This is a genomic window from Mycobacterium montefiorense, from assembly GCF_025823255.1.
In the GTDB taxonomy this organism is placed as follows: Bacteria; Actinomycetota; Actinomycetes; order Mycobacteriales; family Mycobacteriaceae; genus Mycobacterium; species Mycobacterium montefiorense.
Genome location: NZ_JACKVL010000008.1, coordinates 56,468 through 171,810, shown reverse-complemented (window position 1 = coordinate 171,810; position 115,343 = coordinate 56,468). Strand labels below are relative to the sequence as shown.

The window sequence follows — 115,343 nt, the reverse complement described above, 5'->3', positions numbered from 1 at the left end:
CCGGCCACATGAAAAGCCGGGCGGCGATCCTGCACGACGTCGGCGGACCGTGGTCCGTCGAGGATTTCGAATTGGACGCGCCGCGCGCCGGCGAGGTACTGGTCGAGATGGCCGCGGCCGGCATGTGCCACTCCGACGATCACATCCTCAAAGGCGACATGTCGGCGCCCAACGAGATGCTGCGCTCGCTCGGGCTGCCCACCATGTTCCCGATGATCGGCGGCCACGAGGGTTCGGGCATCGTGCGTGAAGTTGGGGACGGTGTAACGGAGTTCGTGCCCGGCGACCACGTGGTGATGTCGTTCGTCGCGGTGTGCGGGCAATGCCGCTGGTGTGCGAGCGGCATGGAGTACATCTGCGACATGGGTGCCAGCGTGCTGACCCCGGGCATGCCGACCGACGGCACCTACCGCCATCACACCGCCGAAGGCAAACCGCTGGGCCATTTGGCCAAAGTCGGCGCGTTCTCCAAACACACTGTGGTGTCCACGAATTCGCTGGTGAAAATCGAGCCGCATCTTCCGCTGGCGCCCAGCGCGTTGCTGTCCTGCGCGATCCCGACCGGGTTCGGCTCGGTGGCCAACCGTTCCAACATGCGACCGGGCGACACCGTCGTCGTGGTAGGTGTCGGTGGAATCGGAACCGGTGCCATTCAGGGCGCCCGGATCGGCGGTGCGGCTTACATCGTCGCGGTCGATCCGGTGGAGTTCAAACAGAAGTCGGCGTTACAGTTCGGCGCCACGCACACCGCGTCGACCGCGGTCGAGGCAATGGATCTGGTGCGCGAGCTGACCTACGGCGTGCTGGCCGACGCCGTGGTGGTTTCGCCGTCGCTGATCACCGCCGATGATGTCCGCGACGCGGTGCGGCTCACCCGTAAGGGTGGGACCTGTGTGCTGACCGGCATGACCTCTCAGTTGACCAGCTCAGTCAAAATCGATCTGCAGGATTTCATCCTGTCCAACAAATCGCTCGCCGGCACCGTATTCGGTTCGTGTAACCCGAAATCCGACATCATCCGGCTAGCCCGGCTCTACCAGACCGGGCAGCTGCAGCTCGACGAGATGATCACCCGCCGTTATCGCCTCGACGACATCAACGACGCCTACGACGACCTGCGGAACGGCAAAATCGTGCGGGGCATCATCGATTTCGGGATCGAGTGAATTTACTTTCCGCGACCCTTCAGCCGCTGTACCTGGCCGTAGGCATCGATGGGACTGTGCAGGGCCAGGCCACCGTCGGCGTGCACGATCTGTCCTGTCACCCAGGGTAATTCGAGCACGCCCACAATGGCCCCGGCCACATCGTCGGCCTGTCCCAGGCCGCCGAGTGCTGTTCGCTCGGTCATGCCTTCCACCCAGCCGGGCAGAGATTCCGGATTAGCCAGCATCGGCGTCCGGGTCACCCCGGGCCCGACGGCGTTCACCCGGATGTCGTGCCTACCCCACTCCACCGCGGCGACCTTGACCAACATGTCCACGCCGGCCTTCGACACACAATAGGCACCCATGTCGCGATCGGCGATCGACCCGCTGATGCTGGAGACCGCGACGATCGACCCGCCCACCCCCGCGTCGATCATGGCAAGTGCGGCGGCGCGGATCGTCAGCCAAGTGCCGGTGAGGTTCACCGCCAGCACCCGTTCCCAGTCCACCGGCGACTGTTTGAGTAGCACGCCCGCCGCTCCGATTGCGGCGCAGGTCACCACCCTGGTGGGCACACCGCGCTCACGCACGGTTCGTTCCATCGCCGCCGACACCGCATTGGGATCGCTGATATCGCAGGCGATGTCGGCGTTCGCCAAGTCCCACACCACGACGTCGTGACCCGCGTCGCACAGCCGTTTCCCGACTTCACGCCCGATGCCCGACGCGCCGCCGGTTACCAGAGCGATGCTCATTTCGCCCGTCCGATCAACTCGACGAGCACACCGTCCGGTGCGGTGATCACCGCCATGGCGACCGTCTTTCCGTCCGGAGCCACCGCATCGATGCGACGAACACCCTCGGTGAATCCCAATGCCGCCAGAGCGTAGAGCGTCTCGTCGACCTCGCGCTGCAGTGAGAGCAGGAAGAATCCATGCCGCGGCACACTGGACCCCGGTGGCTCCTCGGCTGCGCCCGCTAGCTCCACGAGTTCGACAATCCCGCTGCCGGGCTTTTCCGGATCGCCGAGAAAGATCGATCGCAGCCGGTCGGTCTTGGCGCCGAACAATTCTGGCCAGTTGCCGGTGAAGTGATAGTCCATTAACTGGCTCATGCCCAGGCCGTCACGCCAGAATCGAAGCGATCGTTCGACATCGGAGGTGCAGATCGCCGAATGGTGCACACCTAACATGGGCTTCCTCTCGATTGCAGACTAGCTGCGCAGACCTTTGGCTACATCTTGATCGCGGGGATCAGCCTGCTGACATTCCAGGTTCGGTCTCGTCGTGCGGATACCGACGAGATCGCCAGTGCGACAGCCGTGATCACCACCAGCACGATGATCGCTTGCCACAGCCGGGCGTCGATGCCGCCGAGTATGAGCTGCCGGAGTCCGTTGACGCCGTAGGTCATCGGGTCAAAGCGATGCAAGATCTGGAACGGCCGTGACGTGGTCTCCACGGGGTACATGCCGCCGGCGCTGACGAGCTGCAGCATAAGCAGGGCCATGATCAGCACTCGGCCCACCGCTGGACCTACAAGCGCGTTGATCGCCTGCGTCGCCGCCACGAATGCACCGGAAATGAGAACCATGAATCCCAGCATTGCCACCGGGTGTACCGCGTGCATGCCGAGGGCGAACCGGACCACGCAGTACAGAATGATGGCCTGGAATAGCCCGATCGCCGCCGCCGGCAGATAGCTGGCGAGCACCACGCGGAACGCGAGCACCTCGGCGGCAATCGGGCGGGTCTGCAAGGGCCGCAGCACCATCCACAGCACCAATGCGCCGAAGAACAAGGCCAGCGTCAAGAAGAACGGAGCCATACCGGTGCCGAAGTTAGGCGCGGCATTCTCATGTGAGGCGGCGAGTTGCACCGGGCCACCGATGGTGTCCGCGACCGCATCTTTTTGCTGGGTATTCCAGTTGGGCAACTGCTTAGCCCCGTCGGCAAGTTTGGTCGCCAGCTCGGCAGATCCCGCCTTGAGTTGTTGAGCGCCGTCGTCGAGTTTCGCTATGCCGCCGGCTAATTCGGCGTTGCCTGCGGCGAGCTGTTGGGCTCCGTCGCGGAGTTGGGTGAGCTTGTTCGTCAGCTCCTGGCTGCTATTGCCGACTTGGTCGAGGGCCGATCCCAGCGGGCTGCCGGGTCCGCGCAGCGAAGACGTCATCGCGATCGCGGCGTTTTGCGCGTCGGTGAGCTGCTGGCGGATCTGCGGCGTGAACTGGTGTCCCCGAAGCTGATCCTGGACGCCGCGCAGGTTGTTCGCCAACGGATCCTGTCGCGCGGACAGCTGATCGATCACCGATGAAAGCGCGTTCGCGGCGGCATCCTGGGCCGTGGCGACGGCACCGATCTGATCGTTGGCCTGCTGTAGCGCGCTCGCCCCCTGTTGCAGTTGCTGCGTATTGCCGCTGACTTGCGACAGTGCCCTGGTTATCGCGATCAGTGGGTCGGTGGCTTGGTTGATTCCGTCCGAGAGTTGCCGGGCACCGGCGGCAAGCCTCGCCGAACCGGACCGGGCACTGTCAAGACCGGCCAACAACTGACCGGCGCCGTCATCGAGTCGAGCCGCCCCGTCGGCAGCCTGCTTGATGCCCGCTCCGGACGAAACCACCACCGAAAGCATGTGATTGACCGCCTGTCCGGAGATCCGGCTGGAGACGGCGTTGAGCACCTGGCTGATCGCGGTGCGACCAATACTCGTCGAGATGTAGTTGTTGGCGTCGTTGTAGACGGCGATAAGGTTGGCCTTCTTGGGTTGCCCGGTCACCGGCGACGCGATCGCCGCGCTGAAGTCGGGCGGCAATTCGACCATGAAGTAGTACTTGCCGTGGTCGACCCCGTTGCGCGCTTCCGCTAAGTCCACGACGTGCCACTCCAAGCCACCGTCGGCGGTCAGGCTCTTGGCAATCTCTGCGCCGGCGTTGAACTGCTCCCCGGAAATCATGGCCCCTTGGTCCGAGTTGACCAGTGCCACCGGCATTTTGTTGGTGTGCCCGAACGGGTCCCAGAACGCCCACAGGTATAACGCCCCATACACCAACGGCAGCAGCATCAGCACAACGATGGCCACGCGCGTCAACCGTTTGCGACCGAAACGCTTTATCTCCGAGCCGAATGCGAGTCCAGCCAGCATCGTCAATCCCCTTCGGTCAGGATGCGGTGATCGTGAAGTTCGTGCTCGGGTGCGTCCGTACCGAGCGGGTTGGTGGCACCGACGACGACGGTGCGTTGCTTCGCGATGGTGCCGAGACGCTCCACCGCGATCGCTCGCCGGGAATTGTCACGAACCTGTTCGAGGTCGCCGACCACCAGGATCGGGCGGTTCGACAGCAGGGCCAGCGTGATGCGCAGCAAAAACAGCTCGAGGTCGGACAGCTCAACGATGTAGGCGGCCGACGGCGGCGGGGGTGTCTCGCCGAAGACCTGTGCCAGTTCATCCTGACCGGCTTGCAGCGGCACCAGTGAATACCACGGCGCCAACCACCGGCGTTGCTCAGCGAGCACGGTCGCCACGGTCACCGACTCCTCCAGGTCGTCGATGTCGTCGAAGGCCGCTATCGAGCATTGTCGGCGAATCGCGTGCAGCGTCGTTTCGCCGAGCACGGTCAGCGAGCCGTGGGTGGGCTTGAAGCGCCCCGCGAGGGTCAACAGCAGCGTGGTCTGTCCCGGTCCGCCGGGCATCTGAATCGCGTGAAAGCCCGGCGTGAGCTCGAGATCGACACCCGAGAACAAAGGTCCGTGCTCGCCGTCGACCCCTAATCCGGATGCGACGATCACCGGCGCATCAGCGTCCGACTCGTCTGTTGTATCCATCTGTGGCTCCCCCTAATCGCCGGAATCCGGAGCCGATTCCAGCAGTGCGGTGATCAGTTGCGTGAGCAAGTCAGGGTTTATGGTTCCGGGGCGCAGGACCTCTTCCATCGCGACGCCCAAATTAAGGGTGACGACGAGCTGGGCGAGGTCGGCCAGCCGCCGGTCGGAGGGCACGGTGTCGGTCGACTTGACGATGTGAAGTGCTTGGTCGGCGGCGGCTCGACGGCGTTCGATCAGTCGCTCGCGAAGCTGCGGATCGCGCTGTGCGCGCAGCCAGTACTCGACCAGCAGGACGTAATAGTCGGAATGCTCACGAACCGAGTCGAGCACCGACCGGCTCAATTCGGTTGCGGCCACGCCGGTGTCACCGCCGCTGCTGTCCAGCACCGTCGCGATCTGCTCGCCGCGCAGCTCGAACTCGCGGTCGAGCAGGGCTAGGAACAGTTCGTCCTTGGACTCGAAGTTCGAGTAGACCGCACCCTTGGTGAAGCCCGCGGCCTGACCGATCGCATCGATGGTGGCACCGGCGAACCCTTCGGCGGCGAACACTTTCGAGGCCGCATCCAGGATCCGGTCGCGTACCTCGCCGCGAGTGGGGCGGGTCCGATGCGGCTTGACCGACGACATGTCCCGCAGCATACTCTGCGGTATCGATTAGATACTAATGAGTATCGAAAGCGTCCGGTGCCCCGGTGTGGGATGGTCATTTCTAACGAACCCAACGCCGGACAGACTCGGAGAGGACGGCAACGATGACGACCGTCGCCGACCAGATCATCGCCGCGCTGAAAGCCAGTGGCATCCAACGTGTTTACGGCCTGCCCGGTGACAGTCTCAACGGGTTCACCGACGCGATCCGCCGCGCGGCGGGCATCACCTGGAATCACGTACGCCACGAGGAGGCCGCCGCGTTTGCCGCTGCCGCGGACGCCGCCTTAACCGGTGGGCTGGCAGTGTGCGCCGGCAGCTGCGGGCCGGGCAACCTGCACCTGATCAATGGGCTCTACGACGCGCAGCGCAGCGCGGTTCCGGTGCTCGCGATCGCAGCGCAGATCCCGCTGACCGAAATCGGATCGGGCTACTTCCAAGAGACCCACCCCGAGCAGCTATTCAAAGAATGCAGCGTCTATTGCGAGCTGATCAGCACGCCCGAGATGGCACCGCGCATCGTCGAGATGGCGATGCGCGCCGCCGTCGAAGAACGCGGAGTCGCCGTGGTGGTGATACCCGGCGAGGTGTTCTTGAGCCGAGCCGCACAGAACGCGTGGGACGTTCGCCCCGTGAAGCCCACCCACTCGGTGCTACGTCCCGACAACGAGTCGCTGACCCGCGCGGCCCAGATCCTCGACGTTTCAAACCGGATCACGATCCTCGCCGGCGCCGGCGCGGCCGGTGCCCACGATGAATTGATCGGGTTGGCCGCCACGCTGCAGGCGCCGATCGTTCATGCCCTGCGCGGCAAGGAGCACATCGAATACGACAACCCCTACGACGTTGGCATGACCGGGCTATTGGGATTCGCCTCCGGGTACAAGGCGATCCGCGAGGCCGAGGTTCTGCTGATGTTGGGCACGGACTTTCCCTACCGGCAGTTCTATCCCGAGAACGCCACGGTGATCCAGGTGGATATCCGCGGACGCCATCTCGGCCGGCGCACCCCCGTCGATGTCGGTTTGGTCGGTACGGTCAAGGACACCATCACCGCGCTGGAGCCGCTACTGCGCAATAAGACCGACCACGACCACCTGGACCGGGCAGTGCGGCATTACCGCAAGACCCGAGGATCGATGGACGCGCTGGCGGTCAACGACCGAGACCGCACCCCGATCCGGCCCGAGTACGTGGCGGCAACAATCGACCGGCTCGCCGCCGACGATGCCGTGTTCACCTACGACGTCGGATCCCCGGTGATCTGGGCGGCGCGGTATCTGACCATGAATGGGCGGCGCCGGCTGATCGGTTCAACTACCCACGGCACCATGGCCTGCGCGTTACCGCACGCCATCGGAGCCCAAACCCCGGACCGCGGTCGCCAGGTAGTCGCCCTGGCGGGCGACGGCGGACTCGCCATGCTCTTCGGTGAGCTGCTGACCCTGGTGCAGAACAAACTGCCGGTCAAGGTCGTGGTGTTTAACAACTCCTCGTTGAGCTTCGTCGAGCTGGAGATGAAGGCAGCAGGCATCGTCAACTTCGGCACCGATCTGCGTAACCCCGACTTCGGGGCGGTCGCCCGAGCATTAGGAATGTTCGGTGCCCGCGTCGAAAAGCCCGGCGAACTCGAGTCGGCACTGGCCGGCGCGTTCGCCCATGACGGGCCCGCCCTTGTCGATGTTGTCACCGCCCGCCAGGAATTGAGCATCCCGCCCTCGATCTCCGCCGAACAGGCCAAGGGCTTCACGCTCTACGCGATCCGCACCATCCTTGCCGGTCGCGGCGACGAACTGCTCGACCTGATCACGACCAACGTTGCCCGTCGAATCCTCGACTAACCTCACGCGGGACCATCAATGGCGATTGCCTTGGGAACGAGCGATATTCGGGTGCGCTCCGGGGTGCTCAGCCGAGCGTGGCCGAAGTGCGCTCCCACAGCTCGCGGGCAAGGCTGGGATCGCCGGCCAAGCGGCTGGTTCTAGCGACCCTGCGTTTCGCGAAGTACTCCCCCGGCATCCATTCGTCACCGGGAACGCTGGACGCGAGCCACACCAGTTGGTCTGCCCCTTCGTCCACGCTCGCGGTGAACCGGGCCTGCGGCGTGTACTGCTGCATGAAGACCAGGAACCGCGATCCCGACGCGCGGCCGAAGTTGGAGTTGACGTAGCCGGGATGGACCGTCGCAACGGATAGCCCGCCGGCATGGTAGCGCCGGTGTAATTCCTTGGTGAACAAGACGATAGCGAGCTTGGACAACGCGTAGGCGGTGCCGGGCCGGCGCCGTGCGGTGTCCTGAAGGTCGTCGACGGTGGCGCGGCGAACCAACTTGTGTGACGAGCTGGTCGTGTTGACGATGGTCGCGCGCGAATCGATGAGCACCGGCAACAGCAAGGTGGTGAGCAGGAACGGCGATAAGTAGTTGACCTGATAGGTGTGTTCGTAACCGTCGGGAGTCCGCTGAATTTTGGTTTGCATGCCACCGGCGTTGTTGAGCAACACGTCGATGCGCGAATAATGGGAACGAATCTTGTCTGCCAAGGCACGAACCTGAGCCAAGTCGCTGAAGTCGGCCACGAAGTAGTCCGCGTCCAATTCCGCGGCCACCGAGACGGTCTTGCTCTCCGATCGCCCCACCACCACAACGTCATCACCGCTGCGACGTAACCGTCGGGCGGCCGCGGCACCGATACCGTCGCTGCCGCCCGTGATGACGATCGTCCTATGCGCCATTGCGTAGTCCTCCACAGCGGAGTCTAGCGAGCGCAAGGTAAGCGGATCGCTCAATAACGCCGGGTAGTGCGCATCCCTGGCGGAGCCGACTCAGACCAGCGAATAGCGCACCGGTAGGTGCTTGAGGCCGCCGACGAACGTCGTGGCAACGAGTTCCGGATCACCGCTCAGCTCAATGGATTTGAGTCGGGGCAGCAGCTCGGAGAAGAAGCTGTTGACTTCCATCCGGGCCAGGGCCGCACCCATGCAGAAATGCACGCCGTAACCGAAGGCCAGGTGCTTGTTGGGGTCTCGCCCGACGTCAAAACGGAACGGGTCGTCGAAGACTTCCTCGTCGCGATTGGCCGACACGTAAGACAGCAGCACGGAATCTCCCGCGGCGATAGGCACCCCGCGCACGGTGGTGTCCTCGTTGGCGGTCCGCATGAACTCCTTGACCGGGGTCACCCAGCGGATCATCTCCTCGGTGGCCAACGGCATCAGGTCGAGATTGTCGCGCAACCGCCTCTGTTGGTCCGGATTCTCGACGAGTGCCTGCAGGCCGCCGGAGATGGTCGCGCTGGTGGTGTCATGGCCGGCGGTCGCCACGATCAGGTAGTAGGACACGGTGTCGATGTCGGACAGCGGTTCACCGTCGACGCGGGCGTTGGCGATCGCCGAGGCGAAATCCTCGGTCGGATTCTCGCGGCGGGCCGCGGTCACGCCGTTGAAGTAACCGAACATGTCGAGCAACGCGGGTATCTGATCCTCGCTTGTGTCGCCACGCTTGAATTCGGAGTCGTCGCTGCCGAACAGTTCCTGGGTGAGCTTGAGCATGCGGGCGAAGTCCGCCTCCGGGATACCCAGCAGCGACATGATCACGTAAAGCGGGTAGTTCACCGCAACCTGCTGGACGAAGTCACATTCGGGGCCGACCGCCAGCATCTTGTCGACGTAGATCTTGGCGAGCTCGTCAACTCGCATCTTCAACGCGCGCATAGCCTTTGGACGAAACCAGTCGGAGCCGATCGCACGCACCACTCGGTGTTGCGGGTCGTCCAAATGGATCAAGGTGCGCACCCCGGCCGCGGCTTGCAGCTCGTCGCCCTCGACGGTGGTGAGCACCGGGCGCGGCCAATTCGTGAACAGCATGTTCTCGCGCTCGATGTCCATGATGTCGGCGTGTTTGGTGATCGCCCAGAACGCCTTGTAGTCCGGCACCTCGACCCGCGACACCGGCGCGGTGGCACGCAAATGAGCCAGCGCCGTGTGCAGCCGCTTTTCGTCGGTGTACGCCAACGGATCTGCCAACAACCGACCGGCATCGTCCATCGTCGTTGTGCTCACTGGCGAAACTCCTTCATAGCGGCGGCGATACAGGACTGAGAAGCGTTGTAAAAGATCGGCAGCACGCGGTCGACCACGCCCTCGCAACGGCTTTTCAGGGCGTCGCCGACCTCGTCCACGGGACCTACGACCGCGAAAGCCGAGAGCATTTCGTCGTCGATCAGCGATCCCATCGCATCCCATTCGCCTTGCTTGGACAGGCGATTCAGCTCGGTGTGCAGCTCGCCCCAGCCGTGCAGGTCGAGCACTTTGCGATACGCGGGCGTGGATCCGTAGAAGGCGATCTGCTTGCGCGTGGCCGTCTTTGCCGCCGCAACCTCGGCGTCGTTCTCACCGGTGGCGACCATCACTTCGCACGACACCTCGAAGCCGCGGCGGTCGCGGCCGCTGCGCGCCATGCCTCGCAGCAGCGCCGGCATCGTCACCTCGTCGAGGTAGCGCTTCGAGACCATCGGGTGGCCGAGGTGGCCGTCGGCGACCTCGCCGCACATCTCGGTCATCAGTTCACCGACGGCGGCGATGAACACCTTGGGCACCGAATGCGGGTGCGTCTCCGGGGTGAACATCGGCGTCATGATCTTGTGCGTGTAGAAGTCGCCCTCGAAACTCAGCTTGGCGTCGCCGTTCCAGGCCGACCAGATGGCATGCAACGCGGAGACGAATTCGCGCATCCGGGGCGCCGGATGACTCCACGGCATGCTGAATCGCTTCTCGATGTGGGGCTGGATCTGGGTGCCCAGGCCGAGAATGAAGCGACCCTGTGAGTACTCCTGCAAGTCCCAGGCGACGTTGGCGACGATCATCGGATTGCGCGCGAACGCCACCGCGATGTTGGTGCCGAGTTCGAGTCGCGTCGTGTGCTCGGCGGCCAGCAGCAGCGGCAGAAACGGGTCGTGACTGGTTTCGGCCGTCCAGCCGCCGTCGTAACCCTGTTGTTCCAGGTGGCCGACCGCTTCAACGACGCGTTCCAGTCGATTGGGAATTCCGCCGTCGATCTTGAGGCGGGGGCCGTCAAGCATGCGGGTAACTTTACAGTAAGCAATCCAGTATGTGACCCTGCTCATCGAGTGGCGATTGCAAGCGCGGCATAGCCGGGCGCAGCGGGTCGCCACCATCGGAGTAGGTGCGCGCGACGGCACCCGTAAGAGGTAGGACTTAGTCATGACGAAAGCCCAGGATTGGGACGAGACGCTCGGGGATCTCGACCGACGACGTCAGCACGCGCTCGGCATGGGCGGCCCAGAGCGGCTGGAAAAGCACCGCGGCAAGGGCAAGCTGGACGCCCGCGCCCGCATCGAGCGGCTGTTGGACCCGGACACGTTCCGCGAAATCGGCACCCTGGTCGGGGGCGAGATTGCGGCCGACGCGATCGTCACGGGCTCCGGGCTGGTCGATGGAGTCCCGGTGATGGTGGGCGCCGAGGACTTCACCACGCTGGCCGGCAGCATCGGGCCCGGTGGCAACTCCAAGCGCTACCGGATCGCGGAGCTCGCGGTCCGCGACAAGGTCCCGCTGGTGATGCTGCTCGACGGCGCGGGCTTCCGGCCCACCGGCGGGCACTACGGGCGCACCCCCACCGACCTTCTCGCCCAGACTCAATGCTCGGGCCGGATCCCGACCGTCGCCGCCGTGCTCGGTCCGTCGGCGGGGCACGGCGCGCTCGTCGCCCCGGTGTGCGACTTCCGGATCATGAGTGCCAACGGCACCATCTTCACCGCGGGGCCTCCGGTGGTCAAAGAGTCGACGGGCGAGGATATTTCGAAGGAAGACCTGGGCGGGCCGGGGGTGGCGCTGCCCAGCGGAGTGATCCATAACTTCGCCGAAGGCGACGAAGCCGTGATCGACGACATTCGCCGATACTTGTCGTATTTCCCGCCGAGCGCATGGTCGTATCCGCCGTCGCGGCCCGCCGACGAGACCGCCGAACCGCGCGCGACGCCGGAGCTGCTGGACATCGTGTCTCGCGACAACCGCCGCGTGTACGACATGCGCGCGGTGCTCGATGTGGTCTTCGACGACCCCGACTGGTTCGAGGTGCAGCCGCGCTACGGCAAGGCGATCATCTGCGCGCTCGCCCACCTCGGCGGGCACCCGGTCGCGGTCGTCGCCAATCAGCCCAAGGTGCTGGCCGGGTCGATCGACGCCGACGCGGCCGACAAGGCCGCCCACTTCATCCTGGTGGCCGACTCGTTCCACTTGCCGATCATCTTCCTGGCCGACAACCCGGGGATGCTGCCCGGCAGCCGCTCGGAGAGCATGGGCGTGCTGCGCGCCGGTGGCCGGATGTTCGCCGCGCAGACCGCCGCGACGACGATCAAGCTGCACGTGACGCTGCGCAAGGCGTACGGCTTTGGCTCGATGGTGATGTCGCTGCTCGGCTTCGACCAGCAGACGGCCACCTTCGCCTACCCGGGTGCCACGATGGGCGCGATGAGTGCCGCCGCGCTCAGTCGCGCGACGCACGCCGGCGAGGATGTGTCCGCCAAGCTGCGCGACGCCGAGTTGCAGGCGTCTTTCCGCTCGGCCGAGGGCATGGGGTTCGACGAGCTGATCGATCCGCGCGAAACGCGCGACGCGCTGCTGGCCGCGTTGAAGCGGGGGTTATCGGCCCGCCAGGCCGCCGCGGAGCCGGTGACCCGCACGGTCATATTGCCGTGAGCGGCGCGCGGCGGCGGCTCGGCTAATCCCCCGCCCGGTAGGCCGCGACCACCGGTTCCAGCTCGTCGGGGGTCGCGCCGTGCATGATCACCGCGTCGGCCCCGTACCCGAATTCCTTGCGGATGCGATCCGCACACTGCTGCGACGAGCCGGTGGCCGAGGGCTGCAGCCATTCATCGGGAATCAGCGTCGCGATGTGCTCGATCTGCACGGGCGTCGCCTTGTGATCGATGCCGCCGGCGATCGAGGTCACCACCGCGTCCGCCCGGAAGCGTTCCAGCACAGCGGGATCCCAGTTGTTGGTTTTGACCAACAGATCGCCGTACCCCTGCAGATAGGTGGCCAGCCGGGCGACAGTCTTCTTCAGGCGCAGCTCTTCGGGCAGGTGGTCACCGACCGTTGCGAAGCACGACCACACCCGCACGCTGTCGGGGTCGCGGCCCGCCTTCTCCGCCGCGGACTTGACCGTTTTGACGCAGCGCGCCAACGTCTCCGACGTGAAGTAGGTGTGCAGGATGACATCGTCGAAGGCCCGCCCGCCGAGCTCTAACGTGTTGGGGCCAAACGCCACCAGCGCCAGTCGGATGTCTTCGTTGAAGTCCGGGTCGAGAAACAGGATCGGGTATTTGCCCATCGGGCCGTCGTGGTTGAAGACCAGCTCGCCGTGGAACAGGCGCCGCATGACGTGAGCCCAATCCTCCATCTGCGCGGTCGTGACCGCCGGTATGCCGAAGGCGCCATAGATCGCGGCGATGCCACGCCCGATGCCCAGCGTGAATCGCCCGCGCGAGAGCCGGTGCATCGTGGTTGCCCACGATCCGGTGATCAGCGGGTGCCGCGTGTTGTGATTGGTTGCGGCGGTAGCGATCTGCATCCGATTGGTCACCGCGCAGGCCGCGCCGACCAGAGACGAAGCCTCCTTGACGTTCCAGCGCTCGGAGATGAATCCGGTGCCGAAGCCGAGCTCCTCGCCACGGCGGGCCTCGTCCATCAACGTCGCCGGCCCCTCCCCTCCGGCCCCGGCCAGCAGGTAGTAGCCCAATTCGTCGAGCGCGCGATCAGTCAATTCCAAACTCCTTGGTGGTAGCCGCAGTTCCAGACTTCGGTGATCCGGCCGGCCACGACGCGGAACACTTCGATGCTGGCGATGTGAGTTTCGCTGCCATCGCCGGTGGTGATGATCGAGTCGTAGACGATGGCGACGTGCTCACCGTCCTCATTGGCGATGACGACGTTCAGGTCGAAGTGCAGCGACTCGACTTGTTGCCACATATCCGACACCCGGGCAACGGCCTGCGCGTGGGTCAGTATTCGCGCCTCACCGACCTCGTGCCGGATGACGTTGTCCCCCAATAACTCCTCGGCGAGTTCGAGATCGCATTCGTTCCAGACCACGAGGTTGTACAGTTCGACCACTTCGCGCGCCGTCCGGGTGACCGTCATTGCGAAGCAACCTCACGCAGGAATCGCTCGGAGACTTTTTGTACGCGGCGAGAGAAGATGTGGCCCACGTGGCTGCCGTCGTACCAGTACAGCTGACCGCCCCAGCGCTCCTGCAACGCGTCGGTGGGCTCGCGCATTGCCATCCGATCGTGCCATGCCCCGACGATGAGCCGGCGTTGCGGCGGTGGCGCCGGGTCGACCTTCAGCGGATCGATCACCGACGTCAACTGCGCGACCACCGGGGATCCCAGCAGGTCCCGGAAGGCGTCGCGCGCCGACCCCCAGCGGGAAAGGTGGCGGGCGATCATCGCGTTGAGACCCAGAATAGGGGTGTACAGCGCGACCGCGTCGATTTGCCGCTCCAGGTGCGCGACCAGCGCAGCGACCGGAGTGCCCATCGAAATACCGGACACCACAACGGCACTGGCTTGCGGCTGTGCCCAGCGCAGCACGGCGCGCACCTCCGATACCGACCGCATCATGCCGGCGACGTTGCCCAGTGGATCCATATCCGGATAGGCCGGCCATTCGCGGCGCCGGCATCCGTGGCCCGGCTGCACCGGCATCGCGACGTTGAACCCCAGCGTGTGGTGAATGTGGCCGATGCGCGACAGCAACAGATCTTCGGTGCCGCCCTGACCGGCTCCGTGTACCCAGATCAGCCATGGCCGGCGACCCTCAGGGTGTCGGCACAGGTGCACCACCGCCCTGGCCGGGCCGCTCAGGCCTTCGGCCGCCAGCGTCTCCGGCAGCTGCGGATCGTGCTCGAACGTCATCCGCTCGTACGCCAGTCGGCCGATACGGTGGCGTCGTATCGACGTCGCGCGCAAGGGCTTTGGTGCGGCGTGCGCGCCGTCGATACCCAGCGTCGACAACTCCTCGGCGGCCGGCGCGCATGCGCTTAGCGGCCGCACGTCCTTGGTCAGGTCTCCGCTCAGCAGCGAAAAGCCACTCAGGACAAGTTCGTCCAACATGACCTCGCCGAACTGGCGCGCGCCCCGGCGGGAAAAGGGGTCCCAGCCCGTTGACTCGTTGAGGCCGGCCACCGTGCGCGGCAGCACCATGCCCAGTTCGCGGCCGATACCAATCCCGCGCGTCGCCAATGACATGCCGCTCACCTTAACCAGTTAGGCCAGCTTGAAGCCGGTATATCCGCCGGCGGCGATTTCGTCGCAGCGGCGCCGATATTCGGGAATTGCACCGGTATAGCCCATGTACATCCGCTTCTTGCCGGGCACGTTACCGCCGTTGTACCAAGAGTTGCAGGACGGGTGAACCAACACCGTCGGCGCGACGAGCGCGGTGGCATGTTCGATCCATTCCTGCTGCGCGGTGTCCAGCGCTTCGATGGTGCGGATTCGGTTGTCGCGCAGATGGGCGATGCAATCGCCGATCCACTCCACATGTTGTTCCAGCGCCGCGACGAAGTTCGTGGCCGCGCTCGGGCTGCCCGGGCCCTGGATGGTGAACAGGTTCGGGAAACCGGCGACCGCCAGACCGAGGTAGGACAGCGGGCCTTCGGTAGCCCAGAACTCGCCCAGCGACATGGCAGCACGGCCCCGGACGTCGATGCGACTGAGCGCACCGGTCATCGCGTCGAACCCGGTGGCATAGATGATCACGTCGAGCTCGTACTCCTGGGTTTCGGTGCGGATGCCGTTAGCGGTGATGTCGCGAATCGGCGCCTTGCGCAGGTCGACGAGTGTGACGTTGGGCTGGTTGAACGTCTCGTAGTAGCCCTGATCGATGATCGGCCGCTTGCACGCGAAGGGATGCACGGGCACCAACGACGCCGCGGTCTGCGGGTCCTTGACGATGCGGGCGACCGCCTCGCCGTACAGCTTGGCTGCCATCTGGTTGGCTTCGATGTCGAAGAAGATGTCGCTCCAGTTGAGCGCGCCCATCACACCGTTCTCCTCGACGGCACGCAATTGATCTTCCCGCGACGCCGACTTCAGCGGCGGACTGCTCAGCATTTCCAGCAACACCGAAAAGGCACTCAGGCGCGCCGCTCCGATCGGGTGGGCCCGTTGGGCTTCCCGGATCTCGCCGTACCGGCCTTTCATCTCGTCCAGCTCGCCGGGCGCGAATTGGTGCACCCGCCAGGGCAGCGTGTACGCGGGAGAACGCTGAAATACGCAGAGCTGCAACGCTTGTTGAGCAACCACGGGGATCAGCTGCACTCCGGTGGAGCCGGTGCCGATGACGCCGACCCGCTTGCCGGTCAGGTCGAAACCCTCTTGCGGCCAGCGGCTGGTGAACAGCGAGGTTCCGGCGAACGTCCCCATCCCCGCGATGTCCGGCTGCAGCGGCACCGACAGGATGCCGGAGGCGGCGACGACAAATGGAGCGACAAAGGACTCGCCGGATTCGGTTCGTACCAGCCATACCGCGGCCTCTTCGTCGAACTCCATCGCAACGACCTTGGTGTGGAACGCAATATCGCGACGCAGGTCCAGCCGGTCGGCGACGAAGTTCAGGTACGCCTCGATCTCGGGTTGGGCGGGCATCGACTCCGTCCAGACCCATTCCTGCTGAATCTCTTCGGAGAAGCTGTAGGAGTACTCGATGCTTTCGATGTCACAGCGCGCACCGGGGTAGCGGTTGAACAACCAGGTGCCGCCGACATTTTCGGCCATCTCCAGCACGCGGGTGGGTATCCCGAGCTGCCGCAGCCGGTGCAGCATGTACAGGCCGGAGAACCCGGCGCCGATCACCAGCACGTCGAAGGAGGCGTCGGGTTCAGCCATTCTCGCCACCGCTGATCCTCAGGATCGTTCGAGTCAGGTGCAGGCTCTTGATCCGCCAAGAACCGTCGGCCTTCTGGTAGGTCTCGTGGTAGTGACCCGCGCCGTGCATCTGGCGACCGTCGCCGAAGATGAGCAGGTCCTCCATCGCCCAGATGCCGGTGGCGGTGGCGGCCGAGGTGAGGGTCAGCTCCGGGGTGTGGCAATGGTGCATGGTGGCCACCCCCACCAGGCCACCCAGCACCGTCGGAACGAAGTTGTCGACGCCCTCGATCGGCGCAGCGGTCAGCGGGTCGGCACCGGCGACCGAAACCGCCACGTCCAGGGTGACCACCACATCGGCGGTGAACACGCCGCGCCAGGATTCGACGTCTTTGGTGTCCAGAAATCGGCAGTATCGCGCCTTGAGTTTCCGAAGCTCTTCCAGCTCATCAGCCACCGAGGCAACCGCTTGAGTCATCACGCTCCTTGCCGCGCTCTGGACGAACTTCAGAGGACCTGCTGAAATCTATACTGTAACGGACTTAGTATGAGCGAAACTACTACGGGAGGGCAGGCGTGAGGGTCCCTTTCACCTGGAAAGTCACCGAATGGTTCATGATCGGGTGGTCGCCCGAATTCCCCAATGGCGAGGTCCGGCCCCTGCAGTATTTCGGTGAGGATCTGGTGGCCTATCGCGACGAGTCCGGCGAACTGCACGTTCTGGAAGCACACTGCAAGCACCTCGGCGCCCACATCGGCCACGGCGGCAAGGTGGTTGGCGACTGCGTCGAGTGCCCATTCCACGGCTGGCGCTGGGGCCCGGACGGCACCAACCGGTACATCCCCTATCAGCCGGATCGCCCCAACCGGGCGCTACGGCTGAAGCCGTATCCCGTCCAGGAGCAATACGACTGCGTGTTCCTCTGGCATCACCCGGACGGCAAGGAGCCGCAATGGGAGATGCCGGACATCTTCGGTAAGTTCCCGCAGTTCGAGACGGATCCGGCGGGCTACTACCGGGCGTATCCGGAGTTCTCCCGGCGCGCGGAGCGTGAACCGGTGCATCCGCAGATCGTGGCGGAGAACGCCCCGGACAGCGCCCATTTCGAGTACGTGCACCACGCCACGGTGACACCAAGGGTGCTGGACTGGAAGATCGTGGACCAGGAATGGCAATTCATCGCGGGCTGGCCGGACGCGCGCAGCGATAATCCCGACGATCTCGCGCTGCGGTTCCACAGCCACCTGTTCGGTCTCGGTGGGGCGATCAGCGTCTTTGAGGGCGCGCAGAATCATCGCCTGATTTTCACCTGCACACCGGTGGACGACGAGTGCTCGGACTTGTTCTATTCGATCTGGTGGCCCCGAATTCCCGGCGACGACTCCGACGTGCCCGACGGCAAGCTGCGCGACCTGATCGAAAAGCAGTTCCTGTCCACCGTCTTCGACGACCTGGAAATCTGGCGCTACCAGAAGTACGTCGAGAATCCGGCCCTGTCCAAGGTCGACGCGAAAGGCTATATGGCACTGCGAAAATGGGCGACACAGTTCTACGACGTGCCGGCATGAAGCCTCAGCTCGTCGACCTCGTCACGCCCGCCCACACCGCGATCATCGCTCAGGAGTGTCAGGGCGCGGTGATGGGTCCGGACGCAGGGCTGGACATGCTCGCCGAGGAAGCCCGCCGCGAGGCACTGCCCAACATCGCGCGGCTGTTGCCGGCGGCCCGCGCGGCCGGGGTGCATGTCGTGCACTGCCTGGTGCAGCGACGGCCCGACGGCCTCGGGTCCAACCACAACGCCAAGATCTTCGCGATGAGCTGCGGCAACCAGGTGGACATCACTCCCGGCACGCCAGGTGCCGAAGTGCTACCCGAATTAGGTCCTGCGCCAACGGATTTAATTCTGTGCCGCTGGCACGGCGTGGGACCGATGGGCGGCACCGACCTGGACGCGGTGCTGCGTAACCTCGGGGTGTCCACGGTCGTCGTGGTCGGTGTGTCGCTGAACATCGCGATACCCAATGTGGTGATGGATGCGGTCAACGCCGCCTACCGCGTAGTCATCCCCTCCGACGCCGTGGCGGGCATCCCCACCGAGTACGGTGCTGCGATGATCGCCAACACGCTTTCGCTGCTGGCAACGATCACCACGACCGACGATCTGCTCCAGGCATGGAACAAAGGATCCGCATGACCGACACCGCCTCCGGAACCCGCGGCGGGTTCCCCGACGTCAAACCGGTCGAGGATGCGCCGGCGGAGCTCGGCCCGTTCGTCGCGGCGCTGCGGCGCCTGCAGGACCTGACCGTGTCCACCAAACCGGACCCCGCGCTGTGGGCCGCGGCGGCCGCCCATCTGGAGAACGCCTGCGCCTTGCTGGACGGCCACCAGGTTCCGGAGACCGAGACGGTGGCCGGCCGGGTGCTGAGCCTGCCGGGGTTGGCCCACCCCTTGATGCCGCCCTGGATGGTGACGGAATCCGGGCCCGACGGTGTGACCATGGAAGGGCATTTCACCCAATCCCACGTCGGCGGCAACAACGCGGTGCACGGCGGCATGATCCCGCTGTTCTACGACTGGATGTTCGGCATGGTGGTGTCCACCGCCGGCATCCGCCCGACTCGGACCGCCTACCTGCATGTCGACTACCGCAAAATCACCCCGATCGACGAACCGTTGATCGCCGAAGGCCGCATCAGCAATGCCGAACGCCGAAAGGTCTTCATCACCTCGACGATGACCTCCGCCGATGGATCGCTGCTCAGCGAAGCCAGCGGCTTGATGGTACGACTGCTACCCCACCAGCCGTGAGAGGTATAATGTCAGACAGTACAACACAATTCACGGTTCCCGCCGTTGCCCAGGCCGTCGCCGCCACGATCGGCGACCGGGAATTGCTGATCCAGGGCGATCGACGATTCAGCTACGCGCAGACCATCGAGCGGTCCAACCGGCTCGCCGCGTACCTGCATTCCCGGGGTCTCGGCTGCCACACCGAACGCTCCAACCTCGCCGGTCATGAGGTGGGCCAGGACCTGCTCGGCCTGTACGCCCACAACGGAAACGAATTCGTCGAGTCGTTGCTCGGTGCGTTTGCGGCGCGAGTGGCACCCTTCAACGTCAACTACCGCTACGTCAAGAGCGAGCTGCAGTATCTGCTCGCGGATTCGGGTGCGACAGCGCTGGTCTACCACGCCGCGTTCGCACCGCGGGTGGCCGAAGTCCTGCCCGACCTTCCGCAACTGCGCGTGCTGATCCAGATCGCCGACGACTCGGGCAACGACTTGGTGCACGGCGCAGTCGATTACGACAGCGTCATCGGTTCGACTGCGTCGAAGCCGCCGCCGGTGCAGCACTCCCCCGACGACCTTTACGTCCTGTACACCGGCGGCACCACGGGCATGCCGAAGGGTGTGCTGTGGCGCCAGCACGACATCTTCATGACGTCGTTCGGCGGCCGCAATCTGATGACCGGCGAGCCCGCCGGCTCGGTCGACGAGATCGTGGAACGAGTCGCCGCCGGCCCGGCGACCAAGCTGATGATCTTGCCGCCGCTGATCCATGGCGCCGCACAGTGGAGCGTGATGACCGCCCTGACCACCGGGCAATCAGTCGTCTTCCCTTCCGTCGTCGACCATTTGGATGCCGAGGACGTGGTCCGCACGATCGAGCGGGAGCGGGTGGCGGTAGTGACGGTCGTCGGCGACGCGACGGCCCGGCCATTGCTCGCCGCAATCGAGCAGGGCATCGCCGACGTGTCGTCGCTGTCGGTGATCGCCAACGGCGGCGCCTTACTCACCCCGTACGTCAAGCAGCGCTTGCTCGAAGCGCTGCCGAACGCCTTCGTCGTGGACGGTGTCGGATCGTCGGAGACCGGCGCGCAGATGCATCACATGTCGGCCTCGGGTGCGGTGTCCACCGGCACCTTCAACGCCGGCCCGGACGCCTTCGTGGCGGCCGAGGATCTGGCGTCGATCCTGCCGCCGGGACTGACGGGATCGGCTGGCTGGCTCAGCGCGGTTACATCCCGTTGGGCTACAAGGGCGATGCGGCCAAGACCGCCGCGACCTTCCCGGTCATCGACGGCGTGCGGTATGCGGTCCCGGGCGATCGGGCGCGGCATTGCGAGGACGCGAGTATCGAGTTGCTGGGCCGTGATTCGGTGACGATCAACTCCGGCGGCGAGAAAATTTTCGTCGAGGACGTCGAGACCGCGATCGCCTCGCACCCCGCGGTGGCCGACGTGGTGGTCGCGGGCCGGCCGAGCGAGCGATGGGGCCAGGAGGTCGTCGCCGTCGTCGCGCTGGCCGAAGGAGCACACGCGGATGCCGACGATCTGGTGACCCACGCCGCGCAGTCGCTGGCCCGCTACAAACTGCCCAAGGCGATCGTCTTCCGCCCTGTCATCGAGCGCAGTCCGTCGGGCAAGGCCGACTACCGCTGGGCGCGCGAGCAAGCGGGACAGGAGAATTCATGAAGTATCAGGATCGCGTCGCTGTCGTCACCGGCGCCGGGTCGGGAATCGGACGCGCCTTGACCCAAGCCCTCACCCAGGACGGGGCGCACGTCGCGGCCTCCGACATCGACCAGGCGGGCCTGGCACAGACCCAGGCGATGTGCCGCTCCGGGCACGTGACCACGTATCTGGTCGACGTCGCCGACCGCGACGCGGTGTGCAGGTATGCCGAGGACGTGCGCCGCGATCTCGGGCCCGCCTCGATGTTGTTCAACAATGCCGGGGTGGACCTGTTCGCCAGCATTGCGGACATGTCCTGGAAGGACTTCGACTGGCTGACCGGCATCAACATCGGCGGCGTGGTCAGTGGGACGAAAGCCTTTCTGCCGCAGCTGATCGAAGCCGGCACTCGGGAACAGCCGGCGCGGTTGGTCAACCTGTCCAGCGCCTTCGGCCTGATCGCGGTGCCCTATCAAGGTGCTTACAGCACTTCGAAATTCGCGGTGCGGGGCTTCACCGAGGCGCTGCGCCAGGAGATGATCATCCAGGGCCATCCGGTGACCGTGCACTGCGTGCATCCGGGGGTGGTGCGCACCAACTTCGGGACCAACATGCGGGCCGCGGACACCGAGGATCCCGAACAGGCGGCGAAGTACTTTTCCCGACTGGCACTTACGTCGCCGGAGAAGGCCGTCCGGGCCATCCTGCGGGGAGCCGAGAAGAACCGTCCCCGCATCGTGATCGGACCCGACGGGTGGGCAATGGCGGCGATGCCGCGGCTGCTGGGTGTCCGGTACGCCGACCTGATGGCGCGGGCCGCGCGGTTGAATCCCCAGGCCCGCTAGACGCGCGGATCGCCCTTGAGCCGGCGGCGGGTGCGGGCACGTGTCACGCGCATCATGGCGTCGGCATACCAGCGCATCGATTTCCCGAAGGGTGGCGCTGCGCTGCCGGTGATGCTGAACGGCAGGTCGCTGCCCACCACGGACCGGTGATGGGAGAACGCGTCGAAGCCGGCCTTGCCGTGATACGCGCCCATGCCGCTGCGGCCCACGCCGCCGAAGGGCGCGGCCGACGGAATCATCTGCGCGGCAAAGTCGTTGCGAGCGACGCCGCCGCTGCGGGTGTTGTTTAGGAAGTTGCGGAAGTCGCCGTCATCGGGTCCGTACCAGTAGGCCACCAGGGGTGCGGGCCGCGCGTTGATGTAGTCGATGGCGTCGTCGAGACGCGAGTATCCCTTGACCACCAGGACCGGGCCGAAGACTTCTTCGCTGGCGATCTTCATGGTGTCGTCGATGTCGCGCACGATGGTGGGCGCGATCTTGCGCGAATGACGGTCGGGCAATAGCTCACCTTGCGGCGCAGCGGTTTCCACGGTGGCGCCGTTGGCTCGGGCGTCCTCGATCAGGCCGACGACCCGGTCGAAATTGGCCGAGTTGACGCTCGAGCAGTAATCGTCGTTGGCGACGATACTGGGGAACATGTCGCGCAACGTCTCCCGCGCGACGCCGACGAACGTGTCGATCTGCTCAGCGGGGACGAAGACGTAGTCGGGGCACACGCATACCTGTCCGCCGTTGACCATGCGGCCCTGCGCGATCCGGGTGGCCGACCGGCGGATGTTGGCAGCGGGTGCGACGACGACGGGGTTCTTGCCTCCGAGCTCCAGCGTCACCGGGACCAGGTTCTGCGCGGCGGCCCGCTGCACCAGGGCGCCGACCGAGGGCGAACCGGTGAAGAACAGATGATCGAACGGCAGCGTCGAGAACATCGCCGCGACCTCGGGCCCGCCGGTAACGACCTCGAGTTCGTCGGAGTCGAAGTACTTCGGTGCGGTCGCCTTCATCAACTCGGCGGTGTGGGAGGTGATCTCCGACATCTTGATCATCACCCGGTTGCCCGCGGCGAATGCGGTCGCGGCGGGCAACACCACGAGATTGAGCGGAAAATTCCACGGCCCGATGATGCCGACCACGCCCAGCGGCGACGGCCGCACCTCGGCGCGCAGCCCGAACAGTCCGGCCGCGCGCATCAGCCTGGTCGCCCGCATCCATTGAGCGACATGAGATCTCGTGTGCTCGATCACCGAGATCATGCCGATGACCTCGGTGAACAACGTCGCCGCCTTGGACCGGGTGCCGAAATCGATGGCCATGGCATCGACGAACGCGTCGGTGTTGTCCAGGACCAGCGCCATCAGCCGGTCGATCCGGTTGCGCCGCAGCGCCAGGCCGGGTGGCCCGTCGGCGACGAAAGCCCGGCGCTGGCGGGCCAGAATCGCACCCAAGGTCGCCCGCTGCTGTTCGACGGTGCTGTCAGCACGGTCATCGAGTGTGCTCATGACGCCGCCGATCCTAAGCCCATGTTGTCTACTGTAGTAATTACAGTACGATCTTACGTAACGACGGCCCATTCGTGCTGAGACGGAAGAAGATGCTGGAGATTTAGGTGACGACAAACGTTCACACCGCCGGCACCGGCGAGGAAACCGTCAGCGTGCGCGACCCCTATCCGTACTTCGCGCACAAGCGCCGTCAATCGGGTGTTTTCCGCGGCACGGTCATGGATTACACCAAGACACCCGAGTCCATGCTGCCCAAGAACGAGTACTCCGCGGTGTCGTTCGACGCCGTCAACACGGTATTCCGGGACGGGCGGGTGTTCAGTTCCCGGCCCTACGATAAGACGATCGGCCTGTTCATGGGGCCGACCATTCTGGCGATGGAGGGCAAGAAGCATCGCGAACACCGCAACCTGGTGTCGGCGGCGTTCAAGTCCAGGGCACTGGCGCAGTGGGAGCCGACCATCGTCCGGCCGATCTGCAACGCGCTGATCGACGAATTCATCGAAACCGGCAACGCCGACCTGATCCGCAATTACACCTTCGAGTTCCCGACCCGCGTCATCGCCCGGCTGCTGGGGTTGCCCGACGAAGACCTGCCGATGTTCCGCAAGCGCGCGGTGCAGTTGATCAGCTACCACGTCAACTACGAGAAGGCCTTCGAGGCGTCCGCGGCGCTGAAGGACTACTTCGTCGAGCAGATCGAGCAGCGCAAGTCCAAGCCCACCGAGGACATCATCGGCGATCTGGTCACCGCCGAGATCGACGGCGAAAAGCTGACCGACGAGGCGATCTACTCCTTCCTGCGGCTGCTGCTGCCCGCCGGCCTGGAAACCACCTACCGATCGTCCGGAAACCTGTTGTATCTGTTGCTCACCCATCCCGAGCAGTTCGCCGCGGTGCAGGCCGATCACCAGCTGATCGGCCCGGCGATCGAGGAGGGTCTGCGTTACGAGACGCCGCTGACTACCGTGCAGCGGTTCACCACCGAGGACGTCGAGCTGGAAGGCGTGACAATTCCACAGCGCTCGGTGGTCGGCGTGTGCATCGGCTCGGCCAATCGCGACGAAGCACGCTGGGAGCGGGCCGAAGAATTCGACATCTTCCGCAAGGCCATGCCGCACATCTCGTTCGCCGCCGGCGAGCACACCTGCCTGGGTCTGCACCTGGCGCGGCTGGAGACTCGGGTCGCGGTCGAATGCCTGCTGAACAGGCTGACCAACTTCACCGTGCTCACCGATGACGACCCGCACATCCACGGCCAGCCCTTCCGATCGCCGACGGCGCTTCCCGTGACGTTCGACGCCAAGTAGCGTCCGCGATAGGTCTTCTGACGTCGAGACGAGGCTGGTGGGAGAAATGGTCAAGGTAATGCAGGGCATTCGTGTCCTCGAGGTTGCGCAATTCACCTTCGTCCCGGCGGCGGGAGCGATCCTCGCGGACTGGGGCGCGGACGTGATCAAGGTCGAGCACCCACTGCGCGGCGACACTCAACGTGGCTTCCTCAACATGGGCGGCATTCAGGTCAACCCGGACCGGCATCCGCTGATGGAACATCCCAACCGCGGCAAGCGCAGCGTCGGGATCGACGTCTCCACCCCCGGCGGCCAGGAAGTCATCTACGCGCTGGCCAAAACCTCGGATGTGTTTCTGACCAACTACAAACCGTCCCAGCGGCAACAGCACAAGTTCGACGTCGAGCACATCCGCGCGGCGAACCCGAACATCATCTATGCCCGGGGTTCGGCCTACGGCGACAAGGGCGCCGAGCGCAATGTCGGTGGCTATGACGGAACCGCGTTCTGGACGCGCAGCGGCATCGGCTACGCGCTGACACCGGAGGAGCTGGGCGGCGCACTGGGACAAGGCATTCCCGCGTTCGGCGATTCCATCGGCGGCATGTTCATCGCCGGCGGTATCTCGGCCGCGCTGCTGCATCGCGAGCGCACCGGCGAGGCGGTCGAACTGGATGTGTCGCTGCTGAGCACGGCGTGGTGGGCCGCCGGCGCCAGCATGACGCAGGGTATGGAGACCGGAGAGGTGATGCGCACCCCGATGCCGGGTTCGGCCAGCGCGGTCTCGGTGAATCCGTTCATGGGCAACTACGAAACATCCGATGGCGGCACGATCAACCTGTGCATCATCAGCCCGACCGGCATCATCCGCGACACCTTCGAACACCTCGGCATCCCCGAGGCCGCCGACGACGAGCGTTTCTCCGAGGTGCTCCCGTTGATTCAGAACGCCGACGCGGCCGCCGAACTGATCGCGAAATCCTTCGCCGCCAAGCCCTTTGAGTACTGGCGCCAGCACCTGAAGACGATGAAGGGCCAGTGGGCGCCGTTCCAGAGCCTGATCGACCTGGCCAACGACGAGCAGGCCATCGCCAACGACATGATCGCCGAAGTCGAAGTCGCCGCCGGCGGAGCGCCGTTCAAGGTAGTGCGCGGCCCGGTCCAGTTCAACCACGAGCCGTTGGATACCACCCGGGCGCCGCAGGCCTCCGAACACACCGAAATCGTGCTGATGGAGATCGGCATGGACTGGGACCGCATCGAGGAACTCAAGAATGCAGGAGCCATTGCATGAATGACGTGGCCATTATTGGCGTGGGCCTACATCCGTTCGGCCGGTTCGAAGGCAAGTCGGCGATGCAGATGGGCGTCGACGCGATCATGGCCGCAGTCGCCGACGCCGGTATCGAGTGGAAGGACGTCCAGTTCGCCACCGGCGGCAGCTGGACGGTCGCCAATCCCGACGCGATCGTCGGCATGGTCGGCCTGACCGGCATCCCGTTCACCAATGTGTTCAACGCCTGCGCCACGGCGGCCAGTGCCCTCAAGGCCTGTGCGGACGGAATCCGGTTGGGCGACTACGACATCGGCATCGCGATCGGTTTGGACAAGCATCCCCGCGGAGCGTTCACCGAAGATCCGGCGCTGGTCGGCATGCCGAGCTGGTATGCGGAAAATGGCCAGTACCTGACCACGCAATTCTTCGGCATGAAGGCCAACCGCTACCTGCACGACCACAACATCTCCCAGGAGACGCTGGCCAAGGTCGCCGCCAAGAACTTCCGCAACGGCGCGTTGAACCCCAATGCCTTTCGCCGCAAGCCGATCCCCGAGGGGGACATCCTCAACTCGACGATGCTCAATTACCCGCTGACCCAGTACATGTTCTGCGCACCCGACGAGGGTGCCGCGGCGGCGGTCATGTGTCGGGCCGACATCGCACACCGCTACACCGCGAAGCCGGTCTATCTGAAAGCGGTGGAAGTCCGCACCCGGCGCTACGGCGCCTATGAGGTCAACACCACCTGCGCTCCGGTCGAAGAAGACGTGGCACCAACGGTTTACGCCGCCCGCACCGCATTCGAGAAGGCCGGCGTCGCCCCCGGCGACGTCGACGTGATCCAGTTGCAGGACACCGACGCCGGTGCCGAAATCATCCACATGGCCGAGTGCGGGTTCTGCGAGCACGGCGACCAGGAGAAGCTGCTGGCCGACGGCGCCACCGAGATCAGCGGCCCGATGCCCGTCAACACCGACGGCGGGCTGATCGCCAACGGCGAGCCCATCGGCGCCTCTGGGCTGCGCCAGATCCACGAAATCGTGCGCCAACTGCGCGGTGAGGCGGGCGATCGCCAGGTGCCCGGCAATCCGAAGGTGGGGTTCACCCAGCTGTACGGCGCGCCCGGCACCGCCGCGGCGACCATCCTGACGACCTGACGGGACATTCGATGGCTCAGTTCACCCAGGCGCCGATCTTTGACGCCGACCAGCACATGTACGAAACCTCGGAGTCGTTGACTAAGTATCTGCCGGAGAAGTACTCGCGAGCCGTCCAGTTCGCCCAGATCGGGCGGCAGACCCGAATCATTATCAACAACAAGGTTTCTGACTTCATCCCGAACCCGACCTTCGAACGCGTCGCCGCACCGGGCGCACACGAGAAGTTCTTCGCCGGTCAGAACACCGAAGGGCTGACGCTGCGCGAAATGCAGGGCAAGGCGATCGAGGCACCGGAGGCCACCCGCAATCCGGCCGACCGCATCGCCGAACTCGACCGCCAGGGCGTCGTCGAGGCCCTCAACTACCCCACGCTGGCCAGCCTGGTCGAACACTCCTCGGCCGACGATCCCGAGTTGACGCTCGCGATCATCCACACGCTGAACCAGTGGATGCTCGAGCACTGGACCTACAACTACGAAGACCGGGTGTTCTCCACGCCGATCATCAATCTGTCCGAGGTCGACGCCGCCCAGCGCGAGCTGGAGTACCTGCTGGACAACGGTGTTCGCGCCGCGCTGATCAAACCGGGCCCGGTGAACGGGATTCACGGCTGGCGCTCCCCGGCACTGCCGGAGTTCGATCCCTTCTGGCGTGACGTGGAGGCCGCCGGGCTGCCGATCGTGCTGCACGCCAGCTACCCACCGCTGGACGATTACGTCGCCAAATGGGAGCCGCCCCACACCCAGAGTTTCATGGCCATGAGCGCCTTCCGCTGGATGACGTTGGGCCACCGGGAAATTGCGGACATGATCACCAGCCTGATCTGTCACGGAACGCTGAGCCGCTTCCCTAAGCTGCGCATCGCCAGCGTCGAGAACGGCAGTTCGTGAATCTTCCCGCTGTTTCACGACTTTGAAGACTTACAGAAGAAGATGCCGCAGAACTTCCCCGAGCACCCGCACGAGGTGTTCCGGCGAAACATCTGGGTCAGCCCCTTCTGGGAGGGCTGTGTGGCCGATGTCGTCGACACGGTCGGCTGGGACCGGGTGCTGTTCGGTTCCGACTACCCACACCCCGAGGGACTCGCCGAGCCAAAGGGTTTCTGGAAGTACGCCGACGACATGGACGAACGGCGCACCTACGACTTCATGGGCGACAACGCACGCCGCTTCATGGGTCTGCCGATCGCCAACCCCGATCGCAACGCCGCCAAGCCTCCGGCACTCGCCAGCGCCTGAGCGGTTACACCGCGCTTTTGCGGCGCTCGTCGAATCAGGTGACCTTCGCCGCCGGCGGTGAGTAATTGGGCTTGCCGAGCCCAAGCACGTGCTGCGCGATCATGTTCCGAAACACCTCCAGCGTGCCGCCGTAAATCCCGACCAGCGGGGCAAAGCGGTACGCGTACTCGGCGCTGCCGTCGTCGGCGGCGCCGTCGGCCCCGAACGGCAACGACGCCGCGGCACCGTGCAGGTCCATCAGTTCCGGGGAGACGTCCCGCATCGTTTGTGCGATCGCGACGCGCCCAAAGATGCTGGACGCGCTCAACGCAGCCTCAACTCGAGCGAAGCTGCGTCCCAGGCGATATGCCACCGACTTGTCTTCGCTGCGCCGGTGTCCGCCGGCGTCCGGCTGCGTGACGCGCGCTACGGCGTTGTCCACTGCGGCTGCCATGAAGCCGGCCTGGTGCATCATGATCGAGTTGTCCTGCAAGCCGTCGGGCGCGGCCGCCACGGCGCCATGCTCGACGTTGAGTGGCTCACGCAGCACCGTCCATCCACCGTTGACGTCACCGAGCCGGTACTTGTCGTCGACACGCACGTCGCTGTAATAGACGATGTTGGTGCGGTCGCCGTCGACCGTCCGAATGCCCTGGATCTCGATGCCGGGTAAGTTCAGCGGAACCAGGAACATGGTGATGCTCTTATGCTTTCGCGCCTCGGGGTCGGTGTTGGTGATCAGGAAGACATATTGGCAGTTGTGCGCGCCGGTGGTGAACATCTTCGAGCCGTTGATCACCCAGCTGTCACCGTCGCGCACCGCGCGCGTCTTGCAGGTGGCGATATCGGAGCCGCCTTCGGGTTCGGTGTAGCCCAGGCACAAACGGACGTGGCCACTGAACACCTTCGGCATCACGTCCGCGACAAGCTCGGGTTTGCCGAATTTCTCCACCGAACGCGCCACCATCGCGGTGGTGCCCCACGTCACCCACGGCACATGCGCCCGGCGTTTCTCCAGCTCCCAGATTCGCCGCTGCACCCGGCTGAACCCGCCGTCGGACGACGGCCTCCATTCCTTTTCCAAATAGCCGGCGGCCCCGAAAGCCAGGTGCACACCCTCGTCGAAGTTGTCGCCGGTCTCGCGGTCTCGCCGAATGACCTCGTCGGTCACCTGCGTTGCCAAAAAGCTTCGGGCTTCATCGAAAAAGGCCCTATCCTCGTCAGCTAGCTCGACGCGGGAGAAATCCATCGGTTGGCTCCTGTCCTAGCCGCGGGCGGCCTGGGCCGCACTCTCGCGGGCGGTCACGATCTCGGCAACCCGGGTGGCGGTGGCCCCTGGGTCGCCGCCGGCCAGCGGCCAGCCGTGGGCGCGCACCAGGTACGCGGTCGCGGCGGCCTCCGACGAAACACCAAGGCCGCCTTGAATATGGACCGCCATCGTGGCCGCCTTCGCGGCCTCTTCTGCCATGAACACGAACGCCGAAGGCGCCAGCTCGGGACGCTCATCGGGCTCGTTGTCCAAGAACCACGCGGCACGGCGCGCCAAGTTGCGCCCGCCCGCAACGGTGATTGCCATGTTCGCCAACGGGTGCGAGATGCCCTGCAACGTCGAGATGGGCACACCCAGCGTGTAGCGGCTCTTGGCGAACTCGGCCGCTATCGTCATCGTCTCCTCGACCAGGCCGACCAGCGCCGCCGCGGTGAGCAGTCGCCATTCATCCAGTGCACGTTCGTATTTCGCGAACGCCTCGGCTCCATGAGCCACGACGGTCCGGGTATCGGCGACGGCCGGGTCCACCCACGCCATCGGTAACCGGCCGATGTTATCGACCTTGGCCGGGCGGGTACCAAAGGTCAGGCGGACGATGTCGTCCCCGTCGCGAGCGACGATATGGTCGGCGATCGATCCGGTGGGTATCAGCCGGGGACCGGACACACTGTCGATGCGTGCGTCCAGGGCGGCGAGCTGTTCTCCGTTGACGATGCCCGCGGTGTCATCGCTCAATACGCCGAGGCTGGCCAGCAACCGCGCGGCACAGACGTGGTCGATCCACGGAACCGGAGCCAGCGAACGCCCGATCTCCTCTGCCACCAGAGTGAGATCCACCAGCGTGGCGCCGTCGCCCCCGCAGGACTCCGGCAGCGCCATGGTGGTGGCGCCCATCGCACAGAGCCGCTCCCATAGGTCCTTGTCGAAACCCGAAGCTTCTGCGGCACGGACCGTTTCGATCGGGCAGTGCGTCTTGAAGAACTGCTTGTAGACGGTCTGCAAATCCACGTGGTGTTCGGACAGGCTGTAGTCGATCCTGCGCAGTTCGTAACGGTCCATCGTCACTGCTCCTCTTGAGGGGTCGGCGCGGCGCCGAAGAAGAAGTCCTCTGCATTGTTATAGAGGTAGTTGTCCAGCACCTCGGCAGGAAGGTCCAGCGCCCGTGCTTCGGGGATTACCCGGTGCATCCGCAGCACCGGCCAGTCCGACGCGTAGATCACCTTGTTCGGGCCGCGGGTTCGCATGTAGTGCAGCAGGCTTTCCGGTAGCCGCTTCGGCGACCATGCCGATGTCATCAGCCGAAGGTTGGCGTACTTGAGCATCAACCGGATCGCGACGTCCCACCACGGGTCGGCTCCGTGGATCATGCACAGCTTCAGTTCGGGGAATCGCACACACACCCGGTCCAGGTGAATGGGATTTTGTACCTCGCCGGGGATCGGCGGCCCGGGCAGGCCGGTGTTCACGCACAGCGGCAGCTCGAGCTCTGCGCACTTCGCATAGAGCGGGTAATACACGGCATCACTGGGCGGATACTGGCCGTCGCCCCAAAAGCTAGGTCCCACTACGGCATAGGCGACCGGCAGGTCGGCCCGGATTGCGGCTAGTTCGCGCAGCGGCTGCACCGGGCGCAGCAGATTGATGCCCCCCATCGCCAACGCGAACCGATCCGGTTTGGCGTCAACGAATTTGCGCGCCGTCGTCGACGGGCTCGCGAGGTTGTCCATCAGGATCGCCTTGCACACACCGTGGGCGTCCATCTCGTCGAGCAACTCCGACAAATCCACCGGCTCGAACATCGATTTCGGGCCCTTGAAATAGTCGTCGCGGACCTTCAGCATCCAGTTCGGCTGCGAGCCGGTCTCGCCGAAGTGCACATTGATCAGGCAGTCGATCGCTTTGTCGGTCATCCGCGTCCTTCCGCATCGACGCCGGCCAGTGCGGGATCCGAAAGCTGTTCTGCAGCAGCTTGGGTAGCCCACCGGTAGTTTGGTTTGCCATTGCCGAGACGTTGAATCTGTTCGACGAACAGGATTGCCTTGGGCGCTTTGAAATGAGCCAGCTGCGACTTACACAGGGTGGCCAGCTCGGCGTCCTCGACACCGGCGCCCGGCGCCACCGCGACCAGCGCGACCACTTCCTGACCCCACCGCTCACTGGGCCGGCCCACCACCAGCGCGTCGGCGACGCCGGGGTGGGTGCGCAGCACCTCTTCGACCTCTTCGACGAATACCTTTTCACCGCCGGTGTTCACCACCAGCGAATCGCGTCCGAACAGGCGCAGGGTGCCGTCGGATTCGATGCTCGCCCGGTCGCCGGGGATCACCACCCGTAGGCCGTCGATCTCGGGAAAGGTGCGCTCGGTGGCCTCAGCGTCGTTGAAGTAGCCCAACGGAATCCGGCCGCTGCGCGCCACCCAGCCGATCTCGGGATCGCCGGGCTCCAAGAATCTGCTGCGATCCTCCGATACCACCGCGCCACCCTCGCGGAGCGCGAAAGTCTCACTCTGGGTACCGCGCTGACTGTGCCCGAACCCCATGTTCCCGGATTCCGACGAGCCGTAGCCGTCGATGATGGTGAGCTGTGGCAGCTTTTCCATCAGTGCAGCTTTGAACTTCGGATTCGTTGCGGCCCCGCCGGTTCCGATCCCGTTCAGCTTCGATAGATCGTAGGAACCTCGCGCCAACTCGGCGACCAACGGGCCGGCGTAGGCGTCGCCCACCATGGTCATCATGCCGACTCCTTCGCGCTCGGCCGTTTCCCAAACCGCGCGCACGTCCAGTTTCCCCCGGCCGTCATAGAGCACCGCCGTGAACCCGTTCATGATCGCCGAGAAGGCGGTCCACATGCCGGCGGCATGCATCAGCGGAGACACCGCGAACCACGACTGGCCGCCGCCGCGTACCTTGGCGTGGATCTCGTCGACGCTTGCGTGGTCGGCGCCGACCATCGATGCGACGTACATATCGCTTTGACGCCACAGGACTCCCTTGGGACGGCCCGTCGTCCCGCCGGTGCACATCATGATCAAGTCGTCGGGCGATCCCGGGGCGAGCTGGCCCGAGCCACCCTGCGCCAGCGCATCATCCAGCGATACCGCGCCCGGCAGTTCGGCGGCGCCGCTGCCATCGTCGATCGAGATCAGCAGCTCGGCACCGTCGCTCGGCAGCACCTCGGCACACCGCGCGCCGAGCGAGGAATGATAGATGATGCCGCGGGGCCGAATGTAGGTGAGCAGATCGGCGATCTCCCGCGGCGAATAGCTGTAGTTCACGTTGACCGGGACCACCCGGGCTTTCAGACACGCGATCACCGCGTCCGGGTAAAGGTCATTGTACATCAGCAGCGCGACACGGTCCTGACCACACTCCCAGCGGTTCAGCGTGTCGCGCTCTCGGTACGCCCCGAAGCGGTTGGCGTTCAAGAAGTTCGCCAACCGACTGGTCCTGCTGGCCGACTCGGCGAAGGTGCTGCGCCGCGTTCCGCACACCGTCATCACCCGGTCACCGATGACGTCCGCGATGGCGTCGAGAACAGCCCCGACGGTCCATTCACTCACGGGCCACGCTGCCTACGCCGCTACAGTGGCTTTGACACCGAGCAGATCTAACGCGTTGTCGCGCATGATCTTTCGGACGTCCGATGCACTGAAGTCTTTGAGTTCCTCGGCGAACGATACCGGCAGCTCCAGGCCTTCGCCGTGCGGCCAGTCCGAGCCGAACAGGATTTTGTCGACGCCGATCACCTCGGCCAGCTCCGGCAGGTCGTCCTCGTAGTACGGGGCGATCCACACGTTGTTGCGCAACTGCTCCACCGGGTCCTCGGGGAAGTCGCGCGGCTGGGTGTTGGCCGCCTTCTTCAGGCGCTTGACGAGCCGATGCACGAAATACGAACCGTTTTCGATGCTGACCGCCTTCAGCTTTGGATGCCGGGTGAACACACCGTGCACGATCATCGAGGCCATCGTGTCGTGAATGGCACGGTCGTCGAGCAGCACGTTGTCCAACGGGTCCTTGGCACCAAATCCTTCGAACGTCGCCTTGCCGCCCCATGCCGCCGCGATGTGCAGATAGCCGCTGTCGCTGAGGTGAAATCCCACCGGTACTCCCGCCTCGGCCAGCCGGGCCCAGACCGGGTCGTGGCTGAGATGCCCCAGCGACCGCGGCTTGACCAAGCCGGGCACCGGCGCCGGACGCACCAACACCAGCTTGGCTCCCCGGGCCAACACGAAATCGACTTCTTCGAGGGCCTTGACCGGGTCGGCCAGCGAGATGATCGGCGCGGCAACGATCCGGCGATCCGGACGGTTGAAGCCCCAGTCCTCGTCGAGCCACAGGTTGAACGCGTGCACCGACGCCATCGTCGCGTCGATATCGTGCTTGAGCGCCTCTTCGACCCCGCACCCGAAGGTCGGCAACATGAAGACGGTGTCGATGTCCTGGGTGTCCATCACCGAAATGCGGGCGTCGCGGTTCTGATACTCGGGGTGTTCGGCCATCCGCTCGACCTTCATCAGCGACGCTGGATCGACGCCTTCTGGGATCTCACCGCGGAACAACAGGTCGAGGCAGCCGGGCACGATGATCGGGTCGAAGGTGGGGTTCGGGACGAAGTGGTTGACCTGCCCCCCGATCACAGCCAATGTGCGCTTGCCCTGACTGACCATCTGCACGCCACGGCTCGTGAACGCCTTGTCCAGGTGGCGGGTGAACGAGTCCAACGGCTCGTAGTAGTGGTTATCGACGTCAATGGCCTTGTAGCTCAGGCTATTCATGATCTTCCTTCCCTGGTACTAAGCTTCTGTCGGGCGCAGTGATGGAAACTGCGGGGGCCGCTTCTCGAGGAAGCTCGTGATCCCTTCGATGACGTCCGGCCGCGGCAGAGACTCCTGCAGCAGGGCGTCGGCAAGCGAAGTGGCGTCCACGACATCGCGGGTAGTGTCGCCATAGACCTGACGCTTGATCACCGCCATCGATGTGGGTGAACAATTGGCGGCCATGTCCTCGGCGTATTCCAGGACACGCTTCATCAGGTCGTCGGCCGCGACGACTTCTTTGACCAGGCCCAGCTCGGCGGCCTCCGCCGCGAGGAACGTGCGAGCGCTCAGCAACAGATCGAGGGCGACGGCCATACCGGTCAGACGCGGAAGGATCCAGGAGATGCCGAATTCGGCGATCAGTCCGCGGCGCGCGAACACCGCGCCGAACTTGGCGCCTGCGGCAGCGAACCGGACATCGCACATCAGCGCCTGGGTCAGACCGATGCCGACACACGAACCGTTGACGGCGGCGATGACGGGCTTGCGCAGCGTGGTGACGAAGTGCGGCGGCCGTTCGCCGACCAAGTCGGCGAGGTTCGTCTGGCCGGCCTTCTCCATCGATTCGCCGACCTTGGCCGCTGGGCTCGGCGCGCCCAGGTAGGCGCCGGCGCAAAATCCTCTGCCCCGGCCGGTCAGCACGATCACCCGGATGGTGGGATCGGATTCGGCGCGGTCGATGCCGGCGTAGAACCCGGCCGCAATGTCGGGCCCCCACGCGTTGAGGCGGTCCGGACGATTGAACGTCAGGATGGCGACCCCGGCTTCGGTGGTCTCGTAGAGCACCGCGTCGTCGGCTTGAGAGTCCTGGGAGGCACTGTCGCTGCCGGCCATCTTCCGCGGTACCTCCTCATGGTTTAACGACGGGATTCACTGGGCTTTGTACCCATACTGTATACCTATCGGTACTGCATTCCACAACTCTGTCCACGGGCTCGCGAACCCACGCCAAACAGCGGATTTCACGGATCTCAAGCGCGGTCGGAGCGCACTGAATGCGCCTCGCATTGTTTGGGACGGCGACTCACCGGGTTACCAACACGAGGACTTGAACAACCGGTAGCTGAGGGGATCAGTGCGTGAAGGCGGCAGCAAAAGCGATTGTGCACCGGGTGAAGCAAGCGCGCTCAGCGATTCTGAAGATCGAGGTGGCGTGGGCGGGCTTGCAACTTCTGATCGCGCTGGGATCGATAGGCGCCCTCGTCGGACTCGTGGTTTGGGCACGACGGCGTCGAACCCGCGGCGAACCTGCGCGGGTGGACACGGCCGCAGCGCCTGCAGTGGACGGCGAACGGAGCGCGCCGGTGGGCGTCACTTCGGCGAAAGCAGCCGCGAACGGGCTGGTCAACTGATGCTGTGGCGAGCGCCACTCCCGATCGGGTTTTCCCGCATCCAGTGATCGGGAAGAGGTACTGGAGGCACCCACTAGGCAGGAGGAGGGAAACGCCAATGGTTGACATCATCAAGGGCGTCATGGATGACGTTGTGGGCAAGGCCAAGGAAGTAGTCGGTACGGTCGCGGGTCGCAACGACTGGATCAGCGAAGGTCAGGCGCAGCAGGACAAGGCGGAGGCGCTGCGTAACGCCACCAAGAACGAGGCTGAAGCCGATAAAGCTCGTGCCGAGGCGAAAATTCACGAGGCACGTGAGCGCGCCGAGCAAAACTAATCGAAGCGCATACGCGAGGCCCGGTCACCGCTTCGGTGGCCGGGTCTTTACATAGGCATGCAGCACAAGGATTTTGGCTACGATTCGAGGAGGCCGAGCCGGCGGTAAGCCGTCTCGATTTGGGCTTTGGCCTCAGCGGGCAGCTCCGCTTGCGGTGGCCGCGAATGCGGGTAGGCACCTATCGGCAAGCCCAGCACCGAGGCCGCGTATTTGAACGCCGCTCCCCAGTGCGTGAAGTAATCCGATCGCCCCGGGTAGCACGTCCACCACGGTCCGAGGTCGAGATCGAATTGGTCCAAGCCGGAATCGCGGCCGTAATCCATTGCCTCAACCAGCTTGTCGGACAGCACGAGGTCCCAATACTCGGAAAACAGTCGCCGCTGCGGAGTTTCGAACAGGTAGCCCGCGGTACCCAGCTGTGCCGGACAGACGATCCCGTCGCGCAACCATCCGGCGCGGTAAACCGTCTTGTCACATTCCCATACCACCAGGCCGGGTGCCAGTTCATGCAGCATTCGGCTGCTCGCCGGCCGGAACGCGCCCTCCTTGGTGGCGCACACCGCGGGCACCTCGTCATAAATCCGGGCACTTTCGGCCGGCGTCAGCACATAACCCGAAGACGGGGAATTGAACATGCCCAGTGCGATATCCGTGCGCGCGGCGACGTATTTGAAGAACCGCAGCACGCCTTCGCCGCCGTGGGCCTCCATCATCGGCGTTTGGATGTACGCGATGTCTGCGCCCGCCTGCTGGGCGTGCAGCGTTAGGTCCAAACAGTCCTTGGGCGCCATCGCGGCGGTACAGGCTTGCACCACGACGCCGGGATTGATACCGCGCGCCTCCTCGACCGCCACCTCCAACAGACGTTTGCGCTCATCGAGGGTCAGCGACCAGAACTCGGCGATTCCGCTGGTACACCACAACATCGGGTGTCCGAGATCACCGACGCAGTAACGCACCAACGTCCGATAGGCGTCCCAGTCGATGTCGTCGCCGTCGGCGCCGCAGAACGGCGTGTAGAGGGAGTCGCCGATACCCCGCAACGCTCCGCGCGCCCACGTGCGCGCCTGCGAAGCTGTCGCCATAGTCCACTCCTTCTGTCGGCCAAGCGATTTTGAGATCAGATGAAGTCTGATCCACCGTCGACGTTGATGTTCGCGCCCGTCATGTAGGAGTTGCGCCGCGACGCGAGGAACGCGACGACGGGCCCGATCTCTTCCGGCAGGCCGGCCCGCGGCATATGGGCCGGATGCCCAAAGTGCTTGGCAATGGCCTCCATCAGGCGATAGGGATCGTTGCCGTCGACACCGACCGAGTCGGCCCAGCCGACCAGCGACTCGGACGCAATGCTGCCTGGTGACACCACATTGACCAGGATCTCGTCTTTGGCGAGCAACAGGGACAGGTTTTTTGAGACGCTCGTCAGCATCGATTTGGCCGCGGTGTAGGCGGGCAGCAGGACGCTTTGCCGCCGTGTGGAATGCGCCGAGAAGTTGACGATCCGCGCCCATTGGGCCTTGCGCAGCAACGGAAGCGCCGACCGCACGCAGCGCACCATCCCCATCACACCGTCTTCGACGGACTCACGCCACTGTTCGTCGGTGAGGTCTTCGAAACTGCCCGGTGCTCCCGGTCCGACCGTGTTGATCAGCACGTTGAGTTCGCCGTTCCATCGGGCGGCAATCTCGCCGAACACTCTGTCGACGTCGGCCGCATCGCCGATGTCAGCGGCGAATCCCAGGGCATCCGGACTTCCGCGATCCGTCAAGTCGGTCACCGCGCTATCGAGAGAGCCGCGAGTTCGGCCCACCAGCGCCACCCGGGCACCGTCCTCGGCGAGGCAACGGGCCGCGGCCAAACCCATGCCGCGGCTACCACCGACAACGACCGCTGTCGCATTCGCCAGCCCTAAGTCCATCGCGATGTCCGCGGCTGATCCGGCGAGGCGGCCAATGGCTTACGTCCGGTCATCTTTGCCCGTTCAGCCGCATATACCAAAAAGCCTACGATAGGTATTACAGTAGCAGATGGAAAAGCGTACGAGAGCCCGGTTGACGGTCATACCCGAACGGCGACACACCTACATATACGCAGGTGGGAGCACATCTGCGGAGTAGATTTGGTTCAATCGGTGGCACGGTTGCAGACCGTACGCACAGGATACATTTTGATGGAGGTGCCGGTAGTGGCAAAGCAGGCAACCGCTGATAAGCGTCAACGGCGCGAACGCGGGTCCATCAATCCCGATGACATCATCAGCGGCGCATTCGAACTCGCGGAGCAAGTATCGATTGACAACCTGAGCATGCCGCTGCTCGGCAAACATCTCGGCGTCGGTGTTACCAGCATCTACTGGTATTTCCGCAAGAAGGACGATCTACTCAATGCGATGACCGACCGCGCGTTGAGCAAGTATGTGTTCGCCACGCCCTATGTCGAGGCCAGCGATTGGCGGGAAACCCTGCGCAACCACGCGCGCCTGATGCGTAAGACGTTCATGGGCAACCCAATTCTGTGCGACCTGATATTGATTCGCGCCGCGCTGAGTCCGAAGGCCGCGAGACTGGGCGCCCTGGAGATGGAGAAGGCGATCTCCAATCTGGTCGAGGCCGGCCTGTCGCCCGAAGACGCCTTCGACACGTATTCAGCGGTGTCGGTCCACGTCCGCGGCTCGGTGGTGCTGCAGCGCCTCTACGAAAAGAACCAGTCCTCCGACGTCGGTCCGCGCGCGATCGAGGATGCCGTCTCCATCGATCCCGAAAAGACTCCGCTGCTCGCCCAGGTGAGCCGGATAGGTCACCGGATCGGGGCGCCGGACGAAACCAATTTCGAGTACGGCCTCACCTGCATCCTGGACCACGCCAGCGGGTTGATCGACGAGGGATCGAAACCTGCCAAGTCGTCGACATCGCGGGCGAGCAAGACCACGAAGTCCTCTGCTCCGCGTAGCCGGAGCAAGGCGACCGCAGACCGGTAGCCCGGTCGCCTGCCTCGAAACTGGTTACTATGCTTCGGGTTCCGGCACGTGGAAGTGTTCGTCGCGCAACCGGAACGCCTCTTTGGTGCCATGCTGGGCCCGGGTCTTGACGAAGTTGAACTCGTCCGGCCCGAATTGCAGGTTGGTGCCGTAGGCGTGGAAGAGATAGCTCGCGACTTCCTCACCGTTATAGGCCTGGCTCTGCTCGACGAGGCGGAACGCTTCCTTGGCGATGACGACGCCGTCGGCGGGCATCTTCGCTGCCTTCTCGGCCCAGTACCGGGCGCGCGCGGTCACGGCGCCGGGATCACAAGTGTCGGTGAAGATTCCAAGATGTTCCAGCTCGCCGGCCGCAATGACGTCGCCGGTCAGCAGCAGGCGCCGAGCCACGACCGGCCCCAGCCGATGGAAGAACATGTGCAGGCTGCCCAGCGCGGGGCCCAGGAAGCGCGTTGCCGGCATGCCGATCTTCGTGTCGCGCGCGATCACCGAGATGTCGGTCATCAGTGCCATCTCGAAGCCACCGCCCAGCGCGTAGCCGGAGATCTCCCCCACCGTCACCTTCGGGAAGCCCATGAAGTTGTGGTAGAAGCTAAATGATTTGCGGTCCACCGTAAGTCGTCTGCGTTGACTGGGCCGGTACTTGGCCGCGGCATCATCGGGCGCCTTGGTCTTGTCGCCGTACCAGCCGTACGCATTGTTCATGTCGGCCCCGGTGGAAAAGACTCCCTCGGCGCCACGCAGCAACACCACGATCAGATCGTCGTCGTCGGCCACCTGATCTAGGCAGCGGCCGACGGCCTCACGCATGGCCGCGTCATAGGAGTTGCGCTGCTTGGGATTATTCAGTGTGATCGTCGCGATTCTTTTGCCGCGATCGACCTCGAAAAGCACGCGATCGTCGTTCGAGGCAGTCATGTAGCGGATTCCTTTCGCCGCCGACCGAATCTGTATCCGGTCAGCTTGTCCGGTTGCGAAGCCAGGGTGTTGACCTCGCCGGTACACAGCACTTCGTCGCCGAGCAGCAGCCGCGCCGTCGACTCGATACCCCGCTCGACTTGCGACCGGACAATGTCGAAGCGCAGCTCGGTCAGCAGCGGCGTGGGCCGGCGAAAGGTCACGTGCAGCGAGCGTGTCTTGCCGGACAGCCCCATCACACAACTGTGGTGCTGGATGACGCAGTCGAAGAAGACGGACAGAAAGCCACCGTGGACCAGTCCGGGTGGACCCTCATAGGCCAGCGGAAAGACGACCCGCCCGGCGGCGGTGTCGGCGCCGAGATGATCGAAGGCGTATTCGGGAAAGGACGGGTTGTAGGCGCCGATATCGGTGGCGTGGTTGAGATAAACCCGGCGGCGATCATTGTCGACGTCACCGATCCGCGGCGCGTGATCCTGCGGGGCCGCCGATGTGAGCTCGCTCTCCCAGTCGCCGAACTTCGCCAGCATGGCATCCACCGTCGGGTGCGGATGTTCGAGCGACAGCAGCAACGAGGTCAGGCGCCTCATCGCGCCGGCAGCCGCCACCGTCTGAGCAAGGGGCACCTCGCCGAATTTCGCGTCATCGGCGCGTATCGGTGTCGCTTCGCCCATTCGCGCCGCTCCTTCTCATCACCGTCGGCTCTGCATCGTCGCCGGCGCGGAGCCATGCGACCCTCTTTCACCGGGTATCAACGGAGTTGTTCCGTCGGCAGCGTTTCCTTGATAACTTATACAGCGTATCAATCGCATTGCCTACTGTATGGGTAACTGTATCGCTGAGAAAGGCCAGATTCGACGGTGCGTAACGACGCCGATGCGGCCGACGCCGAGGGGTCGGTGACTGCACGCCGGGATGGCGCGATTCTGCGACTAACCATCGATCGCGCACAACGACGTAATTCGTTGACCCACTTGATGATCGAGACGCTGGTCGGTGCGCTGACCGATGCCGCCACCGACGACTCGTTGCGCGCGATTCACCTGAACAGCGCCGGCGATGACTTCTGCTCTGGCGCCGATTGGGTCGCGACCAATAGCGGCGCCGGGCAGCGCCCGCGCACCGGCGATCTGGTGCGCAGGATTCCGCACGCCGCCCACCGGCTGATCGAGCTCGTGCAAACCATCCAGCTCCCGGTGGTCTGCACCGTGCGCGGCTGGGCGGTAGGCATGGGTTGCAATCTTGCCCTCGCCGCCGATTTCGCGGTGGCCGCCACCGACGCCGTGTTCTGGGAGCCGTTCATCGAACGTGGATTCAGCCCGGATTCCGGTGCCACCTGGCTGCTCCCCCGACTGGTCGGCGTGGCGAGAGCGCGACGCCTGCTGCTGCTCAGTGAGAGGCTCAGCGGGGCGGACGCGGCCGACTGGGGGCTGATCCACCAGGCCACGGCCCCGGCCGAACTCGACAACGCCGTCGAACAGCTGCTGACGCGACTGGCCGACGGACCCACGGTCGCGATCGGGCTGGCCAAGCAGGCCCTGAGCTACGGCCAGCACGCGTCGCTGAGCCAGTCCATGACGCAGGAACTGTTCAACCTAGAATTATCCTGTCGGACAACAGATTTCAAAGAAGGCCTAGAAGCCTTTCGGCAACGACGGACGCCGAAGTTCGATGGACGCTGACCAGATGGGCTTTTAGTCGCACCGGGCGCTAGACGAAGGGAACACGGATGCCTGCTGACTCGTTCGACACCATCAAATACGAGGTCGACGGGCACACCGCCACCATCACGCTGAACCGGCCCGATGCCCTCAACGCGCTCAGCCCGCACATGATCACCGAGCTTCGGGCCGCCTACGACGAGACCGAAAACGACGACAACGTCTGGCTGACTATCGTCACCGGCACCGGCCGCGCCTTCTGCACCGGCGCCGACGTCAAAGAGATTCCCGAAGACGGCAAGGTGATCTACGAGCGGCCGTACCTGTCGACCTACGACCAGTGGGAGGCACCGCAGGAGGGCACCCCGCCGTTTCGCACCACGCCAAGCCGGTGCTGACCGCGGTGAACGGAATCTGCTGTGGCGCCGGCATGGATTGGGTCACGACGACCGACATCGTCATCGCGTCCGATCAGGCGACCTTTTTCGATCCGCATGTCAGCATCGGGCTGGTGGCCGGACGCGAACTGGTGCGGATATCGCGGGTGTTGCCCCGCTCGATCGCCCTGCGGATGGCATTGATGGGCAAACACGAGCGGATGAGCGCCCAGCGCGCCTACGAACTCGGATTGATCAGCGAGGTCGTCGAGCACGACAACCTGCTGGACCGGGCCCATGAGATCGCCGACATCGTCAACTCCAATGCACCGCTGGCGGTTCGGGGAACCCGGCTGGCCATTCTCAAGGGCCTGAACGTGCCGCTGCACGAGGCCGAGATCATGGCCGAAACGTTTCGCGAGCGGGTGCTGCGCACCGCGGACGCGGCCGAAGGCCCCAAGGCCTTTGTGGAAAAGCGCAAACCGAATTGGCAGTGCCGTTGAGTACCCCGCGTTTCGAAACCATTGTCCTTGACATCGATGCAGACGCTCATGTCGCCACCATCACGCTGAATCGGCCTGATCAGCTCAATGCGTTCAACCGCACGATGTGTGAGGAGATGGCTCAAGCCTGGCGCATCGTCAAACTCGACGAGTCGGTGCATGCGGTGGTGCTGCTGGCAACCGGCAGCCGGGCGTTTTGCGCCGGGCTGGATATCAAGACGCCGTACGGGCAACCCGAAAACGTGTGGAACCACCAGGATCCCGGTGAATTGCTCAGCCCCAAGTGGCAGAAGATGTGGAAGCCGGTGGTGTGTGCCGTTCAGGGCATGTCTACCGCGGGCGCGTTCTACTTTCTCAACGAGTCCGATGTGGTGATCTGCTCAACCGACGCAACGTTTTTCGATTCACACGTCTCGGCCGGTCTGGTGTGCGCGCTGGAGCCGATCGGCCTGATGCGACGCATCGGCCTGGGCGAAACGTTGCGCATCGCACTGATGGGCAACGACGAGCGGGTCAGCGCGGACACCGCATTGCGGATCGGATTGGTGTCCGAGGTGGTCGCGACGGATCAGCTGTGGGGCCGTGCGCACGAGATTGCCACGGCGATCGCGGCCAAGCCGCCGTCGGCGACTCAGGGCACCGTGAAGGCGATCTGGGAATCGCTGGACAAGCCCTACCGCGCCGCCTTGGAGCAGGGCCTGATCTACACCCGGCTGGGCAACCCGCTGGGCACCGCCGAGCTGGCGGCACAGCAGGACGCCGACGGCAAGGGCGCGCGCAGCGATCCAAAGATCCGCTGATGACCGATCATCCGCTGGGCCAACGGATCGCCGACGTCTTGGATCTGCAGGCGAACGCACCGGCGATCGAGTACGACGGTCGATGGTTGTCGTGGGGTCAGATCGGCGCGGCGGCAAGGCGGATGGCGTCGTTGACCGCCGAGCACGCCGACAACGCTGCGATCGGGATGCTGCTGCGCAACCGGCCGGGGCAGGTGGCGGCGTTTCTCGGGGTATTGCTGGCCGGCGGCACGGTGGTCACCATCAACCCGTCGCGCGGCGATGAACGCACCCGGGCCGATATCGCGGCACTACAACTACCGCTGGTGGTCGGCGAACCCGACGATCTGGCCACGCTGGTCGCCCCCGGCACGCCGACCCTGTCGATCACGGGCCGGCTGGACGAGCCCGGCGAGCCGGCGCCGCCCGGCTACCGCGCCATCCCCGCACCCGAAGTAGCGGTGCGGATGCTGACCAGCGGAACGACCGGTCCGCCCAAGCGAATCGACCTGAGCTACGACATGCTGGCGCGCAGCGTGATGGGCCCGGACCCAGATCACGCACCAGCGCCTGCAGAGCTGCGGCGCGGTATCGCAATCATGAACTCCCCGCTGGTGCACATCGGCGGCGTCTTCCGGATGCTGCAGTGTGTCGCCGAGGCGAGATCCTTTGTGCTACTGGAACGTTTCGAGCTCAACGCGTGGGCTTCGGCGGTACGCACGCACCGGCCCCGCGCGGTGTCGCTGGTGCCGGCCGCATTGCGGACGGTGTTGCACTCCGACCTGTCGCGTACCGATCTGGACAGCATTCGCGCCGTCACCTGTGGCACGGCCCCGCTGTCAGCCGACGATGCCGACGCCTTCACCGAGAAATTCAGCATACCGGTTTTAACATCCTATGCTGCAACAGAATTCGGTGGCGGAGTGGCCGGCTGGACTCTGACTGACTACCAGGACTACTGGATCGCCAAACGCGGCAGCGTCGGGCGGGCCAACCCGGGCGCGCAGTTGCGGGTGGTCGACGACACCGGCGCGCAGCTCGGGCCGAACCAGGTTGGGCTGTTGGAAGTCAAGCCGGGGCAGTTGGGGCGCACGGCGGCTTGGATGCGGACCACGGATTTGGCGCGCATCGACGCGGATGGCTTTCTCTGGATCGTCGGTCGGGCGGATCAGGCGATCATCCGCGGTGGGTTCAAGGTGATGCCCGACGACATACGTGTCGCACTGGAGGACCACCCCGCGGTGGCGGGCGCGGCCGTGATCGGGCAGCCCGACGAGCGACTCGGCGAGACTCCCGTCGCGGTCGTGGAACTACGCGAGCCCGCCAGTACCGACGCCGACGCGTTGGTGGAGTACCTGCGAACGCGATTGGCCCGCTATGAGATTCCCACCGAGATCGCGATCGTCGACACGATCCCGCGCACCCCGTCGGGTAAGGCCGACCTCAGCGAGATCCGGCGCTTCTTCGAAGAGTCCGCGGTGCAGCGCGACCATGCCCGGTGATTCCACCGTCGCCGAGATCCTGCGACATCAGGCCCGCACCCGGGAAACACACCCTCTGCTCGTCTGCGATGCCGAGCGCATCAGCTACACCGAAGCCGACGTCCGGTCAGCAGAGCTCGCGCGCGGCCTGATCGCGCTCGGTGCCGGCAAGGGCACCCATGTTGGGCTGCTTTACCCCAACGGCACCGAGTTCGTCGTCGCGATGCTGGCGGCCGCGCGAATCGGCGCTGTGGTTATCCCGTTTTCCACCTTCGCCACGGCTGCTGAGATGCGCGAGCAATTGGTCGATAGCGATGTCGAAATCCTATTGGCCACACTGACTTTTCGCTCTCACGATTACGTGCAACGACTGTCCGAGGTTCTTTCGGGCGCCGATCTCGATTCCCGGTTGTGGTGTACCGCCGCACCGCAATTACGCCATGTTGCAATCACTCACGAGTCGGTGTACCAACGAGCCGGCGCCGTCGACCCGGAGCTGCTGCAGGCGTCAGAAGAGGACGTCCACGGCTGCGACCCCCTGGCGATCGTCTACACATCGGGATCCACCAGCGCCCCCAAAGGGGTGGTGCACACCCATGGCGCGCTGCTCGGACATCAGCACAACCTCAACCACATCCGCGGTTTGACCAAGGCGGACAAGCTGTTCTGCAATTCTCCGTTCTTCTGGATCGGCGGTTTCGCGTTCGGTCTGCTTGCCACCTTGGTAGCCGGTTCGACGTTGGTGTGCTCCAACGCCACCGACGCGGGGGTGATGCTCGACCTGTTGGAAGACGAAAATCCAACCATGACAAATGGGTTCGCGGCCGGGATCGCGCACCTGGTAGACCACTCGAGCTACGCCGAGCGTGATCTGTCGTCGATACGTCGCGGCAACCTCTACCCGATCATGGCCCCCGACACCAGACCGGCCGACCCGGAGCTGCGGCACAACATGCTCGGGATGACCGAGGCCGGCAGCGTCGTGTTGATCGGCGAGGATGAATCCGACCAGCCCGAAGCGCGGCGGGGGTCTTTCGGCAAGCCCGCACCCGGATTTCAGATGATGCTCGTCCACCCCGACACGACGGAGAACGTTGCCGCCGGCGAGGTCGGCGAACTGTGTATCCGCGGGCCTTATGTGATGCAGAGCTATTACAAACGCAGCCGCGAGGAGTGCTTCGACGCCGACGGCTGGTTCCACAGCGGCGATTTGGTGCGCACCGACGCCGATGGATTCGTCTATTTCGTCGGGCGCCTGCGCGCAATGATCAAGACTGCCGGCGCCAATGTCTCGGCGGCCGAAGTGGAGAAGGCGATCACCAAGGTCACCGGCGGAGCGCCGGCTTACGTCATCGGCCTTCCCGACCCAAGGCGCGGGCAGCTCGTCGCCGCGGTTGTTGTCCGGCCGGACGGCGCTGCGACGTTCGACGATGCCGCATTGCGCGAACGCCTCAAAACCGAACTGTCCGCATACAAGATCCCCAAGCGGTTCATCACCGTGCACCCAGCCGACGTACCGCTGCTGTCCAGTGGCAAGGTCGACACGCGCCAACTGCGGAAGCTCTTCGATGCCTGACCCGAGCGCACACACCATCGACGAGCTGGTCCGCTTTCGAGCCGGCCACGACGCGGACACGCCGATCGTGATCGATCCCACGTCCCGGCTCAGCTACCGCGAACTCGATTCGACCACACACGATTTGGCCGCGGCATTCGTCGAGGCCGGGGTGGGCAAGGGCACCCGGGTAGGGCTGATCATGCCCAACAGCACCCGCTGGGTACAGGTCGGGATCGCGCTGACCCGCATCGGTGCGGTGCTGGTGCCACTGAGCACCTTGCTGCAGACCCGCGAACTCGTCGCGCAGCTGCGGGTGGCGGCCGTGCAGTTCCTGGTGAGCGTCGAGGAATTCCGCGGTCATCGCTATCTCGACGACCTGAAGACGGTGCCGCAATTCGAACTTCCTGCCTTACGACAGGTTTGGTCGATCGGACAGCTGGACAACGCCGCCGCGAGTGACCGGGTTAGGCAGATCGTCGACGCGATGACCGCAACAGTCACCGCCGCCGACCCGCTGGTCATCATGTTCACCTCCGGCAGCAGCGGAACACCCAAGGGAGTAGTGCACTCCCACGGCAACGCGTTGGGCGCCGTGCGATCGGGGCTTGCGGCCCGTTGCATCACCTCCGAAACCCGCCTGTACCTACCGATGCCCTTCTTCTGGGTCGGCGGCTTCGGCAGCGGGATACTGTCCGTCCTGTTGGCGGGTGCCACCCTGATCACCGAAGAGATCCCCCGGCCGGCCAGCACGTTGCGACTGCTGGAGCGCGAACGGGTAACCCTGTTTCGCGGCTGGCCCGATCAGGCCGAGGCACTGGCACGGCACGCGAGCTCGGCCGGCGTCGTGCTCTCGGCGCTGCGACCGGGCAGCCTCGACGCCCTGCTGCCGCCCGAGCAGCGGCCTGCGCCCGGGGCACGGGCCACGCTGTTCGGCATGACCGAGGCGTTCGGGCCGTACTGCGGCTACCCCGCCGACACGGACATGCCCGCGACAGCCTGGGGCAGCTGCGGAAAGCCGTTCAGCGGCATGGAAGTCCGCATAGTCGATACCGACAGCGGCGAGCCCGTCGCGACGGGATCCGCGGGCATGATCCAGATCCGCGGGCCGCATACGTTGCGCAGCATTTGCGGTCGCAGTCGCGAAGAGCTGTTCACCGTCGACGGCTTCTATCCGACCGGCGACCTCGGCCACCTCGACGAGGATGGGTTCCTGTTCTACCACGGGCGATCCGACGACATGTTCAAGGTCAGCGGCGCGACTGTCTACCCGAGCGAGGTCGAGCGCGCGCTGCGCACGGTCGAGGGCATCGACAACGCCTTCGTCACCAATGTGCCCGGCGCCGTCGGTGAACGGGTGGGCGCAGCGGTGGTGTGCGGCGACCGTGGGTTGGTCGCCGCACAGTTACGCGACATGGCGCGGACTGTGCTGAGCGCGTTCAAGGTTCCGGCGGTGTGGCTATTGCTGGATTCCGACGACGCCGTTCCGCGCGGCGGCACCGGCAAGGTCGACATCCATCGACTGCGCGAGATGTTGATCGAAGCCGACCAGCCCTAGGGCACCCGGGTCCAGGGCTGACAGTTCTGCGACTCGAAAGCCTTCACCGACGTGTTGATGTTCGCGAACATCGGACCGACCGAGATATTCGTCTGGAGCACATGCTCCTTGTTCGCATCGGGCGTGCTGTAGGTAAACCACGCACACATCGAGTCCTGTGTCGGCACATTGTTGATCCAGACCCCGAACGTCGACGCCGAACCGGCCGTCCGGTAAAGGCCCGGTGCGATGTCGGGCCCTACGACAAAGACACCGTTGCCGGGAATCGGGTCGAGCAGATCGGCATTCGCCGGAGCCGCGAACACGATGGCTGTCGCGGTTACAACGAACAGGGCCGATGCGCGAAGCGTGTGCGGCATCTTCTTCTCTCCATTCGTTGCCCACCCTGATGGCAGCGTATGCCCAGCCACGCCCAGCAACAATAGGAATCTTTGCGACGAACGCTGCGCTAGCCCGTGTTGCTGCGATCCTGCTGAACGGCCGGAATGCTTCCGTCTGCCACCACACCGCGCGCGACGAGGTGATCGATCAGCGGAACCGCGCCCGCAGCAAGGTGTTTCGACATCGCCGCTCGGGCAAGCTTGTCGTCGTGTATCTCGAGCGCGGTCAGGATCTCGCGATGATCCTTTATCGACTGGCTGGGCCAGCCCTCGATCGTGGGAAACACCGATTCGGGAGCGTAACGGGTGATCTGCAGCATCAGCTGTGCGAGTTTGGGCGAGTCCGCGGCGACGTTGATGGCCCGGTGAAACTCGTGGTTCAGCCGAACCGTCCGCTCGTGGTCGTCGCCGGCATAGGCCTGCTCCAGCTGAGCCTGGATTTGCTTGAGCTCGTGCAGCTGATCTCCGCCGATGTTGATCGCCGCCCGCGCGGCGAGCTCCCCACCGACGTGGGCCTGCACGTTCGCGACGTCGGTCACGTCTCGCCCGGTGACCGGCAGCACCACGAACCCGCGGCGGGGCTGCTGTGCGATCAGTCCTTCGGCACGGAGCGCGAACAGCGCCTCACGCACCGGTGTAACACTGATCCCCAACTCCGCCGCCAGTTGGTCCAGACGAACGTAAGACCCCGCGGCATAGCCGCCGTCGAATATCCGCCCACGGATGATTCGCGCGACATCCTCTGAAAGTTGAGGCCGCGCGGCGAAATCCGGAACGCTCATCTGCTTACACCCGATACTCGGCGAGCAGTCGCTTGCTGATGATGTTCTTCTGAATTTCGCTGGTTCCCTCACCGATCAGCAGGAACGGCGCGTCGCGCATCAGCCGCTCGATCTCATATTCCTTGGAATAGCCGTAGCCGCCGTGGATCCGGAAGCTCTGCTGGGTGACCTCGGTGCAATACTCGCTGCACAAGTATTTGGCCATTCCGGCCGCGACATCGTTGCGCTCGCCCGAGTCCTTCAGGCGCGCCGCGTTGACCATCATCAGGTGTGCCGCTTCGACTTTGGTCGCCATCTTGGCCAGCTGAAAGGCGATGGCCTGGTGCTCGGCGATCGGCTTGCCGAACGTCTCGCGCTGTTGGGCGTACCGCACCGCGAGCTCAAAAGCTCGCAACCCGACACCACACGCGCGCGCCGAAACGTTGACCCGGCCCACCTCGATGCCGTCCATCATCTGGAAGAAGCCCTGTCCGGTGGTACCGCCGAGAACATCATCCGCGCCGGCCTGATAGCCGTCAAAAATCATCTCGGTGGTTTCGATGCCCTTGTAGCCCAGCTTGTCGATCTTGCCCGGAATATGCAGGCCGGGAACGACTTCGCCGAAGCCGACCGGCTTCTCGACCAGGAATGCGGTCAGGTTGCGGTGCGGTTTGTCCGAGCCTTCCTCGGTGCGCACCAACACCGCCACCAGCGTGGAGGTGGCGCCGTTGGTCAGCCACATCTTCTGACCATCGATGGTGTAGGTCCCGTCGGAATTGCTCCGGGCCCGAGTGCGAATCGCGGCGACGTCAGAGCCCAGCTCCGGCTCCGACATCGAAAAGGCGCCGCGCGCCTCGCCGGCGGCCATCCGGGGCAGGAACCGCTGCTTCTGCTCGTCGGTGCCGTGCTGGCGCAGCATGTACGCCACGATGAAGTGGGTGTTGAGCACGCCGGACACGCTCATCCAGCCGCGCGCCAGCTCCTCGACACACAGCGCGTAGGTCAGCAGCGATTCCCCGAGTCCGCCGTACTGCTGCGGAATCATCAGCCCGAACAGGCCCATCTCCCGCATCTGATCGACAATCTGCTGCGGATAGGTGTCGCCTCGTTCGAGTTCGGCCGCGTGGGGAATGACTTCCTTCTCGACGAATTGGCGTACCGTGGCGATGATCTCGGTCTGGAATTCGGTCAGCCCGAGGGTTTGGGCGAGCTTGGTCATGTGCTGTGTTTCCCTTCCAGCTGCTCAGCAGGCGATCGTTTTGGCGTTCGTGAGACGCTCGATGTCGGCGGTGGTCATGCCCAGGTTCCGCGCAAGGACATCCGCGGTGTCGTGCCCCAGCGCCGGCGCGGGTGCGCTGGCCGGATGGGCGCCGTCGAACGCGGCCGGCAGTCCGGGGGCGAGGTAGTCGCCGAGACCCGGTTGCTGCAGTCGCGAAAATAGTGGATTAGCAGTCACTTTCGGACCAGCCGCGACCTCGGCAAAGGTGCGGTAACGCTCGAACAGCACCGTGGTGCCGGAGAGCGCGGCGGTGATCTCGTCGGCCGAGTGATCGCTGAACCAGGTGGCGAACAGGCCCGACAGCACGTCACGGTATCGGTAGCGGTCACCTTCGGACCCGAAATCCACACCCAGCGCCTCGGCGAGTGCGGACACCGCGGCACCGGTACCCGTGACCTCGAGCAGGTCGCGAAAGTGCCTACCGGTCAACGTGACTAGCATGAATCGAGCCCCGTCACCGCTAACGAAGTCCTGCCCGTACTGACCATAGATGGCATTGCCCAGCCGCTCGCGTTGCGTCCCGTTGACTTGCGGCTCGGTCAGCAACCCAAGATTCGCGGCGGTGGCCAGCGCGACGTCCTCCAGCGCGAGGCTGATCTGCGCCCCCGTCCCGGACTGCTCACGACGACGCACAGCGGTGACGACAGACAGCGCGGCGTACAGCCCGCAGCACACGTCCCAGGCCGGCAACACATGATTGATCGGACCGGCCTGATCGGCCGGGCCCGTGACGAGCGGATACCCAATACCCGCGTTGACCGTGTAATCGACCCCGGTGGAGCCATCGCCTCGGCCGAGTAATTGAACGTGAATGACGTCGGATCGCTTGGCCGCCAGCGCATCATGGCTCAACCAGGACAACCCGGCGGCGTTGGTAACCACGATCCCGTCACCCTCGACGATCAGCCGCCCGGCCAGCTCTTGGCCTTCCGGAGACCGCAGATCGATGGTGGCCGAACGCTTTCCCTTGTTCAGTCCGGTCCAATAGATTGAGGTGCCGTCTGCCGTCAGCGGCCAGCGTTGGACGTCAGACGCGCCACCGATCGGGTCGATGCGGATCACTTCTGCGCCAAGCTGACTCAACGTCATGCCACACAGGGGCGCGGCGACGAAGCTGGACACCTCGACCACGGTGAGGCCGGTCAGCGGCAACGCGGGACGACTCATGTCTAGCTGACCCGTTCGAAGATCGCGGCCAGACCTTGGCCACCGCCGATGCACATGGTCTCCAACCCGTAGCGCGCCTGGCGACGGCTGAGCTCACGCGCCAGGGTCGCCAACATCCGCCCGCCGGTCGCACCCACCGGATGGCCAAGCGAGATTCCCGAGCCGTGCACGTTGGTTCGGTCGAAGTCGGTGGCACCGAACTTCCATTCCCGTGTCACCGCAAGTGCTTGGGCGGCAAAGGCTTCGTTGAGTTCAATCAGGTCGATATCGGACAGTTGCAAGCCGGCCTTGGCCAGCGCGGCTTCGGTGGCGGGTACCGGACCGATACCCATAATGTTGGGCGCCACGCCCGCCACTGCCCACGAGACCAGGCGAACCAGTGGCTTCAGGCCGTATTCGGCCGCCTTCTCCGGCGTGGTCACCACACACATGGAAGCGGCGTCATTCTGTCCGCTGGCGTTGCCGGCCGTAACCGTGGCCTGCGGATCATCCTTGAGCAGAACCGGTTTGAGCTTGCTCAGCGACTCCACCGACGTGTCGGCGCGCGGATGCTCATCCGTGTCGACGATTTCCTCGCCCTGCCGGCCGCGGATGACCACTGGAATTATCTCCGAGGCCAGCACGCCATCCTTCTGCGCGGCAACGGCACGCTGATGCGAACGCGCCGCGAGCTCGTCTTGCTCCTGGCGCGAAATGCCGTACTGGCGACGCAAGTTCTCAGCCGTCTCGAGCATGCCGCCCGGGACCGGATAGTCGCGGCCGCCGGCAGTAGTGCGTCCGCGCGCCAGCCCGTCGTGCACCTGAACACCGTTGCGTGAGGGTCCCCAGCGCATGTCGGTGGAGTAGAAGGCGACATTACTCATGCTTTCGCAACCACCGGCGACAACGAGATCATTGTCGCCGGCGCCCACCTGCAGACATGCCTGGATGACCGCCTGCAGGCCCGACCCGCAACGGCGGTCGACCTGCATGCCGGGGACCGTCACCGGCAAGCCGGCATCCAGCGCCACCACGCGTCCGATCGCGGGCGCATCGCTGTTCGGATAGCAGTGGCCGAGAATCACGTCTTGCACGGCATCGGGCGACAGCCCGGTTCGCTCGAGCAACCCCTTCAACGCCGTGACACCGAGGTCGACGGCGCTGTGCGCCTTGAACATTCCGCCATAGCGGCCGATCGGTGTCCGAACGGGTTCACAGATTACGGCTGCGCGCACTGCGTCACCCATCTCAGAGATGCCGGCCGCCGGTGATTTCCATGACCGTACCGGTCATGTACGACGACAGGTCGGAAGCCAGGAACAACGCCACGCTGGCGACCTCGCTGGGCTCACCCGCCCGTCCCATCGGCACCTCGGCGACCTTTGAGTCCCAAATACGTTGCGGCATAGCCTCAGTCATGGCGGAGCGGATCAAACCGGGAGCGATCGCGTTCACCCGGACACCCAGGTAGGCCAGCTCTTTGGCGGCCGCCTTGGTCATGCCGACGATGCCGGCTTTGGCCGCCGAATAGTTGGTCTGGCCGATCATGCCGACCTTCCCCGATACCGAGGACATATTGATGATCGCGCCCCGCTTGTTTTCCCGCATGATCGCTGACGCCAGCCGGATGCCGTTCCACGTCCCCTTCAGATGCACATCGATCACCTGATCGAACTGCTCCTCGGTCATCTTGCGCATCGTCGCGTCACGGGTAATGCCGGCGTTGTTGACCATGATGTCGAGGCCGCCGAAACGCTCGATCGCGGTCTGGATCAGGGTTTCGACGTCGGACGACTGCGTGACATCGCACCGCACCGCGACGGCGACGTCGTCACCGCCCAGCTGCTTGGCCACGATTTGGGTTTCCTCGAGATTGACATCACCGAGCACCACTCGCGCTCCCTCGGCGACGAATCGCTCCGCGATCGCCAGACCCAGTCCCTGCGCTCCGCCTGTGATTACAGCGGTCTGACCTGCCAATAACGACACTGTCGATCACACATCCTTCACTGTTATCGCTACCACCGGGTACCCCGAAGCAAATATCATATTTGATATAGGATCCTGCTCTGTACCGGGGTGTCCCGGATCGGGAGAGGAGTGTGGAGCCAATGGCCAGCACCGAAGTCGCGGCAGTCTCGGATGACGATTTCCGCGAGATCCTGGCTCAGACAAGGCAATTCGTCCGCACCGCCGTTGTCCCGCGCGAGCAGGAGATTCTCGACGAGGACCGCGTCCCCGACGACCTGCGCGACGAAGCCAAGAAGATGGGGCTGTTCGGCTACGCGATCCCCCAGGAGTGGGGCGGCCTCGGCCTCAACCTGATGCAGGACGTCGAGCTGGCGATGGAGCTGGGCTACACGTCATTGGCACTGCGGTCGATGTTCGGCACCAACAACGGCATCGCCGGACAGGTCCTGGTCGGGTTCGGCACCGACGAGCAGAAATCCCGCTGGCTGGAATCCATCGCGTCCGGCGACGTCGTCGCCTCGTTCGCGCTGACCGAACCCGGCGCCGGATCCAATCCGGCCGGCCTACGGACCAAAGCCGTACGCGACAACGACGATTGGGTGATCTCCGGCCAGAAACGCTTCATCACCAACGCACCCGTTGCCGACCTTTTCGTGCTGTTCGCGCGCACCAGGCCCGCTGACGATCAGGGCCCGGGGATCGCGGTGTTCCTGGTTCCCACCGCCACCGCCGGCGTCGAGGTGGGAACCAAGGACGCCAAGATGGGCCAGGAAGGCGCGTGGACAGCCGATGTCAGCTTCAATGACGTCCGCGTCGGTCCCGATGCGCTGATCGGGGGCAGCGAGGACGTCGGCTATCGCGCCGCGATGACCTCGCTGGCGCGCGGGCGAGTCCACATCGCCGCGCTGGCAGTGGGCGCAGCGGCGCGTGCGCTCGACGAATCGGTCGCGTACGCCGCCACCGCGACCCAGGGCGGTGCGCCGATCGGAAGCTTCCAGTTGGTGCAGGCGATGCTCGCCGACCAGCAGACCGGCGTGATGGCCGGCCGCGCGCTGGTGCGTGATGCCGCGCGGCTGTGGGTCGCGGACGAGGACCGCCGGATTGCCCCCTCTGCCGCGAAGGTGTTCTGCACCGAAATGGCCGGCAACGTTGCGGATCTCGCGGTCCAGATTCACGGCGGCAGCGGTTACATGCGTGGCGTTGCCGTCGAACGGATCTACCGGGACGTGCGCCTGCTGCGGTTGTACGAGGGCACCAGTGAGATTCAACGTCTGATCATCGGCTCGAACCTGGTCAAAGCGGCCGGGCGAGCTAGCACATCAAAGGAGCGCTAATGGCAGGCAAGCTCGAGGGGCGAGTCGCTTTCATCACGGGAGCGGCACGCGGCCAGGGCCGCGCGCACGCGGTGCGGATGGCCCAGGAGGGCGCCGACATCATCGCCGTCGACATCGCCGGCAAGCTGCCATCCTGCGTTCCCTACGACCCGGCGACCGAGGAGGATCTTGCCGAAACCGTTCGCCTCGTTGAAGAGGCGAACCGCCAGATCCTCGCCTCCGTGGTCGACACCCGCGACCTGGAAGCGCTGCGCAGGGTCGTCGACGACGGAGTCGCCGCACTGGGGCGCCTCGACATCATTGTGGCCAACGCCGGCGTCGCGGCCCCCCAGCCCTGGAACGAGATCACGGCCGAGAACTTCGGCGACGTGCTGGACATCAACGTGACGGGCACCTGGAACACCGTGATGGCCGGCGCGGACAAGATCATCGAGGGTGGCCGCGGCGGCTCGATCATTTTGATCAGCTCGGCGGCCGGGGCCAAACAGCAGCCGTTCATGGTGCACTACACCGCCAGCAAGCACGCCGTCACCGGGCTGGCGCGGGCCTTCGCGGCCGAATTGGGCAAGCACTCGATCCGGGTCAACAGCGTCCACCCCGGCCCGGTGAACACGCCGATGGGCTCCGGCGACATGGTCGAGGCGGTGGCCAGGGCGATGGAGACCAACCCCCAGCTGTCGCACGTTCTGACGCCGTTTCTGCCCGACTGGGTCGCCGAGCCGGAAGAGATCGCCGACGCCGTGTGCTGGCTGGCCAGCGACGAGTCGCGCAAGGTCACCGCGGCCCAGATCCGGGTGGACCAGGGTTCTAGCCAATACTGACGCGTAGCCGATGAAGCTATTTGCTGTCGCGCGCACGATCGTCAACGAAGGCGGAATCGTGCGTTTTCAGATATACGACAAGCAATTCGCGGCATCGGTGCGAGCAACTCGCAATGCGCCCAGCGCGGCGACGACGAACCAAAACACCGTCGACAGATTCGCCGTCGCCGCCCCGCGATCGAGCGGATGTTGTCCCGCTCGATCGCGATGGATTCGGGAGGAAGACGTATGCGGCCCCGGCGCCGTCCCGAGCCGCGCGTCACGCCAACATATTTCACGCTGACAACGTCTGACGTACCAGCCCTCTGACGACTAAATCCGCTAATGATTACGGGTGCGTAATGTGATGCAAATCACATTGTTATTGAACGTGGCGCGCGACACACCCACCCGGTGGAGCAAAACACTAAGTGGCTCTCTTATTCTCTGATCATGGGACGGCCCCATTTGTCGATAGATGCTGTTAAGCCACTAGCGGCTGACATAAATGATTACGTTCTCGCTGACGGCTCCATTGTCTTGCCCGACGGGTTGATTCTCACCTCGTTCTTCGATCAAAACCGGGCAGCCTTCGGTGACCGTCCGTCATACCGGTTCGTCGACTACGCGAAAGAGCAGGACGGACGCGTCGTCGAACTGAGCTGGAATGAGCTGTGGACTCAGGTGCGTGCGATCGGCGCCCGTCTCCAGCAAGTCGCGAAGCCCGGAGACCGAGTGGCGATCTTGGCGCCGCACGGTCTGGAGTACGTGGCCTCGTTCTTCGCCGCCGTGCATGCGGGCAACATTGCGGTCCCGCTGTTCGCACCAACGCTGGCCGGCCACACCGAGCGGCTGACGGCAGTGTTGGCCGACGCCCGGCCCGCTGTGGTGTTGACGACGACCGCGGCGGCCGAGTCCGTGCGGAAATCGCTGCGTGCGCATCCGGTGGTCGGAAGGCCGCGACTGATCGCGGTCGACGCGATCCCGCCGTCGCTAGCCGCGATGTTCACCGAGCCCACCATCGCCACGGACGACACCGCGTACCTGCAGTACACGTCCGGGTCGACGCGCACTCCGGCCGGCGTGGAGGTCACACATCGCGCCGTGATCACCAACGTGCTGCAGATGATCCTGGGTGCCGAACTGCACCCAAACACCCACAGCGTCAGCTGGTTGCCGCTCTACCACGACATGGGCTTGATCATGATCATGTTCCCGGCGTTGTGCGGTGGCGAATACCTCACGCTGCTAGATCCCATGGCATTCGTGCGCCGGCCTTTCCGGTGGATCAAGGAACTGAGCGCGGAAGCCGCCAACGGTCCGACGTTCGCGGCCGCACCCAATTTTGCGTACGAGTTGGCCGCCGAGCGCGGGTTACCCCCCGACGGCGTACCCATCGACCTGCAGAACGTGGTCGGGCTGCTGAACGGCTCGGAGCCGGTGACCATGTCGGCAATCGAGAAGTTCACCACGGCGTTCGCCCCGCACGGTCTACCCGCGACAGCCGTCAAACCGGCCTACGGGATGGCCGAGGCCACCCTGGGAGTGGCCATGACCGCCCCGGACGCGGCGGCCCACGGCGTATTCCTCGACCGGGCTCAACTCGCCGCAGGACACGCGGTGATCGTCGAGCCGGACGCCGAGGGTGCGGTCGCCTATGTCTCCTGTGGTCGCCCGTTTCGTGATATCTGGGCGGTGATCGCCAGCCCGGACGGTGCCGAGGTGGCGGATAACGGCGTCGGGGAAATCTGGCTGCACGGCAACAACATCGCCCGCGGCTACTTCGGCCGCGAGGAAGAATCACAACGCACGTTCGCCAACAAGCTGCAGTCCCGGGTCGAGCGCGACAGCCATGCCGAGGGCGCCCCGGACAACTGTTACTGGTTGGCCACCGGCGACCTCGGCGTCTACATCGACGACGAGCTGTATCTGACGGGCCGGATAAAGGACCTCGTCATCATCGACGGTCGCAACCACTACCCGCACGACATCGAAACCACGGTCAGCCACTCGTCGGACGCCATCCGAACCGGCTACGTGGCCGCGTTTTCGGTTCCAGCGGACGCCGGGGACGGCGGCTCCGCCGAGCAGCTTGTGGTCGTTGCCGAACGCGCCGCGGGTGTCGGGCGTGCGGACCCCGAGGCGATCACCGCGGCCGTACGGGCGGCGGTCTCGCGCGAGCATCAGGTCCGGGTCGCCGACATCCGGCTCGTTGCCGCCGGCACGATTCCGCGCACCACCAGCGGCAAACTCGCCCGCAACGCGTGCCGTGCCGAGTACCTCGCCGGGCGGTTCAGCCGATAATCTCCGCTCAACCGAGCAGTTCCAGGGTTCGGAGTTCACGCACGGCCCGGCAGCCGCGACTGAGCATGGCGAGCACCATGTCGTCGCCGCGTTCGGTGGCGGCGGCGAAGGCGAATCCCAGAGCGGAGATCAGCAGCGCGTGCGGCATCCCGAGCCGGTAGTCGCGCCAACAGGTGTCACGGTCGTAGCCGGTCACGCCGTAACCCAGCAATGCTTGATGGTATTCGCCGACGAGGTCTTTCTCGATCGCCGACCGCAGCTCCGAATTCAGGCTCGTCGCCGTGAAATACGCGAGGTCTCGTGCCGGCAGACCCACGCCGAGCGTCTGCCAGTCGACCACACTCACCCAGCTATGCGCCGGGTCGAACAGCAGGTTGTCGAGTCGGTAGTCACCGTGCAGCAGCGCGAACCGATCTCGCTCGGCGAACAGCCATGGTGTCACCAAACCCATTGTCGTGGTGAAGGTCTCGCGATCTTCGGCGCTCATGCGGTCGCCCAGCTTTTCCAGGGTGATGTCGGCGCTCATCTTCGCCACGTCGCCAAGACCCTTGGCCCCGGCTTCATCCGGCCGGGGAAAGGCCAGGCCGGGCAGGTCCAGCCAGAACGGGTCGCACCAGCTGGGCCCATGTAGTCCGGCCAGCGCCAGCACCGACAGTCGCGCCTCCTGCTCACCGCAGCCCGCGATCTGATCTCCTTGTACCGCGGGCGCTTGGTCGGCGAGCAGCAGCGCGTATTCCATGGCGTCGTCGGTGATCTGGCAATAGAAACAGCTCGGGGTCGGCACCTTCACCCGGTCGGCCACCGAGGTGTAGAACGCGCATTCGCTGCGGTAGCCGATTACGACGCGGTCGCGCACGGTGTCGTCCTGGGCCGGCAGCTTGATCACGAAAGTCGGTGGCAGATCACCGGGATCCGTGCCATAGCGGGCCGTCACGCGATAGGTCGCGCCGGTCTGGCCCGTGCCGATCGCCACCACGTCGACGTCGGCCACCTCGACCGGTGCGTGGCGTTCGCTAAGCGCTGTGGATAACCACTCGGGTGTCACATCGCCGGGGTACCGCGGAATCGACACCACAGCACTCATAAGCAACCACGCCTCCAGGAATTAACCAGCCGACTGCCGATCAACTGTAAGGCATACCGCAAGCGCCACCCGCCGTGACCTGTTCGGTGGCTTACTCAGCGACTATGTGCCAATCGGCGGCCTCGTGCTGCTGCCGCCAGAATTCGCTGAAACGGCCACCCGCAGCCAGCAATTCGTCGATCGAACCGTCCTCGACCACTCGCCCGTTGTCGACAAAGAGAACGCGATCGGCGTGCCGGATGCTCGCCAATCGATGGGCCACGATCACCCGGGTGCGTGCCTGCGGATCGGCGGTCAGCGCGTCGACCACCGCGACCTCGTTCTCGGTGTCCAACGCGCTGGTGGCCTCGTCGACCAACAGCACGGGAGCGGCCTTCAGCAGCGCTCGCGCGATGCTGACCCGTTGCCGCTCGCCGCCGGACAACGCCGAGCCTGCCTCGCCGACGACGGTGTCGGCGCCGTCGGGCAGTCTGCCGATCAGCTCGTCGACTCGCGCCAGCGCAACCGCCCGGCCGAACTGATCGTCGCCGGCGGTGGGATTTCCCGCGAAGACGTTGTCGCGGATCGTCCCGTGGAACAGGTACGGGTGCTGGAAGACGACACTGCTGACCGCGCGGCGCGCCTGGGCGTCCAGCGTGGCGGCGTCGGCGCCGTCGACGACGACGCGACCGCGGGTCGGTTGGTGCAGCCCGGCGATCAGCGCCAGGATCGTGCTCTTGCCGGAGCCCGACGGTCCGACGATCGCCGTCGTGGTTCCCGGCTGCAGGGCGAAGCTGACCCCGTCCAGCACCGGCGTGCTCGCGCCGTCGTAGCCGAAGGCGACATCATCGAATTCGATGCGCGGGGCAGCGGCGGCGTCGGACAAGCCGGCGGCCCCGGCCACCAACGCCGGTGCGGTCAGCACGCCGCGGATCCGGTCGAGCGTGGCGCGGGTGCTTTCCAGCGCCGGTGCCAACTCGCTGACGGTGGTGAACGGCTCCAGATAACGGGCGATCACCACGATCAAGGCGACGGCCTCGGCAACGGTCAGGGTGCCATTCATGGTGAGCGCCGTCGTGGCACCGGCCAGCGCGATCAGCGCCAGCTGACTGGCGACGCTGAACAACAGCTGGCCCGGGATCTGCATGCCCAGCAGCCGCATCGTCGCACTGTGCTGTTCGGCCAGGGCGGTGCCGACCAGGCTGCGGGCCGGCTCGACCCGTCGTGCGGCTCGCAGCGCCTGCTGGGTGCGCGCGAACTCGATGATCCGTTCGGTCAACGCGGTGTTGGCATCGCCGGCCGCCGCGTCGGCGCGACGCGTCAATCGAAGCGACGCCCACAGCGCCCCCAGCAGCAAGGGCACACCGGCCAGCGCCGCCACCCCGAGTTGCCAGGAGATTCCCAACAGCGCGACCGCGATGACCGCGGGCAGCAGCACCGCCGTGCTCAGTGGCGTGAGCAGGTTGACCACCAGGCCGACGAGTTCCGGGCCGGTAGCCGCGATCGCCTGGCGGGCCGTCGCGGTGTTGTCGGCGGTGAACCAGTCCAGCCGAACCCCGGGAAGCCGGTCCGCCACATCGTGCTGCGAGTGGTCGAGCACGGCGAATCCCAGGTTGAAGCCGATCCGCGCGGTCGTGGCGTCGACGATCCATCCGGTCACGGTCGCGACGGACAGCCAGCCCAGCCACGCCACCGCGCGCTGCGGGGTGTCGCTGAACAGCGCGCCGACCAGCGGGACGAGCAATACCGCGCCCACCGCGCGCACAACGACCGCAACGAACGCGAGCACGGCATAGCGGGTCACCTGTGCGCGGTGATCCGCCGGAACAAGGCTTATCCAGGTGCGGATCATCGCCGGACCTCCTGCACCGCCGCGGTCACGGCCACTGGCTTGCCCTGGCCGGTATCCCACAACCGGCGATACCGGCCGTCGGCGGCGAGTAACTGGTCATGGGTACCGCGTTCGGCAATCCGTCCGTGATCGAGCACCACAATCTGGTCGGCCCGGGTGATGGTGTGCAGTCGATGGGCGATCACCAACACGGTCCGGTCCTGGGTCAATCGGTTAAGCGCTTGCTGGACAAGGTATTCCGACTCGGGGTCGGCGAACGCGGTGGCCTCGTCGAGGATCAGGACTGGCGTGTCGGCAAGGATGGCGCGGGCGATGGTGAGGCGTTGCCGCTCACCACCCGACAGTGCGGCACTGGCGCCCAGCACGGTGTCGTAACCATTCGGCAGCCGTAGCACCCGCTCGTGGATTTGCGCCTCGCGGGCCGCGGCCTGGATCTGTTCGAGCGTGGCGTCGGGGACGGCCAACGCAATGTTATCCGCGACCGTGCCGTGCACGAGCTGGGTTTCCTGCAGCACAAACCCGACCCGCGTGTAGAGCTCGTCGGCGGTAAGCGACCGGATGTCTTGTCCCCCAACACGTATCGCACCGTGTTCGACGTCGTGGAATCGGGCCAGCAGTGCCGCGAGCGTCGACTTCCCGGATCCAGACGGCCCGACCAGCGCGGTCACCGTGCCCGGCCGCAGCTGCAGTGACACGTCCTGAATCACCGGGACCCCGGGACGATAGCTGAAGCCGACCCCGTCGAACACCACCGTGGCCGCGTCGTCGGGTGCTGCGCCCGGCTGTTCTTGCACCGCGAGCTCTTGCTCGTCGAGCGCGACTTGCAGGCGCCGGGCCGCGATCATGCCGCTGCGGATGCCGCCGAGTCCGTAGGCGATGCCGAGCAGTCGGACACCGAAGGTGGTGCCCAGCAACAAAAACGGCAGCAGATTGACCGGATCCATCCGATGTGTGACGACCAGCAAGGTGCCGACGACCGAGATCAGCCACAAGAAGGTGGACGGCCGGGTGGCCAAATCCATCGTGGTTTTCTTGCCGGCCAGCGGACGCTGCCAGGCCACCAGGAATCCGACGTACTCGTCCAACCGGCGGCGGAAGCTCGACGCCGTCGCGCCGCCGAAAACGCGGATCACCGGCTGGCCCTCGAGGTAGGCGCCGGCCTCGGTGTTCATCCGCTCGGCCCAGCGTTGCGCCGCAACGATCTTCGGGCCGGATTGGATCGTCAACGACGACGTCAGCACCAAATAGACCAGCACCGGACCGAACAGGACGAGCGCCACCCGCCAGTCGACGAAAAACAGATAGACCAGCACCGCCACCGGCGCGACCACGGCGTTGACCGCGTCCGGGATCGCATGGGTGACCAGGTAGTGCAGCGAGAGCGTGTCGTCGGTCACCAGTTGCTTGATCGAGCCCGATCCGCGAGCGGTGAACCAGCCCAACGGCAACCGCGACATCTTGCTCAGCAGCCGCGAGCGCAGATCACTCGCGAACCGTGCGTCGATCACGTGCAGCCAAAGGGTGAGGGCGGCACCGAGCACGGTGCCCAGACCCAGCAGCCCGACCGCGGCGATTCCGACACTCCACAGTCGCGACTCGTCGGCGCCGGCCACCAATAGCCGGGCGAGGGCCACCAGCAGCACGAACGGCGCGAGCTGCACGAGAGTGATCACGGCCTGCAGCACGCCGGAGACGATCAGCGCCGAACGCAGCGGCGCGAGCAGCCGGCCGGCCGCCAGAGCGCGCCAACTGCCCTGGTTTGCCGGAGCGGACACATCGTCGACGGCAACCGGCGCCGTGTCGGGCTGGGCCGCAACGCTTTCCGACAACTGGCCGGCACCGGGCACCGAGGTGGCCTGCGGCTCACCGCCGCGGGTGGTACCCATCTCGCGGCCGGCGCTCCAGTACGCCTGCGCGTGCACCTCGGACTTGGGAAACCCGAATACGTCTTTCAGCCGCTTGCGGACGTTTTTCAGCGCGGTCGCCTCGGGTGTCGCCCAGGCATACCAATTCGACCAGTCGCGGGTCTCGATGGCGTCGGCCAGCGATTTCTCGTCGCCGCGGGCAACCCAGTGCACCCGCAGCCGGGGGTGCTGCGCGATCGGGATCGCGGTGTCGTTGTCGTCGTGCTGCTCGAGGTACATCTCGATCGGCACGTCGTCGGGGACGGTGCCGATGATTCCGTTCATCCCGGGAATCGACGCCGAGTCGCCGATCAGCAGATAGCCGGCCGGCTGCTCCTCGGGGGTGTCGAACCGCGACGAGCCCATCAGCGACATCAGCGCGATGGTGGCACCGGGTGCGACGGTGCGCGCCCACTTCGACGCAGGACCGGCGGGCTCGTGCAGCACGACGTCGACCGCGAAGCGGCCGGCGGGGACATCCGCCTCGGAGATCGTGTAGGCGCGCTGGAATTCGGTATTGGAACCGTCCGGGTCGGGAAACCAGAACCGCAGCCACGCGGCGGGTTCGGCCTCCGCGTCTTCGAACAGAGTCGCCGACTCCATTCGAATCCGCACGAAATGCGGTGCGATCTGCACGGTTTCCAGCACCGTTGCGGTGTGGTCGCGCGCGCCGAAGCCCCGCAATATCGCGCCCTGGAACCCGCGTGCCATCAGCGGTCCTCTCCCGCGGCGGGGAGTTCCGCCACGACCTCTACGATCGAACGCCCCAGCGGATGTCGCCGGCCCGGACCTGGACATAGCAAGTTCCCGAACTAAGGGTTGCCTTACCATAGCTGAATCCATGCGGACGGTCGAGACGCGGTGGCCAGGGGCGCGGGCCGTAGCAGCGCATTTAGGCGGCTAGCCGACCTGCCTGCAAATCGCGCAGCGCGGTGCGCAGGCCTCGTCGTTTTCCTGTCGCAGGGTCGACGAAGCTCTCCCGCAGCCCGTCGCGGACGCGGAACTTCAACTCGGAGTTCGTCTCCGGCGCGTCATCAGGAGTTCCTTTGAGCAGCTTGTCGGGCAACGCGAGCTTGAAGATCGTCCAGAACGACTGCCAGTACTGCCGCCCAAGTGATCCCGTGGTGTAGGGCAGGTCGTACTTCTCACACAACTCGCGCACCCGCACCGAGATCTCCGCATAGCGATTGCTCGGCAGGTCGGGAAAAAGATGGTGCTCGATCTGATAGCACAGGTTGCCACTGATAAACGCCAGCAGTGGTCCAGCGTTGAAGTTGGCCGAGCCCAGCATCTGGCGCAGATACCACTCCCCCTGCGTCTCGTTCTCGAACTCCTCTTTGGTGAACTTCTCGGCACCGTCGGGAAAGTGACCACAGAAGATCACCATGTAGGACCAGTAATTGCGGATCAGGTTGGCTACCGCGTTGGCCCGCAGCGTGTGCTTCCAGTTCCGACCGGCCAACGCCGGAAAAACGACGTAGTCCTTGCCGACCTGTTTGCCGACCTTCCTGGCGATGATCTTTAGGTCCTTGCGCACTTGCGCCCAAGTCTTGTCGTGCCTGCGAACCGCCGAAAGCTCCAATCCGTGTGCGGCAACACCCCATTCGAAAAGTGTGCCCAACAGCAGGTTGTAGATCGGGTTGCCGAGCATCCAACGCGCCCAGGGCTCGTCCCGGGTGACGCGCATGATGCCGTAACCGACATCGTCATCCATGCCGACGATGTTGGTGTACTTGTGGTGGATGAAGTTGTGCGACTTCTTCCAATGCACACTGGGCGAGGTGGTGTCCCATTCCCATTCGGTGGAGTGGATCTCCGGGTCGTTCATCCAGTCCCACTGACCGTGGGTGATGTTGTGACCGAGTTCCATGTTCTCGATGATCTTGCCGGTGCCCAGCATCGCTGTCCCAGCGGTCCAGGCGTACTTATTGCGGCTCGCCATCAGCACGATCCGCGCGCCGACTACCAAGGCGCGTTGCAGCTGGACGGCTCGGCGGATGTAGCGGGCGTCGCGCTCGCCGCGAGACTCCTCGATGTCGGCGCGGATCGCGTCGAGTTCGCGCCCTAGCGCCTCGACGTCCTCGGCGCGCAGGTGTGCGTATTGCTTTACGTCGGTAATTGCCATCTTCTTCTCCTTAAACCTTGAGGGTGCAATCGCCGGATGCCGTGGAGATGCAGGTTTGGATGCGATCGCCTTCGCCGTGCTCCGTGCCGGACCTGAAGTCGCGTACGTGCCCCGACTCGAGCGGAAGTACGCAGGTTTGGCAGATTCCCATCCGGCAACCGAACGGCATCTGAATGCCGACTTTCTCGCCTGCCTCTAAAAGCGATGTGGCGCCGTCGATTTCAATGGTCTTGTCTGATATCGCGAAGCTGACCGTGCCACCCTCGCCGCCTTTGTCGGTCGCCGCGATGGTAAAGCGTTCCAGGTGCAGTTGCTCACCGACGCCCGCGTCCTTCCACACACCTTCTACGGTGTCGAGCAGGGCTGACGGCCCGCATGCCCACGTCGAGCGATCCTGCCAGTCGGCCACCGTTGTGGCGAGCTCGTCGAAATCAAGATGGCCCGCAGATTCGGTGAGTTGCAGGTGAAGTCGATACCCGGGCTGGGATTGTTCGAGCTCGCGCAACTCGTCGCTGAAGATCACGTCATCCGCACGCGGCGCCGAGTGAATGTGCACAATGTCGGCGTCTTGATTACGGGAGTGCAGAGTCCGCAACATGGCCATCACCGGCGTGATGCCGCTGCCGGCGGTGACGAACAGGATCTTCGCCGGCGGCGGATCAGGCAGCGCGAACTCTCCCTTCGGAGTAGCCAGCCGCACGATCGTGCCAGGTTCCACGCCGTTCACCAGGTGCGTCGACAGAAAACCCTCAGGGGTCGCCTTGACGGTGATCGTGATGTTCTTGTTGTCGCGCTGTGGAATTGATGTCAGCGAATACGAACGCCAGTGCCACCGTCCGTCGATCCGCAGTCCGATACCGACGTACTGGCCCGGCCGGTATTTTCCGGAGAACCCCCATCCAGGTTTGATCGTCACCGTCGCGGAATCTGCGGTCTCGGGGTGCACGTCGACGATGAGGCCGCGCAGCTCGCGCGCCGACCACAACGGATTGAGCATCTTGAGGTAGTCATCCGGCAGCAATGGGGTGGTTGCGCGGGCGGCCAATCCCCGTGGCACATTGACCCAGGATTTGGCGGCAGTGACCCCTTTGGCGGGCGCCTTGCTCCATCGACTTAGGCTGCGCAGCGTAGAACCCATAGTCCGTCCAATGCTTTGATCGAATTCACCGCGGATCGGCTGATCCACGGTTCTGAATCGGCTACCCACACCCCGGTGTTCAATAAACAGTTGTTCGCTGAGTTGCTCGGCGGCGTCGCGGCGCCGGGTGCGGCTACCGAGGAAATCGACACCCGAGCGGTCCGGGCAAGGGCGAGGTGAGACGGCCTACTCGGCCGAAAACACCGGAGTGCGCAAGGGGGGACTCGAACCCCCACGTCCTAAGACACTGGAACCTAAATCCAGCGCGTCTACCAATTCCGCCACTCGCGCCTGGGCGTAGCGATATTACCGCCTACCGGCCCGGCGACCGGGCCAACGTCACATCGCGGGCGTCTTAGCGACAGGCTCTCATAGAAATTTGGCATGCCTAACCTAACCTCAAAACAGGCTCGGGTAAGGTCAGCAAACCATGGACGGAGCTTCGAGCACCCAGACCACAGACGCGTCGACTCAGGTATTGAAGCGCGAGCGCAAGGACCTATCCGAGGAGGTACGGCGCATCGGCCGGCCTCCGGTCCCCTTGCTGGACCCGCCGTACTATTTCCGTGCCGCCGCGAGCGACGACGCGGAGATGGTGTCTGAGTGGATGAACCTCCCTCACCTCGCCGAGACCTGGGAATACGCCTGGCCGGCGTCGCGCTGGCGCCAACACCTCGACGCACAGCTCGAGGGGACCTATTCGCTGCCGTTGATCGGAACCCTGCGCGGCAAGGAGTGCGCCTACCTGGAGATTTATTGGGCAGCAAAGGACATGATCTCGCGTCACTATGACGCCCAGCCCCACGACATCGGGATGCACGCGGCCATCGCCGATCTGGCACTGGTCAACCGGGGATTCGGCCCGCGACTGCTGCCGCGAGTCATGACCAGCGTGTTCGCTCAGGAGCCGCGCTGCGAGCGGATCATGTTCGACCCCGATCACCGCAACACCGTTGTCCGCCGACTGTGCGAGTACGTCGGATGCCGTTGCCTGGGCGAGTATGAAGCGCCGAACCGGCGGATGGTGCTCTATGCGTTGGAGCGTCCTGCCCAGTCCTCGTAGCCCTCGTGGTCGGCTTTCATACCGGCCGCCACCAATTCCCAGAGGATTTCGTCGGTGCCGCCGCCAACCCGGGCCAGCTTCATGTCCCGCCACAACCGGCCGAGCGGTGTTTCGTCGACGAGATAACCTGCACCGCCGAAGATGTGCATGCACTCGCCGATGACTTCTTCGCCCAACCGTGCCGCGGTCACCTTGATACCCGCGGCCGCACGCAGATCCAGCCGCCCCTGAGCGGCGATGCCATGCAGCGCGAAGCGCAGCTGGTCGACGCGGGCCTGCAGGTCCGCCATCCGCAGCCGCAACGCCTGATGCTCGAACAGCGTTTGTCCGAATTGGCGACGAACCATCATGCGGGCCAACGTAATTCCGATCACCCGCTGGCACGACGCCGCGATCTGTCCGGCAATCGACATCCGCTCGTGCGCCAATCCCCAACTGATCGCGGCCAGCCCGGTGCCGGCCCGTGCGACCATCGCGTCGGCCGGAACCCAGGTATCGATGTGGACGGCCGCGGTGTCCAGCGGCCCCGCCCCCACCTTGTCGTAAAGCCGCTGCACGTCGACATGCGTAGTCGGCACCGCCACCACGACGACATTGCCGTGCCGGCTGGACGAGTCGTGGTCGACGCTGCGCGCCACGACCATGATGTGGTCGGCGATGGGAGAAAGAGAAACGAACTTCTTGATGCCGCGGACTTCGAAACCGCCGTCACGCGAGCGAACTTCGGTTTCGACGATCTGCAGGTCCGATCCGCCGGATTCTTCCGAGGCGCCGATGCAGAGCACCGCCTCGCCGCGGATTGCTTTTTCGCAGATGTCTTGCAGGTAGTCCGACTTGCCGAAACGGCGCAGCAGGGCGATGGCCGAGTCGTGCAGGCTCACGCCCACGCCGATCCCGGCGGACGCCAGGTGCCCCAGCGCGAAGGCAAGCTCCACGATTTTGCTGACATCAGGATGGGCTTGGTCAGTCCACTTGGCTGCGAAGACACCGCTCGATCCCAAATGCTCGATGAGCTTACGCGGAAAGCGTTGCTGTGCTTCGGCTTCGGCCGTCCACTCCGAGACGCGGTCATCGAAGACCTCGGACAGCAACGCGCGATAGTCGGCATCGAAGACGGTTTGGCTTGTCGTTGTCATGTCAGTCCACCAGCTCAAGGGTGCGCCGCACTTCCAGACGGCGTAATTTGCCGGACGATGTGCGCGGCAGAGATCCTGGCGACATCAAGACCACGTCGGCGGGCACGATCCCGCATACCGACGCGATACGCCGAATCACCTCGGTGCGCGCCTGCGTCTGGTCGTCGCCTTTAAACTCGGCCGCCACGACCAGACCGGGACGTGCGGAACGCTCGCCGGTGCCCAGGGCAACCACGCAGCCTTCCCGAACGCCGTTGACTTGGGCCGCGATCAGCTCGATTTCCATCGGGAAGATATTGCGTCCCGCAATCGAAATGATCTCCTTGGCCCGGCCACACACGACCAGGCGACCGTCGTCGAAAAAGCCTAAATCTCCTGTGGGAAACCAATCCTCGCGATCGATCACCGGGTGTCCCAGGTAGCCATCCATCATCGACGTACCGCGTATCTCGATCTCACCGATCTCGCGGTCGGTCGTCTCGGAGTAGCGAGCGCTGGACACGACCCGTATCTCCATGCCCGCAACCGCCTGACCCAGAACGGCGTATTTGTGCGAACCGCTGACATCCGAGACAGTGGCAACGCTCAATCCCGTGCCCAGCGCGGGTAGCGCGACCGCGCAGGTGGACTCGGCGAGCCCATAAGACGGCGCCAGCGCGTCCGCGTCAAATCCGAACGGCGCCATTGCTTCTGCGAACCGCGCGAACCCGTCGCAATCCACCGGCTCCCCACCGTTGAGCGCCACCCGCATCGCACTGAGATCGACATCGGACACCAGCGACGCGTACTTGCCGAGGATGTTGTAGGCGAGGTTGGGCGCGGCGGTGATCGTCGCGTGGTTATCCGACATCCACTTGAGCCAATTGAACGGCGACGCGGAGAACGCCGTCGGCGAAGCCAGCAACAGCGGCAGCCGGGCCAGCATTGCGGCGAGCACGCAGCTGAGTCCCATGTCGTGAAAGAGCGGCAGCCACGAGCAAACAACATCGCGGGACGCGTCGGAGCCGAACCGTTGATCAACCCCGCGCATGTTGCTAAGCACGGCGCCCGGAAAGAGCATGGCGGTTTTGGGCGATCCGGTCGATCCCGCCGTTCCCTGCAAAATGGCGGGGCCAACGGTTTCGGCGTGGGGAATGCCTGACGCCGAGCGGTTGGTGCGCGCCGCGGTCGCGAGGTCTTCGATCGTGATGCCCGCGGGCTCAACCGATTGCAGGCTTTCCAGGAATGAGCCGTGGCTCAGGACGGCGGTTACCCCGATCCCGGCGAACCGCGTCAGCGTCGACTCCGCCCAATGCCGTAACTCGGCGCCCCGCACCGGCCCCGGCAGTATCGAGATTGCCGCGCCGGTCAGCCAGGTGCCCTGGATCGCAGCGACGAACTCGACGATGGGTTCGCCGACGAGCCCGACGACGGTGGGTCGGCCATGGTCGAGTAGCCAGGCCGCAACTCCTTCGGCCAGCCCGTGCACCTCTGGCCACGGGCGCCGTTGCCACTGCGAGGTCTCCTTGTCGAAAACGGACAAGTCGGAGGTCGCGGTCTGCATTGACCGCGTGATCGCCGCCGCGAGTACGCTCATTGCGCTGTTTTTGCCGCGATCGCTGCGTCTAGATCGCCGACCGTGTCGCAGGTCAACAGTTCTTCCTCGGACAGCGCGACGCCGAGCCGCTCCTCGATGGCGACCATGCCAACAGCAAATGCCACCGAGTCCAATCCGACGTCGTCGATCAATCGGGCCTCGGGCGTGACCCGGGTCATGTCGACATTGAGCTCGTCACGCAGAATGCTTTGCAGCGCAGTCGTGACCGCTGAAGTTGAGGAGGCCATGGCGAGCGACCTTACACGTTGTTAGTAAGGCAAGTCTAGCCTACCCCTGACCCGTGAGAGTTTTGCCACATCAGGTGTTCAGCGAACCCGCCGCGCTGCTGTCACTGCGCACCGAGAGCTCGCGGTACCGTCGAGGGGTGTCCAGCCAGGCCCATCCGAGGCGCCATCACCGGCCCGCCTTGATCATCCTGGTGATCGTCGCGGCCTGCGGCTGCCTGGCCCTGGGCTGGTGGCAATGGACCCGGTTTCAGTCGCCGTCCGGCTCCTTCCAGAACCTCGGCTACGCGCTGCAATGGCCGTTGTTCGCATGGTTCTGCGTCTACGCGTACCGCAATTTCGTTCGCTACGAGCAGGCTCCGCCGCAGCCGCGCAACCACGGCGCAGTGACCGAGATACCGGCCGGACTGCTCCCCGAGCGGCCCCAGTCCGCCCAGCAACCGCCCGACGATCCCGCACTGCGGGAGTACAACGCTTACCTGGCCCAGCTCGCAGCCAAAGATGCCGAAAAGCAGAACAGGACCACCGCATGACCACACCCGAGACACCTGGAGTCGCCTCCGCCGACCGCGTCCGCCCTGCCCTGCTCGGCTATCGGATCATGGCGTGGACGACGGGCCTGTGGCTGATCGCGCTGTGCTACGAGATCGTTTCGCACCTTGCGTTGCACCATGAGATCCGGTGGATCGAAGTGGTGCACGGTTGGGTGTACTTCGCTTACGTCCTCACGGCTTTCAACTTGGCGATCAAAGTCCGCTGGCCGATCGGCAAGACCATCGGTGTGCTGCTGGCCGGCACGATCCCGCTGCTGGGCATCATCGTCGAGCACTTCCAGACCAAGGAGATCAAGGCCCGCTTCGGACTTTGAGGGCGAGCGTGCGGCGCCGCTTAGGCCAGAGCGCGCAAGGCGGGTAGCAGCTGCGCCAGCGCGCGACCACGATGTGAGGCCGCGTCCTTCTGCTGCGGGCTCAGTTGCGCTGCGGTGCAGTCACTTCCGTCGGGTACGAAAACCGGGTCATAGCCGAACCCGCCGTCGCCGCGTGGCGCGCGGACAATCGCGCCCGGCCACTCGCCGCGGACAACGACTTCGCCGCGGTCCCAGACGAGCGCGCAGGCCGACACGAACGCCGCGGAGCGCCGTTCGTCGGGCACATCACGCAACTGGGCAAGCAGCAGCGCGGTGTTGCCGGCGTCGTCGCCGTGGCTGCCCGCCCAGCGCGCCGACAGCACGCCGGGCATGCCGTTCAGCGCTGCCACTTCTAAACCGGAGTCATCGGCCACGGTGGCTAAACCCGTCGCGGCGAACGCATCTCGCGCCTTGGCCAACGCGTTGTCTTCGAACGTCGCACCGGTTTCGGGCGCCTCGTCGAACGGCGTCACATCGTTCAGCGACACCAGCGTCAGCGCCGATAAGCCTGCGCCGTCCAGCACCCGGCGCAGTTCGGCCAGCTTCTTGGAGTTACGGCTGGCGACCAGCAGCCGTGATGAGCGCAAGCGCGGCGAAGCCGGGCGCGGCGAGTCATCACCTTGCGGCACGGTCAGCTTCCGAATGCCTTCGGCGAATTCGGCCCCTCGGGCAGCACACCTGGGTAGGGCAACTCCAGCGCCTCGCGCTGCGCGGCGAACAGAGCGTCGCACGCGCCGAGCGCCATGTCGAGCAGCTTGTCCAGCGTCGAGCGCGGGAACGTCGCGCCCTCACCGGTGCCCTGGATCTCGACCAGGGTTCCGGTGTCGGTGGCGACGACGTTCATGTCAACCTCGGCGCGCGAATCCTCCTCATACGGCAGATCCACCCGGACCCTGCCGTCCACCACGCCGACACTGACCGCCGCGATCGCGCACGACAACGGGCGCGGATCCGACAGCTTGCCCGCCGCCGACAGGTAGGTCACCGCGTCGGCCAGCGCCACATAGGCACCCGTGATCGCGGCGGTGCGAGTGCCGCCGTCGGCCTGCAACACATCGCAGTCGACGGCGATGGTGTTCTCCCCCAACGCCGCTAGGTCGATGCACGCGCGCAGCGACCGTCCGATGAGCCGGCTGATTTCCTGGGTGCGCCCGGACTGCCGGCCTTTGACCGATTCCCGGTCCGAGCGAGTGTGAGTAGCCGACGGCAGCATCGCGTACTCCGCGGTCAGCCAACCCAGTCCAGACCCCTTGCGCCAGCGCGGTACTCCCTCGGTGACGCTGGCGGTGCACAGGACTTTGGTTTGGCCGAATTCGATCAGTACCGAACCAGCGGGATTTTCGGTGAAACCCCGGGTGATGACTAGTGGGCGAAGCTCGTCGTCGTTGCGACCGTCTTCTCGTTTTGACACGACGCCACCCTAGTCCTCCGGGGCGGCGAAGGCCGGGTCGGTTGAATCAGACTCGTTCGGAGTGCCGAACATCGAACGTCTCGTTGCACACCACCGCGTGCACGGGACCGTCGAACTCGGCCTTGGCCTCACTGATCACATCCTCGCGCGCGGTCCACGGCGGGATGTGCGTCAGCAGCAGCTCGCGAACACCGGCCTGCGCCGCGACGCGGCCGGCTTCGGTGCCCGACAAGTGCAGGGCAGGCGGACGATCCGGCGCGTGCGTCCAGGACGCCTCGCAGAGGAACACGTCGGCACCGCGGGCCAGCTCGATGAGCTGATCGCAGAATCCGGTGTCGCCGCTGTAGACGAATGACGCACCGCTGGGATCGGTGATCCGCAATCCGTAGGACTCGGTGGGGTGCGCCACCACGCGCGGCGTGACGGACAGCGCACCGATGTCGACCGCCTCGCCATCGACCCAGTGACGGACGTCGAAGATGTCCGAGCAGTCGTCGATTTCACCGCCGTACGGTGACGACGCCGCGCCCAACCGCGACCAGGTGTCGCTCGGGCCATACAGCATCGCCTTGGCCAGCGGACGGGCCGACGGATGGTAGCGGCGCCACACGAACAGGCCCGGCATATCCAGGCAGTGGTCGGCATGCAGATGCGACAAGAGCACCTGAACGGAAGCCGGGTCCGCGTAGCGCTGCAGAGCCCCTAGCACACCCCCGCCGAAGTCGAGAACCAGCGGTGGTGTGTCCGGTGCCCGAAGCAAATATCCCGACGCGGGCGAGTCCGGACCCACCACGCTGCCCGAGCAGCCGAGCACGGTTATTCGCACAGGCACTACTGTGCCATGCCCGGAACCACCATGAGAAAAACATCGCCGCATTGATGTGATGAGAATCTCTCTGCGGGCTAGCCAATGGGCGAGCGATGCACCGGCCGAACACCGACGACGGAGGGCCCCAGGAATCGGGCCGCCAATTTCGTGAAGGCCTCGGGGTCGCCGGTAGCTTCGAAAATGCGGGTCGCCGGCGCCGCGTCATGCGGACGCAGCAAATCCCGTTCGGTGAGCACCCGCAGCACTTCCTTAGCGGTCTCCTCGGCGCTGGAAACCAATGTCACATTTTCGCCCATCGCCAGCTGAATCAAGCCGGACAGCAGCGGATAGTGCGTGCATCCCAGCACCAGCGTGTCGACCTGAGCGCGTTGCAGCGGCTCCAGATACCCCTCGGCCAGCCCCAGCACCTGGCGCCCACTCGTCACGCCGCGCTCGACGAAGTCGACGAAGCGCGGGCAGGCCGCCGCGGTGATCTCGGTGTCGCGGGCGGCGGCGAACGCGTCCTGGTAGGCGTGCGAGGTGATGGTCGCCTGGGTGCCGATGACGCCGATGCGGCCGTTGCGGGTGGTGGCGACGGCACGGCGCACCGCCGGCAGGATCACCTCGACGACCGGCACGTCGTAACGCTCGCGGGCGTCGCGCAGGCACGCCGCCGACGCGGTGTTGCAGGCGATCACCAATGCCTTTACACCGCGGCCGACCAGGTCGTCACCGATGGCCAGCGCGTGGGCGCGAACCTCGGGAATGCTGAGCGGACCATACGGACCGTTGCCGGTGTCGCCAACGTAGACGATGTCCTCGTCCGGCAGTTGATCGATGATCGCGCGGGCGACTGTCAGTCCCCCCACGCCGGAGTCGAAGACCCCGACGGGCGCTAGCGGCGAGCTCATGAGTGCGTGCCGGCTTTTCGCTTCGCCCGGGCCTTGCGTTCTGGAGCGGACAATAGGTACGCGGCCACGACACCGGCGATGGCACCGCACAAATGGCCCTGCCACGACACCCCACCGCATTGACCGAGCACCGGCATCGCGCCGAGCAGCACGCCGCCGTAGACGAACAGCACCACCAGGCCGATGAAAATATCGGTGAATCTGCGCACGAATATGCCGAAGAGCAGCAGAAATGCCAGCCAGCCGAAGATCACCCCGGAGGCCCCGATGTGGTCCGTCGGCCCGCAATTACTACCCCAGTTGCCGATCAGCCAGGTGCCGAAGCCACCCAGGATCCAAACGATCGCGGTGGCCCACACGAACCGCGACATTCCGGCCAGCGTCATCAGAAATCCGAGCACCAGCAGCGGGACGGTGTTGGCCATCAGGTGCTGCAAATTGGCGTGCAGCACGGGCGCGAAGATGATCCCCCACAGGCCGTCGGTTTCCAGCGGCCTGATGCCGTTGGCGTCCAGGGAATGCCGCGACAGTTGGTCGAACAGCTCAACGAGGTAGAGCAGCGCGACGAAGGTCAGGATCGTGGCCCCGCCCACCATCCACCGCGGACGCTTGGTTGTCTGCGTCGCGGGTGTGCGCGAACTTCCGGCTGGCTGGCTCATGCCCACAACTGCCCTTCTAGAGCGTCTTCGGCATCATCCAGGCTACCGGCATAGGCACCTGTCGACAGGTACTTCCATCCGGCGTCGGCCACCACGAACGCGATGTCGGCGCGTTCGCCGGCACCGAGCGCCTTGCCGGCGAGGCCCAGGGCGGCGTGCAGCACCGCGCCGGTCGAGATGCCCGCGAAGATGCCTTCGGACTCCACCAGCTCGCGGGTGCGACGGACCGCGTCCAGCGCGCCGACCGAGTAGCGCGTCGTCAAAACGTCCGGGTCGTACAGCTCGGGGACGAATCCCTCGTCGATGTTGCGCAGCGCGTACACGCCCTCGCCGTAGCGGGGTTCGGCAGCCACGATCTTGACGCCGGGCACCTGCTCACGCAGAAACCGCCCGATGCCCATCAGCGTGCCGGTGGTGCCCAGGCCCGCGACGAAATGAGTGATGCCGGGCAGATCGGCAAGCAGCTCGGGGCCGGTGCCGTGGTAGTGCGCGTCGGTGTTGGCCGGGTTGCCGTACTGGTACAGCATCACCCACGACGGGTTGGCCGCGGCCAGTTCCTTGGCGGTGGCCACCGCGGTGTTGGATCCGCCCTCGGCCGCCGAGTTGATGATCCGCGCGCCGTAGAGCTCGAGCAGCTGGCGCCGTTCCACCGAGGTGTTCTCGGGCATCACGCAGATCAGCCGATAGCCCTTGAGCCGGGCGGCCATCGCGAGCGAGATCCCGGTGTTGCCGCTGGTGGGTTCCAGGATCGTCGTGCCGGGCGTCAGCAGCCCGTCCGCCTCGGCCTGCTCGATCATCCGCAGCGCCGGCCGATCCTTGATCGATCCGGTCGGATTGCGGTCCTCAAGCTTGGCCCACAGCCGCACATGCGGGCCATCCGCGCCATCGCTCCAGCGCGGCGAGAGCCGCGCCAGACCGACCAGCGGCGTGTTACCCAGCGCCTGCAACAGCGAGTCGTAGCGCGTCATGCGCCCCGCTTACCCACCCGCCACGGCGGGCAGGATGGTGACCGAGTCGCCGTCGGCGATCTCGGTGTCCAGGCCGCCGGAGAAACGCACGTCCTCATCGTTGACGTAGATGTTCACGAAGCGGTGCAGCTTGCCGGTGTCGATCAGACGCTCGGAGATGCCCGAGTAGTTGGCTTCCAGGTCGCTGAGCACGGCGCCCAAGGTGTCGGCACTCGCCGAGACGCGCTTCTCGCCGCCGGTGTGGGGCCTAAGGATGGTCGGGATGGACACGGTGACGCTCATGCGGGCCTTTCTCCGGGCGGGTCAGTACTGCTCGACGATATCGACAGGTTCTTCGGTGACCTCGCCGTCGACGATGCGGTAACTGCGCAGCTCGTGGCGCTCGGGATCGCGCGTGGACACCAGCACATAGTGCGCATCCGGTTCGCCGGCCAGCTGGACGTCGGTGCGGCTCGGGTACGCCTCGGTCGAGGTGTGGGAGTGATAGATGACAACCGGCACCTCGCCGGCGTCGTCCAGCGCCCGCCACACCTTGAGCTGTTCGTGTGAGTCGAAGCGGTAGAACGTCGGCGAACGCTCGGCGTTGGCCATCGGAAGGTGGCGTTCGGGCCGATCGGAGCCCTCGGGGCCGGCCAATATTCCGCACGCCTCGTCGGGGTGGTCGCGGCGGGCGTGCGCAACCATCGCGTCCACCAGATCGGCGCGAATCGCCACCACCTCAATCGCCCCCTTTCCCGAATGCACCGGGCAACGTGTCGCGGTAAGTCGGTATTCCGGCGACTGACTCGGCCGCCAGCACGCCGACCAGCACCGCGCGGGCCAGACAGTCCGCCGCTGCGGCGCCCACCTCGGCAACCAGCCGTGTCTCCGGAGACATCCCGGCGGGCGCGTCAGCCTCCGGTGGCACCTCGACCGCCCCGGTGGCGAGCGCGAAAACCGTGTCGCCGTCCAGCGGGGTGTGCGATGGCCGCACGGTGCGGGCCAAGCCGTCCTGGGCGGCGATCGCGATGCGCCGGCACGCCGCCGAACTCAGCGCCGCGTCGGTCGCGACCACGGCGATCGTCGTATTGAGCGGATCCAGCGAAGAACGCAGCGCAGCGAGCGCGTCGATCTGGCCGGCAGGCGGCGGCGTCAGCGCGAACTCCTCGATCAATTCCGCCATCCAAGGCAGCCCGGTGGCCCGGTCCACGACATCGCCGACGGAGTTGACCACGACGACCGCGCCGACGGTGACGCCGCAGGGCAGCGTCGTCGACGACGTTCCGACACCACCCTTGAGTACACCGGCTCGCGCCCCCACCCCGGCGCCGACCGTACCGACGGCCATCTGGACGTCGGCGGCCTCGCACGCGGCGTAACCGAACTCCGCCGTCGGCCGGCAAGCCCAGCCGCCGACCGGCAGGTCAAAGATGACCGCGCCCGGCACGATGGGCACCAGGCCGCCATCCATCGCCAGGCCCCGCTCGTGTTCCTCCAGCCAGCGCATGACGCCGTCGGCGGCCGCCAAACCGTAGGCGCTGCCACCGGCGAGCAGCACCGCGTCGACGAACCGCACCGTGTTGGCCGGGTCCAGCAGATCCGTTTCGCGCGTACCAGGTGCGCCGCCGCGGCAATCGACGGCGCCGACGGTGCCCGGCGGTGTCAGCACGACGGTGACGCCGCTGGCCCACCCGGCGCCCATGGACGCGTCGGGGTCCAGCCGATAGAATTGGCCGACGCGAATGCCGCCGACATCGGTGAGCGCGTTCATCCCACGGACTTGCCCATCAGCACCAGAACCAGGTACTCCTGCAGAACGGTCAGCCACTGGTAGACGTCGAAATGCGTGGCCATCGGATGCTCGATCGGCAGACGTTCGGGCCCGTCGGGGCCGATCTCGAGCATGACGCCCAGCGCCAGGCGAATGTCGTTGACGGCCGAGATCCAGGCGTTCGCCTGGTCCTCGGACAGCTCGAACCGTCCACCGCTTTGCGGAATCGTATCCAATAACTGCTGTGCCGCAACACGTTTGGCGTCGATGATCTCCGGCTCGTGCAGGCTGCGTAGTGCGGCGTTGAGACCCTCGGGTGTCTCGGTGCCGGCGTTTGAGGCATCTTCGTTGCGCGATCGGTAGAAATCGGGCAGCAGCCGGCGCAGCGTCGGATCCCCGGGAGGTTCCGAATTTCCGGTCTTGATTCCGGTGATCTCTTCGAGTTCGTCTGATGGCGAAGCGGATTCGCGTTCGTCGAGCAAGTCGATCAACGCGTTGACAAGGTTCTTGAGCAGGTCGGCCTCGTGCGCAGCCAAGGACGAACGGAAGCGGGGGCCGTCGGCGGTGTCGACCCGTTTCCATTTGCGCACAAGAAATCCCGAATACCCTCGAATTTCAGCGGTCCTGCTGCAGCGTCGCCCACAAACCGGCGGCGTGCAGCTTGGACACGTCGACTTCCATTGACTCGCGGCTACCGGCCGACACCACTGCCCTGCCTTCGTTGTGCACCTGCAGCATCAGTTTGGTGGCATGCGGTTCGCTGTAGCCGAACAGTTTCTGGAATACATACGTCACGTACGTCATCAAATTGACGGGATCGTCCCACACGATCGTGACCCAAGGACTGGCCGTGACCTCCACTGGAGCGGACTCGCGCTGTCCGGTGGTGCCGGGCTTGGCGGGCGCTGACGCAGCAACCATGGCCTCCAGAATACCGAGCGGCCGGCTGCAAGCAGTTAGCCGTTACCGTTGGGAGAATGAGCGAGCCGGCCTTAGCTGGGCTGTTGACCGACAAGTACGAGCTGACCATGCTGGCCGCGGCGCTGCGCGACGGTGCCGCCGAGCGCCGGACCACGTTCGAACTGTTCGCCCGCCGGCTTCCGGAGGGGCGGCGCTACGGCGTGGTCGCGGGCACCGGGCGTTTGCTGGAAGCTTTGCCGCAGTTCAGGTTCGACGATGAAGCGGGTGAGTTGCTCGCGCAGTTCCTCGACCCTGACACCTTGCGTTATCTCCGCGGTTTCCGGTTCACCGGCGACGTCGACGGCTACGCCGAAGGCGAGCTGTATTTTCCCGGCTCTCCGGTGCTGTCGGTGCGCGGCAGCTTCGCCGAATGCGTAGTGCTCGAAACGCTGGCGCTGTCGATCTTCAATCACGACACGGCCATCGCTTCGGCGGCGGCGCGGATGGTCAGTGCCGCCGGCGGACGCCCGCTGATCGAGATGGGATCACGCCGAACCCACGAACGTGCCGCCGTCGCCGCCGCCCGGGCCGCCTACATCGCCGGTTTCGCCGCGTCATCCAACCTGGAAGCCGGGCGTCGCTACGGAGTACCTACCGAAGGCACCGCCGCGCACGCATTCACCATGCTGCACACCGGCGACGATGGACCCGACGAGCTCGCGGCATTTCGCGCGCAGGTCGACGCGCTGGGTGCGGGTACCACGCTGCTGGTCGACACCTACGACGTGACAACCGGGGTGGCCAACGCCGTGGCAGCCGCCGGAGCGACGCTGGGGGCCGTGCGGCTGGACTCCGGTGAGCTCGGAGTGCTGGCTCGCCAGGTACGTGAGCAGCTCGACCAGCTGGGCGCTACCCGCACCCGCATCGTGGTGTCCGGCGACCTCGACGAGTTCTCCATCGCCGCGCTGCGTGCCGAGCCGGTGGACAGTTACGGCGCCGGCACGTCGGTGGTGACCGGCTCGGGCGCACCGACCGCGGGCATGGTCTACAAGCTGGTCGAAGTCGACGGCATACCGGTGCAGAAACGCAGCAGCCACAAGGAATCCCACGGGGGGCGCAAGGAGGCGCTGCGACTGTCCCGCCCGACCGGCACGATCACCGAAGAGGTCGTATATCCGGCCGGCGATCCGCCCCCGGCCACCGAACCGTTCCGGCTGCTGAGCACGCCGCTGGTCCGCGGCGGCGAGGTGGTGGCCGGCACGGATCGCGCGGCCCTGGCCGCAGCCCGCGAACTGGTGGCCTCCGGCCTGCGCAGCCTGCCGTGGGAGGGCCTGAAGCTGGCCCACGGCGACCCGGCAATTTCGACGGTATATATCCGATAACGTCGACGACGTGTCGGAGTCCGTGCCCAAGCTGCTGGCCATCGCCGTGGCCGCGCTCGGCGGCAGCGAACGCAGCGGCCAGCTGGAGATGGCCGAGGCGGTCGCGCGAGCATTCGAAACCGGTGAGCACCTCGCCGTGCAGGCGGGCACCGGAACCGGCAAGTCGCTGGCGTACCTGATTCCCGCGATTGTGCGCGCAATCGCGGACGAGATGCCGGTGGTGGTCTCGACGGCAACGATCGCCCTGCAGCGTCAACTTGTCGATCGCGACTTGCCGCGGCTGGCCGACTCACTGGCCGATGCGCTCCCGCATTCACCGCGGTTCGCGTTGCTCAAGGGTCGGCGAAACTATCTGTGCCTGAACAAAATTCACGGAGGCGTTCCAGGCTCCGCCGACGAGCCGGATGGCGACGAGGAACGGCCACAAGAGGAGCTCTTCAACCCGATGGCCGCCAGCGCGCTGGGCCGCGACGTGCAACGGCTCACCACCTGGGCCTCGACCACCGACTCGGGTGACCGCGACGATCTCAAACCCGGTGTGCCAGACCGATCCTGGTCGCAAGTCAGCGTCTCAGCGCGGGAATGCCTCGGGGTGGCCCGCTGCCCATTCGGCACGGAGTGCTTCTCCGAACGCGCGCGCGGCCGCGCCGGCGTGGCGGATGTCGTCGTCACCAATCATGCCCTGCTGGCCATCGACGCCGTCTCTGAATCGACAGTGCTGCCCGAACATTCGCTGCTGGTGGTCGACGAAGCGCACGAGCTGGCCGACCGGGTGACATCGGTGGCCACCGCGGAGCTGACGTCGGCCGGCCTTGGTGTCGCCGCGCGGCGAATCGCTCGATTGGTGAATCCGGAGTTGATCCAGCGCCTGGAGGCGACGACCGCTACCTTCGCCGCGGCCATCCATGACGCCACTCCGGGCCGAATCGATCACCTCGACGACGAGATGGCGACCTACCTGCGAGCGCTGCGCGACGTGGCCGGCGCGGCGCGGTCCGACATCGATACCACCAGCGACGCGAAGGCAGCCGCGGCGCGAGCGGAAGCCGTTGCGGCACTGAGCGAGATCACCGATACCGCATCGCGGATCCTGACGTCGTTCGGGCCCGCGATCCCCGATCGCACCGAAGTGGTCTGGCTGGACCACGAGGACAACCGGGGTACACCGCGACCGGTGCTGCGGGTAGCACCGCTGACGGTGGCCGGGTTGCTGCGCAACCACGTCTTCACGCGGTCGACGACGGTGCTGACCTCGGCCACGCTGACAGTCGGCGGTTCCTTCGACGCGATGGCCTCGGCATGGGGTCTGACCGGATCCGACGATAGTGCGGTCTACCCGCCGTGGCGCGGCCTCGACGTAGGCTCGCCATTTGAGCACGCGAAGGCTGGAATCCTTTACGTGGCAGCGCATCTGCCGCCGCCAGGGCGCGACGGCACCGGCTCGGCCGAGCAGCTCGCAGAGATCGCCGAACTGATCACCGCCGCGGGCGGGCGCACCCTGGGCCTGTTCTCGTCGATGCGCGCCGCCCGGGCCGCCGCCGACGCGATGCGCAAACGGCTGTCCACCCCGGTGTTGTGTCAGGGCGACGACAGCACCTCGGCGTTGGTCGAACAGTTCAGCGCCGACGCCGAGACCTCGCTGTTCAGCACGCTGTCGCTATGGCAGGGCGTCGACGTGCCGGGACCGTCGCTGTCGTTGGTGCTGATCGATCGCATCCCGTTCCCCCGGCCGGACGACCCGCTGCTGGGTGCCCGGCAGCGCGCGGTGGCCGCTCGCGGCGGCAACGGCTTCATGGCCGTCGCGGCCAGCCATGCGGCGCTGCTGCTGGCGCAGGGTTCGGGTCGGCTGCTGCGCCGCGTCACCGACCGTGGCGTGGTGGCAGTGCTCGACTCGCGGATGGCCACCGCCGGTTACGGCGGTTATCTGCGCGCGTCGCTGCCGCCGTTTTGGCAGACCACCAACACCGCGCAGGTTCGCGGTGCCTTGGAGCGGCTGCGGGTCGCTCCGGACGGCCTGCCCGCCTGACCCGGGCTATCGAGCCAATGCCACCAGGCCGAGTTCGTTGCCGGCCGCGAGCATCGGGTGATGCGGCAGCACCCGGACCGTGTAGCCGACCGCACCCGCCACCGGCAGCGAGGTCGTGGTCGAGAAGACCTGGTTGCCGCCTTCGGCGGTGCCGGTGTACGACATTTCGACGGTGACCGGGTCCAGCAGCGCGTCACCGGAATCGACCCGGCCCACCACCGCCTCCACCGTCACCTCGTCGGACGCGAGACCGGCCAGCTGCACGGTCGCGGTCAGGGTGAGCTTCGAGCCGAGCACCGGAGTATCGGGCAGACCGGTGGAGTCGACGTCGGTGATCGCAACCTTGGGCCACGCCCGCTCGGCGCGCCGCCGGTAGTCGGCCAGCTCACGCGCGGCGCCGAACGTGCCGTCGCCGGTGTCGGCGATGGTCTTGCGCAACGAATCGGCCGCCGGCAGGTAGTACTGCTCGACGTAGTCGCGCACCATCCGGGAAGCCAGCACCTTAGGCCCGAGCGTTCCCAAGGTGTGCCGCACCATTTCGATCCAGCGGGGCGGCACCCCGTGTTCGTTGCGTTCGTAGAACTTCGGCGCCACCGCTTGTTCCAGCAAGCCGTACAGCGCAGTGGATTCCAGCTCGTCACGACGGGCCTCGTCGCTGACGCCATCGGCCGACGGTATCTCCCAACCGTTTTCGCCGTCGTACCACTCGTCCCACCAACCGTCGCGGATGGACAGGTTCAGACCGCCGTTGAGCGCGCTCTTCATTCCCGATGTGCCGCAAGCCTCCAGCGGCCGCAGGGGGTTATTCAGCCAGACATCGCAGCCCCAATACAGCAGCCGGGCCATGGACATGTCGTAGTCGGGCAGAAAGGCGATGCGATGGCGCACCTCGGGCCGGTCGGCAAACCGCACCACTTGCTGGATCAGCGCCTTGCCCCCGTCGTCGGCCGGGTGTGACTTGCCGGCGACGATCAGCTGGATCGGCCGTTCCTCGTTGAGCAGCAGCTGTTCCAGACGGTCGGGGTCGCTCAGCATCAGCGTCAGCCGCTTGTACGTCGGTACTCGTCGAGCGAATCCGACGGTAAGCACATCAGGATCGAAAGCCGTTGCAATCCAACCTAATTCAGCGTCGGAAGCGCCGCGCTCCAGCCATGAGCGGCGCAGCCGGCACCGCACGTCCTCGACGAGAAGCGCGCGCAGCTGCGAACGGATCCACCACAGGTGGCCGGAGTCGACTTCGCGCACTCGCAGCCACACGCCCGGGTCGCTGAACGAGTCCGACCCGGCGAGCTCGCGGCCCAGCTGCAGCCACTGCGGCGCCGCCCAGGTGCGGGCGTGCACCCCGTTGGTGATCGACCCGATCGGCACCTCGTCACTGTCGAATCCCGGCCAGAGTTCGCTGAACATGGCCCGGCTTACCCGGCCGTGCAGTAACGAGACGCCGTTGGCACGCTGCGCGAGCCGTAAGCCCATGTGCGCCATGTTGAATTTGGTCTCGTCGTCCTCGGCGCCGAGCGCGAGCACCCGCTGGATCGGCACACCCGGTAGCAACGCGGGCTCGCGATCGTCGGGGGCCTCGGCCAAATGATCGTCGAAGTACTGCCGAATCATGTCGACCGGGAAGCGGTCGATGCCGGCGGGCACCGGCGTGTGGGTGGTGAACACGGTGGCCGATCGCACCACCGCCAAGGCAGTCTCGAAGTCCAATCCCGAATCGGTCATCAGTTCGCGAATGCGTTCCACGCCGAGAAACCCTGCGTGCCCCTCGTTCATGTGGAACACCTCGGGGGCGGGCAGGCCCTCGATCGCGGTGAACGCGCGAATGGCCCGCACCCCGCCGATGCCGGCCAGGATCTCCTGGCGCATCCGGTGTTCCTGGTCGCCGCCGTACAGCCGGTCAGTGACGCTGCGCAGCTCGTGCTCGTTCTCGGGGACGTCGGAATCCAGCAACAGCAGCGGAACCCGGCCCACCTGTGCCACCCAGATCCGCGCGGACAGGCGCGCGGAGTCAGGCAGGGTCAGGTCCACCAGCGCGGGATCCCCGGCGGCGTCGGTGAGCAATCGCAGCGGGAGTCCTTGCGGATCCAGCGATGGATACGTCTCGTTCTGCCAGCCTTCCGCAGTCAGCGACTGACGGAAATATCCGGAGCGGTAGTACAGGCCGACCGCGATCAGCGGCACGCCCAGATCGGACGCGGACTTGAGATGATCACCGGCAAGGATGCCCAGGCCACCCGAGTAGTTGGGCAGCACCTCGGCAACGCCGAACTCCATCGAGAAGTACGCGATACCGTCAGGCATCGCGATACCGGCGTCCTGCTGTTGCTGGTACCACAGCGGACGGCTCAGATAGTCGTTCAAGTCAGCGGACAGCTCGTCGAGCCAGCGCAGGAACTCCTCGTCGAGTGCTAACTCGTCGAGACGCGCCGGGTTGACCGCGCCCAGCATGGCCACCGGGTCCCTGCCGCAATTCGCCCACAGCTCCGAATCAATGCTCGCGAACAGGTCTTGCGTCGCCTTGTCCCAGGACCATCGCAAATTGATGGACAACTGTTCGAGTGCGGCGAGCCGCTCGGGCAGGTGGGCGCGGACGGTAAAGCGACGGAGGGCTTTCACACATGACCACCTTACTGAGGGTCGCCAGACTCGCAGGATCAGTGTCGACGGTTCGCCATTGGGCGTGTGTGACCTGACACTAGGGTGGGTACGGGTAGTTAATGGGGCCGCAAAGACGCTTCCCCAGCACAGGAACTTTCCCCACGAGACGATGTTTCTTCAGACGGCCATGCAGTCCGCGACGCAGCACAATCCGCGGTTTGCTCGCAGACAATCGGACGGAACGGAGTGGTGGTGCCCGGTCGTGTCGAGATCGATAACGTCGCACCCGTAATTTCCTGCGGCGCGTACCCCGCCAAAGCAGTGGTCGGAGAGACGGTCCCGGTCAGCGCCGCAGTGTGGCGAGAAGGCCACGACGCGGTGGCCGCAACTCTGGTAGTGCGCTACCTGGGACCGCGCTATCCGCAGGTCACCGAGACCCGCCGCGTCACGGCGGTCCAGGCGCCCGAAAAGCTGGCGTCCCCGCTGGACGGCAAGCCCGTCGAGCGAGTCAAACCGCAGCAGCTGCCGATGACGATGGGCCTCGAGCCTTACGTTTTCCACGGTCAGTTCACCCCCGACCGGGTTGGGCTATGGACCTACCGCGTGGACGGCTGGGGCGACCCAATCCACACCTGGCGGCACGGACTACTGGCCAAGCTGGACGCGGGCCAAGGCGAAAAGGAATTGTCCAACGATCTGCTGGTCGGTGCCGGGCTGTTCGAGCGAGCCGCGACCGGGGTGCCGCGCACGAATCGCGATCCGCTGCTGGCGGCGGCGGCGGCGTTGCGAGCCTCCGGTGATCCGGTGACGCGTACCGCTTTGGCGCTGGCCCCCGAAATCGAGGAGATCCTGGACGGCTATCCGCTGCGGGAAATCGTCACCCGTGGCCAGCAGTACGGAGTCTGGGTGGATCGGCCGCTGGCTCGGTTCGGCTCCTGGTACGAGATGTTTCCGCGTTCGACCGGCGGCTGGGACGTCGACGGAAACCCCGTGCACGGCACCTTCGCCACGGCGGCCGCCGATCTTGGGCGCATTGCCGACATGGGATTCGACGTCGTGTATCTGCCACCGATTCATCCGATCGGCAAGGTGCACCGCAAGGGGCGCAACAACTCGCCCACCGCCGCCCCGACAGATGTGGGATCTCCCTGGGCAATCGGTAGCGACGAGGGTGGCCACGACGCCATTCATCCGGACCTGGGCACCATCGACGACTTCGACGACTTCGTAGCCGCGGCAAAAGATCTCGGTATGGAAGTCGCCCTGGACCTGGCACTGCAGTGCGCCCCGGATCATCCTTGGGCGCGTGAACACCGGCAGTGGTTCACCGAGTTGCCGGACGGCACCATCGCTTACGCGGAGAATCCGCCGAAGAAATACCAGGACATCTATCCGATCAACTTCGACAACGATCCGGCCGGCCTTTACGACGAAGTACTGCGCGTGGTCCGGCACTGGATTGAGCACGGCGTCAAGTTCTTTCGGGTCGACAACCCGCACACCAAGCCACCCGACTTCTGGGCATGGCTGATCGCCCAAGTCAAGGACACCGATCCCGACGTGTTGTTCCTATCGGAGGCGTTTACCCCGCCGGCCCGGCAATACGGACTGGCCAAACTCGGCTTCACTCAGTCCTACAGCTACTTCACCTGGCGCACCGCCAAATGGGAACTCACCGAATTCGGCAACGACATCTCCGCCCTCGCCGACTTCCGGCGGCCGAATCTGTTCGTCAACACGCCCGACATCCTGCACGCCATACTGCAGCACAACGGTCCGGGCATGTTCGCCATCCGCGCCGTGCTGGCGGCCACCATGAGTCCGGCCTGGGGCGTCTATTCGGGCTACGAGCTGTTCGAGCACCGCGCGGTACACGAGGGCAGCGAGGAATACCTCGACTCGGAGAAGTACGAGTTACGTCCGCGCGACTACGCCGGTGCGCTGCGCGAGGGTAGGTCGCTCGAACCATTCCTCGCTCGTCTCAACGCAATTCGCCGGGTCCACCCCGCGCTGCAGCAGCTACGCACCATCTACTTCCATGGGGTCGACAACGATGCGTTGCTGGCCTTCAGTAAGTTCGACCCAGCAACCGGAGACTGCGTGTTGGTGGTGGTGACGCTCAACGCATTCGAGGCTGAGGAAGGCATGCTGTGGTTAGACATGGCGGCATTGGGTATGGAGTCCTATGAGCGGTTTTGGGTGCGCGATGAGATAACCGGCCAGGAATTCCAATGGGGGCAATCAAACTACGTACGCATCGATCCCGGACAGGCAGTCGCCCACATCATCAATATGCCACTCATCCCGCAGGATTCTCGAGACACGTTGCTGCGCAGGAGGCAACAGGGCCCGAAAGGGGACACAAGAGCATGAGCCGAACCGACAGCCGAACCGATCAACCCGCCAAGACGCACCTGGCGCCCGATCCGGGCGACTTGGCCCGGCTAGTGGCCGGCACCCACCACAACCCGCACAGTGTCCTGGGCGCCCACGAGTACGGCGACCACACGGTCATCCGGGCCTTCCGCCCACACGCGCAGGAAGTCGTCGCGGTGGTCGGTGACGACGAGTTCGCACTGCAGCACCTCGAATCCGGCTTGTTCGCCGTAGCGCTGCCGTTCGCGAACCTGATCGACTACCGGCTGCGGGTGGACTACGGCCCCGGCGCACACGTCACGGCAGACGCTTACCGCTTCCTGCCGACTTTGGGCGAGGTCGACCTGCACCTCTTCTCTGAGGGCCGCCACGAGCGACTCTGGGAAGTTCTCGGCGCTCATCCTCGCTCGTTCACCACGGCCGACGGCATCGTCAACGGTGTCTCGTTCGCCGTGTGGGCACCTAATGCCAAGGGCATCAGCTTGATTGGCGAGTTCAACGGATGGACTGGAACCGAGGCGCCGATGCGGGTGCTGGGCTCCACTGGGGTGTGGGAACTGTTCTGGCCCGGGTTCCCGCCGGACGGACTGTACAAGTTCCGCGTGCACGGCGCCGACGGCGTCGTCACCGAACGGGCCGACCCGTTCGCCTTCGCCACTGAGGTGCCGCCACACACCGCTTCACGGGTGACGACGAGCAAGCACATCTGGACCGACGAAGACTGGATGACGCAGCGCGCGCAGCGTAATCCGGTGTTCGAGCCGATGAGCACCTACGAGGTACATCTCGGCTCGTGGCGACCCGGGCTCAGCTATCGTCAGCTGGCCACTGAACTGACGAATCATGTTGTCGAACACGGGTTTACCCACGTAGAGCTGTTGCCCGTGGCCGAGCACCCCTTCGCCCCGTCATGGGGCTACCAGGTCACGTCGTACTATGCGCCGACATCGCGATTCGGCACACCGGATGACTTTCGGGTGCTCGTCGATGCGCTGCACCAGGCCGGCATCGGCGTCATCGTGGACTGGGTCCCAGCGCACTTCCCCAAAGACGCATGGGCGTTGGGCCGCTTCGACGGCACACCGCTATACGAGCATTCCGACCCCAAACGCGGCGAGCAACTCGACTGGGGTACCTACGTTTTCGACTTCGGCCGCCGCGAGGTACGCAACTTCCTGGTCGCCAATGCGTTGTACTGGCTCGAGGAATACCATATCGACGGCTTACGGGTGGACGCCGTGGCGTCGATGCTGTACCTGGACTACTCGCGCCCCGAGGGCGGCTGGACGCCTAACATCTACGGCGGGCGAGAAAACCTCGAAGCGGTGCAGTTCCTGCAGGAGATGAACGCGACAGCCCACAAGGCCGCGCCGGGTATCGTCACGATAGCCGAGGAGTCGACGTCGTGGCCCGGTGTCACGCGGCCGACTACCCTTGGTGGCCTTGGCTTTTCGATGAAGTGGAACATGGGCTGGATGCACGACACGCTCGACTACATCAGCCGCGACCCAATCTACCGCAGCTTCCACCACCACGAGATGACGTTCTCGATGCTGTACGCGTTCAGCGAGAACTACGTGTTGCCGATCAGCCACGACGAGGTAGTGCACGGCAAGGGCACGCTGTGGGGCCGGATGCCGGGCAACAATCACGTCAAAGCCGCCGGGCTGCGCAGCCTGCTCGCCTATCAGTGGGCCCACCCCGGGAAGCAATTGCTGTTCATGGGACAGGAATTCGGCCAGCGCGCCGAGTGGTCTGAGCAGCGCGGTTTGGACTGGTGGCAGCTCGACGAGCAAGGGTTCTCCAACGGGGTGCTGCGTTTCGTGCGTGACCTCAACGCCATCTATCGCGACCACGCTGCGCTGTGGAGCCATGACACCACGCCCGAAGGCTATTCCTGGATCGACGCTAACGATTCCGGCAACAATGTGCTGAGTTTCCTGCGTTACGGCAAGGACGGCTCGGTAATGGCCTGCGTGTTCAACTTCGCGGGTGCGGAGCACAGCGGCTACCGGCTCGGCCTGCCCACCGCGGGCCGCTGGCGCGAGGTGCTCAACACCGACGCGACGGACTACAACGGTTCCGGAATCGGCAATCTCGGCGGTGTCGATGCGACCGAAGACCCGTGGCACGGCCGACCAGCCTCGGCGCAGCTGGTGTTGCCGCCCACGTCGGCACTGTGGCTGGAACCCGAGTAATCAGTACAGCGCGTTGGCGAGGTTTCGCCGACCGACGACGACCTCGGGGTCGGCGGGATCGAACAGTTCAAACAACTCGATCAGCCGCGTTCGCACTTGGGTGCGGTCATCTCCCGATGTGCTGCGCACCAACGTGGTCAAGCGCTCGAACGCCGCGGTCACGTCCTGGTTGAGAATTTGCACGTCGGCCGCCGCGAAGGCGGCTTCGATGTCACCCGGAGCGGCATCGGCGACGGCCATCGCATCGGGACGTCGTGCGGTCGCACGCGTGAGGAAGTCGATCTGGCGGATCGCGGCTTTCGCCTCGACACTGTCGGGGTTGGTATTCAGCAACGCCTGGTAGGACTGCTTGGCCGCGTCGAAGTCACCGGCCTCGAGCTGCTGGCGAGCCTGATCCAGCGCCGGGTCTACTTCCTCATCGTCGCCGGAACTGGTTGCGCCCTTTAACTTTCCAGCCGTGGCCGATAGCAGTTGGTCGAGCCAGCGACGCAATTGATCGGCGGGCTGCGAGCCTTGGAAGCTGGACATAGGCTGACCGGCGGCCAAGGCGACGACCGTGGGGACCGCCTCGACGCCGAAAATCTGGGCCACTCTGGGCGCCACATCGACGTTGACCGTCGCCAGCGCCCATTTGCCGTCGTCCTGACCGGCCAGGACGGACAGCGTGTCAACCAGCTCGACGCATGCCTCGCTGCGCGGCGACCACAAAACGACCACGACGGGGACTTCGTCGGAGCGGATCAGCACTTCGGCTTCGAAATTGGCCTCGGTGACCTCTGTGGTGCCCGGCCCCCCGGGCGCTGGCCGGTCCGGCGCAGCACCGGCCGAAGCGCTCTGCTGAGCAGGCTGCTTAAGACCGGACAGGTCGACCGCACCAGCAAGCGCGGGCCCGATCGGTGGTCTCGGACGCGTCACGCCGACAAGTCTGTCATGCGCGCCGACTACCGATCCACCCGGTGGCGCGAGCGCTGCGGCGTCGGCAAATTCGGCCGAATATCCGCGGTTTTAGCGGCCCTGGTAGGCCCGTATGAGCAAAATCACAACGATCCCGGAACCCCGCCTTCCAGCAACGCTGACCAGTGGTCAGCCTCGGTTAGCCGGCCCGCAGAATCAGTGCGTCGCCCTGACCGCCGGCCCCACACAGCGCCGCAACGCCGTAACCCGAGCCGCGACGCGCCAGTTCCAGCGCCACGTGCAGCGTGATCCGGGCACCCGACATGCCGATGGGGTGTCCCACCGCGATGGCACCGCCGTTAACGTTGACGATCTCCGGGCTGACCCCCAGTTCGCGCGTGGAGGCCAGCGCTACCGCGGCGAACGCCTCGTTGATCTCGATGACGTCGAGCTGGTCGACCGAGATGCCTTCGCGGTCGAGTGCCTTCTTGATCGCGTTGGCCGGCTGCGATTGCAGTGTCGAGTCGGGTCCAGCCACGACTCCGTGGGCGCCGATCTCGACCAGCCACGACAGCCCCAACTCCTGCGCCTTGTCCTTGTTCATCACCACGACCGCGGCGGCCCCGTCGGAGATCTGCGATGCCGAGCCCGCGGTGATCGTGCCATCGCGGCGAAATGCCGGCTTCAGACCGGCCAGCGAATCGGCGGTGGTGTTTGCCCGAATCCCCTCGTCCTCGCTGAACTGCAGCGGGTCGCCTTTGCGCTGCGGGATGTTCACGGGCACCACTTCATCGGTGAAGACGCCATCCTTCCACGCTGCGGCCGCCTTTTGATGCGACTGTGCAGCGAACTCGTCCTGCTCGGCGCGGGTGAACTTGTCGACGTCGTTGCGCTGCTCGGTCAGCGCCCCCATCGGCTGGTCGGTGAACACATCGTGCAGGCCGTCGTAGGCCATATGGTCGAGCACCGTCACATCCCCGTACTTGTAGCCGGCCCGGCTGTCTATCAGCAAATGGGGTGCCTTCGTCATGGACTCCTGGCCACCGGCCACCACAACGTCGAACTCCCCGGCGCGAATCAGCTGGTCAGCGAGTGCAATGGCGTCGATGCCGGACAGGCACATCTTGTTGATGCTCAACGCCGGCACGTCCCAGCCGATGCCGGCCGCTACCGCCGACTGCCGGGCGGGCATCTGGCCGGCCCCGGCGGTCAGCACCTGGCCCATGATCACGTACTGGACCGCAGAGGCCGGGACGTTAGCCTTCTCCAGCGCACCGGCGATCGCGATCGCACCGAGATCGCTGGCCGAGAAATCCTTCAGCGAACCCATCAACTTGCCGATCGGGGTCCGTGCTCCAGCAACGATCACCGATGTCGTCATAACAACCTCCTAGCGACGCATGGACGGCCGATTCGGCCTCCCGGGGAAGCGCAATCTTTGCCGCCAGGTTACCTTTATGTGATGACGACCGATCAAGTTGACGCCCGTCAAATCCTGGCCACCTCGCTGGTGACTGCGATCGATCACGTCGGCATCGCAGTCGCCGACCTCGACGCCGCCATCGCCTGGTACCACGACACCCTCGGCATGGTCTTGGTGCACGAGGAAGTCAACGAGGACCAGGGAATCCGCGAAGCCATGATCGCCGTGCAGGACGGCGAGCCGGGCACCGCACAGATCCAGTTGATGGCCCCGATCGACGAGTCCTCGACGATCGCGAAATTCCTGGACAAGCGCGGACCTGGCATCCAGCAGATGGCCGTCCGGGTCAGCGACCTGGACACCCTGAGCGAGCAACTGCGTTCGCAGGGTGTTCGACTGGTCTACGAGGCACCGCGGCGTGGCACAGCGAACTCGCGGATCAACTTCATCCACCCCAAGGACGGCGGCGGGGTGCTGATCGAGCTGGTCGAGCAGGCTTCCTAGCCGCTCACCAAATTCACGACCATTTTCGGGTCGGGCTGCGGTTTGCCCGATTGGTCCAGCACGGCGTGTGCCAATGCCGCCGGTCATCTTCTCTTGTTTGCAGTCCGCCTCCGGCTGAGTCCGCCAGCCACACCACCAGATGCGCGACACCGGAACGGATTTCGTGGTCGCAGCCCGGGCATCGATAGGTCTTGACGGCACGCGCACCGGCGACCGGGCGCACTTCGTAGTCGTGACCATCAGGCCCGGTTTCCACCCGACGCGGGGCCGGCGACAGCGAGGGCAGCTGTTGCCGGCGTGGCGGTGTGCGGCGCCGAGCCATACCGGAAAGTCTAATCGGGCAAATCAGAACAGCCGGTACTCGTCGCTGTCCATTCCCCGCATTTTGTCGTAATCCAATGTGAGGCAACGAATTCCGCGATCAGTGGCCAAAGTTCGCGCCTGCGGTTTAATCTGCTGCGCGGCGAACACTCCCTTTACCGGCGCAAGAACGCTGTCGCGATTCAGCAATTCGAGGTAGCGGGTGAGCTGCTCCACGCCGTCGATCTCGCCGCGGCGCTTGATCTCCACCGCAACCGAGCCACCGTGAGCGTCGCGGCACAACAGGTCGACGGGGCCGATCGCGGTCATGTACTCGCGGCGCACCAACGTATATCCGTCACCCAGCAGCCCGACGTGTTCGGCGAGCAGTGCCTGCAGGTGAGCCTCCACGCCGTCCTTGACCAACCCGGGGTCGACGCCCAGCTCGTGGCTGGAGTCGTGCTCGATCTCCTCGACGGTGATCCGCAGCTGTTCGCCCGCCTTGTTTTCCACCACCCAGACCGGCGTCTCGCCATTGACCTCGTCGGTCAACCAGCACGGCGGACTCATCCAGTTCAACGGTTTGTAGGCGCGATCGTCGGCGTGCACGCTGACCGATCCATCGGCCTTGAAGAGCAACAACCTGCGCGCCGACGGCAAATGCGCGGTGAGCCGTCCAACGTAGTCGACGGTGCACTGGGCGATCACTAGACGCACCCGACTCACCTTAGAGCGTCGTCAACGAATTAGGCTGACGCCACCATGTCGGCCAATCAGAGCGTGGCGCAGCGCTTGGGCCGGGTGCTCGAGAGGGTGACTCGTCAGAGCGGCCGGCTGTCGGAGACGTCCGCGTACGGTTCGCTGTTGCTTGGCCGGGTGTCCGAGAGCCAGACCCGCCGACGAGTGCGCATCCAGATCATCCTGACCGTCTTCATCCTCGTGACGAACCTGATCGGGATCGGCGTCGCGCTGTTGCTGCTGGGCGTCGCGCTGCCGTCGCCGAGTATTTTCGATGCACCGACGTGGATCACCTGGGCGGTCGCGCCCGGATACATCGCCGTCGCGCTGGCGCTGGGGACCTACTGGATCACCCACCGGACAATGATGGCCCTGCGGTGGGCGATCGAAGAGCGCAAGCCGACCCTCGACGACGAACGCAACACCTTCCTGGTGCCGTTCTGGCTGGCGATCGGGGTGCTCATTCTGTGGGGAATCGGGACCGCATTGTTGACCACGCTCTACGGGCTGACGAACAGCCTGTTCATCCCGATCGTGGGCTTCTCGGTGGGGATCTGTGGCATTTTGGTGTCCACCGCGTGCTACCTGTTCACCGAGTTCGCGTTGCGACCGGTGGCGGCCCAGGCACTCGAGGCCGGACGCGCGCCACAGCGGCTGGCGCCGGGCATCATGGGCCGGACCCTGACGGTGTGGCTGCTCGGCTCCGGCGTGCCGGTGCTCGGCATCGCGCTGATCGCGTTCTTTGCCCTGGCGCTGGGCAATTTAAGCGAGACCCAATTGAGTGTGGCGGTGCTGGTCGTGTCGAGCGCCGCGCTGATCTTCGGCTTCGTGCTGATGTGGATCCTGTCCTGGCTGACGGCCACCCCCGTGCGGGTGGTGCGCGCGGCGCTGCGGCGCGTCGAGCAGGGCGATCTGCGAGGCGATCTGGTGGTGTTCGACGGCACCGAGCTCGGTGAGCTGCAGCGCGGGTTCAACGCGATGGTCGACGGCCTACGCGAACGTGAACGCGTGCGCGACCTGTTCGGCCGCCACGTCGGGCGCGAAGTCGCTCTGGCCGCCGAACGCGAGAAGCCGCAACTGGGCGGCGAGGAGCGCCACGTCGCGGTCGTCTTCATCGATATCGTCGGCTCCACGCAATTGGTGACCAGCCAACCGCCAACCGAGGTCGTTCAAATACTCAATCGCTTCTTCGCGATCGTCGTCGAGGAAGTCGACCAGCACCACGGACTGGTCAATAAGTTCGAAGGCGACGCATCGCTGGCCATCTTCGGCGCGCCGAATCGCCTCGACTGTCCCGAAGGCGAGGCGCTGGCCGCGGGACGCGCCATCTGCGAGCGGATGGCGCGTGAGATGTCCGAGCTGGAGGCCGGCATCGGCGTGGCGGCCGGACAGGTCGTCGCCGGCAACGTCGGCGCCAAGGAACGGTTCGAATACACCGTGATCGGCGAACCGGTCAACGAGGCGGCCCGGCTGTGCGAGCTGGCCAAGTCACATCCGGGTGGATTGCTGGCGACCGCGAACACCATCGGGGGGGCGAGCGAAAGTGAGCGTGCCCGTTGGTCTTTGGGTGAGACGGTGACACTGCGCGGGTACGACCACCCGACCCGGCTGGCCTCGCCCCAACGCGCCGAATAGTCGTCGTAGTTTCGTGGCCACACTCGTCGCCTTTCACGCCCACCCCGACGACGAGGTGGTCCTCACCGGCGGAACCCTCGCCGGGGCGGTGGCAGCGGGGCACCGGGTAATCCTGGTCACCGCGACCGACGGGCGCATGGCCGACGAATCCGACCAGAGAATGCATGAATTGCGTTCGAGCGCAAGCATTCTCGGTGTGCACCGGGTGGTGTGCCTTGGCTACGCGGACAGTGGCTTCGGGCCGACCTTCTACCCCGATCCGCCCGGTCGGGTCAGGTTCGGGCGGGCGGAGGTCGAGACGGCGGCACAGCAGCTGGCCGCCATACTTCGCGACGAGGACGCACAGCTGCTGCTGACGTATCAGCGCAACGGCGGGTACGGCCACCGGGACCATGTTCAGGTCCATCATGTCGGCAAGCGTGCCGCCGAGTTGACCGCGACTCCGCGGATTCTGGAGGTGACGATGCCACGCGAATTACTGCGTCGCGTGGGCAATCTTTGTCGCCTGCTAAGCGTTCCGCCGCCCTACCCATCCGACACGATTCACACCGCATATGCCCCGCGGGCGACGATCACCCACCGGATCGACGTCCGTAAGTTCGCACGACAAAAACGAGATGCGTTCGCCGCCCATCGCTCACAGATCGGCAGCGGAGCGGGCGTGCGTTTGTTCGGGCTGCTGATGGTGCTGCCACCCCAGGTGTTCGGACTGGTCTTCAGCCACGAATGGTTCGTCGACCCGGAGGCGCCCCCGGGCACCATGCGCCGCAATATCTTTGACGCGCCCGCTCGAGGTGGGTGTGACTAGGACGACTGGTGGCGAAGGTGTGCCCGCAGAGCCGAGGTGATCTCGGCAACCGCCGAGGCGCAGGCGCCCCCGAGAGCATCGAATTGGCCGAAGCCGTGAATCAATGAGCCGAATCGGCGTAGATCAACAACGTTGCCGGCCGCTTCGAGCGCCGCCGCGTAGGACTCGCCCTCGTCGCGCAGCGGGTCAAACCCGGCCGTAGCCACGATGGCCGGCGGCAAGCGGGTGAGGTTTTCACCGCGCAGCGGGCAGACTCGAGGATCGGCGGCGTCCACGCCGCTACCGTCCAGGTAATACGAACTCATCAGAGCGGGGTCTCTCGCGGTCAAAAGGAAGCCCTCCGCGAACAGCTTTCGCGAGGCAGTATCGGCGCCCAGATCGATTACCGGATAGAGCAGCAGCTGTAGTGCCGGCGAGATACCGTCGTCGCGAGCTTGGTGCGCGACGACGGCGGCCAGGTTGCCACCCGCGCTGTCGCCACCGACGCAGATCTTGCCGGGATCGGCTTGTAGGTCGTCGACATGCGAAACGGCCCATCGATAGACCGCATAGCAATCCTCCAGCCCGGCGGGCGCGGGGTGCTCGGGAGCAAGTCGGTAGTCGACTGACAGCACCTGGACCCCGGCGTCGCGACATATCAATCGGCAGAGCCTGTCATGCGTGTCAAGATCGCAGAAGATGAAGGCGCCACCGTGGTAGAACACCAACAATGGGGCCCGGCCGGCCTGCTCGGATCGGTAATGCCTTGCGGCGATGGGACCTTCAGCGCCCGGTATGGTCAAATCGTTGACGACAATGCCCGCAATCGGATTGCGATTGAACGGTGCGATCGTCTCGCGGACGTTCTTGCGTACGACAGCCGGCCGATCCCCGTCGGTGAGGTTTTCCAGTCCCATCGCTTTGCGCGCAGCCAGCATTATCTGCAGGGTAGGGTCGAGCACATTGCCGTCAATTGTGGTCGCCCGCCGACCTATCAGCATTCGCTTCGCGCGGTCTGGTATCAGCGGTAAGGCCCTGGCACCCAAGCTGTTTCCCGCGGAGTTGACCGCTGCCATCACTCTGGAATTGGGTTCTAGCATTTGACGCACGCTCCCCGGATCTTTTAGCTTTTTTCCGCGCTCGGATATCGCATCCGTTGCCCAGACTCCAATAGTGCGGCACCGGGACGCAAGCTATCGGCCGTAGCGCGCACCATTTCGGCCATAGTGCGCACGCGCTGAACTACCCTCACGTCGTCATCGGCTTGGTAGCGCCAAACTACTAGGACAAACTGCGAACCCGAACCGGCACAGCCTCTTTTACCAGTGACGCCACCAGTAGCAGCGCAAAGATCAGCAGCGTTCCGACAAACCAGACCGTGACCGGCCAGCCACCCACGCTGTAGACGACCCCGCCCAACACCCCGGCTACCGACCCACCGAGGTAGTAGCTGAACAAGTACAGCGCCGACGCCTCGGCACGATCCCGAAGTGCCACGGCACCCACCCATCCACTGGCAACCGCGTGCGCGGCGAAGAATCCGCCGGTGAAGACCGCGGTTCCGAGCACGATCACCGGCAATGCATTCGGAAGCGTCGTCAGCAGCCCTGCCACCATGCTCGGCAAGGCGATACCGAGCACCAGCGCGCGCCCCCTACGGTCGGCGAACCGCCCCGCGGCAACCGAGGCCCAGGTGCCCACCAGATACAGCAGGAACAACAGGCCCACGATCGACGGCGCCAACCCGAACGGCGCGGCGGCCAGTCGATAGCCGAGGTAGTTGTACACGGTGACGAATCCACCCATCAGCGTGAAGGCCAAGGCAAAAAGCCTGAGCAACACCGGATTTCGCAGATGCACGAGCAGATTCTGCGTGGTCGCCCGCATGCTCACCGTCTTCGGCGTAAAGGACTGGGACCGGGGCACCAGCACGGCGAACACCAGCGTGGCGACCAGAGTCGCCAACGAGCACACCAACAGCGCGACCCGCCAGTTGCTGACCTCGAGCACCAGCGCCGGGATGATCCGACCGGCGCAGCCGCCAATCGTCGTCCCGGCGATGTAGCGCCCCATCGCCGATCCCAACGATGACGCGTGGACCTCTTCGGCGAGAAACGCCATTGCGACCGCGGGTATCCCGGCGAGTGCGACGCCCTGCAATGCCCGTCCGACCAGCAGAACGCCGAGCGTGGGATTGAACGGCAGCAGCAATCCGATCACGCTGGAGGTGATTCCCGAGATCAGCATCACGGTGATGCGCCCGTACCGCTCGGAGAGCACGCTTGCCGGAACCACAAACAGTGCCAGCATGCCGGTGGTGAGCGAGACCGTCAGCGCCGAGGTGGCCGGGGAGATCCGGTAGTACGCCGACAGGGCGGGAAGCAGCGCCTGGGTGCAGTACATCGCGGCAAAACTGGCCAGCCCGGTGCCGCACAGTGCCGCGGTGACTCGCCGATATCCGCTGCTGCCGGCGTAGTGCGCGGTGGGAGTGGCCGCGAGCTGTGTCATAGCAATGATGCTCCGCGACGGCCGATTGAATCGGAAATGCATTATTTTTGAAACTATGATGCTATTACGGCATAAGTAGAGGTGGTAGACATGGCCGATGGGGACTTCGAGTGGTTCCTCACACTCGCCGAACTTCAACATGTGACCGCGGCGGCTCAACAACTTCATATCGGGCAGCCGACACTGACCCGGATGCTGGCGCGCTTGGAACGCCGGCTGGGGGTGGCGCTGTTCGATCGCCGCGGCCGGCGACTCTCGCTGAGCACCTATGGCCGGATCTTCTACGAGCACGCTCGCCGGGCCCAATTGGAGCTCGATTCGGCCAGGCGCGAAATCGAGGACCTGAACAACCCCGCCGCCGGCGAGATCCGGCTCGGCTTCTTGAGTTCGTTCGGATCGATCGCCGTGCCTCGCCTGATCGCGTCCTTCACACAGGTGTCACCACGCGTGACGTTCACACTCGAGGAGGGCGCTTCCGAGGTCATCAACGATCGCGCGCTGGCGGGCGTCATCGACGTCGGAGTGGTTTCGCCTAGGCCGAAGACGTCAGCTCTGGCTTGGCGCAGCCTGTTTCGCCAGCGCCTTGGCGTCGCCGTCCCCCACGATCACCCGCTGACAAGCATGCCGACGGTGTCCATGACAGACCTGGCCGACGAGCCCTTCGTTGCCATGCATCCGGGATACGGCATGCGTCAATTGCTCGACGAGCTTTGTGTCGCAGCGCAATTCCAGCCACGCATCGTGATGGAATCGGCGGATCTGACCACCACCGCCGGGCTGGTGGCCGCCGGCCTAGGCATCAGCCTGACACCGATCGACGGCAGCGAGCGTGCGCCCGGCGTCAACGTGCTGCGCCTGGCCGACGCCGACGCGTACCGCGACATCGGGATGGTCTGGGATGCGGCTCGGCCGTTGTCCCGCGCCGCCCGGGACTTCGTCGCTGCCGCTGCGCCCGCTTAGTCGGCGGGACCGCCCGGCTACCCGAAAGAGGTTGTCGCCGAGACCATTTCGGACGTCACTGAAATCCGGGAAACCAAACGACACGTCGGCGCCAGCCGACGCGTTATGGCCGCGCGCAAAACTCGAAAACGCTTGGAATACTGCAAGTTCGACACCCCGGCGCTGCACAGACCGAGGCTTCCACCCAAAACCCTCCCCTGAGTTAGTGGAGCCTGCCCTAACTATTGGTACCGTATCGTCATCGACTTCGCAACCCCCCGACTACGTCGGGCAACGTACAGCCAGCGAATTTGCTTCGAACTGAACGCATTTCGCTCACAGAATCTAAATCAACCTTCTATTATTGATCCTAGCCTTACCTAAACATCTTGTGTAGCGTGGCTCGCCATGAACTCAGCTACCTCGTCGAGGCCTCCTTCCGTCAACGAAACTTTGATTGTCATCCTGCGTGAAGATCTCGATCTCAGAGTCGAATCTGTCACTGCCACAACACGACTCATTGACGATCTAGGGATGGACTCGGTGGCCTTCGCGGCCGGACTGGTCGCGATCGAGGACCGGTTGGGCGTGCAATTGACTGAGGAAGACATCCTGACCTGCAACACCGTGGCCGACCTGCAGGTCGCGATCAATAGCAAAGCATCAGCGTGAGCCCACTCGCAAGCGCGATGCGAAGCGCGATGACACAGTCCGCACACGATCTGGTGGTGCTGGACAAGGAAACCGACACGTGGACACGCCGACCCTGGACCGAAGTGCACGGCATAGCGGAAAGCATCGCGACGCGCATACTTCGACAGGATCGCCTCGCGGCAATCGGTCTCGTCGGCGAGCCGACGGTCGAACTCATCGCGGCAATCCAAGCCGCATGGCTGGCCGGTGCGGCGGTGTCGATCCTTCCGCGGCCGCGCCGCGGCGCCGACCCGCAGGATTGGGCCAAGGCCACCCTGGACCGATTCTCGGGAATCGGCGTCAGCACGGTGCTCAGCCATGGAAGTGCGCTGGAGATACTGCGCGGCAGCGAGGCCCGGCCGGACGTCCTTGACCTCACCGCAGCAGCGAGCACCTCGACATCCACATCCCTTACTCGTCAACCCGATTCGGATGCGGCGATCCTACAAGGCACGGCGGGGTCGACCGGCAACCCGCGCACCGCGGTGCTGTCGCCGTCCGCTGCGCTCAACAATCTGCGTGGCCTCATCCAACGACTGCAACTCGACGCGGCCCACGACCTCGGCTGCTCCTGGGTACCGATCTATCACGACATGGGACTCATATTCGCGTTGTCGTGTGCACTGAGCGGAATTCCTTTGTGGCTGGCCCCGACCGGTGCGTTCTCGGCAGCACCGCTTCGGTGGGTTGACTGGCTGTCGGACAGCAAGGCCACTTACACCGCCGGTCCCAACTTTGGATACTCCGTGATCGGCCGGTACTCCCGCAGCATTTCCAATGTCGATCTCGGGGCGTTGCGCATCGCGATCAACGGGGGTGAGCCGGTCGACTGCGACGGATTCGAACAGTTCGTTACGGCCATGGCACCCTTTGGTTTCCGGTCTTCGGCAGCGACCCCGGCATACGGAATGGCCGAGTCCACCTGCGCGGTGACGATGCCCGCGCGTGGGGACGGTTTGCGAATCGACGAGCGGACCCGGGGTGGCGCCACCCAGCAGTATGCCCTGCTGGGTGAGCCCATCGAAGGCACCCAATTGCGTATCGGCCAGGCGCAGGACGGATTTGACGATAGCGTCGGCGAGGTCGAGATCCGCGGTTCCTCGATGATGACGCACTACCTCGGCCAGGAGCCAATTCACGCCGACAGTCAGGGAGAGTGGTTTCGCACCGGAGACATCGGCTATCTCGTTGACGGTTCGTTGGTGATCTGTGGTCGATCCAAGGAGGTCATCACGATCGCCGGACGGAACATCTTTCCCACCGAGATCGAACAGGTCGCGGGGCAAGTCGACGGCGTTCGGCAGGGCGCCGTGGTCGCCGTCGGTTCCAAATCCGGTGCCGCCCAATCTCGGCTGCTCATCGCGGCCGAGTTCGTGGGGTCAGATCACGATGTCACCCGTAGCTCCGTCATCAAACGAGTAGTGTCCGTTTGCGGGGTGACGCCGTCCGATGTCGTGTTGATGGAGCCCGGAACGCTGCCCAGGACCTCCTCCGGAAAGCTGCGGAGGCTGGAGGTGCGCAGCGCGATAGAGGCCGCGCGATGAGCCGGACCTCATGGAGTGGAGGGCCGCCAGAGCTGCAGTGTGGTGCGCGCGCCCGCGGGCAGCTCGAGAATTTCGATGGGCGTGTCGTCGGGGTCGTAGACGAAGAACATTCGCACACCGCCGATGTCGACAACCGGCTCGGTGCGCACATCCGGATGCCGGCTCCGCAGGCTCGCGTAGGTGTCGTCAAGATCGGCGACGCGAAACGACATGTTGGTGTAGCCGCGGTGCGGGCCGGCGGGGCCGGCGGGTACATCGCCCAGGAAAAGCAACTCGATCATCACTCCCCCGATCAGTCCACCGACCATGCGACCCTCCTGGGCCGCGCCGCCGGTCACAGCGTCAAGTCCGTTGCCCTCGAGTTCGACATCGAAGACGACGTCGATGCCCAGCACCGCGGTGTAGAACGCCAACGAGTTCTCCATGTCGGAGACGCCGACGCAGACGTGGGAGAAGTTCTCGACGGCGATGGGTCTCGACTGGGTCATGCGGACTCCTTCGGGGTGCTTCCAGTGGTGCGTTAACTCGACTTCACCGTTTTCATCGCAATCTGAGAGCGAATTCTCGATATCCCGGGCAGGGCCGCCAGCTTGTCCGCATACAGCTTCTCGTAGTCGGCCAGATCGGCGGCCGCGATCAGCAATACGTAATCTGGTGTGCCCATCATGCGGCGGCATTCGACGATCTCCGGAAGCGCCACGACTGCGTTTTCGAATGCTTGAATCGCGGCCGACTCGATCGGCCCCAAGTCAACATATGCCGTCACCTTGAACCCTCGCCCGAACGCATCATCGTTGATGATCGCGCGGTAGCCCCGAATCACGCCGTCCTGCTCCAAGTTTCGGACTCGCCGCAGGCACGAGGAAGGACTGAGGCCCACCCGGGTGGCCAGCTCGAGGTTTGACAATCGCCCATCCGCGGACAGATGGCGGATTATTTCATGATCCACTGCATCCATGAAATTTTATTCTAGGCAATCTCTATTGTGTGGTCAAACTTGGTGCCAAATTCGGTATAGCCTCGAATATACTTGATATTGTAGATCTCCGGCCGGCAATGACGCCACGGACAGATTCATCAGTGAACCGAGTCAAAGCAAAAGGTCGGTAAAGTGAGCGATTCCTTGGACCGCGATAGCGGAATGAATGGTGCCGAGAGTCTGGTGCGCACACTCATAAATTGCGGTATTGACACCTGCTTCGCCAATCCGGGCACCTCCGAAATGCATTTCGTCGGCGCTCTCGACAGGATCGACGGGATACGTCCGGTGCTCGGCCTCTTCGAAGGCGTTGTGACCGGCGCCGCGGACGGCTATGCGCGCATGGCCGACAAGCCAGCGGCAACGCTGCTGCATTTGGGCCCCGGACTTGGCAACGGTTTGGCCAATCTGCACAATGCGCGCAAGGCGCAGTCGCCGGTCGTCAACATCGTGGGAAGCCACGCTACCGAGCACCAGCGGTTCGAGGCTCCATTGACGTCGGACGTCGAAGCCTTCGCCCGGACGGTCTCGCATTGGGTTCATACGTCGAGGAATTCGCAGCTGGTTGCCGCCGATGCGGCTCGCGCAGTTCAGGCCGCCCGGCAAGCACCCGGTCAGATCGCGACCCTGATCCTGCCCGCTGACACCGCATGGACCGCCGCCGAGCGGGCAGCCGCCATGCCGGATGTCATTGGGCCGTCGCAGGTCTGCGACGATACGGTCCGTCAGGTGGCGAAATTACTTTCGGCGCGGCCGGGAAAGTCGGCATTTCTCCTGCGGGGCAACGCTTTACAGGGACGCGGACTCTTGGCTGCCGGCCGGTTAGCAGCCTCCGTGGACGCCCGGCTCATATGCGACACCTTCAGCCCGCGGATCGAGAAGGGTGCCGGCCGCGTCATGGTGGAGAGGCTGCCGTACCGACCGGCGGATGCACTCACGTTCCTGAGCGGCATCGAGCATCTCATCCTGGTGGGTTCGCAAGCGCCAATTGCGTTTTTCGCGTATCCCGATCAGGCCATCGAACTCACTCCGAGTGGCTGCGTGCCCACCGTCCTCGCACACCCACATGAGGATGCGACCTCGGCTCTGGAGCAGCTGGCCAATCTGCTTGGCGGCGAAGATTACTCGGCGACCGTTGCTATCGGCGACGCACCCGAGCTGCCCACCACGGCGACGCTGAATGCCGACTCGATCATGCAGACGGTTGCCCACTATCTGCCGGAGGGGGCGATCATCAGTGACGAGAGCCTGACGTCCGGCTTCGGGCGTCCGTACTCCTACCTGAATTCGGCTGCGGCGCACGACCATCTGCACTTAGCCGGCGGCTCGATCGGTCAAGGTATACCGCTGGCGACGGGTGCGGCAATCGCGTGCCCCGATCGCAAGGTGGTGAACCTCGAAGGTGACGGCAGTGGCCTCTATACCCTCCAGGCGCTGTGGACACAGGCACGCGAGCGGCTAGATATCACAACCATCATCTACGCCAACCGTTCCTACAAGGTTCTCAATGAAGAACACCAGATCGTCGGAGCCAAACATCCCGGCCCCAAGGCCGCAGCGATGTTCGATTTGGATAACCCGCAGATTGATTGGGTCGGCATGGCCGAAAGTATGGGAGTCGAAGCCTCACGTGTCACAGACGCGATGAGTTTGGCGGTCGCGATCAAGTCCGCCTTCGCTGATCATGGCCCGCGGCTGATCGAGGCCGGCATCTGACCTGTTCATCCACGATGATGTCGCTTTTCCGCCAGTCTTGTCGGTGGATAGGTGTAACTGTGGAAGCGTGCATGACGATTTCGAACGCTGCTACCGGGCGATCCAATCCAAGGACGCCCGGTTCGACGGCTGGTTCGTCACCGCCGTACTGACCACCCGGATCTACTGCCGGCCCAGTTGCCCCGTGCGACCGCCGTTCGCTCGTAACGTGCGGTTCTATCCGACGGCGGCGGCTGCGCAACGGGGTGGTTTCCGAGCGTGCAAGAGATGCCGCCCGGACGCCTCCCCGGGCTCTCCCGAGTGGAATGTGCGCGGCGACGTCGTTGCGCGGGCCATGCGGCTGATCGCCGATGGCACGGTAGACCGCGACGGAGTGGCCGGACTGGCCGCCCATCTCGGGTACACCACCCGACAACTGGAACGGCTGTTGCAGGCAGAAGTCGGCGCCGGTCCGCTCGCGCTGGCTCGCGCGCAACGAGGTCAGACCGCCCGGCTGCTAATCGAGAGCACGGACCTGCCGTTCGGTGATGTCGCGTTCGCCGCCGGCTTTTCCAGCATCCGCCAGTTCAACGACACCGTGCGCCTGATGTTCGAAAGCACTCCGACCGCCTTGCGCAGACGCGCGGCGGCCCGATTCGGATCGAACCCGACTTCGCCTGGGACAGTGAGCCTTCGGCTGCCGGTGCGCACACCATTCGCTTACCAGGGAGTCTTTGGCCATCTGGCCGCGGGCGCGGTCCCTGGCTGCGAGGAAGTGCGCGACGGCGCGTATCGGCGCAGCCTGCGGCTTCCCTTCGGCAACGCGGTGGTCGCGCTGACGCCGGCCGTCGATCACGTCCGCTGCCTGCTCGTGCTCGACGACTTCCGCGATCTGACGACTGCGATCGCCCGCTGCCGGCGATTGCTCGACCTCGACGCCGACCCCGAAGCGATCGTGGACACGCTCAGTCGCGACCCGCTGCTTACCGCCGTCGTGGCCAAGGCACCGGGACAACGCATTCCCCGCGCGGTCGACGAGGCCGAACTCGCGGTGCGCGCGGTGCTGGGTCAACAGGTATCGATCAAGGCCGCCGGAACCCACGCGGGCCGATTGGTCGCTGCATACGGGCAACCAATCCACGACCCGGAAGGCACACTGACGCATACCTTCCCGTCGGTCGAACAACTCGCCGAGATCGATCCCATTCATCTGGCTTTCCCCAAGTCCCGGCAACGTACGATGACCGCGCTGGTCGCCAGCCTCCGTGATGGGAGCGTTGTCCTGGACGCTGGATGCGACTGGGACAGCGCGCGTACCCAACTGCTGGCGCTGCCGGGAGTCGGCCCCTGGACCGCAGAGTTGATCGCGATGCGCGGCCTCGGTGACCCGGATGCCTTTCCCGCCAGCGACCTTGGGCTCCAACTCGCCGCCAAACAGTTGGGCTTGCCGACGGATCAACGAAAACTCATTGAGCACAGCACCCGATGGCGCCCCTGGCGCTCGTATGTCACCCAGCACTTGTGGGCCACCCTCGAGCACCCGGTAAACCATTGGCCGCCAAAGGAGGTCGCGTGATCGCATACCGCACCATCGACAGCCCGATCGGATTGCTCACCCTGGCCGGCCGCGGCTCGGTATTGACCAATCTGCGGATGGTCGATCAAACCTACGAACCGAGCCGCGCCGGCTGGTCGCCCGACCCGGGAGCATTCGACAAGGCAGTCGATCAACTGACCGCGTATTTCGCGGGCGAGCTCACGAGTTTCGATGTGGAACTGGATCTGCGGGGCACCGAATTCCAGCGTCGAGTGTGGGAGGCGCTCTTGACCATTCCATATGGCGAAACACGGTCGTACGGCGAGATCGCCGAGCAGATCGGGGCGCCCGGCGCTGCGCGCGCTGCCGGATTGGCCAATGGCCACAATCCGATTGCTATCGTCGTACCCTGTCATCGCGTCATTGGCGCCAATGGAAGCCTCACCGGCTTCGGCGGCGGAATCGAGCGAAAGCGGACACTGCTCGAATTGGAGAATCAACGGTCGAATTTGACGCTATTCGACTAATTAAGAATGCAAAAACGCCCCCTTTGCAGGGGGCGTTTTTGTGTATGTTCGGCGGTGTCCTACTTTTCCACCCGATCGGGCAGTATCATTGGCGCTGACAGGCTTAGCTTCCGGGTTCGGAATGGGACCGGGCGTTTCCCTGTCGCTGTGGCCGCCGTAACTCTATTTATTTTTCCATTCAAGTGTATTGATGGGGGGTGTGGTGTCGACACGGCAATAAAGCCATGGACACTGGATTCGTGGTTGCGAGTTGTGTTGGTAAGTTTTCGGCCGGTTAGTGCCAGTTCCCTGCACTCATTACTGAGCTTCCAGGTCTGGCCTATCAATCCCGTAGTCTGCGGGGGGCCTTATCCCTCTAAAAGGGTGAGAAACCTGATCTTGGAGAAGGTTTCCCGCTTAGATGCTTTCAGCGGTTATCCTTTCCGAACGTAGCTATCCAGCCGTGCCCCTGGTGGGACAACTGGTGCACTAGAGGTTCGTCCGTCCCGGTCCTCTCGTACTAGGGACAGGTTTCCTCAAGTTTCTGACGCGCGCGGCGGATAGAGACCGAACTGTCTCACGACGTTCTAAACCCAGCTCGCGTGCCGCTTTAATGGGCGAACAGCCCAACCCTTGGGACCTGCTCCAGCCCCAGGATGCGACGAGCCGACATCGAGGTGCCAAACCATCCCGTCGATATGGACTCTTGGGGAAGATCAGCCTGTTATCCCCGGGGTACCTTTTATCCGTTGAGCGACACCCCTTCCACTCGGGGGTGCCGGATCACTAGTCCCGACTTTCGTCCCTGCTTGACTTGTAGGTCTCGCAGTCAAGCTCCCTTGTGCACTTACACTCAACACCTGATTGCCGTCCAGGTTGAGGGAACCTTTGGGCGCCTCCGTTACATTTTAGGAGGCAACCGCCCCAGTTAAACTACCCGCCAGGCACTGTCCCTGAACCCGATAAGGGTTCGAAGTTAGGTGTCCAATACGGTCAGAGTGGTATTTCAACAACGACTCCGCTCTAACTGGCGTTAGAGTTTCACAGTCTCCCACCTATCCTACACAAACAGTACCGAACACCAATACCAAGTTGTAGTGAAGGTCCCGGGGTCTTTTCGTCCTGCCGCGCGTAACGAGCATCTTTACTCGTAGTGCAATTTCGCCGAGTCTATGGTTGAGACAGTTGGGAAGTCGTTACGCCATTCGTGCAGGTCGGAACTTACCCGACAAGGAATTTCGCTACCTTAGGATGGTTATAGTTACCACCGCCGTTTACTGGGGCTTAAATTCTCCGCTTCACCCTTACGAGTTAACGGGTCCTCTTAACCTTCCAGCACCGGGCAGGCGTCAGTCCGTATACATCGTCTTGCGACTTCGCACGGACCTGTGTTTTTAGTAAACAGTCGCTTCCCACTGGTTTCTGCGGCCGGTTCCCGCTCGCAGCGCAAGGCTGTTCACGGTAAGCCGGCCCCCCTTCTCCCGAAGTTACGGGGGCATTTTGCCGAGTTCCTTAACCATAGTTATCTCGTACGCCTTGGTATTCTCTACCTGACCACCTGTGTTGGTTTGGGGTACGGGCCATGTATGCGCTCGCTAGAGGCTTTTCTTGGCAGCTGAGGATCACCGAATTCGCCTCAATCGGCTATGCATCACCTCTCAGGAATATGAGCGACGGATTTGCCTATCGCTCTCCCTACAGGCTTGCCCCAGTATTACCACTGACTGGTACGGCTACCTTCCTGCGTCACCCCATCGCTTGACTACTACCCATCCGGGTCCCACGCAGCCGGCAGTCCTCGCACCCCGAAGGGATTGATAGACCACCTTTTGGGTGGTTAGCAGAATGGATTCGTCAGGGACGCTCATACACGGGTACGGGAATATCAACCCGTTGTCCATCGACTACGCCTGTCGGCCTCGCCTTAGGTCCCGACTCACCCTGGGCGGACTGGCCTGGCCCAGGAACCCTTGGTCTTTCGGCGGGCAAGGTTCTCACTTGCCTAATCGCTACTCATGCCTGCATTCTCACTCCCCCACACTCCACCATCGGTCACCCGACAGCTTCTCTGCATGAGGGACGCTCCCCTACCCAACCTTGCGGTTGCCGCGGCTTCGGCGGTGTGCTTGAGCCCCGCTACATTATCGGCGCACAATCACTTGACCAGTGAGCTATTACGCACTCTTTCAAGGGTGGCTGCTTCTAAGCCAACCTCCTGGTTGTCTCTGCGACTGCACATCCTTTTCCACTTAGCACACGCTTAGGGGCCTTAGCCGGCGATCTGGGCTGTTTCCCTTTCGACGTACGGAGCTTATCCCCCGCCGTCTCACTGCCACGCTATACACCACGGCATTCGGAGTTTGGCTGACGTCAGTAACCTAGTAGGGCCCATTGGCCATCCAGTAGCTCTACCTCCGTGGTGAAACACGTAACGCTGCACCTAAATGCATTTCGGGGAGAACCAGCTATCACGGAGTTTGATTGGCCTTTCACCCCTACCCACAACTCATCCCCTCAGTCTTCAACCTAAGTGGGTTCGGGCCTCCACGCGGTCTTACCCGCGCTTCACCCTGGCCATGGGTAGATCACTCCGCTTCGGGTCCAGAACACGCCACTGAATCGCCCTATTCAGACTCGCTTTCGCTGCGGCTACCCCTCACGGGTTAACCTTGCGACATGTCCCTGACTCGCAGGCTCATTCTTCAAAAGGCACGCCATCACCCCACAAGGAGGCTCTGACGGATTGTAGGCACACGGTTTCAGGTACTATTTCACTCCCCTCCCGGGGTACTTTTCACCATTCCCTCACGGTACTAATCCGCTATCGGTCATCGAGAAGTATTTAGGCTTACCGAGTGGTCTCGGCAGATTCACAGCGGATTTCACGGGCCCGCTGCTACTCGGGAGTTGATACTAGGCAGGTGCCGGGTTTTCGCGTACCGGGCTCTCACCGTCTATGGCGGGCCATCCCAGGCCACTTCCGCTAACTACGACACTTTCTGACTGCCCCTCAGCCAGGTAGAGCTGAGACATATCAATCCCACAACCCCGCACACACAACCCCTACCCGGTTAAACATGCGTGCGGTTTAGCCATGTTCCGCGTTCGCTCGCCACTACTAGCGGAATCACTTTTGTTTTCTTTTCCTACGGGTACTGAGATGTTTCACTTCCCCGCGTTCCCTCCCGCACCCTATATATTCAGGTACGGGTAACACGACATAACTCGTGCTGGGTTTCCCCATTCGGAAATCCTCGGATCAACGCTCGGTTGACAGCTCCCCGAGGCATATCGCAGCCTCCCACGTCCTTCATCGGCTCTCGATGCCAAGGCATCCACCATGTGCCCTTAAACACTTACAAACACAAAAACCAAAAGAAATAAAATTACACAAAACGAACACGCAACCGTTGCCGGCAACGCATTCATTTAGATGCTCGCAACCACTATCCAATACTCAAACACCACACCCCACCACCAAGATGGAGGGACACCACATCGACCGAAGATGGCCGAGTGTTGTCTCAGGGCCCAATAGTGTGTCTGGCGATTGCCTGTTGTTGTGCACCCGGCTCTCGTCCACTACAGACAAGAACCCCTCACGGCTCACACCCCACCAATTGGAGTGTTTCTCGTGGTGCTCCTTAGAAAGGAGGTGATCCAGCCGCACCTTCCGGTACGGCTACCTTGTTACGACTTCGTCCCAATCGCCGATCCCACCTTCGACAGCTCCCTCCAAAAGGTTAGGCCACTGGCTTCGGGTGTTACCGACTTTCATGACGTGACGGGCGGTGTGTACAAGGCCCGGGAACGTATTCACCGCAGCGTTGCTGATCTGCGATTACTAGCGACTCCGACTTCACGGGGTCGAGTTGCAGACCCCGATCCGAACTGAGACCGGCTTTAAAAGGATTCGCTTAACCTTACGGCATCGCAGCCCTTTGTACCGGCCATTGTAGCATGTGTGAAGCCCTGGACATAAGGGGCATGATGACTTGACGTCATCCCCACCTTCCTCCGAGTTGACCCCGGCAGTCTCTCACGAGTCCCCGGCATTACCCGCTGGCAACATAAGATAAGGGTTGCGCTCGTTGCGGGACTTAACCCAACATCTCACGACACGAGCTGACGACAGCCATGCACCACCTGCACACAGGCCACAAGGGAACTGATATCTCTACCAGCGTCCTGTGCATGTCAAACCCAGGTAAGGTTCTTCGCGTTGCATCGAATTAATCCACATGCTCCGCCGCTTGTGCGGGCCCCCGTCAATTCCTTTGAGTTTTAGCCTTGCGGCCGTACTCCCCAGGCGGGGTACTTAATGCGTTAGCTACGGCACGGATTCCAAGGAAGGAAACCCACACCTAGTACCCACCGTTTACGGCGTGGACTACCAGGGTATCTAATCCTGTTCGCTCCCCACGCTTTCGCTCCTCAGCGTCAGTTACTGCCCAGAGACCCGCCTTCGCCACCGGTGTTCCTCCTGATATCTGCGCATTCCACCGCTACACCAGGAATTCCAGTCTCCCCTGCAGTACTCCAGTCTGCCCGTATCGCCCGCACGCCGAGGGTTAAGCCCCCGGTTTTCACGAACAACGCGACAAACCACCTACGAGCTCTTTACGCCCAGTAATTCCGGACAACGCTCGCACCCTACGTATTACCGCGGCTGCTGGCACGTAGTTGGCCGGTGCTTCTTCTGCAGGTACCGTCACTTGCGCTTCGTCCCTGCTGAAAGAGGTTTACAACCCGAAGGCCGTCATCCCCCACGCGGCGTCGCTGCATCAGGCTTGCGCCCATTGTGCAATATTCCCCACTGCTGCCTCCCGTAGGAGTCTGGGCCGTATCTCAGTCCCAGTGTGGCCGGACACCCTCTCAGGCCGGCTACCCGTCGTCGCCTTGGTAGGCCATCACCCCACCAACAAGCTGATAGGCCGCGGGCCCATCCCACACCGCAAAAGCTTTCCACCACAAGACATGCGTCTCGTGGTCATATTCGGTATTAGACCCAGTTTCCCAGGCTTATCCCGAAGTGCAGGGCAGATTACCCACGTGTTACTCACCCGTTCGCCACTCGAGTACCTCCGAAGAGGCCTTTCCGTTCGACTTGCATGTGTTAAGCACGCCGCCAGCGTTCGTCCTGAGCCAGGATCAAACTCTCCAAACAAAAACTCCTCGATAGACGAGGTGAATTTACAATCAGAGAAAATCTGACCTAACAAAAAGACACCAATCAACTGGCATCAAAAAACGACCATACCTACACACGGGGAGTGTTAAAAGTATGGTCAAAAAACAACAACAAACAAAAACACCAAACACACTATTGAGTTCTCAAACAACACTCTTGCTTGTCTCGCCCGCTTCGGGGCAACCCCGCCAGCTTAATACAGTCCCGGCAGTGGCGTCAACCCCCGATTTCTTGCGATCGTGGTGATCGCTGCGAGGGCAGCCGTGCCAGGTTAGTACCAATCCGGCGAGGGAGTCAAGCCCCGGTCACGGTCTCCTTCAAGTGGTGACCGCGCCTGTGGGGCACTGACTTTGGTTACTGTACCCGCTCGATCTCCGCTCCCAAAATCGCCAGGTTTTCCACGAACAACGGGTAGCCCCGATCGATGTGAAAGACGTCGTGGACCTCGGTGTCACCGTCGGCGACGAGCCCGGCGAGCACCAGGCCGGCACCGGCCCGGATGTCCGAACACCAGACGGGCGCGCTGGAAAGTTGCGGCAGACCTCGCACCACGGCGTGATGGCCGTCGGTGCGGGCGTCGGCGCCGAGCCTGATCATTTCTTCGACGAATCGGAAGCGCGCTTCGAACACGTTCTCCGTGATCATCGAGGTGCCGTCGGAGATCGATGCCAGCGCGATCGCCATCGGTTGCAGGTCGGTCGGAAAGCCGGGAAACGGCAACGTTGCAACGTTCATGGCTTTCGGGCGCTCGTACTGCGTCACGCGAAAGCTGTTGTCCGTCTGGGTCACGGTCGCACCCGCGTCGTGCAGTTTGTGCAGCACCACCTGAAGATGCGCTGGATCGATGCCGGACACCGATATGTCACCGCGGGTGATGGCGGCGGCGATCCCCCAGGTGGCGGCGACGATGCGGTCGCCGATCACGCGATGCTCAGTGGGGTACAGCCGCGGGACGCCGGTGATGGTCATAGTCGGTGAACCGGCACCTTCGACCTTGGCGCCCATCTGGTTGAGCATCGTGCACAGATCGACTACATCGGGTTCGCGCGCTGCGTTGTGAATCGTGGTGACACCCTCGGCCACGACGGCGGCCATCAAGATGTTCTCGGTAGCTCCGACCGAAGGAAACTCCAGCTGAATCTCCGCGCCGCGCAACGTGTCTGCCTGCGCGACCACACAGCCGTGCTCGATGTTGCACTGCGCGCCCAGCTGCCTCAGACCCGCCTGGTGCATGTCCAGCGGACGCGATCCGATCGCGTCACCACCGGGCAGCGCCACCTTGGCTCGCTTGCATCGGCCGACCAGCGGACCCAGCACGCAGACCGAGGCGCGGAACTGCCGCACAGCCGCGAAGTCGGCGTCGTACTTCGGCTCGTCAGGTGAGGTGATGCGGGCGACGTCGCCGTCAAGTTCGACAGTGGCGCCCAAGCCGCGCAGTACCTCGGCCATCAACGGCACATCGAGGATGTCCGGGCAGTTGGTAATCGTGCTGGTGCCTTCGGCCAGCAGAGTCGCGGCCATCAGCTTGAGCACGCTGTTCTTGGCGCCCCCCACTGCGACTTCGCCTGACAACCGGTTGCCACCGGTCACCACGAATCGCTCAGCCACCCGCGTCAGTCTAGTAAAGCGGTATCGGCTTGTCAGTCGGCTAACTCAGTTAGCCGAGTACGGTTTGTTCATGGCAGTGCACCTGACCCGTATCTACACGCGGACCGGCGACGACGGAACCACCGGATTGAGCGACTTCTCCCGGGTGTCGAAGAACGATCCCCGGCTGGTTGCCTACGCGGACTGTGACGAGGCCAACTCCGCGATCGGCGTTGCCATCGCTTTGGGTCAGCCTGATTCCGAACTAGCGGGCGTGCTGCAGCAGATTCAAAACGACCTGTTCGACGCCGGTGCGGATCTGTCAACCCCGGTCGTCGAGAACCCGAAGTATCCTCCGCTGCGAGTCGCCCAGTCCTACATCGATCGTCTCGAAGGATGGTGCGACAAATACAACGAACCCCTGCCGGCACTGAACTCCTTTGTGCTGCCGGGTGGTACGCCGTTGTCGGCACTACTGCACGTTGCCCGCACTGTGGTGCGCCGGGCCGAGCGATCGGCGTGGGCCGCGGTCGATTCCGCGCCCAGCGAAGTCAACGTGCTACCGGCGAAATATCTGAATCGGTTGTCGGACTTACTCTTCATCCTGTCCAGGGCAGCCAACGCAGGTGACGATGTGCTGTGGAAGCCGGGTGGCGGCGCTTAAACCGGTTGAGCCACCGGAGTTTTGGTCAAACGCTGCGACGGCGTGCGCGCGGCGAAGGACGGGACTCTAGCCAGGACAAGAACGCGGTCAACGCGCCCTGATCGAGTGCGATCTCGTAACCCGACCTACGGTCCTGGGTAGTATCGCGCAGTTCCAGCACCACGATCTCGTCGGTCATGATGTCGAACTCGTCGCCGCGCGGCGCGCGCCGAGCCACGATCTCGACACCTCGCCGGGACAGCCGCCGATCCGGCCACAGACGCAGGCTGGACAGCCGATAGAACGCCGCTTCGCCGCCGCGGTAGCGGATCACGCCGTGTCGCCAGCCATGACCTCCGACCGCCGGGATGTCGCGCATAATGGCGGCGGTTCCGCCCTGCCGTAGCTTCCACAACCGGTAGCTCAGCGCGAGAACGGCCGCCCCTAACACGACGACGAGCACGACCATGCCAACCATGGGCGCGCTCATCGGCGGCTAGTCGATCGCACCGACGGCGCGCAATCTAGCGCGGCCCCTGGCGGCAATACGAGGATCGTCGGACTCGGAATCCTGCTTGGCTGCGGCCTCGTCGATCTCCGACTCGAACTCGGCGGACTCGGCGAGGATAGTGACGCTCTCCTCGGTCACCGACAAGAAACCGCCGTCCACCGCGACCCGTAGATCGTCTTGGCCGTCGCGCTCGACGCGCACCATTGCGTCGTCGACCAACTGGGCCACCAACGGGATGTGGCGGGGCAGGATGCCGATCTCGCCGGCGGTGGTGCGGGTGAACAGGAACGATGCCTCACCCGACCAGATCTTGCGGTCGACGGCGACGATCTCGACATTCAATTCAGCCATGCCACACCACCTTTCGACTCAGCCAACAGTTAGAGCTTGGCACCAAGAGTCTCGGCCTTCTTCGCCAGGTCGTCGAGTCCACCGATTAGGAAGAACGCCTGCTCGGGCACGTGGTCGAAATCACCCTTGCTCAGCCGGTCAAACGCCTCGATGGTCTCCTTGACCGGGACCGTCGAACCCGGCTGGCCGGTGAACTGTTCGGCGGCCATCATGTTCTGCGAGAGGAACCGCTCGATGCGACGGGCTCGGTTAACCAGTTGCTTGTCTTCCTCGGACAACTCGTCGATACCCAGGATCGCGATGATGTCCTGAAGGTCCTTGTACCGCTGCAGGATTCGAATAACTTCCTGTGCAACGCGGTAGTGCTCGTCACCGACAACGCTGGGATCCAGGATGGTGGAGCTGGACGCCAGCGGGTCCACGGCGGGGAAGATGCCCTTGGAGAACACCCCACGGGACAGCTCAGTGGTGGCGTCCAGGTGGGCGAACGTCGTCGCCGGCGCCGGGTCCGTGTAGTCGTCGGCCGGCACGTACACCGCTTGCATGGATGTAATCGACTTGCCTCGCGTCGAGGTGATGCGCTCCTGCAACTCGCCCATCTCGTCGGCCAGCGTGGGCTGATAACCCACCGCCGACGGCATCCGGCCGAGCAGTGTCGACACCTCTGATCCGGCCTGAGTGAACCGGAAGATGTTGTCGATGAACAGCAGCACGTCCTTGCCCGCCTCGTCACGGAACCATTCCGCCATCGTCAAGGCGGACAGGGCGACTCGCATACGGGTACCGGGCGGCTCGTCCATCTGACCGAACACCAGCGCGGTGTCCTTGAGCACATCGGCTTCCTTGAGCTCGACCCACAGGTCGTTGCCCTCACGGGTACGCTCCCCCACCCCGGCGAACACCGAAGTGCCGGAGAAGTTACGGGCGATGCGGTTGATCATCTCCTGGATGAGCACGGTCTTGCCCACGCCGGCACCGCCGAACAGCGCGATCTTGCCACCGCGCACATACGGGGTGAGCAGGTCGACCACCTTCAGCCCGGTCTCGAGCATCTCGGTGCGAGGCTCGAGATCCTCGAACGCAGGCGGCTTGCGGTGAATCGACCAGTGCTCGAAGTCCTCTCCATATCCCGGCTTGTCCAGGCAGTGGCCCAGCGCATTGAACACGTGCCCCTTGACATCCTCACCGACCGGCACAGTGATCGAATTACCGGTGTCGGTCACCTCGACGCCGCGCACCAGTCCGTCGGTGGGCTGCATCGAGATGGTGCGCACCAGGTTGTCGCCGAGGTGGTTTGCCACCTCCAGCGTGAGGGTCTTCTTCAGCTCCTCGAACGTGACCTCGGCGTGCAATGCGTTGAACAGTTCGGGGACCGAGCCCCGCGGGAACTCGACGTCAACGACCGGGCCGGTCACCCGTACCACGCGGCCGCTGGTGTCCGATTTCGTCGGCTTGCCGGTCTTCTCGGCAGTAGCGCTCATATCTTTTTCGCTTCCTCGTGGGACTACTTGGCGGCGTCGGCGAGCGCGTTTGCGCCACCGACGATTTCGCTGATTTCCTGGGTGATCTGGGCCTGCCGCTCGCGGTTCGCC

General features: G+C 64.6%; 101 protein-coding genes, 1 tRNA gene, 3 rRNA genes and 4 pseudogenes (2 of these 109 running past the window's edge). 42 read left to right on the top strand and 67 right to left on the bottom strand.

Annotation, left to right across the window (positions count from 1 at the left end; translation table 11 throughout):
- Positions 1-12, top strand: the end of a protein-coding gene (locus tag H7K34_RS07190) for a cytochrome P450 (protein ID WP_264061157.1). Its footprint begins 1,215 nt before the window's first position; only the last 12 of its 1,227 coding nucleotides appear in the window; its start codon lies off the left edge, out of view; its stop codon occupies positions 10-12.
- Positions 9-1,166, top strand: coding sequence for a Zn-dependent alcohol dehydrogenase (locus tag H7K34_RS07185; RefSeq protein ID WP_264061156.1), 1,158 nt, complete (start codon positions 9-11; stop codon positions 1,164-1,166). The genes H7K34_RS07190 and H7K34_RS07185 overlap by 4 nt, the downstream gene beginning before the upstream one ends.
- Before the next feature lie 2 nt (positions 1,167-1,168).
- Here H7K34_RS07185 and H7K34_RS07180 read toward each other — a convergent pair whose 3' ends face one another.
- The 5 genes from H7K34_RS07180 to H7K34_RS07160 are packed head-to-tail and all read right to left on the bottom strand — an operon-like array spanning position 1,169 to position 5,605.
- Positions 1,169-1,903 (bottom strand): SDR family NAD(P)-dependent oxidoreductase, encoded by a 735-nt coding sequence (locus H7K34_RS07180; RefSeq protein WP_264061155.1) that lies wholly within the window; start codon positions 1,901-1,903, stop codon positions 1,169-1,171.
- On the bottom strand, positions 1,900-2,340 hold the full coding sequence (locus H7K34_RS07175) for a VOC family protein (protein WP_264061154.1): 441 nt from the start codon (positions 2,338-2,340) through the stop codon (positions 1,900-1,902). Before H7K34_RS07175 ends, H7K34_RS07180 begins: the two co-directional genes overlap by 4 nt.
- Before the next feature lie 41 nt (positions 2,341-2,381).
- On the bottom strand, positions 2,382-4,286 hold the full coding sequence (locus H7K34_RS07170) for a YhgE/Pip domain-containing protein (protein WP_264061152.1): 1,905 nt from the start codon (positions 4,284-4,286) through the stop codon (positions 2,382-2,384).
- 2 nt (positions 4,287-4,288) lie between these two features.
- Positions 4,289-4,966 (bottom strand): hypothetical protein, encoded by a 678-nt coding sequence (locus tag H7K34_RS07165; RefSeq protein WP_264061151.1) that lies wholly within the window; start codon positions 4,964-4,966, stop codon positions 4,289-4,291.
- A gap of 12 nt (positions 4,967-4,978) precedes the next feature.
- Positions 4,979-5,605, bottom strand: a complete 627-nt coding sequence (locus H7K34_RS07160) for a TetR/AcrR family transcriptional regulator (protein ID WP_264061150.1) — start codon at positions 5,603-5,605, stop codon at positions 4,979-4,981.
- 113 nt (positions 5,606-5,718) lie between these two features.
- Here H7K34_RS07160 and poxB point away from each other — a divergent pair, with 113 nt between their 5' ends.
- Positions 5,719-7,455 carry a ubiquinone-dependent pyruvate dehydrogenase gene (gene poxB / locus H7K34_RS07155; protein WP_264061149.1) on the top strand — a complete coding sequence of 579 codons (1,737 nt, stop codon included), beginning with the start codon at positions 5,719-5,721 and terminating at the stop codon, positions 7,453-7,455.
- A 67-nt stretch (positions 7,456-7,522) separates the two neighbouring features.
- On the opposite strand, the gene H7K34_RS07150 is transcribed toward poxB, so the two are convergent.
- From H7K34_RS07150 to H7K34_RS07140, 3 genes are all read right to left on the bottom strand, one after another.
- On the bottom strand, positions 7,523-8,347 hold the full coding sequence (locus tag H7K34_RS07150; protein WP_264061148.1) for an SDR family NAD(P)-dependent oxidoreductase: 825 nt from the start codon (positions 8,345-8,347) through the stop codon (positions 7,523-7,525).
- Positions 8,348-8,437: 90 nt separating this feature from the next.
- Complete coding sequence (locus H7K34_RS07145; protein ID WP_264061252.1) at positions 8,438-9,658, bottom strand: cytochrome P450; 1,221 nt, start codon at positions 9,656-9,658, stop codon at positions 8,438-8,440.
- 11 nt (positions 9,659-9,669) lie between these two features.
- The gene (locus H7K34_RS07140; RefSeq protein WP_264061147.1) at positions 9,670-10,692 is read right to left on the bottom strand and encodes an LLM class F420-dependent oxidoreductase; all 1,023 of its coding nucleotides are present in this window, start codon (positions 10,690-10,692) and stop codon (positions 9,670-9,672) included.
- A 142-nt stretch (positions 10,693-10,834) separates the two neighbouring features.
- Between H7K34_RS07140 and H7K34_RS07135 the strand changes: the two genes are divergently transcribed.
- A complete protein-coding gene (locus H7K34_RS07135) occupies positions 10,835-12,331 on the top strand; it encodes an acyl-CoA carboxylase subunit beta (protein WP_264061146.1) in 1,497 nt (498 codons plus the stop codon).
- 22 nt (positions 12,332-12,353) lie between these two features.
- Here H7K34_RS07135 and H7K34_RS07130 read toward each other — a convergent pair whose 3' ends face one another.
- From H7K34_RS07130 to H7K34_RS07110, 5 genes are read right to left on the bottom strand one after another with little or no spacing between them, the layout of a single operon-like run.
- Positions 12,354-13,397, bottom strand: coding sequence for a TIGR03857 family LLM class F420-dependent oxidoreductase (locus tag H7K34_RS07130; RefSeq protein WP_264061145.1), 1,044 nt, complete (start codon positions 13,395-13,397; stop codon positions 12,354-12,356).
- The gene (locus tag H7K34_RS07125; RefSeq protein ID WP_264061144.1) at positions 13,394-13,774 is read right to left on the bottom strand and encodes an ester cyclase; all 381 of its coding nucleotides are present in this window, start codon (positions 13,772-13,774) and stop codon (positions 13,394-13,396) included. Before H7K34_RS07125 ends, H7K34_RS07130 begins: the two co-directional genes overlap by 4 nt.
- The gene (locus H7K34_RS07120) at positions 13,771-14,883 is read right to left on the bottom strand and encodes an alpha/beta hydrolase family protein (protein WP_372510707.1); all 1,113 of its coding nucleotides are present in this window, start codon (positions 14,881-14,883) and stop codon (positions 13,771-13,773) included. The genes H7K34_RS07125 and H7K34_RS07120 overlap by 4 nt, the downstream gene beginning before the upstream one ends.
- 18 nt (positions 14,884-14,901) lie before the next feature.
- On the bottom strand, positions 14,902-16,524 hold the full coding sequence (locus H7K34_RS07115; protein ID WP_264061143.1) for a flavin-containing monooxygenase: 1,623 nt from the start codon (positions 16,522-16,524) through the stop codon (positions 14,902-14,904).
- Positions 16,517-16,981 carry a nuclear transport factor 2 family protein gene (locus tag H7K34_RS07110; RefSeq protein ID WP_264061142.1) on the bottom strand — a complete coding sequence of 155 codons (465 nt, stop codon included), beginning with the start codon at positions 16,979-16,981 and terminating at the stop codon, positions 16,517-16,519. The genes H7K34_RS07115 and H7K34_RS07110 overlap by 8 nt, the downstream gene beginning before the upstream one ends.
- A 98-nt stretch (positions 16,982-17,079) precedes the next feature.
- Between H7K34_RS07110 and H7K34_RS07105 the strand changes: the two genes are divergently transcribed.
- The 5 genes and pseudogenes from H7K34_RS07105 to H7K34_RS07085 all read left to right on the top strand — a co-directional run bounded on the left by H7K34_RS07105 (position 17,080) and on the right by H7K34_RS07085 (position 21,805).
- Complete coding sequence (locus H7K34_RS07105) at positions 17,080-18,072, top strand: Rieske (2Fe-2S) protein (protein ID WP_264061140.1); 993 nt, start codon at positions 17,080-17,082, stop codon at positions 18,070-18,072.
- Positions 18,069-18,698: a cysteine hydrolase gene (locus tag H7K34_RS07100; RefSeq protein ID WP_264061139.1), complete on the top strand. Its 630-nt coding sequence runs from the start codon at positions 18,069-18,071 to the stop codon at positions 18,696-18,698. The genes H7K34_RS07105 and H7K34_RS07100 overlap by 4 nt, the downstream gene beginning before the upstream one ends.
- Positions 18,695-19,315 (top strand): PaaI family thioesterase, encoded by a 621-nt coding sequence (locus H7K34_RS07095; RefSeq protein WP_264061137.1) that lies wholly within the window; start codon positions 18,695-18,697, stop codon positions 19,313-19,315. The genes H7K34_RS07100 and H7K34_RS07095 overlap by 4 nt, the downstream gene beginning before the upstream one ends.
- Positions 19,316-19,323: 8 nt before the next feature.
- Positions 19,324-20,981, top strand: a pseudogene (locus H7K34_RS07090) (acyl-CoA synthetase).
- Positions 20,978-21,805 carry an SDR family NAD(P)-dependent oxidoreductase gene (locus tag H7K34_RS07085; protein ID WP_264061135.1) on the top strand — a complete coding sequence of 276 codons (828 nt, stop codon included), beginning with the start codon at positions 20,978-20,980 and terminating at the stop codon, positions 21,803-21,805. Before H7K34_RS07090 ends, H7K34_RS07085 begins: the two are co-directional and overlap by 4 nt.
- Here the strand turns inward: H7K34_RS07085 and H7K34_RS07080 are convergent.
- Complete coding sequence (locus tag H7K34_RS07080) at positions 21,802-23,238, bottom strand: coniferyl aldehyde dehydrogenase (protein ID WP_264061249.1); 1,437 nt, start codon at positions 23,236-23,238, stop codon at positions 21,802-21,804. The two genes, H7K34_RS07085 and H7K34_RS07080, sit on opposite strands and share 4 nt — an antisense overlap.
- Positions 23,239-23,408: 170 nt before the next feature.
- Here H7K34_RS07080 and H7K34_RS07075 point away from each other — a divergent pair, with 170 nt between their 5' ends.
- The 4 genes and pseudogenes from H7K34_RS07075 (at position 23,409) to H7K34_RS07060 (ending at position 28,273) form a co-directional block, all read left to right on the top strand.
- Complete coding sequence (locus H7K34_RS07075; RefSeq protein ID WP_264061134.1) at positions 23,409-24,614, top strand: cytochrome P450; 1,206 nt, start codon at positions 23,409-23,411, stop codon at positions 24,612-24,614.
- Positions 24,615-24,672: 58 nt separating this feature from the next.
- Positions 24,673-25,890: a CaiB/BaiF CoA transferase family protein gene (locus H7K34_RS07070; RefSeq protein ID WP_264061247.1), complete on the top strand. Its 1,218-nt coding sequence runs from the start codon at positions 24,673-24,675 to the stop codon at positions 25,888-25,890.
- Positions 25,887-27,032: a thiolase family protein gene (locus tag H7K34_RS07065; RefSeq protein ID WP_264061133.1), complete on the top strand. Its 1,146-nt coding sequence runs from the start codon at positions 25,887-25,889 to the stop codon at positions 27,030-27,032. Before H7K34_RS07070 ends, H7K34_RS07065 begins: the two co-directional genes overlap by 4 nt.
- 11 nt (positions 27,033-27,043) lie before the next feature.
- A pseudogene (locus tag H7K34_RS07060) lies at positions 27,044-28,273 on the top strand (amidohydrolase family protein).
- Positions 28,274-28,307: 34 nt separating this feature from the next.
- Here the strand turns inward: H7K34_RS07060 and H7K34_RS07055 are convergent.
- The 6 genes from H7K34_RS07055 to H7K34_RS07030 are packed head-to-tail and all read right to left on the bottom strand — an operon-like array spanning position 28,308 to position 35,172.
- Positions 28,308-29,501, bottom strand: coding sequence for an acyl-CoA dehydrogenase family protein (locus tag H7K34_RS07055; protein ID WP_264061131.1), 1,194 nt, complete (start codon positions 29,499-29,501; stop codon positions 28,308-28,310).
- Between the two features lie 15 nt (positions 29,502-29,516).
- On the bottom strand, positions 29,517-30,581 hold the full coding sequence (locus tag H7K34_RS07050; RefSeq protein ID WP_264061129.1) for an acyl-CoA dehydrogenase family protein: 1,065 nt from the start codon (positions 30,579-30,581) through the stop codon (positions 29,517-29,519).
- 2 nt (positions 30,582-30,583) lie between these two features.
- Complete coding sequence (locus H7K34_RS07045) at positions 30,584-31,432, bottom strand: amidohydrolase family protein (RefSeq protein WP_264061128.1); 849 nt, start codon at positions 31,430-31,432, stop codon at positions 30,584-30,586.
- Positions 31,429-33,081: an acyl-CoA synthetase gene (locus tag H7K34_RS07040; protein ID WP_264061127.1), complete on the bottom strand. Its 1,653-nt coding sequence runs from the start codon at positions 33,079-33,081 to the stop codon at positions 31,429-31,431. The genes H7K34_RS07045 and H7K34_RS07040 overlap by 4 nt, the downstream gene beginning before the upstream one ends.
- Positions 33,082-33,093: 12 nt before the next feature.
- Positions 33,094-34,296, bottom strand: coding sequence for an amidohydrolase family protein (locus H7K34_RS07035; RefSeq protein ID WP_264061126.1), 1,203 nt, complete (start codon positions 34,294-34,296; stop codon positions 33,094-33,096).
- Positions 34,297-34,314: 18 nt separating this feature from the next.
- Positions 34,315-35,172, bottom strand: coding sequence for an enoyl-CoA hydratase (locus H7K34_RS07030; protein WP_264061125.1), 858 nt, complete (start codon positions 35,170-35,172; stop codon positions 34,315-34,317).
- Positions 35,173-35,417: 245 nt separating this feature from the next.
- On the opposite strand from H7K34_RS07030, the gene H7K34_RS07025 reads away from it, so the two are divergent.
- Together H7K34_RS07025 and mbp1 are read left to right on the top strand one after the other, a co-directional pair.
- Entirely contained in the window at positions 35,418-35,690 is a 273-nt protein-coding gene (locus H7K34_RS07025; RefSeq protein ID WP_264061123.1) for a hypothetical protein, read from the top strand.
- Positions 35,691-35,787: 97 nt separating this feature from the next.
- The gene (mbp1, locus tag H7K34_RS07020) at positions 35,788-36,006 is read left to right on the top strand and encodes a microaggregate-binding protein 1 (RefSeq protein ID WP_108925052.1); all 219 of its coding nucleotides are present in this window, start codon (positions 35,788-35,790) and stop codon (positions 36,004-36,006) included.
- A gap of 77 nt (positions 36,007-36,083) precedes the next feature.
- Here the strand turns inward: mbp1 and H7K34_RS07015 are convergent, their stop codons facing one another.
- Both H7K34_RS07015 and H7K34_RS07010 read right to left on the bottom strand, forming a co-directional pair.
- A complete protein-coding gene (locus H7K34_RS07015) occupies positions 36,084-37,091 on the bottom strand; it encodes a dihydrodipicolinate synthase family protein (protein WP_264061120.1) in 1,008 nt (335 codons plus the stop codon).
- Between the two features lie 35 nt (positions 37,092-37,126).
- Positions 37,127-37,924: an SDR family NAD(P)-dependent oxidoreductase gene (locus H7K34_RS07010; protein WP_264061118.1), complete on the bottom strand. Its 798-nt coding sequence runs from the start codon at positions 37,922-37,924 to the stop codon at positions 37,127-37,129.
- A 252-nt stretch (positions 37,925-38,176) separates the two neighbouring features.
- Here H7K34_RS07010 and H7K34_RS07005 point away from each other — a divergent pair, with 252 nt between their 5' ends.
- Positions 38,177-38,983: a TetR/AcrR family transcriptional regulator gene (locus H7K34_RS07005; protein ID WP_264061117.1), complete on the top strand. Its 807-nt coding sequence runs from the start codon at positions 38,177-38,179 to the stop codon at positions 38,981-38,983.
- 27 nt (positions 38,984-39,010) lie between these two features.
- On the opposite strand, the gene H7K34_RS07000 is transcribed toward H7K34_RS07005, so the two are convergent.
- Together H7K34_RS07000 and H7K34_RS06995 are read right to left on the bottom strand one after the other, a co-directional pair.
- Entirely contained in the window at positions 39,011-39,901 is an 891-nt protein-coding gene (locus H7K34_RS07000) for an enoyl-CoA hydratase/isomerase family protein (protein ID WP_264061115.1), read from the bottom strand.
- A complete protein-coding gene (locus tag H7K34_RS06995) occupies positions 39,898-40,575 on the bottom strand; it encodes a hotdog family protein (RefSeq protein ID WP_264061113.1) in 678 nt (225 codons plus the stop codon). Before H7K34_RS06995 ends, H7K34_RS07000 begins: the two co-directional genes overlap by 4 nt.
- 186 nt (positions 40,576-40,761) lie before the next feature.
- Between H7K34_RS06995 and H7K34_RS06990 the strand changes: the two genes are divergently transcribed.
- From H7K34_RS06990 to H7K34_RS06965, 6 genes and pseudogenes are all read left to right on the top strand, one after another.
- Positions 40,762-41,583, top strand: coding sequence for an enoyl-CoA hydratase/isomerase family protein (locus H7K34_RS06990; protein WP_264061110.1), 822 nt, complete (start codon positions 40,762-40,764; stop codon positions 41,581-41,583).
- Positions 41,584-41,630: 47 nt separating this feature from the next.
- A pseudogene (locus tag H7K34_RS06985) lies at positions 41,631-42,442 on the top strand (enoyl-CoA hydratase/isomerase family protein).
- Positions 42,433-43,242: an enoyl-CoA hydratase/isomerase family protein gene (locus tag H7K34_RS06980; RefSeq protein ID WP_264061106.1), complete on the top strand. Its 810-nt coding sequence runs from the start codon at positions 42,433-42,435 to the stop codon at positions 43,240-43,242. The pseudogene H7K34_RS06985 and the gene H7K34_RS06980 overlap by 10 nt, the downstream one beginning before the upstream one ends.
- Positions 43,242-44,723, top strand: coding sequence for a class I adenylate-forming enzyme family protein (locus H7K34_RS06975; protein WP_264061103.1), 1,482 nt, complete (start codon positions 43,242-43,244; stop codon positions 44,721-44,723). The genes H7K34_RS06980 and H7K34_RS06975 overlap by 1 nt, the downstream gene beginning before the upstream one ends.
- Positions 44,713-46,278 carry a class I adenylate-forming enzyme family protein gene (locus H7K34_RS06970; protein ID WP_264061102.1) on the top strand — a complete coding sequence of 522 codons (1,566 nt, stop codon included), beginning with the start codon at positions 44,713-44,715 and terminating at the stop codon, positions 46,276-46,278. Before H7K34_RS06975 ends, H7K34_RS06970 begins: the two co-directional genes overlap by 11 nt.
- Positions 46,271-47,815 carry a class I adenylate-forming enzyme family protein gene (locus tag H7K34_RS06965; RefSeq protein ID WP_264061101.1) on the top strand — a complete coding sequence of 515 codons (1,545 nt, stop codon included), beginning with the start codon at positions 46,271-46,273 and terminating at the stop codon, positions 47,813-47,815. Before H7K34_RS06970 ends, H7K34_RS06965 begins: the two co-directional genes overlap by 8 nt.
- On the opposite strand, the gene H7K34_RS06960 is transcribed toward H7K34_RS06965, so the two are convergent.
- The 6 genes from H7K34_RS06960 to fabG all read right to left on the bottom strand — a co-directional run bounded on the left by H7K34_RS06960 (position 47,812) and on the right by fabG (position 53,370).
- Positions 47,812-48,174, bottom strand: coding sequence for a hypothetical protein (locus tag H7K34_RS06960; protein WP_108925073.1), 363 nt, complete (start codon positions 48,172-48,174; stop codon positions 47,812-47,814). The two genes, H7K34_RS06965 and H7K34_RS06960, sit on opposite strands and share 4 nt — an antisense overlap.
- 89 nt (positions 48,175-48,263) lie before the next feature.
- Positions 48,264-48,977, bottom strand: coding sequence for a GntR family transcriptional regulator (locus H7K34_RS06955; RefSeq protein ID WP_264061100.1), 714 nt, complete (start codon positions 48,975-48,977; stop codon positions 48,264-48,266).
- A gap of 4 nt (positions 48,978-48,981) precedes the next feature.
- Positions 48,982-50,175 (bottom strand): acyl-CoA dehydrogenase family protein, encoded by a 1,194-nt coding sequence (locus tag H7K34_RS06950; protein ID WP_264061099.1) that lies wholly within the window; start codon positions 50,173-50,175, stop codon positions 48,982-48,984.
- A gap of 24 nt (positions 50,176-50,199) precedes the next feature.
- A complete protein-coding gene (locus tag H7K34_RS06945) occupies positions 50,200-51,402 on the bottom strand; it encodes a CoA transferase (protein ID WP_264061098.1) in 1,203 nt (400 codons plus the stop codon).
- 2 nt (positions 51,403-51,404) lie between these two features.
- On the bottom strand, positions 51,405-52,628 hold the full coding sequence (locus H7K34_RS06940; protein ID WP_264061097.1) for an acetyl-CoA C-acetyltransferase: 1,224 nt from the start codon (positions 52,626-52,628) through the stop codon (positions 51,405-51,407).
- Between the two features lies 1 nt (position 52,629).
- On the bottom strand, positions 52,630-53,370 hold the full coding sequence (gene fabG, locus H7K34_RS06935; protein WP_264061096.1) for a 3-oxoacyl-ACP reductase FabG: 741 nt from the start codon (positions 53,368-53,370) through the stop codon (positions 52,630-52,632).
- Positions 53,371-53,492: 122 nt separating this feature from the next.
- On the opposite strand from fabG, the gene H7K34_RS06930 reads away from it, so the two are divergent.
- The 3 genes from H7K34_RS06930 (at position 53,493) to H7K34_RS06920 (ending at position 57,790) form a co-directional block, all read left to right on the top strand.
- On the top strand, positions 53,493-54,686 hold the full coding sequence (locus H7K34_RS06930) for an acyl-CoA dehydrogenase family protein (RefSeq protein WP_264061095.1): 1,194 nt from the start codon (positions 53,493-53,495) through the stop codon (positions 54,684-54,686).
- Complete coding sequence (locus H7K34_RS06925; RefSeq protein ID WP_264061094.1) at positions 54,686-55,507, top strand: mycofactocin-coupled SDR family oxidoreductase; 822 nt, start codon at positions 54,686-54,688, stop codon at positions 55,505-55,507. Before H7K34_RS06930 ends, H7K34_RS06925 begins: the two co-directional genes overlap by 1 nt.
- A gap of 432 nt (positions 55,508-55,939) precedes the next feature.
- Positions 55,940-57,790, top strand: a complete 1,851-nt coding sequence (locus H7K34_RS06920; RefSeq protein ID WP_264061093.1) for a fatty acyl-AMP ligase — start codon at positions 55,940-55,942, stop codon at positions 57,788-57,790.
- A gap of 7 nt (positions 57,791-57,797) precedes the next feature.
- Here the strand turns inward: H7K34_RS06920 and H7K34_RS06915 are convergent, their stop codons facing one another.
- The 6 genes from H7K34_RS06915 to H7K34_RS06890 all read right to left on the bottom strand — a co-directional run bounded on the left by H7K34_RS06915 (position 57,798) and on the right by H7K34_RS06890 (position 66,163).
- Entirely contained in the window at positions 57,798-58,874 is a 1,077-nt protein-coding gene (locus tag H7K34_RS06915) for an ecdysteroid 22-kinase family protein (protein WP_264061092.1), read from the bottom strand.
- Between the two features lie 91 nt (positions 58,875-58,965).
- Positions 58,966-60,705, bottom strand: coding sequence for an ABC transporter ATP-binding protein (locus H7K34_RS06910; RefSeq protein WP_264061091.1), 1,740 nt, complete (start codon positions 60,703-60,705; stop codon positions 58,966-58,968).
- The gene (locus H7K34_RS06905) at positions 60,702-63,320 is read right to left on the bottom strand and encodes an ABC transporter ATP-binding protein/permease (protein WP_264061090.1); all 2,619 of its coding nucleotides are present in this window, start codon (positions 63,318-63,320) and stop codon (positions 60,702-60,704) included. Before H7K34_RS06905 ends, H7K34_RS06910 begins: the two co-directional genes overlap by 4 nt.
- 181 nt (positions 63,321-63,501) lie before the next feature.
- The gene (locus H7K34_RS06900) at positions 63,502-64,734 is read right to left on the bottom strand and encodes a fatty acid desaturase family protein (protein ID WP_264061089.1); all 1,233 of its coding nucleotides are present in this window, start codon (positions 64,732-64,734) and stop codon (positions 63,502-63,504) included.
- Positions 64,735-64,744: 10 nt separating this feature from the next.
- A complete protein-coding gene (locus tag H7K34_RS06895; protein WP_264061088.1) occupies positions 64,745-65,872 on the bottom strand; it encodes a ferredoxin reductase in 1,128 nt (375 codons plus the stop codon).
- 209 nt (positions 65,873-66,081) lie between these two features.
- Positions 66,082-66,163 (bottom strand) — tRNA-Leu (locus H7K34_RS06890).
- A gap of 139 nt (positions 66,164-66,302) precedes the next feature.
- On the opposite strand from H7K34_RS06890, the gene H7K34_RS06885 reads away from it, so the two are divergent.
- The gene (locus tag H7K34_RS06885; RefSeq protein WP_264061086.1) at positions 66,303-66,935 is read left to right on the top strand and encodes a GNAT family N-acetyltransferase; all 633 of its coding nucleotides are present in this window, start codon (positions 66,303-66,305) and stop codon (positions 66,933-66,935) included.
- On the opposite strand, the gene mbtN is transcribed toward H7K34_RS06885, so the two are convergent.
- The 3 genes and pseudogenes from mbtN to H7K34_RS06870 all read right to left on the bottom strand — a co-directional run.
- Entirely contained in the window at positions 66,902-68,071 is a 1,170-nt protein-coding gene (gene mbtN / locus H7K34_RS06880) for a mycobactin biosynthesis acyl-ACP dehydrogenase MbtN (protein ID WP_264061084.1), read from the bottom strand. The genes H7K34_RS06885 and mbtN overlap by 34 nt on opposite strands.
- A 1-nt stretch (position 68,072) precedes the next feature.
- Positions 68,073-69,647 carry a long-chain-fatty acid--ACP ligase MbtM gene (gene mbtM, locus H7K34_RS06875; RefSeq protein ID WP_264061083.1) on the bottom strand — a complete coding sequence of 525 codons (1,575 nt, stop codon included), beginning with the start codon at positions 69,645-69,647 and terminating at the stop codon, positions 68,073-68,075.
- Positions 69,644-69,898, bottom strand: a pseudogene (locus tag H7K34_RS06870) (acyl carrier protein); the annotation flags it as partial. The gene mbtM (H7K34_RS06875) and the pseudogene H7K34_RS06870, both read right to left, overlap by 4 nt.
- Positions 69,899-70,032: 134 nt before the next feature.
- Between H7K34_RS06870 and H7K34_RS06865 the strand changes: the two are divergent.
- Both H7K34_RS06865 and H7K34_RS06860 read left to right on the top strand, forming a co-directional pair.
- Positions 70,033-70,425 (top strand): hypothetical protein, encoded by a 393-nt coding sequence (locus H7K34_RS06865; protein WP_108925288.1) that lies wholly within the window; start codon positions 70,033-70,035, stop codon positions 70,423-70,425.
- Entirely contained in the window at positions 70,422-70,760 is a 339-nt protein-coding gene (locus H7K34_RS06860; protein WP_264061081.1) for a DUF3817 domain-containing protein, read from the top strand. Before H7K34_RS06865 ends, H7K34_RS06860 begins: the two co-directional genes overlap by 4 nt.
- A gap of 20 nt (positions 70,761-70,780) precedes the next feature.
- Here the strand turns inward: H7K34_RS06860 and rdgB are convergent, their stop codons facing one another.
- The 11 genes from rdgB to clpS form a co-directional block, all read right to left on the bottom strand.
- Positions 70,781-71,386 carry an RdgB/HAM1 family non-canonical purine NTP pyrophosphatase gene (gene rdgB / locus H7K34_RS06855; protein WP_264061245.1) on the bottom strand — a complete coding sequence of 202 codons (606 nt, stop codon included), beginning with the start codon at positions 71,384-71,386 and terminating at the stop codon, positions 70,781-70,783.
- A 44-nt stretch (positions 71,387-71,430) separates the two neighbouring features.
- Positions 71,431-72,210, bottom strand: coding sequence for a ribonuclease PH (rph, locus tag H7K34_RS06850; protein ID WP_108925106.1), 780 nt, complete (start codon positions 72,208-72,210; stop codon positions 71,431-71,433).
- A gap of 46 nt (positions 72,211-72,256) precedes the next feature.
- A complete protein-coding gene (locus H7K34_RS06845; protein WP_264061080.1) occupies positions 72,257-73,042 on the bottom strand; it encodes a cyclic nucleotide-degrading phosphodiesterase in 786 nt (261 codons plus the stop codon).
- A gap of 71 nt (positions 73,043-73,113) precedes the next feature.
- On the bottom strand, positions 73,114-73,929 hold the full coding sequence (gene murI, locus H7K34_RS06840; RefSeq protein ID WP_264061079.1) for a glutamate racemase: 816 nt from the start codon (positions 73,927-73,929) through the stop codon (positions 73,114-73,116).
- On the bottom strand, positions 73,926-74,588 hold the full coding sequence (locus tag H7K34_RS06835; protein ID WP_264061077.1) for a rhomboid family intramembrane serine protease: 663 nt from the start codon (positions 74,586-74,588) through the stop codon (positions 73,926-73,928). The genes murI and H7K34_RS06835 overlap by 4 nt, the downstream gene beginning before the upstream one ends.
- Complete coding sequence (locus H7K34_RS06830; RefSeq protein ID WP_264061076.1) at positions 74,585-75,556, bottom strand: PLP-dependent cysteine synthase family protein; 972 nt, start codon at positions 75,554-75,556, stop codon at positions 74,585-74,587. The genes H7K34_RS06835 and H7K34_RS06830 overlap by 4 nt, the downstream gene beginning before the upstream one ends.
- Before the next feature lie 9 nt (positions 75,557-75,565).
- The gene (locus H7K34_RS06825; RefSeq protein WP_264061074.1) at positions 75,566-75,838 is read right to left on the bottom strand and encodes a MoaD/ThiS family protein; all 273 of its coding nucleotides are present in this window, start codon (positions 75,836-75,838) and stop codon (positions 75,566-75,568) included.
- A 21-nt stretch (positions 75,839-75,859) separates the two neighbouring features.
- Positions 75,860-76,300, bottom strand: coding sequence for a M67 family metallopeptidase (locus tag H7K34_RS06820; protein WP_108925118.1), 441 nt, complete (start codon positions 76,298-76,300; stop codon positions 75,860-75,862).
- The gene (locus H7K34_RS06815) at positions 76,275-77,306 is read right to left on the bottom strand and encodes a P1 family peptidase (protein WP_264061073.1); all 1,032 of its coding nucleotides are present in this window, start codon (positions 77,304-77,306) and stop codon (positions 76,275-76,277) included. Before H7K34_RS06815 ends, H7K34_RS06820 begins: the two co-directional genes overlap by 26 nt.
- Complete coding sequence (gene aosR / locus H7K34_RS06810; RefSeq protein WP_264061072.1) at positions 77,303-77,896, bottom strand: oxidative stress transcriptional regulator AosR; 594 nt, start codon at positions 77,894-77,896, stop codon at positions 77,303-77,305. Before aosR ends, H7K34_RS06815 begins: the two co-directional genes overlap by 4 nt.
- Before the next feature lie 25 nt (positions 77,897-77,921).
- Entirely contained in the window at positions 77,922-78,227 is a 306-nt protein-coding gene (gene clpS, locus H7K34_RS06805) for an ATP-dependent Clp protease adapter ClpS (RefSeq protein ID WP_108925124.1), read from the bottom strand.
- Positions 78,228-78,283: 56 nt separating this feature from the next.
- Here clpS and H7K34_RS06800 point away from each other — a divergent pair, with 56 nt between their 5' ends.
- Positions 78,284-79,588: a nicotinate phosphoribosyltransferase gene (locus tag H7K34_RS06800; protein ID WP_264061071.1), complete on the top strand. Its 1,305-nt coding sequence runs from the start codon at positions 78,284-78,286 to the stop codon at positions 79,586-79,588.
- Positions 79,578-81,614 (top strand): ATP-dependent DNA helicase, encoded by a 2,037-nt coding sequence (locus tag H7K34_RS06795; RefSeq protein ID WP_264061243.1) that lies wholly within the window; start codon positions 79,578-79,580, stop codon positions 81,612-81,614. The genes H7K34_RS06800 and H7K34_RS06795 overlap by 11 nt, the downstream gene beginning before the upstream one ends.
- A 6-nt stretch (positions 81,615-81,620) precedes the next feature.
- On the opposite strand, the gene glgP is transcribed toward H7K34_RS06795, so the two are convergent.
- Positions 81,621-84,230, bottom strand: coding sequence for an alpha-glucan family phosphorylase (glgP, locus tag H7K34_RS06790; RefSeq protein ID WP_264061070.1), 2,610 nt, complete (start codon positions 84,228-84,230; stop codon positions 81,621-81,623).
- Between the two features lie 234 nt (positions 84,231-84,464).
- Between glgP and H7K34_RS06785 the strand changes: the two genes are divergently transcribed.
- Entirely contained in the window at positions 84,465-86,585 is a 2,121-nt protein-coding gene (locus H7K34_RS06785; RefSeq protein WP_264061069.1) for an alpha-1,4-glucan--maltose-1-phosphate maltosyltransferase, read from the top strand.
- Complete coding sequence (glgB, locus tag H7K34_RS06780) at positions 86,582-88,786, top strand: 1,4-alpha-glucan branching protein GlgB (protein ID WP_264061068.1); 2,205 nt, start codon at positions 86,582-86,584, stop codon at positions 88,784-88,786. The genes H7K34_RS06785 and glgB overlap by 4 nt, the downstream gene beginning before the upstream one ends.
- Here the strand turns inward: glgB and H7K34_RS06775 are convergent, their stop codons facing one another.
- A complete protein-coding gene (locus tag H7K34_RS06775) occupies positions 88,787-89,701 on the bottom strand; it encodes a thioredoxin family protein (protein ID WP_108925134.1) in 915 nt (304 codons plus the stop codon). It abuts the gene before it with no gap.
- Between the two features lie 178 nt (positions 89,702-89,879).
- On the bottom strand, positions 89,880-91,061 hold the full coding sequence (locus tag H7K34_RS06770; protein ID WP_264061067.1) for an acetyl-CoA C-acetyltransferase: 1,182 nt from the start codon (positions 91,059-91,061) through the stop codon (positions 89,880-89,882).
- Positions 91,062-91,139: 78 nt separating this feature from the next.
- Here H7K34_RS06770 and mce point away from each other — a divergent pair, with 78 nt between their 5' ends.
- Positions 91,140-91,607: a methylmalonyl-CoA epimerase gene (gene mce / locus H7K34_RS06765; RefSeq protein ID WP_264061066.1), complete on the top strand. Its 468-nt coding sequence runs from the start codon at positions 91,140-91,142 to the stop codon at positions 91,605-91,607.
- A gap of 13 nt (positions 91,608-91,620) precedes the next feature.
- Here the strand turns inward: mce and H7K34_RS06760 are convergent, their stop codons facing one another.
- Both H7K34_RS06760 and nucS read right to left on the bottom strand, forming a co-directional pair.
- Complete coding sequence (locus H7K34_RS06760) at positions 91,621-91,929, bottom strand: hypothetical protein (RefSeq protein WP_264061065.1); 309 nt, start codon at positions 91,927-91,929, stop codon at positions 91,621-91,623.
- 23 nt (positions 91,930-91,952) lie between these two features.
- On the bottom strand, positions 91,953-92,624 hold the full coding sequence (nucS, locus tag H7K34_RS06755; protein ID WP_108925141.1) for an endonuclease NucS: 672 nt from the start codon (positions 92,622-92,624) through the stop codon (positions 91,953-91,955).
- A gap of 45 nt (positions 92,625-92,669) precedes the next feature.
- Between nucS and H7K34_RS06750 the strand changes: the two genes are divergently transcribed.
- On the top strand, positions 92,670-94,280 hold the full coding sequence (locus H7K34_RS06750; protein ID WP_264061064.1) for an adenylate/guanylate cyclase domain-containing protein: 1,611 nt from the start codon (positions 92,670-92,672) through the stop codon (positions 94,278-94,280).
- Between the two features lie 13 nt (positions 94,281-94,293).
- Entirely contained in the window at positions 94,294-95,088 is a 795-nt protein-coding gene (locus H7K34_RS06745) for a PIG-L deacetylase family protein (RefSeq protein ID WP_264061063.1), read from the top strand.
- On the opposite strand, the gene H7K34_RS06740 is transcribed toward H7K34_RS06745, so the two are convergent.
- Together H7K34_RS06740 and H7K34_RS06735 are read right to left on the bottom strand one after the other, a co-directional pair.
- Positions 95,085-96,167, bottom strand: coding sequence for an alpha/beta hydrolase (locus H7K34_RS06740; protein ID WP_372510705.1), 1,083 nt, complete (start codon positions 96,165-96,167; stop codon positions 95,085-95,087). The two genes, H7K34_RS06745 and H7K34_RS06740, sit on opposite strands and share 4 nt — an antisense overlap.
- 181 nt (positions 96,168-96,348) lie before the next feature.
- Positions 96,349-97,575 (bottom strand): MFS transporter, encoded by a 1,227-nt coding sequence (locus H7K34_RS06735; RefSeq protein WP_264061061.1) that lies wholly within the window; start codon positions 97,573-97,575, stop codon positions 96,349-96,351.
- A gap of 90 nt (positions 97,576-97,665) precedes the next feature.
- Here H7K34_RS06735 and H7K34_RS06730 point away from each other — a divergent pair, with 90 nt between their 5' ends.
- The 3 genes from H7K34_RS06730 to mbtM (H7K34_RS06720) all read left to right on the top strand — a co-directional run bounded on the left by H7K34_RS06730 (position 97,666) and on the right by mbtM (H7K34_RS06720) (position 100,751).
- The gene (locus tag H7K34_RS06730; protein WP_264061060.1) at positions 97,666-98,535 is read left to right on the top strand and encodes a LysR family transcriptional regulator; all 870 of its coding nucleotides are present in this window, start codon (positions 97,666-97,668) and stop codon (positions 98,533-98,535) included.
- Between the two features lie 387 nt (positions 98,536-98,922).
- Positions 98,923-99,186 (top strand): acyl carrier protein, encoded by a 264-nt coding sequence (locus tag H7K34_RS06725; protein WP_264061059.1) that lies wholly within the window; start codon positions 98,923-98,925, stop codon positions 99,184-99,186.
- Entirely contained in the window at positions 99,183-100,751 is a 1,569-nt protein-coding gene (gene mbtM, locus H7K34_RS06720) for a long-chain-fatty acid--ACP ligase MbtM (protein ID WP_264061058.1), read from the top strand. The genes H7K34_RS06725 and mbtM (H7K34_RS06720) overlap by 4 nt, the downstream gene beginning before the upstream one ends.
- 8 nt (positions 100,752-100,759) lie before the next feature.
- Here the strand turns inward: mbtM (H7K34_RS06720) and H7K34_RS06715 are convergent, their stop codons facing one another.
- Together H7K34_RS06715 and H7K34_RS06710 are read right to left on the bottom strand one after the other, a co-directional pair.
- The gene (locus H7K34_RS06715; RefSeq protein WP_264061057.1) at positions 100,760-101,239 is read right to left on the bottom strand and encodes a VOC family protein; all 480 of its coding nucleotides are present in this window, start codon (positions 101,237-101,239) and stop codon (positions 100,760-100,762) included.
- A 32-nt stretch (positions 101,240-101,271) separates the two neighbouring features.
- Positions 101,272-101,709 (bottom strand): Lrp/AsnC family transcriptional regulator, encoded by a 438-nt coding sequence (locus H7K34_RS06710; protein WP_108925157.1) that lies wholly within the window; start codon positions 101,707-101,709, stop codon positions 101,272-101,274.
- A gap of 183 nt (positions 101,710-101,892) precedes the next feature.
- Between H7K34_RS06710 and H7K34_RS06705 the strand changes: the two genes are divergently transcribed.
- The 3 genes from H7K34_RS06705 (at position 101,893) to H7K34_RS06695 (ending at position 105,489) form a co-directional block, all read left to right on the top strand.
- Positions 101,893-103,446: an acetolactate synthase large subunit gene (locus tag H7K34_RS06705; RefSeq protein WP_264061242.1), complete on the top strand. Its 1,554-nt coding sequence runs from the start codon at positions 101,893-101,895 to the stop codon at positions 103,444-103,446.
- 67 nt (positions 103,447-103,513) lie between these two features.
- Positions 103,514-105,001 carry a DNA-3-methyladenine glycosylase 2 family protein gene (locus H7K34_RS06700; protein ID WP_264061056.1) on the top strand — a complete coding sequence of 496 codons (1,488 nt, stop codon included), beginning with the start codon at positions 103,514-103,516 and terminating at the stop codon, positions 104,999-105,001.
- Positions 104,998-105,489: a methylated-DNA--[protein]-cysteine S-methyltransferase gene (locus tag H7K34_RS06695; RefSeq protein WP_264061055.1), complete on the top strand. Its 492-nt coding sequence runs from the start codon at positions 104,998-105,000 to the stop codon at positions 105,487-105,489. Before H7K34_RS06700 ends, H7K34_RS06695 begins: the two co-directional genes overlap by 4 nt.
- 46 nt (positions 105,490-105,535) lie before the next feature.
- Here H7K34_RS06695 and rrf read toward each other — a convergent pair.
- The 4 genes from rrf to murA all read right to left on the bottom strand — a co-directional run bounded on the left by rrf (position 105,536) and on the right by murA (position 112,267).
- Positions 105,536-105,648 (bottom strand): 5S ribosomal RNA (gene rrf, locus H7K34_RS06690).
- A gap of 95 nt (positions 105,649-105,743) precedes the next feature.
- Positions 105,744-108,830: ribosomal RNA gene (locus tag H7K34_RS06685) — 23S ribosomal RNA — on the bottom strand.
- A gap of 286 nt (positions 108,831-109,116) precedes the next feature.
- Positions 109,117-110,635: ribosomal RNA gene (locus H7K34_RS06680) — 16S ribosomal RNA — on the bottom strand.
- The 16S, 23S and 5S rRNA genes sit together here, the layout of an rRNA operon.
- Before the next feature lie 378 nt (positions 110,636-111,013).
- Entirely contained in the window at positions 111,014-112,267 is a 1,254-nt protein-coding gene (murA, locus tag H7K34_RS06675; RefSeq protein ID WP_264061054.1) for a UDP-N-acetylglucosamine 1-carboxyvinyltransferase, read from the bottom strand.
- Positions 112,268-112,337: 70 nt separating this feature from the next.
- On the opposite strand from murA, the gene H7K34_RS06670 reads away from it, so the two are divergent.
- Positions 112,338-112,910, top strand: a complete 573-nt coding sequence (locus H7K34_RS06670; RefSeq protein ID WP_264061052.1) for a cob(I)yrinic acid a,c-diamide adenosyltransferase — start codon at positions 112,338-112,340, stop codon at positions 112,908-112,910.
- A gap of 25 nt (positions 112,911-112,935) precedes the next feature.
- Here H7K34_RS06670 and H7K34_RS06665 read toward each other — a convergent pair whose 3' ends face one another.
- The 4 genes in view from H7K34_RS06665 to H7K34_RS06650 are tightly spaced (at most 29 nt apart) and all read right to left on the bottom strand, a layout consistent with a single transcriptional unit that may run on beyond the window.
- A complete protein-coding gene (locus tag H7K34_RS06665) occupies positions 112,936-113,379 on the bottom strand; it encodes a DUF2550 domain-containing protein (protein ID WP_264061050.1) in 444 nt (147 codons plus the stop codon).
- Positions 113,380-113,385: 6 nt separating this feature from the next.
- Positions 113,386-113,751 (bottom strand): F0F1 ATP synthase subunit epsilon, encoded by a 366-nt coding sequence (locus H7K34_RS06660; protein WP_108925172.1) that lies wholly within the window; start codon positions 113,749-113,751, stop codon positions 113,386-113,388.
- A gap of 29 nt (positions 113,752-113,780) precedes the next feature.
- Complete coding sequence (atpD, locus tag H7K34_RS06655; RefSeq protein ID WP_108925174.1) at positions 113,781-115,232, bottom strand: F0F1 ATP synthase subunit beta; 1,452 nt, start codon at positions 115,230-115,232, stop codon at positions 113,781-113,783.
- 23 nt (positions 115,233-115,255) lie between these two features.
- Positions 115,256-115,343, bottom strand: the final stretch of a protein-coding gene (locus H7K34_RS06650; protein WP_264061048.1) for a F0F1 ATP synthase subunit gamma. The gene runs 833 nt beyond the window's last position; only the last 88 of its 921 coding nucleotides appear in the window; its start codon lies off the right edge, out of view — the gene reads right to left on this strand; the stop codon is at positions 115,256-115,258.

What these genes read in the sequence shown, in the direction of transcription:
- H7K34_RS07110 (WP_264061142.1), bottom strand. Translation starts at nt 16,981, where the DNA reads ATGACTCAAGCGGTTGCCTCGGTGGCTGATGAGCTGGAAGAGCTTCGG.
- H7K34_RS07175 (WP_264061154.1), bottom strand. Translation starts at nt 2,340, where the DNA reads ATGTTAGGTGTGCACCATTCGGCGATCTGCACCTCCGATGTCGAACGA.
- atpD (WP_108925174.1), bottom strand. Translation starts at nt 115,232, where the DNA reads ATGAGCGCTACTGCCGAGAAGACCGGCAAGCCGACGAAATCGGACACC.
- H7K34_RS07170 (WP_264061152.1), bottom strand. Translation starts at nt 4,286, where the DNA reads ATGCTGGCTGGACTCGCATTCGGCTCGGAGATAAAGCGTTTCGGTCGC.
- poxB (WP_264061149.1), top strand. Translation starts at nt 5,719, where the DNA reads ATGACGACCGTCGCCGACCAGATCATCGCCGCGCTGAAAGCCAGTGGC.
- H7K34_RS07045 (WP_264061128.1), bottom strand. Translation starts at nt 31,432, where the DNA reads ATGACCGACAAAGCGATCGACTGCCTGATCAATGTGCACTTCGGCGAG.
- H7K34_RS07015 (WP_264061120.1), bottom strand. Translation starts at nt 37,091, where the DNA reads ATGGCGACAGCTTCGCAGGCGCGCACGTGGGCGCGCGGAGCGTTGCGG.
- H7K34_RS06860 (WP_264061081.1), top strand. Translation starts at nt 70,422, where the DNA reads ATGACCACACCCGAGACACCTGGAGTCGCCTCCGCCGACCGCGTCCGC.
- mbtN (WP_264061084.1), bottom strand. Translation starts at nt 68,071, where the DNA reads ATGACAACGACAAGCCAAACCGTCTTCGATGCCGACTATCGCGCGTTG.
- H7K34_RS06950 (WP_264061099.1), bottom strand. Translation starts at nt 50,175, where the DNA reads ATGACCAAGCTCGCCCAAACCCTCGGGCTGACCGAATTCCAGACCGAG.
- H7K34_RS07115 (WP_264061143.1), bottom strand. Translation starts at nt 16,524, where the DNA reads ATGGCTGAACCCGACGCCTCCTTCGACGTGCTGGTGATCGGCGCCGGG.
- H7K34_RS07135 (WP_264061146.1), top strand. Translation starts at nt 10,835, where the DNA reads ATGACGAAAGCCCAGGATTGGGACGAGACGCTCGGGGATCTCGACCGA.
- H7K34_RS06955 (WP_264061100.1), bottom strand. Translation starts at nt 48,977, where the DNA reads ATGAGCGTTCCGGATTTCGCCGCGCGGCCTCAACTTTCAGAGGATGTC.
- H7K34_RS07125 (WP_264061144.1), bottom strand. Translation starts at nt 13,774, where the DNA reads ATGACGGTCACCCGGACGGCGCGCGAAGTGGTCGAACTGTACAACCTC.
- H7K34_RS06760 (WP_264061065.1), bottom strand. Translation starts at nt 91,929, where the DNA reads ATGGCTCGGCGCCGCACACCGCCACGCCGGCAACAGCTGCCCTCGCTG.
- H7K34_RS06915 (WP_264061092.1), bottom strand. Translation starts at nt 58,874, where the DNA reads ATGAGTGCTGTGGTGTCGATTCCGCGGTACCCCGGCGATGTGACACCC.
- H7K34_RS07055 (WP_264061131.1), bottom strand. Translation starts at nt 29,501, where the DNA reads ATGGATTTCTCCCGCGTCGAGCTAGCTGACGAGGATAGGGCCTTTTTC.
- H7K34_RS06970 (WP_264061102.1), top strand. Translation starts at nt 44,713, where the DNA reads ATGCCCGGTGATTCCACCGTCGCCGAGATCCTGCGACATCAGGCCCGC.
- H7K34_RS07185 (WP_264061156.1), top strand. Translation starts at nt 9, where the DNA reads ATGAAAAGCCGGGCGGCGATCCTGCACGACGTCGGCGGACCGTGGTCC.
- H7K34_RS07180 (WP_264061155.1), bottom strand. Translation starts at nt 1,903, where the DNA reads ATGAGCATCGCTCTGGTAACCGGCGGCGCGTCGGGCATCGGGCGTGAA.
- H7K34_RS06670 (WP_264061052.1), top strand. Translation starts at nt 112,338, where the DNA reads ATGGCAGTGCACCTGACCCGTATCTACACGCGGACCGGCGACGACGGA.
- H7K34_RS07005 (WP_264061117.1), top strand. Translation starts at nt 38,177, where the DNA reads ATGGAGGTGCCGGTAGTGGCAAAGCAGGCAACCGCTGATAAGCGTCAA.
- H7K34_RS06925 (WP_264061094.1), top strand. Translation starts at nt 54,686, where the DNA reads ATGGCAGGCAAGCTCGAGGGGCGAGTCGCTTTCATCACGGGAGCGGCA.
- H7K34_RS06930 (WP_264061095.1), top strand. Translation starts at nt 53,493, where the DNA reads ATGGCCAGCACCGAAGTCGCGGCAGTCTCGGATGACGATTTCCGCGAG.
- H7K34_RS06740 (WP_372510705.1), bottom strand. Translation starts at nt 96,167, where the DNA reads ATGCTAGAACCCAATTCCAGAGTGATGGCAGCGGTCAACTCCGCGGGA.
- H7K34_RS06975 (WP_264061103.1), top strand. Translation starts at nt 43,242, where the DNA reads ATGACCGATCATCCGCTGGGCCAACGGATCGCCGACGTCTTGGATCTG.
- H7K34_RS07165 (WP_264061151.1), bottom strand. Translation starts at nt 4,966, where the DNA reads ATGGATACAACAGACGAGTCGGACGCTGATGCGCCGGTGATCGTCGCA.
- H7K34_RS06660 (WP_108925172.1), bottom strand. Translation starts at nt 113,751, where the DNA reads ATGGCTGAATTGAATGTCGAGATCGTCGCCGTCGACCGCAAGATCTGG.
- H7K34_RS07035 (WP_264061126.1), bottom strand. Translation starts at nt 34,296, where the DNA reads ATGAATAGCCTGAGCTACAAGGCCATTGACGTCGATAACCACTACTAC.
- H7K34_RS06960 (WP_108925073.1), bottom strand. Translation starts at nt 48,174, where the DNA reads ATGCCGCACACGCTTCGCGCATCGGCCCTGTTCGTTGTAACCGCGACA.
- H7K34_RS07140 (WP_264061147.1), bottom strand. Translation starts at nt 10,692, where the DNA reads ATGCTTGACGGCCCCCGCCTCAAGATCGACGGCGGAATTCCCAATCGA.
- H7K34_RS06995 (WP_264061113.1), bottom strand. Translation starts at nt 40,575, where the DNA reads ATGGGCGAAGCGACACCGATACGCGCCGATGACGCGAAATTCGGCGAG.
- H7K34_RS06705 (WP_264061242.1), top strand. Translation starts at nt 101,893, where the DNA reads ATGAATGGTGCCGAGAGTCTGGTGCGCACACTCATAAATTGCGGTATT.
- H7K34_RS07050 (WP_264061129.1), bottom strand. Translation starts at nt 30,581, where the DNA reads ATGGACCGTTACGAACTGCGCAGGATCGACTACAGCCTGTCCGAACAC.
- H7K34_RS06945 (WP_264061098.1), bottom strand. Translation starts at nt 51,402, where the DNA reads ATGAGTCGTCCCGCGTTGCCGCTGACCGGCCTCACCGTGGTCGAGGTG.
- H7K34_RS06830 (WP_264061076.1), bottom strand. Translation starts at nt 75,556, where the DNA reads ATGACGCGCTACGACTCGCTGTTGCAGGCGCTGGGTAACACGCCGCTG.
- H7K34_RS06940 (WP_264061097.1), bottom strand. Translation starts at nt 52,628, where the DNA reads ATGGGTGACGCAGTGCGCGCAGCCGTAATCTGTGAACCCGTTCGGACA.
- glgB (WP_264061068.1), top strand. Translation starts at nt 86,582, where the DNA reads ATGAGCCGAACCGACAGCCGAACCGATCAACCCGCCAAGACGCACCTG.
- H7K34_RS07000 (WP_264061115.1), bottom strand. Translation starts at nt 39,901, where the DNA reads ATGACTGCCTCGAACGACGATCGCGTGCTTTTCGAGGTCGATCGCGGC.
- H7K34_RS07150 (WP_264061148.1), bottom strand. Translation starts at nt 8,347, where the DNA reads ATGGCGCATAGGACGATCGTCATCACGGGCGGCAGCGACGGTATCGGT.
- H7K34_RS06965 (WP_264061101.1), top strand. Translation starts at nt 46,271, where the DNA reads ATGCCTGACCCGAGCGCACACACCATCGACGAGCTGGTCCGCTTTCGA.
- H7K34_RS06835 (WP_264061077.1), bottom strand. Translation starts at nt 74,588, where the DNA reads ATGAGCCAGCCAGCCGGAAGTTCGCGCACACCCGCGACGCAGACAACC.
- H7K34_RS06750 (WP_264061064.1), top strand. Translation starts at nt 92,670, where the DNA reads ATGTCGGCCAATCAGAGCGTGGCGCAGCGCTTGGGCCGGGTGCTCGAG.
- H7K34_RS06815 (WP_264061073.1), bottom strand. Translation starts at nt 77,306, where the DNA reads ATGAACGCGCTCACCGATGTCGGCGGCATTCGCGTCGGCCAATTCTAT.
- H7K34_RS07030 (WP_264061125.1), bottom strand. Translation starts at nt 35,172, where the DNA reads ATGGCCGGCAGCGACAGTGCCTCCCAGGACTCTCAAGCCGACGACGCG.
- H7K34_RS07100 (WP_264061139.1), top strand. Translation starts at nt 18,069, where the DNA reads ATGAAGCCTCAGCTCGTCGACCTCGTCACGCCCGCCCACACCGCGATC.
- mbtM (WP_264061083.1), bottom strand. Translation starts at nt 69,647, where the DNA reads ATGAGCGTACTCGCGGCGGCGATCACGCGGTCAATGCAGACCGCGACC.
- H7K34_RS07085 (WP_264061135.1), top strand. Translation starts at nt 20,978, where the DNA reads ATGAAGTATCAGGATCGCGTCGCTGTCGTCACCGGCGCCGGGTCGGGA.
- H7K34_RS06885 (WP_264061086.1), top strand. Translation starts at nt 66,303, where the DNA reads ATGGACGGAGCTTCGAGCACCCAGACCACAGACGCGTCGACTCAGGTA.
- H7K34_RS06770 (WP_264061067.1), bottom strand. Translation starts at nt 91,061, where the DNA reads ATGACGACATCGGTGATCGTTGCTGGAGCACGGACCCCGATCGGCAAG.
- H7K34_RS07120 (WP_372510707.1), bottom strand. Translation starts at nt 14,883, where the DNA reads ATGTCATTGGCGACGCGCGGGATTGGTATCGGCCGCGAACTGGGCATG.
- H7K34_RS06735 (WP_264061061.1), bottom strand. Translation starts at nt 97,575, where the DNA reads ATGACACAGCTCGCGGCCACTCCCACCGCGCACTACGCCGGCAGCAGC.
- H7K34_RS06730 (WP_264061060.1), top strand. Translation starts at nt 97,666, where the DNA reads ATGGCCGATGGGGACTTCGAGTGGTTCCTCACACTCGCCGAACTTCAA.
- clpS (WP_108925124.1), bottom strand. Translation starts at nt 78,227, where the DNA reads ATGGTTGCTGCGTCAGCGCCCGCCAAGCCCGGCACCACCGGACAGCGC.
- H7K34_RS06905 (WP_264061090.1), bottom strand. Translation starts at nt 63,320, where the DNA reads ATGGCACGCGGGTTCCAGGGCGCGATATTGCGGGGCTTCGGCGCGCGC.
- H7K34_RS06910 (WP_264061091.1), bottom strand. Translation starts at nt 60,705, where the DNA reads ATGATCCGCACCTGGATAAGCCTTGTTCCGGCGGATCACCGCGCACAG.
- H7K34_RS06825 (WP_264061074.1), bottom strand. Translation starts at nt 75,838, where the DNA reads ATGAGCGTCACCGTGTCCATCCCGACCATCCTTAGGCCCCACACCGGC.
- H7K34_RS07010 (WP_264061118.1), bottom strand. Translation starts at nt 37,924, where the DNA reads ATGGACTTAGGGCTGGCGAATGCGACAGCGGTCGTTGTCGGTGGTAGC.
- H7K34_RS06895 (WP_264061088.1), bottom strand. Translation starts at nt 65,872, where the DNA reads ATGGGTTCTACGCTGCGCAGCCTAAGTCGATGGAGCAAGGCGCCCGCC.
- H7K34_RS07065 (WP_264061133.1), top strand. Translation starts at nt 25,887, where the DNA reads ATGAATGACGTGGCCATTATTGGCGTGGGCCTACATCCGTTCGGCCGG.
- H7K34_RS07095 (WP_264061137.1), top strand. Translation starts at nt 18,695, where the DNA reads ATGACCGACACCGCCTCCGGAACCCGCGGCGGGTTCCCCGACGTCAAA.
- H7K34_RS06665 (WP_264061050.1), bottom strand. Translation starts at nt 113,379, where the DNA reads ATGAGCGCGCCCATGGTTGGCATGGTCGTGCTCGTCGTCGTGTTAGGG.
- mbp1 (WP_108925052.1), top strand. Translation starts at nt 35,788, where the DNA reads ATGGTTGACATCATCAAGGGCGTCATGGATGACGTTGTGGGCAAGGCC.
- H7K34_RS06710 (WP_108925157.1), bottom strand. Translation starts at nt 101,709, where the DNA reads ATGGATGCAGTGGATCATGAAATAATCCGCCATCTGTCCGCGGATGGG.
- H7K34_RS06900 (WP_264061089.1), bottom strand. Translation starts at nt 64,734, where the DNA reads ATGGCAATTACCGACGTAAAGCAATACGCACACCTGCGCGCCGAGGAC.
- H7K34_RS06800 (WP_264061071.1), top strand. Translation starts at nt 78,284, where the DNA reads ATGAGCGAGCCGGCCTTAGCTGGGCTGTTGACCGACAAGTACGAGCTG.
- H7K34_RS07145 (WP_264061252.1), bottom strand. Translation starts at nt 9,658, where the DNA reads ATGGACGATGCCGGTCGGTTGTTGGCAGATCCGTTGGCGTACACCGAC.
- H7K34_RS07160 (WP_264061150.1), bottom strand. Translation starts at nt 5,605, where the DNA reads ATGCTGCGGGACATGTCGTCGGTCAAGCCGCATCGGACCCGCCCCACT.
- murI (WP_264061079.1), bottom strand. Translation starts at nt 73,929, where the DNA reads ATGAGCTCGCCGCTAGCGCCCGTCGGGGTCTTCGACTCCGGCGTGGGG.
- H7K34_RS06725 (WP_264061059.1), top strand. Translation starts at nt 98,923, where the DNA reads ATGAACTCAGCTACCTCGTCGAGGCCTCCTTCCGTCAACGAAACTTTG.
- H7K34_RS06715 (WP_264061057.1), bottom strand. Translation starts at nt 101,239, where the DNA reads ATGACCCAGTCGAGACCCATCGCCGTCGAGAACTTCTCCCACGTCTGC.
- H7K34_RS07070 (WP_264061247.1), top strand. Translation starts at nt 24,673, where the DNA reads ATGCAGGGCATTCGTGTCCTCGAGGTTGCGCAATTCACCTTCGTCCCG.
- H7K34_RS06920 (WP_264061093.1), top strand. Translation starts at nt 55,940, where the DNA reads ATGGGACGGCCCCATTTGTCGATAGATGCTGTTAAGCCACTAGCGGCT.